The 113,910-nt window shown below is 63.3% G+C and carries 104 protein-coding genes, 2 tRNA genes and 1 other RNA gene; 49 read left to right on the forward strand and 58 right to left on the reverse strand.

Annotated features, from left to right (window positions below; translation table 11 throughout):
• The first annotated feature begins 38 nt into the window (after window positions 1-38).
• From QYC26_RS01870 to QYC26_RS01880, 3 genes are read left to right on the forward strand one after another with little or no spacing between them, the layout of a single operon-like run.
• Entirely contained in the window at window positions 39-1,970 is a 1,932-nt protein-coding gene (locus QYC26_RS01870; protein WP_317513710.1) for a pilus assembly protein TadG-related protein, read from the forward strand.
• Window positions 1,967-2,554: a pilus assembly protein gene (locus tag QYC26_RS01875; protein ID WP_317513711.1), complete on the forward strand. Its 588-nt coding sequence runs from the start codon at window positions 1,967-1,969 to the stop codon at window positions 2,552-2,554. Before QYC26_RS01870 ends, QYC26_RS01875 begins: the two co-directional genes overlap by 4 nt.
• Window positions 2,551-3,201, forward strand: coding sequence for a TadE/TadG family type IV pilus assembly protein (locus QYC26_RS01880; RefSeq protein ID WP_317513712.1), 651 nt, complete (start codon window positions 2,551-2,553; stop codon window positions 3,199-3,201). The genes QYC26_RS01875 and QYC26_RS01880 overlap by 4 nt, the downstream gene beginning before the upstream one ends.
• A gap of 52 nt (window positions 3,202-3,253) precedes the next feature.
• On the opposite strand, the gene QYC26_RS01885 is transcribed toward QYC26_RS01880, so the two are convergent.
• The 4 genes from QYC26_RS01885 to eno form a co-directional block, all read right to left on the reverse strand.
• Entirely contained in the window at window positions 3,254-4,612 is a 1,359-nt protein-coding gene (locus QYC26_RS01885; protein WP_317513713.1) for a pyruvate dehydrogenase complex E1 component subunit beta, read from the reverse strand.
• Complete coding sequence (gene pdhA, locus QYC26_RS01890) at window positions 4,612-5,679, reverse strand: pyruvate dehydrogenase (acetyl-transferring) E1 component subunit alpha (RefSeq protein ID WP_317513714.1); 1,068 nt, start codon at window positions 5,677-5,679, stop codon at window positions 4,612-4,614. The genes QYC26_RS01885 and pdhA overlap by 1 nt, the downstream gene beginning before the upstream one ends.
• Window positions 5,680-5,775: 96 nt before the next feature.
• The gene (locus tag QYC26_RS01895) at window positions 5,776-6,087 is read right to left on the reverse strand and encodes an FtsB family cell division protein (RefSeq protein ID WP_317513715.1); all 312 of its coding nucleotides are present in this window, start codon (window positions 6,085-6,087) and stop codon (window positions 5,776-5,778) included.
• Between the two features lie 124 nt (window positions 6,088-6,211).
• The gene (eno, locus tag QYC26_RS01900; protein WP_317513716.1) at window positions 6,212-7,495 is read right to left on the reverse strand and encodes a phosphopyruvate hydratase; all 1,284 of its coding nucleotides are present in this window, start codon (window positions 7,493-7,495) and stop codon (window positions 6,212-6,214) included.
• Window positions 7,496-7,661: 166 nt separating this feature from the next.
• Between eno and QYC26_RS01905 the strand changes: the two genes are divergently transcribed.
• The 5 genes from QYC26_RS01905 to QYC26_RS01925 all read left to right on the forward strand — a co-directional run bounded on the left by QYC26_RS01905 (window position 7,662) and on the right by QYC26_RS01925 (window position 9,954).
• Entirely contained in the window at window positions 7,662-8,243 is a 582-nt protein-coding gene (locus tag QYC26_RS01905) for a hypothetical protein (RefSeq protein ID WP_317513717.1), read from the forward strand.
• Window positions 8,244-8,323: 80 nt separating this feature from the next.
• The gene (locus QYC26_RS01910; protein WP_317513718.1) at window positions 8,324-8,626 is read left to right on the forward strand and encodes a phage holin family protein; all 303 of its coding nucleotides are present in this window, start codon (window positions 8,324-8,326) and stop codon (window positions 8,624-8,626) included.
• The gene (locus QYC26_RS01915; RefSeq protein ID WP_317513719.1) at window positions 8,623-9,006 is read left to right on the forward strand and encodes a DUF3618 domain-containing protein; all 384 of its coding nucleotides are present in this window, start codon (window positions 8,623-8,625) and stop codon (window positions 9,004-9,006) included. The genes QYC26_RS01910 and QYC26_RS01915 overlap by 4 nt, the downstream gene beginning before the upstream one ends.
• Entirely contained in the window at window positions 9,003-9,587 is a 585-nt protein-coding gene (locus tag QYC26_RS01920; RefSeq protein WP_317513720.1) for a hypothetical protein, read from the forward strand. Before QYC26_RS01915 ends, QYC26_RS01920 begins: the two co-directional genes overlap by 4 nt.
• Window positions 9,588-9,720: 133 nt before the next feature.
• A complete protein-coding gene (locus QYC26_RS01925) occupies window positions 9,721-9,954 on the forward strand; it encodes a DUF4170 domain-containing protein (protein ID WP_317513721.1) in 234 nt (77 codons plus the stop codon).
• Between the two features lie 54 nt (window positions 9,955-10,008).
• Here QYC26_RS01925 and QYC26_RS01930 read toward each other — a convergent pair whose 3' ends face one another.
• The 4 genes from QYC26_RS01930 to carA all read right to left on the reverse strand — a co-directional run bounded on the left by QYC26_RS01930 (window position 10,009) and on the right by carA (window position 15,799).
• Entirely contained in the window at window positions 10,009-10,638 is a 630-nt protein-coding gene (locus tag QYC26_RS01930; RefSeq protein WP_317513722.1) for a rhomboid family intramembrane serine protease, read from the reverse strand.
• A gap of 5 nt (window positions 10,639-10,643) precedes the next feature.
• On the reverse strand, window positions 10,644-11,120 hold the full coding sequence (greA, locus tag QYC26_RS01935) for a transcription elongation factor GreA (protein WP_317513723.1): 477 nt from the start codon (window positions 11,118-11,120) through the stop codon (window positions 10,644-10,646).
• Between the two features lie 82 nt (window positions 11,121-11,202).
• Window positions 11,203-14,541 carry a carbamoyl-phosphate synthase large subunit gene (gene carB, locus QYC26_RS01940; protein ID WP_317513724.1) on the reverse strand — a complete coding sequence of 1,113 codons (3,339 nt, stop codon included), beginning with the start codon at window positions 14,539-14,541 and terminating at the stop codon, window positions 11,203-11,205.
• Window positions 14,542-14,626: 85 nt separating this feature from the next.
• A complete protein-coding gene (gene carA, locus QYC26_RS01945) occupies window positions 14,627-15,799 on the reverse strand; it encodes a glutamine-hydrolyzing carbamoyl-phosphate synthase small subunit (RefSeq protein WP_317513725.1) in 1,173 nt (390 codons plus the stop codon).
• 131 nt (window positions 15,800-15,930) lie between these two features.
• Here carA and QYC26_RS01950 point away from each other — a divergent pair, with 131 nt between their 5' ends.
• The 5 genes from QYC26_RS01950 (at window position 15,931) to QYC26_RS01970 (ending at window position 23,473) form a co-directional block, all read left to right on the forward strand.
• Window positions 15,931-16,383: a GatB/YqeY domain-containing protein gene (locus QYC26_RS01950; RefSeq protein WP_317513726.1), complete on the forward strand. Its 453-nt coding sequence runs from the start codon at window positions 15,931-15,933 to the stop codon at window positions 16,381-16,383.
• Between the two features lie 139 nt (window positions 16,384-16,522).
• Window positions 16,523-18,421 carry a DNA primase gene (gene dnaG / locus QYC26_RS01955; protein WP_317513727.1) on the forward strand — a complete coding sequence of 633 codons (1,899 nt, stop codon included), beginning with the start codon at window positions 16,523-16,525 and terminating at the stop codon, window positions 18,419-18,421.
• 36 nt (window positions 18,422-18,457) lie between these two features.
• Complete coding sequence (gene rpoD / locus QYC26_RS01960) at window positions 18,458-20,485, forward strand: RNA polymerase sigma factor RpoD (RefSeq protein WP_317513728.1); 2,028 nt, start codon at window positions 18,458-18,460, stop codon at window positions 20,483-20,485.
• Window positions 20,486-20,570: 85 nt separating this feature from the next.
• Entirely contained in the window at window positions 20,571-22,544 is a 1,974-nt protein-coding gene (locus QYC26_RS01965; protein WP_317513729.1) for a TonB-dependent siderophore receptor, read from the forward strand.
• Window positions 22,545-22,630: 86 nt separating this feature from the next.
• Window positions 22,631-23,473, forward strand: a complete 843-nt coding sequence (locus QYC26_RS01970; RefSeq protein ID WP_317513730.1) for a MoxR family ATPase — start codon at window positions 22,631-22,633, stop codon at window positions 23,471-23,473.
• Between the two features lie 53 nt (window positions 23,474-23,526).
• On the opposite strand, the gene QYC26_RS01975 is transcribed toward QYC26_RS01970, so the two are convergent.
• Together QYC26_RS01975 and QYC26_RS01980 are read right to left on the reverse strand one after the other, a co-directional pair.
• Window positions 23,527-24,891 carry a DUF1214 domain-containing protein gene (locus tag QYC26_RS01975; protein ID WP_317513731.1) on the reverse strand — a complete coding sequence of 455 codons (1,365 nt, stop codon included), beginning with the start codon at window positions 24,889-24,891 and terminating at the stop codon, window positions 23,527-23,529.
• Between the two features lie 94 nt (window positions 24,892-24,985).
• Window positions 24,986-26,392, reverse strand: coding sequence for a methyl-accepting chemotaxis protein (locus tag QYC26_RS01980; protein ID WP_317513732.1), 1,407 nt, complete (start codon window positions 26,390-26,392; stop codon window positions 24,986-24,988).
• A 107-nt stretch (window positions 26,393-26,499) separates the two neighbouring features.
• Here QYC26_RS01980 and QYC26_RS01985 point away from each other — a divergent pair, with 107 nt between their 5' ends.
• Window positions 26,500-27,681: a vWA domain-containing protein gene (locus QYC26_RS01985; RefSeq protein ID WP_317513733.1), complete on the forward strand. Its 1,182-nt coding sequence runs from the start codon at window positions 26,500-26,502 to the stop codon at window positions 27,679-27,681.
• Window positions 27,682-27,740: 59 nt separating this feature from the next.
• On the opposite strand, the gene QYC26_RS01990 is transcribed toward QYC26_RS01985, so the two are convergent.
• Window positions 27,741-28,835 carry an anhydro-N-acetylmuramic acid kinase gene (locus tag QYC26_RS01990; protein WP_317514976.1) on the reverse strand — a complete coding sequence of 365 codons (1,095 nt, stop codon included), beginning with the start codon at window positions 28,833-28,835 and terminating at the stop codon, window positions 27,741-27,743.
• Window positions 28,836-28,876: 41 nt separating this feature from the next.
• Between QYC26_RS01990 and tyrS the strand changes: the two genes are divergently transcribed.
• The 4 genes from tyrS (at window position 28,877) to QYC26_RS02010 (ending at window position 33,567) form a co-directional block, all read left to right on the forward strand.
• Window positions 28,877-30,100: a tyrosine--tRNA ligase gene (gene tyrS / locus QYC26_RS01995; protein ID WP_317513734.1), complete on the forward strand. Its 1,224-nt coding sequence runs from the start codon at window positions 28,877-28,879 to the stop codon at window positions 30,098-30,100.
• 24 nt (window positions 30,101-30,124) lie between these two features.
• A complete protein-coding gene (locus tag QYC26_RS02000; RefSeq protein WP_317513735.1) occupies window positions 30,125-31,321 on the forward strand; it encodes an NAD(P)/FAD-dependent oxidoreductase in 1,197 nt (398 codons plus the stop codon).
• A gap of 84 nt (window positions 31,322-31,405) precedes the next feature.
• Window positions 31,406-33,112, forward strand: coding sequence for a DEAD/DEAH box helicase (locus tag QYC26_RS02005; protein ID WP_317513736.1), 1,707 nt, complete (start codon window positions 31,406-31,408; stop codon window positions 33,110-33,112).
• Window positions 33,112-33,567 (forward strand): YaiI/YqxD family protein, encoded by a 456-nt coding sequence (locus tag QYC26_RS02010; RefSeq protein WP_317513737.1) that lies wholly within the window; start codon window positions 33,112-33,114, stop codon window positions 33,565-33,567. Before QYC26_RS02005 ends, QYC26_RS02010 begins: the two co-directional genes overlap by 1 nt.
• Here the strand turns inward: QYC26_RS02010 and recG are convergent.
• The gene (recG, locus tag QYC26_RS02015) at window positions 33,559-35,619 is read right to left on the reverse strand and encodes an ATP-dependent DNA helicase RecG (RefSeq protein ID WP_317513738.1); all 2,061 of its coding nucleotides are present in this window, start codon (window positions 35,617-35,619) and stop codon (window positions 33,559-33,561) included. The genes QYC26_RS02010 and recG overlap by 9 nt on opposite strands.
• Window positions 35,620-35,694: 75 nt before the next feature.
• On the opposite strand from recG, the gene QYC26_RS02020 reads away from it, so the two are divergent.
• Together QYC26_RS02020 and mfd are read left to right on the forward strand one after the other, a co-directional pair.
• Complete coding sequence (locus tag QYC26_RS02020) at window positions 35,695-35,961, forward strand: succinate dehydrogenase assembly factor 2 (protein ID WP_317513739.1); 267 nt, start codon at window positions 35,695-35,697, stop codon at window positions 35,959-35,961.
• Entirely contained in the window at window positions 35,958-39,416 is a 3,459-nt protein-coding gene (mfd, locus tag QYC26_RS02025; RefSeq protein WP_317513740.1) for a transcription-repair coupling factor, read from the forward strand. The genes QYC26_RS02020 and mfd overlap by 4 nt, the downstream gene beginning before the upstream one ends.
• Window positions 39,417-39,437: 21 nt before the next feature.
• Here the strand turns inward: mfd and QYC26_RS02030 are convergent, their stop codons facing one another.
• A complete protein-coding gene (locus QYC26_RS02030) occupies window positions 39,438-41,492 on the reverse strand; it encodes a GGDEF domain-containing phosphodiesterase (RefSeq protein WP_317513741.1) in 2,055 nt (684 codons plus the stop codon).
• A 258-nt stretch (window positions 41,493-41,750) separates the two neighbouring features.
• Here QYC26_RS02030 and QYC26_RS02035 point away from each other — a divergent pair, with 258 nt between their 5' ends.
• From QYC26_RS02035 to QYC26_RS02045, 3 genes are all read left to right on the forward strand, one after another.
• Window positions 41,751-42,530 (forward strand): NAD kinase, encoded by a 780-nt coding sequence (locus tag QYC26_RS02035; protein WP_317514977.1) that lies wholly within the window; start codon window positions 41,751-41,753, stop codon window positions 42,528-42,530.
• 130 nt (window positions 42,531-42,660) lie between these two features.
• Window positions 42,661-42,735 (forward strand) — tRNA-Asn (locus QYC26_RS02040).
• 40 nt (window positions 42,736-42,775) lie between these two features.
• Window positions 42,776-42,850 (forward strand) — tRNA-Asn (locus QYC26_RS02045).
• Window positions 42,851-42,942: 92 nt separating this feature from the next.
• On the opposite strand, the gene QYC26_RS02050 is transcribed toward QYC26_RS02045, so the two are convergent.
• The 4 genes from QYC26_RS02050 to QYC26_RS02065 form a co-directional block, all read right to left on the reverse strand.
• Window positions 42,943-43,875, reverse strand: coding sequence for a 1-phosphofructokinase family hexose kinase (locus QYC26_RS02050; RefSeq protein WP_317513742.1), 933 nt, complete (start codon window positions 43,873-43,875; stop codon window positions 42,943-42,945).
• A gap of 248 nt (window positions 43,876-44,123) precedes the next feature.
• Entirely contained in the window at window positions 44,124-46,871 is a 2,748-nt protein-coding gene (secA, locus tag QYC26_RS02055) for a preprotein translocase subunit SecA (RefSeq protein ID WP_317513743.1), read from the reverse strand.
• A 120-nt stretch (window positions 46,872-46,991) separates the two neighbouring features.
• Window positions 46,992-47,276, reverse strand: a complete 285-nt coding sequence (locus QYC26_RS02060) for a hypothetical protein (protein ID WP_317513744.1) — start codon at window positions 47,274-47,276, stop codon at window positions 46,992-46,994.
• Between the two features lie 120 nt (window positions 47,277-47,396).
• Complete coding sequence (locus QYC26_RS02065) at window positions 47,397-47,951, reverse strand: energy transducer TonB (protein WP_317513745.1); 555 nt, start codon at window positions 47,949-47,951, stop codon at window positions 47,397-47,399.
• Between the two features lie 152 nt (window positions 47,952-48,103).
• Between QYC26_RS02065 and argJ the strand changes: the two genes are divergently transcribed.
• Window positions 48,104-49,336 (forward strand): bifunctional glutamate N-acetyltransferase/amino-acid acetyltransferase ArgJ, encoded by a 1,233-nt coding sequence (argJ, locus tag QYC26_RS02070; RefSeq protein ID WP_317513746.1) that lies wholly within the window; start codon window positions 48,104-48,106, stop codon window positions 49,334-49,336.
• Between the two features lie 5 nt (window positions 49,337-49,341).
• Window positions 49,342-50,136, forward strand: a complete 795-nt coding sequence (locus tag QYC26_RS02075; protein ID WP_317513747.1) for an inositol monophosphatase — start codon at window positions 49,342-49,344, stop codon at window positions 50,134-50,136.
• A 57-nt stretch (window positions 50,137-50,193) separates the two neighbouring features.
• On the opposite strand, the gene trxA is transcribed toward QYC26_RS02075, so the two are convergent.
• The 8 genes from trxA to QYC26_RS02115 form a co-directional block, all read right to left on the reverse strand.
• Window positions 50,194-50,514 (reverse strand): thioredoxin TrxA, encoded by a 321-nt coding sequence (gene trxA, locus QYC26_RS02080; RefSeq protein WP_317513748.1) that lies wholly within the window; start codon window positions 50,512-50,514, stop codon window positions 50,194-50,196.
• Between the two features lie 72 nt (window positions 50,515-50,586).
• Window positions 50,587-54,015, reverse strand: a complete 3,429-nt coding sequence (gene addA, locus QYC26_RS02085) for a double-strand break repair helicase AddA (RefSeq protein ID WP_317513749.1) — start codon at window positions 54,013-54,015, stop codon at window positions 50,587-50,589.
• Window positions 54,008-56,974, reverse strand: a complete 2,967-nt coding sequence (addB, locus tag QYC26_RS02090; RefSeq protein WP_317513750.1) for a double-strand break repair protein AddB — start codon at window positions 56,972-56,974, stop codon at window positions 54,008-54,010. The genes addA and addB overlap by 8 nt, the downstream gene beginning before the upstream one ends.
• Window positions 56,967-57,731: a nucleotidyltransferase family protein gene (locus QYC26_RS02095; RefSeq protein WP_317513751.1), complete on the reverse strand. Its 765-nt coding sequence runs from the start codon at window positions 57,729-57,731 to the stop codon at window positions 56,967-56,969. The genes addB and QYC26_RS02095 overlap by 8 nt, the downstream gene beginning before the upstream one ends.
• Complete coding sequence (locus QYC26_RS02100) at window positions 57,728-58,717, reverse strand: aminoglycoside phosphotransferase family protein (protein ID WP_317514978.1); 990 nt, start codon at window positions 58,715-58,717, stop codon at window positions 57,728-57,730. The genes QYC26_RS02095 and QYC26_RS02100 overlap by 4 nt, the downstream gene beginning before the upstream one ends.
• Window positions 58,714-59,160, reverse strand: a complete 447-nt coding sequence (tsaE, locus tag QYC26_RS02105; RefSeq protein ID WP_317513752.1) for a tRNA (adenosine(37)-N6)-threonylcarbamoyltransferase complex ATPase subunit type 1 TsaE — start codon at window positions 59,158-59,160, stop codon at window positions 58,714-58,716. The genes QYC26_RS02100 and tsaE overlap by 4 nt, the downstream gene beginning before the upstream one ends.
• Window positions 59,157-61,505 carry a sensor histidine kinase gene (locus QYC26_RS02110; RefSeq protein ID WP_317513753.1) on the reverse strand — a complete coding sequence of 783 codons (2,349 nt, stop codon included), beginning with the start codon at window positions 61,503-61,505 and terminating at the stop codon, window positions 59,157-59,159. Before QYC26_RS02110 ends, tsaE begins: the two co-directional genes overlap by 4 nt.
• Before the next feature lie 98 nt (window positions 61,506-61,603).
• Window positions 61,604-64,816: an amidohydrolase family protein gene (locus QYC26_RS02115; protein WP_317513754.1), complete on the reverse strand. Its 3,213-nt coding sequence runs from the start codon at window positions 64,814-64,816 to the stop codon at window positions 61,604-61,606.
• 272 nt (window positions 64,817-65,088) lie between these two features.
• Between QYC26_RS02115 and QYC26_RS02120 the strand changes: the two genes are divergently transcribed.
• Window positions 65,089-66,060 carry a 2OG-Fe(II) oxygenase gene (locus tag QYC26_RS02120; RefSeq protein WP_317513755.1) on the forward strand — a complete coding sequence of 324 codons (972 nt, stop codon included), beginning with the start codon at window positions 65,089-65,091 and terminating at the stop codon, window positions 66,058-66,060.
• A gap of 73 nt (window positions 66,061-66,133) precedes the next feature.
• On the opposite strand, the gene ahcY is transcribed toward QYC26_RS02120, so the two are convergent.
• The 3 genes from ahcY to QYC26_RS02135 all read right to left on the reverse strand — a co-directional run bounded on the left by ahcY (window position 66,134) and on the right by QYC26_RS02135 (window position 68,691).
• Window positions 66,134-67,543, reverse strand: coding sequence for an adenosylhomocysteinase (ahcY, locus tag QYC26_RS02125; protein WP_317513756.1), 1,410 nt, complete (start codon window positions 67,541-67,543; stop codon window positions 66,134-66,136).
• Between the two features lie 128 nt (window positions 67,544-67,671).
• On the reverse strand, window positions 67,672-68,115 hold the full coding sequence (locus tag QYC26_RS02130; protein WP_317513757.1) for a GNAT family N-acetyltransferase: 444 nt from the start codon (window positions 68,113-68,115) through the stop codon (window positions 67,672-67,674).
• Between the two features lie 15 nt (window positions 68,116-68,130).
• Window positions 68,131-68,691 carry a YqgE/AlgH family protein gene (locus tag QYC26_RS02135; protein WP_317513758.1) on the reverse strand — a complete coding sequence of 187 codons (561 nt, stop codon included), beginning with the start codon at window positions 68,689-68,691 and terminating at the stop codon, window positions 68,131-68,133.
• Between the two features lie 152 nt (window positions 68,692-68,843).
• On the opposite strand from QYC26_RS02135, the gene QYC26_RS02140 reads away from it, so the two are divergent.
• The 3 genes from QYC26_RS02140 to QYC26_RS02150 all read left to right on the forward strand — a co-directional run bounded on the left by QYC26_RS02140 (window position 68,844) and on the right by QYC26_RS02150 (window position 71,281).
• Window positions 68,844-69,326: a peroxiredoxin gene (locus tag QYC26_RS02140; RefSeq protein WP_317513759.1), complete on the forward strand. Its 483-nt coding sequence runs from the start codon at window positions 68,844-68,846 to the stop codon at window positions 69,324-69,326.
• Window positions 69,327-69,440: 114 nt separating this feature from the next.
• A complete protein-coding gene (locus QYC26_RS02145; protein WP_317513760.1) occupies window positions 69,441-69,764 on the forward strand; it encodes a hypothetical protein in 324 nt (107 codons plus the stop codon).
• A gap of 74 nt (window positions 69,765-69,838) precedes the next feature.
• Window positions 69,839-71,281 (forward strand): AMP nucleosidase, encoded by a 1,443-nt coding sequence (locus QYC26_RS02150; RefSeq protein ID WP_317513761.1) that lies wholly within the window; start codon window positions 69,839-69,841, stop codon window positions 71,279-71,281.
• On the opposite strand, the gene QYC26_RS02155 is transcribed toward QYC26_RS02150, so the two are convergent.
• The 3 genes from QYC26_RS02155 to QYC26_RS02165 all read right to left on the reverse strand — a co-directional run bounded on the left by QYC26_RS02155 (window position 71,278) and on the right by QYC26_RS02165 (window position 75,211).
• Window positions 71,278-72,474 (reverse strand): GGDEF domain-containing protein, encoded by a 1,197-nt coding sequence (locus QYC26_RS02155; RefSeq protein ID WP_317513762.1) that lies wholly within the window; start codon window positions 72,472-72,474, stop codon window positions 71,278-71,280. The genes QYC26_RS02150 and QYC26_RS02155 overlap by 4 nt on opposite strands.
• A gap of 75 nt (window positions 72,475-72,549) precedes the next feature.
• Window positions 72,550-74,382 (reverse strand): M2 family metallopeptidase, encoded by a 1,833-nt coding sequence (locus QYC26_RS02160; RefSeq protein ID WP_317513763.1) that lies wholly within the window; start codon window positions 74,380-74,382, stop codon window positions 72,550-72,552.
• Between the two features lie 64 nt (window positions 74,383-74,446).
• Window positions 74,447-75,211, reverse strand: coding sequence for an alpha/beta fold hydrolase (locus QYC26_RS02165; protein ID WP_411197618.1), 765 nt, complete (start codon window positions 75,209-75,211; stop codon window positions 74,447-74,449).
• A 193-nt stretch (window positions 75,212-75,404) separates the two neighbouring features.
• Between QYC26_RS02165 and QYC26_RS02170 the strand changes: the two genes are divergently transcribed.
• Genes QYC26_RS02170 through QYC26_RS02180 form a run of 3 tightly spaced genes read left to right on the forward strand, consistent with a single transcriptional unit; the run spans window position 75,405 to window position 78,484 of the window.
• On the forward strand, window positions 75,405-75,863 hold the full coding sequence (locus tag QYC26_RS02170) for a MarR family transcriptional regulator (protein WP_317513764.1): 459 nt from the start codon (window positions 75,405-75,407) through the stop codon (window positions 75,861-75,863).
• Window positions 75,856-76,941, forward strand: a complete 1,086-nt coding sequence (locus QYC26_RS02175) for an HlyD family secretion protein (RefSeq protein ID WP_317513765.1) — start codon at window positions 75,856-75,858, stop codon at window positions 76,939-76,941. The genes QYC26_RS02170 and QYC26_RS02175 overlap by 8 nt, the downstream gene beginning before the upstream one ends.
• Entirely contained in the window at window positions 76,928-78,484 is a 1,557-nt protein-coding gene (locus QYC26_RS02180; RefSeq protein ID WP_317513766.1) for a DHA2 family efflux MFS transporter permease subunit, read from the forward strand. Before QYC26_RS02175 ends, QYC26_RS02180 begins: the two co-directional genes overlap by 14 nt.
• A gap of 90 nt (window positions 78,485-78,574) precedes the next feature.
• Here QYC26_RS02180 and QYC26_RS02185 read toward each other — a convergent pair whose 3' ends face one another.
• Complete coding sequence (locus QYC26_RS02185; RefSeq protein ID WP_317513767.1) at window positions 78,575-79,603, reverse strand: aspartate-semialdehyde dehydrogenase; 1,029 nt, start codon at window positions 79,601-79,603, stop codon at window positions 78,575-78,577.
• A gap of 178 nt (window positions 79,604-79,781) precedes the next feature.
• On the opposite strand from QYC26_RS02185, the gene QYC26_RS02190 reads away from it, so the two are divergent.
• Entirely contained in the window at window positions 79,782-80,603 is an 822-nt protein-coding gene (locus tag QYC26_RS02190; protein WP_317513768.1) for a DUF2189 domain-containing protein, read from the forward strand.
• 70 nt (window positions 80,604-80,673) lie between these two features.
• Here the strand turns inward: QYC26_RS02190 and QYC26_RS02195 are convergent, their stop codons facing one another.
• From QYC26_RS02195 to ffh, 7 genes are all read right to left on the reverse strand, one after another.
• Entirely contained in the window at window positions 80,674-82,833 is a 2,160-nt protein-coding gene (locus QYC26_RS02195) for a S9 family peptidase (RefSeq protein ID WP_317513769.1), read from the reverse strand.
• Window positions 82,834-83,006: 173 nt separating this feature from the next.
• On the reverse strand, window positions 83,007-83,384 hold the full coding sequence (rplS, locus tag QYC26_RS02200) for a 50S ribosomal protein L19 (RefSeq protein ID WP_317514980.1): 378 nt from the start codon (window positions 83,382-83,384) through the stop codon (window positions 83,007-83,009).
• Window positions 83,385-83,389: 5 nt separating this feature from the next.
• The gene (gene trmD, locus QYC26_RS02205; protein WP_317513770.1) at window positions 83,390-84,127 is read right to left on the reverse strand and encodes a tRNA (guanosine(37)-N1)-methyltransferase TrmD; all 738 of its coding nucleotides are present in this window, start codon (window positions 84,125-84,127) and stop codon (window positions 83,390-83,392) included.
• A gap of 58 nt (window positions 84,128-84,185) precedes the next feature.
• On the reverse strand, window positions 84,186-84,464 hold the full coding sequence (locus QYC26_RS02210) for a hypothetical protein (protein WP_317513771.1): 279 nt from the start codon (window positions 84,462-84,464) through the stop codon (window positions 84,186-84,188).
• A complete protein-coding gene (gene rimM, locus QYC26_RS02215; RefSeq protein ID WP_317513772.1) occupies window positions 84,461-84,937 on the reverse strand; it encodes a ribosome maturation factor RimM in 477 nt (158 codons plus the stop codon). Before rimM ends, QYC26_RS02210 begins: the two co-directional genes overlap by 4 nt.
• A 3-nt stretch (window positions 84,938-84,940) precedes the next feature.
• Window positions 84,941-85,396: a 30S ribosomal protein S16 gene (rpsP, locus tag QYC26_RS02220; RefSeq protein ID WP_317513773.1), complete on the reverse strand. Its 456-nt coding sequence runs from the start codon at window positions 85,394-85,396 to the stop codon at window positions 84,941-84,943.
• Between the two features lie 57 nt (window positions 85,397-85,453).
• Window positions 85,454-86,932: a signal recognition particle protein gene (ffh, locus tag QYC26_RS02225; RefSeq protein ID WP_317513774.1), complete on the reverse strand. Its 1,479-nt coding sequence runs from the start codon at window positions 86,930-86,932 to the stop codon at window positions 85,454-85,456.
• A 316-nt stretch (window positions 86,933-87,248) separates the two neighbouring features.
• Between ffh and QYC26_RS02230 the strand changes: the two genes are divergently transcribed.
• Window positions 87,249-88,796: a putative bifunctional diguanylate cyclase/phosphodiesterase gene (locus QYC26_RS02230; RefSeq protein WP_317513775.1), complete on the forward strand. Its 1,548-nt coding sequence runs from the start codon at window positions 87,249-87,251 to the stop codon at window positions 88,794-88,796.
• Here the strand turns inward: QYC26_RS02230 and QYC26_RS02235 are convergent.
• Window positions 88,771-89,349 carry a DUF924 family protein gene (locus tag QYC26_RS02235; protein ID WP_317513776.1) on the reverse strand — a complete coding sequence of 193 codons (579 nt, stop codon included), beginning with the start codon at window positions 89,347-89,349 and terminating at the stop codon, window positions 88,771-88,773. The two genes, QYC26_RS02230 and QYC26_RS02235, sit on opposite strands and share 26 nt — an antisense overlap.
• Here QYC26_RS02235 and dapF point away from each other — a divergent pair.
• The 4 genes from dapF to QYC26_RS02255 are packed head-to-tail and all read left to right on the forward strand — an operon-like array spanning window position 89,348 to window position 92,953.
• Window positions 89,348-90,154, forward strand: coding sequence for a diaminopimelate epimerase (dapF, locus tag QYC26_RS02240; protein WP_317513777.1), 807 nt, complete (start codon window positions 89,348-89,350; stop codon window positions 90,152-90,154). The two genes, QYC26_RS02235 and dapF, sit on opposite strands and share 2 nt — an antisense overlap.
• Window positions 90,154-91,407: a tRNA (N(6)-L-threonylcarbamoyladenosine(37)-C(2))-methylthiotransferase MtaB gene (gene mtaB / locus QYC26_RS02245; RefSeq protein WP_317513778.1), complete on the forward strand. Its 1,254-nt coding sequence runs from the start codon at window positions 90,154-90,156 to the stop codon at window positions 91,405-91,407. The genes dapF and mtaB overlap by 1 nt, the downstream gene beginning before the upstream one ends.
• Window positions 91,404-92,330 carry a signal recognition particle-docking protein FtsY gene (gene ftsY, locus QYC26_RS02250; protein ID WP_317513779.1) on the forward strand — a complete coding sequence of 309 codons (927 nt, stop codon included), beginning with the start codon at window positions 91,404-91,406 and terminating at the stop codon, window positions 92,328-92,330. Before mtaB ends, ftsY begins: the two co-directional genes overlap by 4 nt.
• On the forward strand, window positions 92,327-92,953 hold the full coding sequence (locus QYC26_RS02255) for an inner membrane-spanning protein YciB (RefSeq protein WP_317513780.1): 627 nt from the start codon (window positions 92,327-92,329) through the stop codon (window positions 92,951-92,953). Before ftsY ends, QYC26_RS02255 begins: the two co-directional genes overlap by 4 nt.
• A 3-nt stretch (window positions 92,954-92,956) precedes the next feature.
• Here the strand turns inward: QYC26_RS02255 and QYC26_RS02260 are convergent, their stop codons facing one another.
• The 4 genes from QYC26_RS02260 to pspF form a co-directional block, all read right to left on the reverse strand.
• Window positions 92,957-94,174 carry a DUF1214 domain-containing protein gene (locus QYC26_RS02260; RefSeq protein ID WP_317513781.1) on the reverse strand — a complete coding sequence of 406 codons (1,218 nt, stop codon included), beginning with the start codon at window positions 94,172-94,174 and terminating at the stop codon, window positions 92,957-92,959.
• Window positions 94,175-94,264: 90 nt separating this feature from the next.
• Window positions 94,265-94,831, reverse strand: coding sequence for a hypothetical protein (locus QYC26_RS02265; protein ID WP_317513782.1), 567 nt, complete (start codon window positions 94,829-94,831; stop codon window positions 94,265-94,267).
• 109 nt (window positions 94,832-94,940) lie between these two features.
• Window positions 94,941-95,564 (reverse strand): superoxide dismutase, encoded by a 624-nt coding sequence (locus tag QYC26_RS02270; RefSeq protein ID WP_317513783.1) that lies wholly within the window; start codon window positions 95,562-95,564, stop codon window positions 94,941-94,943.
• 101 nt (window positions 95,565-95,665) lie between these two features.
• On the reverse strand, window positions 95,666-96,706 hold the full coding sequence (gene pspF, locus QYC26_RS02275) for a phage shock protein operon transcriptional activator (protein WP_317513784.1): 1,041 nt from the start codon (window positions 96,704-96,706) through the stop codon (window positions 95,666-95,668).
• Window positions 96,707-96,878: 172 nt separating this feature from the next.
• Here pspF and QYC26_RS02280 point away from each other — a divergent pair, with 172 nt between their 5' ends.
• The 9 genes from QYC26_RS02280 to QYC26_RS02320 all read left to right on the forward strand — a co-directional run bounded on the left by QYC26_RS02280 (window position 96,879) and on the right by QYC26_RS02320 (window position 100,195).
• Window positions 96,879-97,040 (forward strand): hypothetical protein, encoded by a 162-nt coding sequence (locus QYC26_RS02280; RefSeq protein WP_317513785.1) that lies wholly within the window; start codon window positions 96,879-96,881, stop codon window positions 97,038-97,040.
• An 84-nt stretch (window positions 97,041-97,124) separates the two neighbouring features.
• Complete coding sequence (pspA, locus tag QYC26_RS02285; RefSeq protein WP_317513786.1) at window positions 97,125-97,793, forward strand: phage shock protein PspA; 669 nt, start codon at window positions 97,125-97,127, stop codon at window positions 97,791-97,793.
• Between the two features lies 1 nt (window position 97,794).
• The gene (gene pspB, locus QYC26_RS02290) at window positions 97,795-98,064 is read left to right on the forward strand and encodes an envelope stress response membrane protein PspB (RefSeq protein ID WP_317513787.1); all 270 of its coding nucleotides are present in this window, start codon (window positions 97,795-97,797) and stop codon (window positions 98,062-98,064) included.
• A gap of 39 nt (window positions 98,065-98,103) precedes the next feature.
• The gene (gene pspC / locus QYC26_RS02295) at window positions 98,104-98,484 is read left to right on the forward strand and encodes an envelope stress response membrane protein PspC (protein ID WP_317513788.1); all 381 of its coding nucleotides are present in this window, start codon (window positions 98,104-98,106) and stop codon (window positions 98,482-98,484) included.
• A 35-nt stretch (window positions 98,485-98,519) separates the two neighbouring features.
• On the forward strand, window positions 98,520-98,807 hold the full coding sequence (locus QYC26_RS02300) for a hypothetical protein (RefSeq protein WP_317513789.1): 288 nt from the start codon (window positions 98,520-98,522) through the stop codon (window positions 98,805-98,807).
• A gap of 28 nt (window positions 98,808-98,835) precedes the next feature.
• Window positions 98,836-99,156, forward strand: coding sequence for a hypothetical protein (locus QYC26_RS02305; protein WP_317513790.1), 321 nt, complete (start codon window positions 98,836-98,838; stop codon window positions 99,154-99,156).
• A 26-nt stretch (window positions 99,157-99,182) separates the two neighbouring features.
• On the forward strand, window positions 99,183-99,434 hold the full coding sequence (locus QYC26_RS02310) for a hypothetical protein (protein WP_317514981.1): 252 nt from the start codon (window positions 99,183-99,185) through the stop codon (window positions 99,432-99,434).
• Between the two features lie 37 nt (window positions 99,435-99,471).
• On the forward strand, window positions 99,472-99,711 hold the full coding sequence (locus tag QYC26_RS02315) for a hypothetical protein (protein ID WP_317513791.1): 240 nt from the start codon (window positions 99,472-99,474) through the stop codon (window positions 99,709-99,711).
• Window positions 99,712-99,781: 70 nt separating this feature from the next.
• A complete protein-coding gene (locus QYC26_RS02320; RefSeq protein WP_317513792.1) occupies window positions 99,782-100,195 on the forward strand; it encodes a SufE family protein in 414 nt (137 codons plus the stop codon).
• On the opposite strand, the gene QYC26_RS02325 is transcribed toward QYC26_RS02320, so the two are convergent.
• The 14 genes from QYC26_RS02325 to QYC26_RS02390 form a co-directional block, all read right to left on the reverse strand.
• Window positions 100,186-100,500, reverse strand: a complete 315-nt coding sequence (locus QYC26_RS02325) for a (2Fe-2S) ferredoxin domain-containing protein (protein ID WP_317513793.1) — start codon at window positions 100,498-100,500, stop codon at window positions 100,186-100,188. The two genes, QYC26_RS02320 and QYC26_RS02325, sit on opposite strands and share 10 nt — an antisense overlap.
• Window positions 100,497-101,024, reverse strand: a complete 528-nt coding sequence (locus QYC26_RS02330; protein ID WP_317513794.1) for a J domain-containing protein — start codon at window positions 101,022-101,024, stop codon at window positions 100,497-100,499. The genes QYC26_RS02325 and QYC26_RS02330 overlap by 4 nt, the downstream gene beginning before the upstream one ends.
• Window positions 101,025-101,079: 55 nt before the next feature.
• Complete coding sequence (locus tag QYC26_RS02335) at window positions 101,080-103,086, reverse strand: hypothetical protein (RefSeq protein WP_317513795.1); 2,007 nt, start codon at window positions 103,084-103,086, stop codon at window positions 101,080-101,082.
• Window positions 103,087-103,164: 78 nt separating this feature from the next.
• Window positions 103,165-103,530: RNase P RNA component class A (rnpB, locus tag QYC26_RS02340), an RNA gene on the reverse strand.
• Window positions 103,531-103,578: 48 nt separating this feature from the next.
• Window positions 103,579-103,947: a DUF983 domain-containing protein gene (locus QYC26_RS02345; RefSeq protein WP_317513796.1), complete on the reverse strand. Its 369-nt coding sequence runs from the start codon at window positions 103,945-103,947 to the stop codon at window positions 103,579-103,581.
• Window positions 103,944-104,639, reverse strand: a complete 696-nt coding sequence (locus tag QYC26_RS02350) for an N-acetylmuramoyl-L-alanine amidase (RefSeq protein ID WP_317513797.1) — start codon at window positions 104,637-104,639, stop codon at window positions 103,944-103,946. The genes QYC26_RS02345 and QYC26_RS02350 overlap by 4 nt, the downstream gene beginning before the upstream one ends.
• On the reverse strand, window positions 104,640-105,476 hold the full coding sequence (locus QYC26_RS02355; protein ID WP_317513798.1) for a DMT family transporter: 837 nt from the start codon (window positions 105,474-105,476) through the stop codon (window positions 104,640-104,642). It abuts the gene before it with no gap.
• 96 nt (window positions 105,477-105,572) lie between these two features.
• Window positions 105,573-106,400 (reverse strand): protein-glutamate O-methyltransferase CheR, encoded by an 828-nt coding sequence (locus QYC26_RS02360; protein WP_317513799.1) that lies wholly within the window; start codon window positions 106,398-106,400, stop codon window positions 105,573-105,575.
• Complete coding sequence (cheB, locus tag QYC26_RS02365; RefSeq protein WP_317513800.1) at window positions 106,397-107,488, reverse strand: chemotaxis-specific protein-glutamate methyltransferase CheB; 1,092 nt, start codon at window positions 107,486-107,488, stop codon at window positions 106,397-106,399. The genes QYC26_RS02360 and cheB overlap by 4 nt, the downstream gene beginning before the upstream one ends.
• Window positions 107,489-107,502: 14 nt before the next feature.
• Window positions 107,503-107,871 (reverse strand): response regulator, encoded by a 369-nt coding sequence (locus QYC26_RS02370; RefSeq protein WP_317513801.1) that lies wholly within the window; start codon window positions 107,869-107,871, stop codon window positions 107,503-107,505.
• Window positions 107,872-107,946: 75 nt separating this feature from the next.
• Complete coding sequence (locus QYC26_RS02375; RefSeq protein ID WP_317513802.1) at window positions 107,947-108,384, reverse strand: chemotaxis protein CheW; 438 nt, start codon at window positions 108,382-108,384, stop codon at window positions 107,947-107,949.
• Window positions 108,384-110,756, reverse strand: coding sequence for a chemotaxis protein CheA (locus QYC26_RS02380; RefSeq protein ID WP_317513803.1), 2,373 nt, complete (start codon window positions 110,754-110,756; stop codon window positions 108,384-108,386). Before QYC26_RS02380 ends, QYC26_RS02375 begins: the two co-directional genes overlap by 1 nt.
• A 71-nt stretch (window positions 110,757-110,827) precedes the next feature.
• A complete protein-coding gene (locus tag QYC26_RS02385; RefSeq protein ID WP_317513804.1) occupies window positions 110,828-111,472 on the reverse strand; it encodes a histidine phosphotransferase family protein in 645 nt (214 codons plus the stop codon).
• An 84-nt stretch (window positions 111,473-111,556) separates the two neighbouring features.
• Window positions 111,557-111,961: a M67 family metallopeptidase gene (locus tag QYC26_RS02390; protein ID WP_317513805.1), complete on the reverse strand. Its 405-nt coding sequence runs from the start codon at window positions 111,959-111,961 to the stop codon at window positions 111,557-111,559.
• A 17-nt stretch (window positions 111,962-111,978) separates the two neighbouring features.
• Here QYC26_RS02390 and QYC26_RS02395 point away from each other — a divergent pair, with 17 nt between their 5' ends.
• Together QYC26_RS02395 and rpoH are read left to right on the forward strand one after the other, a co-directional pair.
• Complete coding sequence (locus QYC26_RS02395) at window positions 111,979-112,935, forward strand: RluA family pseudouridine synthase (protein WP_317513806.1); 957 nt, start codon at window positions 111,979-111,981, stop codon at window positions 112,933-112,935.
• Window positions 112,936-112,991: 56 nt separating this feature from the next.
• The gene (gene rpoH, locus QYC26_RS02400; RefSeq protein ID WP_317513807.1) at window positions 112,992-113,900 is read left to right on the forward strand and encodes an RNA polymerase sigma factor RpoH; all 909 of its coding nucleotides are present in this window, start codon (window positions 112,992-112,994) and stop codon (window positions 113,898-113,900) included.
• Window positions 113,901-113,910: the final 10 nt, after the last annotated feature.

Raw genomic sequence — 113,910 nt, forward strand, 5'->3', positions numbered from 1 at the left:
GCATCGGCCTGTGCAGGCGTCGTGGGGGAAGCCAGAGCATGAAATCCGAAGCAAATGCAATCCGCACCCGCCGCCGGGGTCTCTCGGCCCTTGCGCATAGCACCTCGGGCAATGCGATGTTTATCGCCGCCATTGCGATGATCCCGATCATCGGCATGGTGGGTTCCGCTTTCGATATCGGCCGCGCTTACATGGTCAAGACACGGCTCCAACAGGCATGCGATGCTGGCGCCCTCGCTGGCCGTCGCGCGATGACAACCGCCAGCTTCGATACCGACACTGCGGCAAAGCAACAGGCCAACAGCCTGTTCTTCTTCAATTTCCCGCGCGGATCTTTCGGCACAGATTTGGCGAGCCTCAGCTTCTCGCCCGTGGGCACCAACGATGGCCAGGTACGCGCAACAGCCGGCGTCACCGTTCCTATGACGCTGATGCAACTCTTCAATACCCCCGCCGCAGATATCGCGGTCGAATGCGAGGCAAAGCTGGAAATCGCGAATACGGACATCATGTTCGTGCTCGACGTCACCGGTTCGATGAATTGCGCCGTGGGCCAATCAGGTTCGTGCAACAACAACGAAGTGACCTACGCCAAGATCAAAGCGCTGCGCACGGCTGTGGTCGATTTCTACGATACGATCGACACCGCCGTCAGCAACGAAGCCCGGCTCCGTTTTGGTTTCGTCCCCTATTCGTCAACCGTCAACGTCGGTTATCTGCTGCCCTCAGACTATCTGGTTGACGAGAACGAATATCAGTCTCGCCAGCGCCAGCACGACGGAACCTATACGACATCGACGACCAACGGGACCTGGGCAACAACCTCGACCGAGACGTCGGCATGGACGCAGCACAGCTACACGACCAATGTCCGCAGCCGGGATTGCTCGGCACCGTCTGATACGTCCAGCACGCGTAATACAGGAAGCGAAACTGGCGAGACGACGACGAGCGACGAAGGCGTCATCACCACCACATCATCGCAGACGCGCACTGTCACCAATACCGAATATAATCGCACGTACACGGCAACGAGCGGCAACCGCGGAAACTGCCTCATCGAACGACGTACGGTCGTTCAATATCAAAGCCGGACCACTACCGAAACCAAGACTCCGAATTACGTCTGGCAATATGCACCGGTCAAATTCGACACGAGCCAGTTCAAGCTGGGCAATGCCGTTTCGACCCGTACCGGGAATAATTTCTCGATGGAAAGTTCCTCTTGGAACGGCTGTATCGAAGAACGGAGCACGCTGGCGCAGGCCAGTTTCTCTTATCCGATCGACAGCGGCGCGATCGATCTGGATATCGACCGGATTCCAGACAACGATGCTTCCCGCTGGCGCCCATCCTGGCCCGACATCATCTGGAATCGCAGCAACACGGATACCGCGCTATCATCCAGCAACGGCAATAATACCTATTATCAGCCGACTGGCAGTTGTCCGAAACAGGCGTCTCGCCTGGCCGAAATGACACGGTCCCAGATCGAAACCTATGTCAGCCGCAACGCGAATTTCCGCGCAACGGGTAATACATATCATGACGCCGGAATGATCTGGGGCGCACGGCTGATATCGCCAACAGGAATTTTCCAGGCAGATAACGCCGCTGCGCCCAACGGCAAGCCAATAAGCCGCCATATCATTTTCATGACGGACGGCGAGATGCAGCCCAGTTCGAGCGTCTACAGCCTGTACGGGCTGGAGCGGCTCGACGAACGCGTCAGCGGCGGCAATACGAACGATCTGACCGCGCGCCATAACTCCCGCTTTCTCGCGGTCTGTGATGCCATCAAGGCAAAGAACATATCCATCTGGGTTGTCGCTTATTCGCAAAGTCTCACGAGCGAGTTGAGGCGATGCGCGGATTCCGGCCGCGCCTTTGAGGCGACCAACGATCAGCAACTCAAGGATCAATTCAAGCAGATCGCTTCGAAGATCGCCGAACTCAGGCTCGCCAAATGATGCGCCGTCTTGCTTCCCTGCACCGTGCGCGTTCGGGATCGACGGCAATCGAATTCGCCATTCTGGCGCCAGTCTTTCTGATGACCCTGATGGGCCTGCTGGAATTGGGGTACCAGACCTACATCAGTTCGGTGCTCGACGGCGCGATGAACGATGCAGGCCGGAGCTCCACGCTCGAGGATGGCGCGTCCCAGGTGAATAATATCGATCAGAGGGTCAAGGACCGTATCCTCGAAATGGCACCGGGCGCCACATTCGAGTCTTCTCGCAAAGCCTATTCCAATTTTGCGGATGTCGGGAAGCCAGAGCCCTTCAACGATCTGAACGGCGACGGCGTCCGCGACGAGAATGAATGCTACGAAGACATTAACGGCAACGGCGCTTTCGATCTGGATCGCGGCAAGGACGGCCAGGGCGGCGCGGACGACATCGTCAATTACACGATGACCGTAACCTACCCGCCGATCGTACCTCTTGGAAAGCTGATCGGCTGGTCATCCAGCAACACCGCCTCAGCAACGACCGTGCTCCGCAACCAGCCATTCGGCAACCAGGCGATCCCCAATGTAGAGTGCAAGACATGAAAATTGCCGGACGACTTCGTCGCGCCGCCTGCGGCCTATGGAAGGCCAAGTCCGGTGTCGCCTACATCGAATTCGCTTATGCCTTCCCGGTTTTGATCGTGGTCGGCTTTGGCGGTCTCGAAGCGGCCAACCTGGCTCTGGCCCATATGCGCACCAGTCAGGTAGCGCTCAGCATGGCAGACAATGCCAGCCGCATCGGTCAGGATAGCGCCCTGTCCCTTACGCAATTCCGCGAAAGCGACGCTGCAGACAGTTTTGCGGCGGCAGAAAAACAGGCGGGCCGGTTCAACGTGGTTGGCCAGGGACGCGTCATCCTATCGAGCCTTCAGCAAAATGAGGATGGCGGACAGTGGATCGCCTGGCAGCGCTGTCTGGGCTCACTTGGGGTCGCATCCAGCTATGGTATCGAGGACGAGGGTAAAACCGGCACGACCTTTGCCGGCATGGGCCCCGCCACAAACCGCATCACGGCCCCCGCCAATAACGCGGTCATGTTTGTTGAAATTTTCTATGATTATGAGCCGCTGATAAGCAGCGCGATCTTTGGCAGGCCGCGCCTGCACTACACTGCAGCCTTCAGCGTCCGTGACGAACGCGATCTGACAAAAATCTATCCGTCAAACGGCGTATCCCCAGCCCGGTGCTAAGGACCGCCGACGAATAATACCCGCCCCGGCTTTCCCGGGGCGGGCAATCACCTCAGCGGTACGTAACCTTCTTCACCGCCGCAACGACGCGGTCCGCATCGACAAGCGCCAGCTTTTCAAGGTTCGCCGCATAGGGCAGCGGCACGTCCTCGTTGGTCACGCGCAGAACCGGTGCGTCGAGATCGTCGAAGCCCTGTTCCATCGCCACCGTCACGATCTCGCTCGCGATCGAGCAGACCGGCCAGCCTTCTTCGACCACGACCATGCGGTTGGTCTTCTTCAGGCTCTTGAGCACGGTTTCGGTGTCGAGCGGGCGCAGGGTGCGCAGATCGATCACCTCGGCGTCGATGCCTTCCGCCGCGAGCTTTTCGGCGGCATCAAGCGCGATACCGACGCCAATCGAATAGCTGACGAGCGTGACATCGCTGCCTTCGCGTATGATCCGCGCCTTACCGATCGGCAGGACATAATCGTCGAGCTTGGGCACGTCGAAGCTGCGGCCGTACATCAACTCATTTTCGAGGAAGACGACCGGATCGTTTGAACGGATCGCCGCCTTGAGCAGCCCCTTGGCGTCGGCCGCGTCATAGGGTGCAATCACGACCAGACCGGGCACGCTGGCATACCAGGGGCCGTAATTCTGGCTGTGCTGCGCGCCCACGCGGCTGGCCGCGCCGTTCGGGCCACGGAACACGATCGGGCACCGCATCTGGCCACCCGACATATAGTTGGTCTTGGCGGCCGAGTTGATGATGTGGTCGATCGCCTGCATGGCGAAGTTGAACGTCATGAACTCGACGACCGGGCGAAGCCCCGCCATCGCCGCGCCCGTGCCGATGCCGGCAAAGCCATATTCGGTGATCGGCGTGTCGATCACGCGGCGCGGGCCGAATTCCTCGAGCAGGCCCTGCGTCACCTTGTACGCGCCCTGATATTCGGCGACTTCCTCGCCCATCACGAACACGCGGTCGTCGGCGCGCATTTCCTCGGCCATCGCATCGCGCAGCGCTTCGCGGACCGTGGTCTTCACCATTTCGGTACCGGCGGGAATGGCCGGATCGGCCACAGCCACCTTGGGTTCTGCGGGCTTGGCAGCCGCCTTGGGCGCCGCTTCGACAACCGGGGCAGCTTCGGCCTTGGGGGCAGCGGCAGGGGCGGCAACGTCTTCATCCTCGCCGCCGATCAGCGCGATCACCGTACCCACCTTCACGCCGTCAGTGCCTTCGGCCACAAGGATCTTGGCGATCGTGCCTTCGTCAACGGCCTCGAATTCCATCGTCGCCTTGTCGGTTTCGATCTCGGCTAGAATGTCGCCGGATTTCACTTCGTCGCCTTCCTTGACGAGCCACTTGGCGAGCGTGCCTTCCTCCATCGTGGGAGAAAGCGCGGGCATCTTAAGTTCCACAGCCATCAATATTCGTCCACCAGCACGTCGGTATAGAGTTCGGAGGCATCCGGCTCCGGCGAGGTTTCAGCGAAATCGGCCGCTTCGGACACGATCGCGCGAATTTCCTTGTCGATATCCTTGAGCGCGTCTTCGCTCACGCCCAGCTTTTCCAGCTCGCGCTTCGCGGCCTCGATCGGGTCGGACTTTTCGCGCACCGCCTGCACTTCGTCACGCGAACGGTATTTGGCGGGGTCGGACATCGAGTGGCCACGATAGCGATAGGTCTTGAGCTCGAGAAGGATTGGGCCCTTCCCGCTGCGCACCCATTCGACGGCTTCTTCAGCCGCGCCACGCACCGCGAGCACGTCCATCCCGTCGACCTGCAGGCCGGGGATACGGAAGCTTTCGCCGCGACGGTAAAGCTGGTCTTCGGCCGACGCGCGGTTGACCGATGTGCCCATGGCATATTGGTTGTTCTCGATCACGAAGATGATCGGAAGCTTCCACAGCTCGGCCATGTTGAAGCTTTCATACACCTGGCCCTGGTTCGCTGCGCCATCGCCGAAATAGGCCATAGCAACGCCGCCATCGCCGGCATATTTGTGCTTGAACGCAAGCCCCGCGCCCAGCGACACTTGGGCGCCCACAATGCCGTGGCCGCCGTAAAATTTATGCTCGACCGAGAACATGTGCATCGAGCCGCCCTTGCCACGCGAAATCCCGGCTTCGCGGCCAGTCAGCTCGGCCATGATCACCTTGGGGTCGATGCCGTAGGCCAGCATATGGCCATGGTCGCGGTAGCCCGTAATCACGCTGTCGGTCTTGGAATCGAGCGCCGACTGAAGGCCGACGGCAACGGCTTCTTGGCCGATATAAAGATGACAGAAACCGCCGATCAGGCCGAGACCGTAAAGCTGGCCGGCCTTTTCCTCGAAGCGGCGGATGAGCAGCATCTCGCGATAAAATTCCAGCAGTTCGTCCTTGCTGGCCTTGTATCGTTGCGGCTCCTTCGGGCGCTCACGATTGCTTGCCGGAACTGCGGCGCTTTGGGGCGCCTTGCTGGGAGATTTCGCTGAGGATGATCTAGCCAATTCGTTCACCTAGGGAGGGGATTAAGAACGCTGGTCTATAGGCCGGGATCACCGGATTCCGCAACGGCAACGCGCAATTTTCTAACGCGTTTGTGTTCAATTAAGCGGAACGATCACTTCATCGGGATGGGCAAGCCCCAATTCGCGGCGAATTAGCTCGTCCGCCATGTCAGGATTGGCCTTTTTCGGGTCGAGCAGCGCCACGCGATTGGCGAGCACCGCCTTTTCCTTTTCAAGCCGGGCAAGCTCACCCCGGCTCTGCTCCAGCTGGCGGCTGTAATCGCCCCATGCCAGAACGCCATTATTGCCGATAACGGCATATCCGCCAAAAAGGGCAATGACGAGCATCATCATCGCCGTCGGCGCGGCGGAGCGCAAAAGCGCGAATGATGATTTACCCTTCTTCATTGTGACACTTTGAATCACATGCGACTCGGCGAATCAAGCGATTTTCCGCTCGATTCGCCGAATGCACCATCGTTGACACACAAGGGCCCGGCACACTCCGGCCAGGCCCTTGAAAAGGTTTGTCTCAGCGCTTGCCCGCAAAGATCGAGCGGCCGGCATAACGTGCCACGCTGCCCAGCTCTTCCTCGATGCGGATCAGCTGGTTGTACTTGGCGAGCCGGTCCGAACGCGCAAGGCTGCCGGTCTTGATCTGACCGCAATTGGTGGCAACCGCGAGGTCGGCGATCGTCGCGTCTTCGGTTTCACCCGAACGGTGCGACATCACGGCCGTGTAGCCGGCGCGCTGCGCGGTCGTCACGGCTTCAAGCGTTTCGCTCAGCGTGCCGATCTGGTTCACCTTCACCAGCAGCGAGTTGGCAAGGCCGCCGGCAATGCCTTCGCGCAGGCGCTTCGGATTAGTCACGAACAGATCGTCACCCACCAGCTGCACGGTCTTACCGATCTTGTCGGTCAGGATCTTCCAGCCTTCGAAATCGTCTTCGGCCATGCCGTCCTCGATCGAAACGATCGGGTAGCGCGCGCACAGATCGGCCAGGTAATCGGCCATTTCAGCCGAAGAGAACGTCTTGCCCTCGCCTTCCATGTGATAGGCGCCGTTCTTGAAGAATTCGGTCGATGCGCAATCGAGCGCCACCATCACGTCGTCGCCCGGCTTGAAACCGGCCTTTTCGATGCTCGCCATGATGAAATCGAGCGCATCGGTGGTCGATGCCAGATTGGGCGCAAAGCCACCTTCGTCGCCAACCGCGGTCGACAGACCTTTTTCTGACAGGCCCTTCTTCAGCGTGTGAAAGATTTCCGCCCCGTAACGCACCGCTTCCGCCAGGCTTTCGGCGCCGACGGGCATGATCATGAATTCCTGGAAATCGATCGGGTTGTCGGCATGTTCGCCGCCATTGATGATGTTCATCATCGGCACCGGCAGCACATGCGCGGCAACACCGCCGACATAGCGATAGAGCGGCAGGCCGCGCGAATCGGCGGCGGCCTTGGCGGTGGCAAGGCTGACGCCGAGGATCGCGTTCGCACCGAGGCGGCCCTTGTTATCGGTGCCGTCGAGTTCGATCATCGCGGCATCGACTTCAGCCTGATCTTCGGCGTCGAGGCCCAGGATTGCCTCGGCGATTTCGCCGTTCACGGCTTCGATCGCCTGGGTCACACCCTTGCCGAGATAATAGCCCTTGTCGCCGTCGCGCTTTTCAACCGCTTCATGCGCACCGGTCGAGGCGCCCGAGGGCACCGCCGCGCGGCCGAAGCTGCCGTCTTCCAGCGAGATATCGACTTCAACGGTCGGATTGCCCCGGCTGTCGATGATCTGGCGTGCGTGAACGTCGATAATCGCGGTCATGATGTTCGCTTTCATGGCTGGACTGAATTGAATGGCGGCCTCCTATCCGGAAGGCTGAACAAAGGCAATTGGCGGGAAATCCTTGCGGAACCCACAAAGACACCCGATTGTTATTAGTGTGAATCGAAATGATGCCTCGCAATTCCGTAGCTTAGGAGAACCGACCATGGCCACGACGCCCCCCTCGTCCGGCAAGCCCTCGGACAACAGCGTCTCTGCGGACGATATTCTGACGCCGGTGGCGCAGGAAGCCGCTGGCGCTGGTGCCGCGATCGGCGAAGAAGCCGCCGCCAAGGCTCGCAGCTTCCGCGAAACCGCTGGCGAAGCGACCGAGAATGTGAAGAAGGAAGCCCGCGCGCTGCGCGATCAGGCGGGCGACAAGGTTCGTGAACTCGCCAATCAGGGCAAGGATCGCACCACCGATGCGCTCGACAATATCGCCAAGCTGATCACCGATGCCTCGAGCACGGTCGATGAGCGCGTCGGCAATCAATATGGCGATTATGCGCGCAAGGCCGCCGACGCGATGTCCGGTTTCGCCACCTCGCTGCGTGGCAAGGAAGTCGACGACATCGTCAAGGATGCGGGCGATTTCGTCCGCAAAAGCCCGGCTGTCGCCATCGGCGCCGCCGCGGCCGTCGGCTTCGTCCTCGCGCGTCTCGTCAAGGCGTCCGGCACGAAGGACGATGCGGCCGACAAGGCTGAAAGCGCGAATAACGCGCCGCCATCCGGCCCCGACGCCGTCTGATGCAGGAACCGGGGGCACCGCACGCGGAAACGGATCCTGCCCCCGCGTCCACGCGGGGGCCAGACGAAAGCATTGGCGATGTGATCGCGCGGCTCGTCGATGATGCCGAGGATTTCGTTAAGGCCGAGATCGCGCTGTATCGCGCCGAGGCGGCGTACCGTGTCGCCGATTACCGCAAATATCTGGCCTTTGCGGCGCTCGCGGCGTTGCTATCCGCGTCCGCGCTGTTCCTGCTGCTGCTGGCCGCCACCTTTGCCCTCGCCCCGCTTATCGGCATGGCGCTGGCTGCGCTCTGCGTCGCGCTCCTCGCAATGGGCATTGCCGCCATCCTGTTCGCGCTCATCACGCGCAAGGTCCGCCGCGCCATAAGGAGGCGGGCATGAGCGCGCTTGAAGACAACCTCGAACGCCGCCGTTCCGAGGCCGAGGCCGCCCGCGCCCGGCTCAACGGCACGCTCCTAAATCTTCAACAGCGGTTGAAGCCCGCCGCCCTGCTCGATGAAGCCGTAGGCGAACTGCGCGAAAAGGCATCGGAACTGGCGCTGGAAGGCGTCGAATTCGCCCGCGCCCGTCCGCTCGCGGCGGCCGGTGTTGGCGCGGCCGCTGCCGCCTACGCCTTTCGGGCGCCCCTATGGCGCGCACTGGTTGGCGCATATGATCGGCTGCGGGCAACCGATACGCCCGCAAGCGAGTTTCAGGTCCAGGACCAATCCACCCATATCGGCGCGCCCCTCGCGCCTGTCGCAACGGAGAATGAGCGATGACCAACAAGATCAGCGAGAGTGCCCGCAAGGTGGCCGATCTGGCCGGCGAAAAGCTCGGTTCGGCGAGCGAGCATGTTCGCGACTCCGCGCACAATGCGCGTGAAAAAACGCAGGCGGCCTATAGCGCAAGCCGCGCCAAGGCCAGCGACGCGCTGCACAGCGGCAAGGAAAAGGCCGGCCAGTTCTACGCGACCTCGCGCGAAAAGGCCGATCACGCCTATGCCAGCGCGCAGGCCAACGCCCGCGCCGCCAAGGACAAGACCGCGCAGAAGGTTCAGGAAAACCCCCTCGCCTTCCTGATCGGCGGCATTGCGGTGGGCGCGCTGGCCGGTGCGCTCCTGCCCCGCACCCAGCGCGAGTCCAAGGCACTCGGCAATGCGAGCAAGAAAATCAGCGAAACCGCCAGCGGCGCCGCAAGGGCGGCAAAGGAAGCCGGCCAGCACAAGCTCGACGCGCTCGGGATCAATAAGGATGCTGCCAAGAGCCAAATCAGCCAGATTATTTCGTCGGTTGTCTCGGCGGTGGAAGAAGCTGGCTCTGCCGCCAAAAATTCAGTTGGTAACAAAACAAATAAACCCTGACCCTTCGACCAGAAATGCCGGACACCCACGCCCAAAAGCCCGGTTTACGGGAATTATGTGAAGTTCCGGCATTGACGGCACAGGCAGATTTGCCTAGGAAGTCCACCCATTCAATACGAATTGGTGACCCCCCATGAGCAAATTGCATCTCGTCTTTGGCGGCCGCGTCAGCGACCCCCAGACGCTTGAATTCGACGATCTCAAGTCGATCGATATCGTCGGCGTATTCCCTGACTACCAGGCCGCCGAAAAGGCCTGGCGCGCGGCTGCCCAGCGCACCGTTGACGATGCCGAAATGAAGTATGTCGTCGTGCATCTCCACCGGCTGCTGCAGCCGGAAATGATCGAGCCCGCCACCAAGGGCTGATCATCGGATCATCGAAAAACCCCGCACGGCACACGCCCTGCGGGGTTTTTCGTATCAGGCGCGCCGAAAGCGCAACAATAATAGCGGACGCGCCAGCAGCAACCCGGCGATGAACCCGCCGATATGCGCGGCAATAGCGATCCGCGTCATCGTGCCCCAACTCGCCACCGCGACCAGCCCCTGAATGGCGATCCACGCCACCGCCAGCCAGATTATCCGGATGAACCGCGCGGTCGCGGGGCCCACGGCGGACACATCGTTGCGCCCGAACAGCATCGCATAGGCGCCGAAGACCGCCGAGATCGCCCCGCTCGCTCCCACCATCGGGACAAGGCTCGCCGGGCTCCAGAAATATTCGGCGGCGCCCGCGGCATAGGCGCCGATGACATAGAGCAGCGCCAACCCGCGCACACCCAGCGCCAGTTCGACGAACCGCCCGCAATACACCAGCATGAGCATGTTGAAGCCGAGATGGATCAGATCGGCATGAACCAGCGTGGCCGACAGCGGCGTGAGCCAAGCCGGCAGCGCGCCTTCCAGCACAAGCGCGCCGCTGATCCGCGCAGGCATCATCCCCATTGCTCCGGCGGCATAGTCCTGCAGGCCAAGCACGGTCGCCAATAACCAAAACGCGCTGGTGATGATCACCAGCGCGTTGGTAAGCTTTCCTTGCGGAAGGCGCATCGTCGTCAGATGAACTCGATCTTCGAGATCAGGTAATAACGGTCGCCCGAAGGAACCGAAACCTCAACATCGTCGTCGATCTGACGGCCGATCAGCGCACGGCCGAGCGGCGAATTATACGAAATCCGCCCCACCTTGGCATCCGCCTCGGTCTGGCCGACAATCTGGTATTTCACCGGCTTGTCGTTTTCATCCAACAGCGTCACCGTTGCACCAAAGATCACCTTGTCGCCCGAAAGCGTCGTGGGATCGATAATCTGTGCACGGCTGAGGCGATCTTCGATGTCCGCGATCGACGCTTCCACCTGCCCCTGACGTTCCTTTGCCGCATGATATTCGGCATTTTCCGAAAGATCCCCATGCGCGCGCGCTTCCTCGATCGCATCCACGATCTGCGGGCGCTCTGCCTTGAGACGACGGAGATCCTCCGTCAGCTTCTCATAGCCTTCTGCCAGCATTGGCATCTTTTCGACGGTCGCCATCCAACTGTCCTTCGTAAAAAATACTTCCCCCTAGCGGCCCCGGATGAATTGGAGCCGCCCGCCATACAATAACTTGTCGGGATCAGGCGTGCGAAAGGGAATAATAGGATTGGAGCGACCGTACTTCAAGGCTCTGGTTGCGAAGTGCCTGAATTGCCTTGGCGGCGGCCACGCTTGCAGTCGCCGTCGTGTAATAAGGCACCTTCCCCAACAGCGCCGAAACGCGGATCGATTTGGAGTCCTTATGGCTCAGCCAGCCTTCGGTCGTGTTGAAGATCAGGTGGACGCCGCCATCCTTGATCCGATCCACGATGTTCGGGCGGCCCTGAGCAACCTTGTTCACGCGTTCGACCACAATCCCTGCATTTTCAAGGAATTCGGCGGTGCCACCGGTCGCAAGGATGGTGAACCCCATCTCCGCGAGCAGTTGGACGCCGGGCAGAACGATCGGCTTGTCGCTGTCCTTCACGCTGACGAACACCGCGCCTTCGTTCGGCAGATCGTCCCCCATGCCAAGCTGCGACTTGGCAAAGGCAATCGCGAAATCCTTGTCGATGCCCATCACTTCGCCGGTCGACTTCATTTCCGGCGACAGCACCGGATCGACGCCGGGGAAGCGTGCGAACGGGAATACGGCTTCCTTCACCGCGATATGGTTGATCGCGTGGCGATCGATCGTCGGCAGCGCCTTCAGCTTTTCCCCCGCCATCACGCGCGCGGCGATCTTGGCGATGGGCTGGCCGATGGCCTTGGCAACGAAAGGTACCGTACGGCTGGCGCGCGGGTTCACTTCGATCAGATAGACCTTCCCGTCCTTCACCGCGAACTGGATGTTCATCAGGCCAAGCACGTTGAGCGAACGGGCCAGAAGCTCGGTCTGACGCTCGATCTCGGCGATGATCTCGGCCGAAAGGTTATACGGCGGCAGCGTGCAGGCGCTGTCGCCCGAATGGACGCCGGCTTCCTCGATATGCTGCAGCACGCCCGCCACGACGACATCGTCGCCGTCGCAGATCGCATCGACGTCCACCTCGATCGCATCGCGCAGATACTGGTCGATCAGCACCGGGGATTCGCCCGACACCTGAACCGCGGTCTGGATGTAGTCTTCCAGCTGCTGCTGGCCGTCGACGATTTCCATCGCGCGGCCGCCAAGCACATAGCTGGGACGGATCAGCACGGGGTAACCGATGCGGTCGGCCACCGCGATCGCTTCCTCGCGGCTACGCGCGATGCCGTTGGCGGGCTGGAGCAGTTCCAGCTTGTTGATCAGCGCGGCAAAACGCTCGCGGTCTTCGGCAAGGTCGATTGCGTCGGGGCTGGTGCCGAGGATCGGGATGCCCGCATCCTCAAGCGCCTGCGCCAGCTTCAGCGGGGTCTGCCCGCCAAACTGCACGATCACGCCGGCCAGCGTGCCGTTCTGCTGCTCGACATGCAGGATTTCGAGCACGTCTTCAGCGGTCAGCGGTTCGAAATAGAGGCGGTCCGACGTGTCATAGTCGGTCGAAACCGTCTCGGGGTTGCAGTTGACCATGATGGTTTCATAGCCTGCATCCTCAAGCGCGAAGCAGGCATGGCAGCAGCAATAGTCGAACTCAATGCCCTGGCCGATGCGGTTGGGGCCACCGCCGAGGATGACGACCTTCTTGCGATCCGACGGCACCGCCTCGCATTCGGGCTCGCCGAATGCGGGGGCTTCATAGGTCGAATACATGTACGGTGTCTTCGCCTCGAATTCGGCCGCGCAGGTGTCGATCCGCTTGAAGACCGGGCGCACGCCCAGCTTGTGACGCAGCGCGCGCACTTCTTCTTCGGTCACGCCGCCGGTCATCGCGACCACGGCTTCGCGCACAAGGCCCGAACCGCGCGCAACTGCGCGTTCCATGCCGCTGCGGATATTGGCGGACTGCAGCGCCAGATAGGCCAGGCGCTTGTCGGAGAAACCCATCGCCTTCAGGCGGCGCATGCCCTTGGCATCGCGCGGCAGGCCGTTTTCCAGCACTTCGCCTTCGGCTGCGATGATCTCGGCCATCCGCTCAAGGAACCAGCGGTCATATTTCGCAACCTGATGGACTTCCTCGACGCTCAGGCCTTCGCGCAGCGCCTGGGCCGCCACCAGCAGGCGATCGGGCGTCGGGCGCGCGAGTTCGGCAACGATATCGTCCTTCGACGCGCCGACCAGGCTGTCGACGATGTTGAAGCCCGACAGACCGGTTTCCAGCCCGCGCAGCGCCTTCTGCATCGATTCATGAATGTTGCGGCCAATCGCCATCACTTCGCCGACCGACTTCATCGCGGTCGACAGCAGCGGTTCCGAACCCTTGAACTTTTCAAAGGCGAAACGCGGGATCTTGGTGACGACATAGTCGATCGTCGGTTCGAACGACGCCGGCGTCGCGCCGGTGATATCGTTGTTGATCTCGTCAAGCGTGTAGCCGATCGCCAGCTTCGCCGCGACCTTGGCGATCGGGAAACCGGTGGCCTTCGACGCCAGCGCCGACGAACGCGACACGCGCGGGTTCATCTCGATCACGATCAGGCGGCCATCCTTCGGATTGACCGCGAACTGTACGTTCGAACCGCCTGTTTCGACACCGATTTCCCGGAGAACCGCGATCGATGCATTGCGCATGATCTGGTATTCCTTGTCGGTCAGCGTCAGCGCGGGCGCGACGGTGATCGAATCCCCGGTGTGAACGCCCATCGGGTCGACGTTTTCGATGGAGCAGATGATGATCGCGTTGTCCTTGCGGTCGCGCACCACTTCCATCTCATATTCTTTCCAGCCGAGGAGCGATTCCTCGATCAGGACTTCGGTCGTGGGCGACGCTTCAAGCCCGCTCGTCACGATCTGGACGAATTCGTCCTTGTTATAGGCAACGCCGCCGCCGGTACCGCCCAGCGTGAAGCTGGGACGGATGATTGCGGGCAGGCCGATGAAATCGAGCGCGGCGATCCCGTCCTCGATCGTGTGCGCAATGCGCGAACGCGCGCTTTCAAGCCCGATCTTGTCCATCGCATCACGGAACTTCAGGCGGTCTTCCGCCTTGTCGATGGCTTCGGCATCGGCGCCGATCATCTGGCAGCCGTATTTTTCGAGCGTGCCGTCGTTGAACAGCGCCAGCGCGGTGTTGAGCGCGGTCTGGCCACCCATCGTCGGCAGCACCGCATCGGGGCGCTCCTTCTCGATGATCTTGGCCACCACTTCAGGCGTGATCGGCTCGACATAGGTCGCATCCGCCAACTCGGGATCGGTCATGATCGTCGCCGGGTTCGAGTTGACGAGGATGATGCGATAGCCCTCCTCCTTCAGCGCCTTGCACGCCTGGGTCCCCGAATAGTCGAACTCGCAGGCCTGACCGATAACGATCGGGCCAGCGCCGATGATGAGGATGGACGAAATGTCTGTGCGTTTGGGCATTACGAACCTGATCTTTTCTGCGCTGGCGGAACAGCGAAAATGGGGGAATTGCGGAAAGCGTCAAAAGAGGGTGAGGCCTGGGGCCTCACGCGCTCTTCTCCAGCTGTCCCACGAACTTCTCGAACAGATAATGGCTGTCCTGCGGGCCGGGGCTCGCCTCGGGGTGATACTGCACCGAAAAGGCCGGGCGATCGGTCAGCTCGAGGCCGCAGAGCGAACCATCGAACAGCGAGACATGGGTCGCACGTGCATTTGCGGGCAGGCTTTCCACCTCGACCGCGAAACCGTGGTTCATGCTCGTGATCTCGACCTGGCCATCGTCGAGGCGCTTCACCGGATGGTTCGCGCCGCGGTGGCCCTGATGCATCTTGATCGTCTTCGCGCCGACCGCGATGCCCAGCAACTGGTGGCCAAGGCAGATGCCGAAGATCGGCTTGCCGACTTCGAGCAGCTTCTGGATCACCGGCACCGCATATTCGCCGGTCGCGGCCGGATCGCCCGGGCCGTTCGACAGGAAGATGCCGTCGGGGTTGAGCGCCAGCACTTCCTCGGCGGTCGCGGTCGCCTTCACCACCGTCACGCGCGCGCCGGCTCCGACAAGGTTGCGCAGGATGTTGCGCTTCAGGCCGTAATCGATCGCCACGACATGCGGACGTTCGTCGCCGGCTTCGTTCTCGGCATAGCCTTCGGTGCGGGTCCAGAGGCCATCGCGCCACTGATAGCTCTGCAGCGTCGACACGTCCTTGGCGAGGTCCATGCCCTCAAGGCCGGGCCAGGCGCGTGCCTGTACCAGAAGCGCGTCGATGTCGAACTCGCCCTTGGCATTGTGCGCGATCACGCCATTGGGCGCGCCGTTCACGCGAATCCGGCGGGTGAGCGCACGGGTATCGACGCCCGACAGGCCGATACGACCATTGGCCTTCAGCCAATCATCGAAACGCTGCTGGCTGCGATAGTTGCTCGGTCCAGTCACGTCCTCACGGACGATCAGGCCAAGCGCATGGGGGTTGGTTGCTTCGAGATCCTCGTGATTCGCACCGACATTGCCGATGTGGGGGAAAGCGAAGTTGATGATCTGACCGGCGAAAGACGGGTCGGTCATGATCTCCTGGTAGCCGGTCATCGCGGTGTGAAAGCAGATTTCACCCACCGCACTGCCCTCGGCGCCGAAGCCGCGGCCCCAAAGGACCGCGCCATCGGCCAGAACCAACACCCCCGTCGCTCCATCGGGCGCACGAAGGGATTTGGCGTCGGCCATGACAATTGCTCCTGGGCTTTCGGTTAAACGGCCGGGTCACTAGGTGCCACGCCGTTCCGGGTCAATCTATTAAAATTCGACGGACCACTCTATATTCCCATCTTTCCACTGATCCTATCCGAAAGCAGACGATGATTCGCGACGACATCAAAGCCGCGCAGATCGCCGCCATGAAGGCGCGCGACACCGCCACCACCAATGCGATCCGCCTGATTCAGGCCGCGATCAAGAACCGCGACATCGAAGCCCGCACCGCCTCCAGCGTCACCGACGACGACGCACTCGTCACCGAAGTGCTGCAAAAGATGGTCAAGCAGCGCCGCGAATCGATCGAGCTTTACGAAAAGGGTGGCCGCGCCGAACTCGCCGCTGGCGAGAAGGCCGAACTCGACGTCATCGAGCGTTTCCTTCCCGCCCAGCTGAGCGACGAGGACACCACCGCCGCGATCGAAGCGATCAAGGCCGAAATCGGCGCTGCCTCGGTCAAGGACATGGGCCGCGTGATGGCGTTGCTCAAGGAACGTCACGGCACCCAGCTCGACATGTCGAAGGCCAGCGCGCTGGTGAAAGCCGCGCTCGCCTGATTTCAATACCCCCTCCCCATCCCGGTGGGAGGGATAGGGATTTTGCCATGGCATCCTGCCTTTCCTGCAGTCACGGTAACGAAACCGGCACGAAAGCCAGCGGCGCCATGGCAACGCCCTGCCTTGGGGGACACTGACCGTGGCGCTCTCCCCGCAATTTCTGGATGAACTGCGCGCCCGAACGCTCCTGTCCGGGCTGATCGGCAAGACGGTCAAGATCCAGCGCGCGGGCCGCGAATTCAAGGCATGCTGCCCCTTCCACAACGAAAAGACGCCCAGCTTCTACATCAACGACGAAAAGGGCTTCTATCACTGTTTCGGCTGCTCGGCGCATGGCGATGCCATTCGCTGGATGACCGATCATCGCGGCCTGCCCTTCATGGACGCGGTGAAGGAACTCGCCCAGTCCGCCGGGCTCGACGTTCCCGCTCCCGATCCACAGGCACAGGCCCGCGCCGACCGCGCCTCAGGGCTCCACGGCGTGATGGAGGCCGCACAGGCCTGGTTCGTCGAGCAGCTGCACGGCATCGAGGGGGCCGAAGCCCGCGCCTATCTCAAGAAACGCGGCATCAGCGACAAGACCGCGCGTACCTTCGGCTTTGGCTTTGCCCCGGATTCGCGTGGCAAGCTGAAGGATGCGCTGCGCGAATTCGGCACCGACCAGTTGATTGAGGCCGGGCTGCTGATCGATCCCGACGCTGGCGAGACGGACGGCGCAAACAGCCGCAAACGTGAGCCCTATGACCGGTTTCGCGGGCGCCTCATGCTCCCCATTCGCGATCAGCGCGGCCGCACCATTGCCTTTGGCGGGCGCATCCTCGGCGCAGGCGAACCCAAATATCTGAACTCGCCCGACACACCGCTCTTCGACAAGGGGCGCACGCTCTACAATATCGACCTTGCCGCCCCCGCCGTGCGCAAGGCCCGTCGCGTGGTCGTGGTCGAAGGCTATATGGACGTGATCGCGCTGGCGCAGGCAGGGATCGAGGAAGCCGTGGCCCCGCTCGGCACCGCGCTCACCGAAATGCAGATCGAACGGCTGTGGCGGATGACCGAAACCCCCATTCTCTGCTTCGACGGCGACAATGCCGGTCAAAAGGCGTCGGTGCGCGCGATCGAGCGGGCCCTGCCCCATCTCCAGCCCGGCCGCTCGCTCCGCTTTCTCACGCTCCCCGGCGGGCAGGATCCCGACGATCTCATCCGCGCGGGCGGCCGCCAGGCAATCGAGGCCCTGCTCGAACAGCCTGAGCCGCTGTCCGAACGCATCTGGCGCCACGAACTCGAGGCCGAACCGCTCGACACGCCCGAGGCGCGCGCCGGGTTGCGACAACGGCTCAACGCCCATGCCAAGGCGATCGGCGACGCCGATGTCCGCGACCAGTATTTCAACGAGTTTCGCGAGCGCTTCGCCACCCATTTCGGGCAGGGCCGCCGCGACCAGCCGACATATCGTTCGGACTTTCGTCAGGATTTCCGCGCGCGCCGCCCCGGCGGGCGCTGGCAGCCGCCCGAACGTCCGGTATCGGGCACCGCCCGTGCGATCAGCGGCGGCGATATCGATATCCGCATGGCGCGCGCGATTTTCGCCGGTCTGCTGCGCCATCCGGGGCTGCTGGTCGACCACGCCGAAATGATATCGGGGCTGCGAATTTCCGATCCTGCGCTCGATGGCCTGCGCCGCCTGCTGCTCGACGCATGCTTTTCCGTTCGCGATCTTGATCTTGACCGGCTTCATACCATATTGGCGGATGCTGGCCTCGACGCGCTTGCCAGAGAGCTTGAAAAGACAAACGGGCTTGCCTTTTCCTTCACGCGCAGCAATGCGGACAAGGAAACGGCACGGCGTGATTTGGCTATGGCGATTGAGGTGCTAGCGATGCGTCCGGAACTGGACGCCGCGCTCGCAGCAGCGACCGCCCGGCTCGAAACCGAGCCGGACGAAAAGAATTTTGATGAACAGCGTCGCCTTCGGGAGGCGCGCGAAGAGGCGGACAGACGGCTCGCGGCGCTGGCACAAGGCGATGACGAAATCGTCTGAGCGGGTCGGCTGGGTGACTTGGGACAAGGCGAATACATGGCTAAGACGAACGCAGCGGAGACCAACGAGGGAAATGAGGGCGGTGATGCCCCCCTCATCGAACTCAATGAAGCTTCGCTGAAGAAGCTGATCGCACGCGCCAAAAAGCGCGGCTACATCACTTATGATCAGCTCAACGAGGCCCTGCCTCAGGATCAGATGTCCTCCGACCAGCTCGAAGACATCATGTCCGCGCTCAACGAAATGGGCGTCAACATCGTCGAGAACGAGGATGCTGGCGAGGACGGCGAAGAGCAGCAGCCGGAGGACGACGATTCCGATGCCGTCGACCCTGTCGATGGCACGCCCAATGTCGCGGAGAAAAAGCGCGAAACCGTCGATCGTACCGACGATCCGGTGCGCATGTATCTGCGCGAAATGGGCGCTGTCGAACTGCTCAGCCGCGAAGGCGAAATCGCCATCGCCAAGCGGATCGAGGCCGGTCGCGACACGATGATCCTCGGGCTGTGCGAAAGCCCGATAACCTTCAACGCGATCATCGACTGGTCGACCGCGCTCAACGAAGGCACGATGCAGCTACGCGAGATCCTCGATCTCGACGCGATGCTGTCCAAGGACCCTGCCCCCGAAAGCCTCACCGACGAGGATGAGGAAGGCGACGGCGAAATTTCGGAAAAGACCGCCGGTCCTTCGTACAAGGAAGAAGAGGACATCGAAGAGGAAGCGTCGGAAGACGACGAGGATTCGATGACCGAACGTCGTGCCCAACGTCCCGCCGAGGACGATGAGGAAGACAACACGCTCAGCCTCGCCCAGATGGAAGAGACGCTGAAGCCTGCCGCGCTCGAAAAGTTCGCGACGATCACCTCGCTCTACAAGAAGTTCGGGAAACTGCAGGCCGCGCGCATGGATGCGCTGGCTGCGGGCAATGACTTCCCTGCATCGGACGAGAACAAGTATCAGAAGCTGCGCGAAGACCTCACCGCAGAGGTCGAAAGCGTGCAGTTCCACGGCGCAAAGATCGAATATCTGGTCGACCAGCTTTATTCGTTCAACCGCCGCCTGACCGCGCTTGGTGGCCAGATGCTGCGCCTCGCCGAACGCCACAAGGTTCAGCGCAAGGCGTTCCTCGACGAATATGTCGATCACGAGCTCGACGATGGCTGGCTCGAACATGTCGCCAAGCTCGACAAGAAATGGGCCGCCTTTGCCGCAACCGAAGCGACCCCCGTTGATCGAATCCGCAACGAGATCAGCGAAATCGCGCAAGCGGCCGGCATGTCGCTCAGCGAATTCCGTCGCATCGTCAATATGGTGCAAAAGGGCGAACGCGAAGCGCGCATCGCGAAGAAGGAGATGGTCGAAGCCAATCTTCGCCTCGTGATCTCGATCGCCAAGAAATATACGAACCGCGGCCTTCAGTTCCTGGATCTTATCCAGGAAGGCAATATCGGCCTCATGAAGGCGGTCGATAAGTTCGAATATCGCCGCGGCTACAAATTCTCGACCTATGCCACCTGGTGGATCCGGCAGGCGATCACGCGTTCGATCGCGGATCAGGCGCGCACGATCCGTATTCCGGTCCATATGATCGAAACGATCAACAAGCTGGTCCGCACCAGCCGCCAGTTCCTGCACGAGCAGGGCCGCGAGCCCACGCCCGAGGAAATGGCCGAGCGTCTGTCGATGCCGCTCGAAAAGGTGCGCAAGGTGATGAAGATCGCCAAGGAGCCGATCTCGCTCGAAACGCCGATCGGCGACGAGGAAGACAGCCATCTCGGTGACTTCATCGAAGACAAGAACGCAATCATTCCGGTGGACGCCGCCATTCAGGCGAACCTCAAGGAAACCGTCACCCGCGTTCTGGCCTCGCTCACCCCGCGTGAAGAACGCGTGCTCCGCATGCGCTTCGGTATCGGTATGAACACCGATCACACGCTGGAAGAGGTTGGCCAGCAATTCTCGGTTACGCGCGAACGTATCCGTCAGATCGAAGCCAAGGCGCTCAGGAAGCTCAAGCATCCGAGCCGCAGCCGCAAGATGCGGAGCTTCCTCGACCAGTAAGCCGATGCCCATGCCCGCAGACGTTGTCGCGGGCATGGGTCGGCCTCCCCTGGGCAATGGAAGGCAAAGGGGGGATTTCCAGCACATGCCGACACGCCTTGCGCCTCTGGCCTGCGCGCTCGGCATGCTCGCGCTCCCCGGCGCGTCTCACGCCCAGCTCCTTTCCTCCGCTGCCACCGACACAGTTGTTCCCGGCACCGTTCCATGTGATCCTGCACCATCCGACACTGCCCCCTGTCCGGCACCGGGGCTCGTGGAAATTCCGCTGCTCGATCCGGCCGAGGCCGAACGCCTCTTCCCCTCGGCGCGCCCCCTCAGCCTACAGGAAAGCCTGCGCTACGCGGCCAGCGCCACGCTCGACGCCTATGGGCTCGATCCGCGCGGCGATTACGGCTTTGTCCGTGGGCTGGAAGCGCCGGTCGTCCAGGACGGGCTCACTCGCCCCTTCGGCATCCGCAACGGCTCGCGCCCCGAATATTTCACGCTCGACCGCCTTGAGCTTCTGCGCGGCCCGGCCGCCACGCTGCGCGCCAGCGGGGCGGGGGCCGGCATGGTCGACATCGCTACCAAGCGCCCCGAGTTCATCTCTTCGGTCGAAGCCTATGCCGCCACCGGCAGCTATCAGCGCCGCGAAGCCGGCATTGATCTGACCGGCCCGGTCGCGGGCGACGCACTCGCGGGCCGGATCATCGCGCTCCGTCGCAAGACTGCCGCGCAAAGCGATTATGTCGGGGACAGTCGCACGCTCGTCAACGCCGCGCTCGACTGGCGCCCCGATGCCGATACCAGCCTGCTCCTCGCAGCCCAGTTCCAGCGCGACGAGAGCGGCTGGGCGGGGCTTTTTCTCCCCAATATCGCACGCCCGGCCGATATCGCCGCCAATGACGCACCCTTTCTCGCCTATCGCCAGAGCAGCACCTGGCTCTCGGCGCGCTTTGCGCATCAGCTTTCCGCCAATGTCGAGGTTCGCCAGAGCCTGCGCGTCGAATGGCTCACCACCCGTGCCCCGCGCGATCTCGATCAGCATGGCGATAAATTATCCACGCCATGTGCCGGGCTGACACCGGGGCAACCGCTGCAGTGTAGCCCCGCCGCCGCCCGCCAGCCCGCGCGCCTGCGCCTGTTCGGCAGCGACACGCAGCTGACGGCGGACCTCGCCAGCGGCCCGTTCCTGCACCGGATCACCGCAGGCGTGGATTATGCCAGTCTGCACGACAATAATGATCGCCCCGATCGCCTGACCCGCAGCCAGCAGAAAACGGGCTTTTACGCGCAATTTGAAACCCGGCTCGAAGATGCCATCTCGCTGGCGCTGGGCGCACGCCATGACCGGGCGGAGCAGCGTACGGACATGGGCTGGCGCACCCATTCGGCCACCAGCGGCCATGTCACGCTGACCGGCGATCTCGGCCATGGCCTCCTTCCTTATGCCAGCTATTCGGAAAGCTTCCTGCCGATCGCGGGCGTCGATGCCGACGGTCAGAGCCTCGCGCCCCAGCGCGCACGCGTAATCGAAACCGGCCTGCGCTGGCGTCCACATGCACGCACGCATATCGGGCTCGCGCTGTACGACATGGTCGATCGCAACCGGCTGATCGCCGATTTCACCGCCCCGTGGTTCGTGCATCAGGCTGGTCGCGTGAAAAGCCACGGGGTGGAGATAGAGGCCTCGCAGCGCATCGGTTCGCTCGAACTCGTCGCCTCGTTCAACCATGCCCGCGCGCGCGAAACCGAAACCGGCCTGCGCCCGGTCGCCGTACCGCGCCAGACCGCCACGCTCTGGGCGAACAACGATATCGCGCTCAGCGATACGCTTGTCCTGCGGCTCGGCGCCGGCGCGCGCTATATCACGGAGGGCTATGATCGCGCGGCCGGGCTCGGCGATCCCGAATATCTCATCGCCGATGCGCTGATCCTGCTCGAAAGCGAGCAATGGTCCTTCACGCTCAACGCCGCCAATCTCTTCAACCAGCGCGGCTATACAAGCTGCCTTGGCCGCGGCGAATGTTTCGACGGGCTTCCGCGCACCATAAGTGCTGCGATCGCGGTGCGTTTCTAGGCCGCGCGCACCGGGCTTGCGCCTTGCCCTCGCCCCGCCCAGCCCTTATCGCTTTCCTCGAACGTCAGGCAGAGGACAGGCACGATATGCGTTTCAGCGGAACCGAAAACTATGTCGCAACCGATGATCTGAAGGTTGCGGTGAATGCCGCGGTCACGCTGCGCCGTCCGTTGCTGGTGAAGGGCGAACCTGGCACGGGCAAGACCGTGCTCGCACAGGAAATCGCCAAGGCGGCGAATGCCCCGCTCATCGAATGGAACGTCAAGTCCACCACGCGCGCGCAGCAAGGCCTTTATGAATATGACGCGGTCGCCCGCCTGCGCGATGGCCAGCTCGGCGACGAGCGCGTGCACGACATCGCCAATTATATCCGCAAGGGCAAGCTGTGGGAGGCGTTCACTGCGCCCCAGCTCCCCGTGCTGCTGATCGACGAGATCGACAAGGCCGATATCGAATTCCCGAACGATCTTCTCCAGGAACTCGATCGCATGGAATTCCATGTCTACGAGACGAAGGAAACGGTGAAGGCCAAGGAACGCCCGATCGTCGTCATCACCTCGAATAACGAAAAGGAATTGCCCGACGCCTTCCTGCGCCGCTGCTTCTTCCACTATATTAAATTCCCCGATCGCGACACGATGCAGGCGATCGTCGACGTCCACTTCCCCGGCATCCAGAAGATCCTCGTGCAAAAGGCGATGGACATCTTCTACGAGGTTCGCGAAGTCCCCGGCCTCAAGAAAAAGCCCTCGACCAGCGAGTTGCTTGACTGGCTGAAGCTGCTGTTGGCCGAAGACATGCCGCTCGACGTGCTCCAATCGCGCGATCCCACCAAGGCAATCCCCCCGCTCCACGGCGCGCTGCTCAAGAACGAGCAGGACGTGATGCTCTTCGAACGCCTCGCCTTCATGGCCCGCCGCCAGCGCTGACGGGCTGCAAGGGCCGGACCTGCCACCTCAGCGGCGTCCGGCCCTCTCCCCCATCAGGGCGCGGCCATCCGCCGCGCATGGCTCGCCGCACGCGCCGTTCGCTGCGCCTCGCGCTCGGCCGTGGTCACATAGCGCGTATCCGCCGGCAGCGCGGCCTTCAGGTCCTTCAGCTTCACCAGCCGAACGTCGCGCACCGCGCGCGTGGCATCCGCGCCCGTCGGCAGCCCTTGCCAGCGCACCGCGTAAATACCCGCCCCATACCCCTCCGGGTCGAGCCAGTTGACCACACCCGGGTCTGCGATGGCGATGACATAGCTGATCGTCCCGTCTGCGTTTTTGTGCGCCTGCACGTTGTTGAGGCTGCTCGTACGGGCGGCATATTCATAGGCGACACCCCAAGGATCGGTCACCTGTACGCCCAGCGACGTCGCCCCCAGCGGATCAAGCGTCATGATCAGCGCCTCGTCATCCGCCAGCCGGAAATGGCCGCTTGCCGATAGCCCGCGCCCGCCCGGCCGGTGGCGCGGCGGGGTAAGCTCGTTCGCCGGCTTCGAGAAGATGAAGCGATTATCGTAATCGACCCAATAGGGCCCGATCTTCGCGAGCAGATCCGCCGCCTGCTGCGCCAGCACGCTTTCGGTTGGTGGCGGTGGCGCAACCGGCCCGCCCACCCGCTTTATATCGAGCGCAATCACATTCTGGCTGCCCCAGTCGGTGAACAGGTCGCGCACGATCATCAGGAAATGCCCCTTGGTCGGCGTCTGGATGTGATTGGGCCGCGTACCAGCGGGTTCGCTGTCCACGGAGATCACAAAGCTGCCATCGGCCGCAATTTGCATCTGGTCGCTGCGCAGCGCACCCAGAAAGGCGCCCCCTTCGGCCGTGATCGGGGTTGTCCCGGGGATCGCATCCATCAGCACGAAATGCTGCTCCACCGGCCCCGGCGCGGCAATCCGCCCCCGGATCTCGTAGCGCGAAGCCCCGTCGATCGGAATGTTGCGATAGACATTGTCGGGATTATCGATGCCGTAACCCGAACGCGGCACATCTATGCCGGACCAGCTATGCGGCGCATTGACCACCCAGAGCGGCACTGGCCGCGCCGCATCATCGTTCACGACATATTGGATCGCGGCGAGCGTGATCGAATCCACCGCGCGGCGGATTGTCGCCGCGCCCGCTGGCGTCTTGCCTTGCGCATCATTGCGGTAAAGCGCTTCCAACCGGGCCATTTCAGCCCGAACCGGCGCACTTGCCAGCAAATTCAGCGCAAGTTTTTCCTTCCCGATCTGGCCCTCAGTTCCAAGCGCGCCTGGCTGCTCGGTGCCGTGTGCCGCTGGCGCTTCCTTCGCCAGCCCCGTTACCGGCCATGCCAACACCATGGCACCGCATAATGCCCAGACATTCGATCGACGCATCCTGATCTCCTTCTCTCGGGCAAGCAGTCTGCGCCGCCTGTCCCGGGCTGCAGTCTTGCAGCAAGCGCCCGAAAGACAAGCCGGATTTCGTGCCTCAATCGATATAGGCCAGCTCGAAATTACCCCAGCGACGGCCATTAAAGAACAGCGGCACGAACACGCTCTTCACCGCGCGGTAACGCCCCTGCCCCATGTCCTGGCGATAGGTGGTAACCATGAAATCGCCCGCAAAGGCGATCGCGCGCGCCGTCGCATCATCCATGAAGATCCGCCGGTTGCGGCAGTTCACGGCGTTCCAGACGGGATCGCCTGGCCGCTGCGGGTGAGATTTGTCCGAAATATGCGTCGGCAGATAAGCGTTCACATCGGTGCACGCCACGCCCAGCACCCGCTCATGCCGCACGGTGAAGCGGTCAAGGATCGGGCGCACCTCGGCATCGGCAAAGCAATTGAAGCGCGTAGTGAACTGTTCGGGATCACTGCCCTGCACCGGCTGATACTGGGCATCGAACAGGTCGAAGGGCGACAATCTCTCCTCCACGAGCGCCGCTTCCACCAGATCACGCACCGCCCCCGCGCCGTCCAGCGCGATCTCGATAAAGGGCCGGTCGTCGATCTCCACTCCGCTATGCGCCAGCTTGTCGAGCATCATGTTCGATTGCAGCTCAAGCCGCCCCAGCCGATCGCGCACGCTTTGCAACTGCCCCCCATTCTCGCGCGCATCGGCGGTGAACAGCGTCAGCCCTTCCTGCACCTGTGCCACGCTGTCATGGATCATGCCGGTCGCCCGTGCGATCCCGTCGGTCTGCGCATCCACCTGCCCGACAATCTCGGTCACCGCGCGCACCGTCTCGTCGATCGTCGCAAAGCTCCGTTGCGCCGCGTGGCTCTTTTCCACGCCCTGTCCGATCTCGGCCATCACCGTGCCCGCCTCGCGGCTGAGCGACGCCATGGTCGCGCCGATCTCGTCAGTCGCCTCGCGCGTCTCCTGCGCCAGCTTCTTCACCTCTTCGGCCACCACTGCAAAAGTCCGCCCGGCATCGCCCGCCCGTTCAGCCTCAATCGCAGCATTAAGCGCCAACATTTTGGTTTTACGGGCAATAGCATCGATCCCGGCGGATACGCGCTGCACCTGCGCCATCGCCGCAGCAAAGCTCGTCATATGCGCGCCCAGCCGCCCAACCAGATCGGTCAGCCCCGCGCAATCCTCGATCGAGGCGCGCACCGTCTCGCCACCATTTACAAGCTGCTGGCGCGCCTGATCGGACAGCATCCGCGCTTCGTCGGTCGAATCCGCCACCCGACGCTGGTCCGCGCTCAGCGATGCCGTCACTGCCTCCAGTGCTTCCAGCATCCCCAACTGGCGCGAGATCCGGGCGCTTACCCCGGCCACATAGCCCGACGCATCGCTGCATTCGACGGCCAGTTGGCCGCAATCCTGCGCCACCGCGTTGATCAGTTGCGCATCCGCATCGCTCGTCACCGCAATATTCGTGGCCATCCGCCCCTCGCACCCCATCTGGATAAACGGTCTAGCTGCAATTATTTTAGACGTGGTTAACCGCGTCCGGGATTGCGGGCGGGCGGCAAGATGCTAGTTTCCGGCGCATGTTCTTCTCCTTTCTCGATGCGCTGCGCCAGGCCGGCATTCCCGCTTCCCTCAAGGAACATCTCGTCCTGCTCGATGCGCTCCAGCGCGATGTGATCGAGCAACGGCCCGAGGAATTCTATTATCTCGCCCGCGCCACGCTGGTGAAGGACGAAGCGATGCTCGATCGTTTCGATCAGGTTTTCGCAAAAGTTTTCAAGGGCATTGAAAGCGACCTTTCAACCAGCACCGCTGAAATTCCCGAAGAGTGGCTGCGCAAGGTGGCCGAACTTTATCTCACGCCCGAACAGATGGCCGAGATCGAAAAGCTCGGTTCGTGGGAAGAGATCATGGAGACGCTGAAAAAGCGGCTTGAGGAACAACAGGGTCGCCATCAGGGCGGCAACAAGTGGATCGGCACCGGCGGCACCTCGCCCTTCGGCGCCTATGGCTATAATCCCGAGGGCATCCGTATCGGCCAAGCCGAAGGGCGCCACGGCCGCGCGATCAAGGTGTGGGACAAGCGGGAATTCAAGAATCTCGACACCACCCGCGAACTCGGCACGCGCAACATCAAGGTGGCGCTCCGGCGGCTGCGCCGTTTCGCGCGGCAGGGTGCGGCCACCGAACTCGATATCGACGGAACGATCGACGGTACAGCGCGGCAGGGCTGGCTCGACATCCATATGCGCCCCGAACGGCACAATGCGGTGAAGCTGCTCCTCTTCCTCGATATCGGCGGATCGATGGATCCCCATATCCGGCTGTGCGAGGAACTGTTTTCCGCCGCGACCACCGAGTTCAAGCACCTCGAATTCTTCTATTTCCACAACTGCGTCTACGAAGGCGTGTGGAAAGACAATGCCCGCCGCTTCACCGAGCGGACGCCCACCTGGGAAGTGCTCCACAAATATGGGCACGACTATAAGCTTGTCTTCGTCGGCGACGCCGCGATGAGCCCCTATGAGATCACCCATCCCGGCGGCTCGGTCGAACATTTCAACGAGGAAGCGGGCGCGGTCTGGATGCAGCGGATGACCGATGTCTATCCCGCCGCCGTTTGGCTAAACCCCACGCCCGAACAGCATTGGGGCTATTCGCAGTCCACCCGCATGATGCGCGAACTCATGCGCGATCGCATGTATCCGCTGACACTCGAAGGACTTGATAACGCAATGAAAGAATTAACCAGAAAATACTGATACTATTTGATTTTGATTGAAAATCATATGCAACACATTTGCAATGTCATGTCGCTTTCTCAGCCCTTTCGGGCACGGTGCAGCGTCCCGCCGGTCATCGGCGCGGGCGCACCGGTTGTCCCCGGAAAGCTGATCGGCAGGCCTTTCAGCGACCGGACGGCCATATAGGCAAAGCCCTCGGCCTCCACCGCGTCGCCATTCCAGCCCATGCCGTCGACCGCCTCGACCGGGCAGCCACACGCCTCGGCCAGCATCGCCATCATCGTACGGTTATGGCGCCCGCCACCCGCCACCATGATCCGCTCGGGCCGCTCGGGCAGATGGTCTAGCGCGCGCGCCACCGCCTGTGCAGTGAACGCGGTCAGTGTCGCGGCGCCGTCGGCCAAGTCCAGCCCCTCTACGGCTGCGATGCTGAACGCCTCACGGTCGATCGATTTGGGCGCAGGCAGCCCGAACCACGGATCGGCCAACATTCCCGCCAGCACCGCCGCGTCCACTTTGCCCCGCGCCGCGGTTCCGCCATCCTCGTCAAAGCCGACGCCGCCATGCGCCTGCATCCAATTGTCGATCAGCCCGCTCGCCATCCCGGTGTCGAAGGCGATGAGCGTGTCGTCGCTGCCGACAAAGGTGATGTTCGCTACCCCGCCCAGATTGAGCACCGCCAGCGGATGCCGCAGCCCGGCGGTCAGCGCGCGGTGATAGACGGGAAGCAGCGGCGCCCCCTGCCCGCCGGCACTCACATCGTCGATGCGCAGGTCGCCCACCACATCGATCCCGCTTGCGCTCGCCAGCCCGGCCCAGTCGCCAATCTGCCAGGTCCAGCCGCGCTCGGGCCGGTGCGCCACGGTATGTCCGTGAAATCCGATGATATCGACGTCTTCGGCCGCCATGCCCAGTTGCGTAAGCAGGCCTTGTACCGCATCGGCATGCAGCGCGGTCAGTTCGCGCTCGACCGCGCCGATCAGCGGGTCTTCGCCCGGTCCCTCCATCGCCATCGCCTTGAGGCAGGCCGCCGCCAGCCGTTCGCGAAAGCCGGGGTCATAGGCGACGCCATGAAACCCCATCGGCTCGGTGCGCCCTTCCCCATCGGTCCGGATCATCGCCGCGTCGATCCCGTCACGCGATGTGCCCGACATCAATCCAATGGCAACCATGCTACCCAATCGCATCACTCCGTGCTAAGCGCCGCCGCGCTATGACCCAATATAAGTCCGATCTCCTGAACCTCCTCGATAGCCGAGGCTATATCCACCAGACAACCGATGCCGAAGCGCTCGACGCACTGGCCGTGAAGGAAATCGTGCCGGGTTATATCGGCTTCGATCCGACGGCGCCTTCGCTCCATGTCGGGTCGCTCGTCCAGATCATGATGCTGCGCCGCCTCCAGCAGGCCGGCCACAAGCCGCTCGTCCTGATGGGTGGCGGCACCGGCAAGATCGGTGATCCGAGCTTCAAGGACGAAGCCCGCAAGCTGATGACCGACGAAGTGATCCAGTCCAACGTCGCGTCGATCAAGCGCGTCTTCGAAAATTTCCTCACCTTTGGCGACGGCCCGACCGACGCCGTGATGCTCGACAATGCCGAATGGCTCGACAAGCTCGAATACATCCCGTTCCTGCGTGAAATCGGCCAGCACTTCTCGGTCAACCGCATGCTCAGCTTCGATTCCGTCAAGCTGCGCCTCGACCGCGAACAGTCGCTGTCGTTCCTCGAATTCAACTACATGATCCTGCAGGCCTATGACTTCCGCGAACTGTCGGAACGCTATGCCTGCCGCCTCCAGATGGGCGGATCGGATCAGTGGGGCAATATCGTCAACGGCATCGAACTCACTCGCCGCAAGGACGGCACGCAGGTGTTCGGGCTGACCACCCCGCTCATCACCACCGCCGATGGCGGCAAGATGGGCAAGACGATGGCGGGCGCCGTCTGGCTTAATGCCGACATGCTCAGCCCCTATGATTACTGGCAGTTCTGGCGGAACACGCAGGACGCCGATGTTGGCCGCTTCCTGCGCCTGTTCACCGATGTTCCGCTCGACGAGATCGCCGAGCTCGAAAAGGCAGAGGGCGCGGCGATCAACGACGTGAAAAAGCGCCTGGCCGACGAAGCCACCGCGCTCTGCCACGGTCGCGAAGCCGCCGAGGCGGCCGCCGAAACCGCGCGCAAGACGTTCGAACTGGGCGTTGCCGGCGGCGAACTGCCGACGCTCGCCGTCGGCCCCGACGGCATCGGCATCCTTCAGGCGAACGTCCAACTGGGCTTTGCCGCGTCGAATGGCGAGGTGAAGCGCAAGGTTCAGGAAGGCGCGATCCGCGTGAATGACGAAAAGGTCTCGGACATCCAGCATATCGTGAAAGCTGGCGACAAGGTGAGCTTCGGCGCCAAGAAGCATGGGCTGATCGTCGCGGAAGCCTGATCGGCTCCCGCCCGGTACCACATCATGCGTCAGGACGAGCCTTTCGACGCCATCATCCTGGGCGCGGGCGCGGCCGGGCTGATGGCCGCCCGCACCGCTGGCCTTCTGGGCCAGCGCGTGCTGGTGCTCGACCATGCCGATCGACCGGGCAAGAAAATCCTGATTTCGGGCGGCGGGCGGTGCAATTTCACCAATATCCACACCGCCCCCGATCGCTTCCTTTCGGCCAACCCCCATTTCGTCAAATCGGCGCTGGGGCGCTATCAGCCGCAGGATTTCATCGATCTCGTCGAACGCTACGGCATCTCTTGGCACGAAAAGACGCTGGGCCAGCTCTTCTGCGACGGCTCCTCACGCCAGATCGTCGACATGCTGCTCGACGAATGTGCACAGGGGCAGGTCGATATACGCTGCGATCACCGCATCGTCGCGGTCGACAGGCCCGATGGTCGGTTCCGCGTCTCCACCCAGCATGGTGCCTTCATCGCCCCGGCACTGGTGATCGCCACCGGCGGCCCGTCCATTCCCAAAATGGGCGCCACCGGCTTTGGTTATGATCTCGCGCGGCAGTTCAACCTCAAGGTCATCGAACCCCGCCCCGCGCTCGTCCCGCTCACGCTGTCGGGCGATGACATGATGTTTCGTGGCCTTTCGGGCATCGCGGTCGACAGCGTCGCCGCCCACGGCAAGACACGCTTTCGCGAAGCCTCGCTCTTCACGCACAAGGGTCTGTCGGGCCCCGCCATCCTCCAGATCTCATCCTATTGGCGTCCCGGCGAAGCAATCACGATCAACCTGCTGCCCGACAGCGATGCCGCCGCCGCACTGGTCGAGGCCAAGCGCCAGCGCCCCAAACTCCACATCCACAGCCTGCTCGGCGAATGGCTGCCCGATCGCCTTGTCGATCTTCTCCGCGCGCCCTTGGGCCTCAGCGGCGAACTCGCCAATATCGCCGACAAGGCGCTCATTGCCGCGGGCAACCGTCTCAATGGCTGGCGCTTCACGCCCAATGGTTCGGAAGGCTTCGCCAAGGCCGAAGTCACCGTCGGCGGAGTCGACACGTCCGGGCTTTCCTCGCGCACCATGGAAGCGCGCAGCATCCCCGGCCTCTATTTCATAGGGGAGGCGGTCGACGTCACCGGCTGGCTCGGCGGCTATAATTTCCAATGGGCCTGGGCCAGCGGCAATGCCACCGGCGAAGCGATTGCGCAGCAGCAGTAGCTATCTGTTCAAAGCAGTGATATAGGGCCGCGCTTCCGCCGGATTCGCGATCGCGCGTTCCGCCGCCCATAAATTGGAATTCAGATGCCCTTTTCTTCGCTGCCCGCCGCCATTGGCGAGGCGCTGGTCGAGCGCGGTTATGCTGCGCCTACCGACGTTCAGTCCGCAATCATCACGCAGGAAACCCAGGGTCGGGATCTGCTCGTCTCGGCACAGACCGGCTCGGGCAAGACCGTGGCCTTCGGCCTTGCGATGGCGTCGGATCTGCTCGGCGATCAGGGCAAGCTCCCCTTCGCGGTATCGCCGCTGGCGCTGATCGTCGCGCCCACCCGCGAACTGGCGATGCAGGTGCAGCGCGAACTCACTTGGCTTTATGCCAAGACCGGGGCGCGCGTGGCATCGTGCGTGGGCGGCATGAACATCCGGCAGGAACAGCGTGCGCTTCAGGGCGGCGCGCATATCGTCGTCGGCACCCCCGGCCGTCTGCGCGACCATCTCGAACGCGGCAGCCTGGTCACCAGCAACATCAAGGTCGTCGTGCTCGACGAAGCCGACGAAATGCTCGACATGGGCTTCCGTGAGGAAATCGAAGAAATCCTCGACGTCACGCCCGAAGGCCGCCGTACGCTGCTCTTCTCGGCCACGCTGCCCAAGCCAATCGCCAATCTCGCCAAGACCTATCAGCGCGACGCGCTGCGCATCCAGACGATCTCGGCCGGCCAGAGCCATGCCGATATCGACTATCGCGCCATCGCCGTATCGCCCGCCGATATCGAAAACTCGGTCGTCAACGTGCTGCGCTTCTATGAGGCCGATGGCGCGATGGTTTTCTGCGCCACGCGCGAAAACGTCCGCCGCCTTCAGGCGCGCCTTGTCGAACGCGGTTTCGCCGCCGTCGCGCTGTCGGGCGAACTGAGCCAGAACGAACGCAACCACGCGCTTCAGGCGCTGCGCGATCGCCGCGCCCGCGTCTGCGTCGCAACCGACGTCGCTGCACGCGGCATCGATCTTCCCAATCTCGGCCTTGTGGTTCACGCCGAACTGCCGGTCGACGCCGAAACGCTCCAGCACCGCTCGGGCCGCACCGGCCGTGCGGGCCGCAAGGGCACCTGCGTCATGATCGTTCCCTATCAGCGCCGCCGCCGCGCCGAAGGGCTGATGCGCGCCGCAACCGTCAAGGCCGAGTGGGTCGACGCCCCCAGCGCCGAAGACATCCGCGCCCGCGATCAGGAACGCCTGCTCGAAACGATCGTTCCGAGCGAACCGAGCGAAGACGATCTGGTCGTCGCAAAGCAGCTTCTCGAACGCCACAGCGCCGAGGAAATCGCAGCAGCGCTCGTCCGCGCGCATCGCCGCGACCTGCCCGAGCCCGAAGATCTGCTTGGCAACGGCCCCGACGAACGCCGCGACGGCAAGCGCGACGGGTTCGACGACACTGTATGGTTCCGTATGAACATCGGTCGCAACGACCGCGCCGATCCGCGCTGGATCCTGCCGCTCATCTGCCGCCGCGGGCACATCACCAAGAACGAAATCGGCGCGATCCGCATTGGCGATCGGGAAACCTTCTTCCAAATTCCCCGCCCGATGGCCGATCGTTTCGCCATGGCCGTCGCCAAGACCGCGACCGAGGATGACGATGTTCTGATCGAGGCCTCGTCGGAAGGCCCCGTCCCCACGCGCGGTGGTGGCCGCCGTCGTCCCAATGGCCCGCCGCCGGCGCACAAGCGGCACAATGCGCGCCCCTACAACAACGCCAACAAAGGCGGCAAACGGCCCGGCCGCCGCTGATGATCCTGGTTGATGGCGACGCCTGCCCGGTAAAGGAAGAAGCCTACCGGGTAGCGCGTCGCTACAACCTGCCGGTCCGCGTCGTCACGAACAGCTTTCTGCGCGTGCCACAGGAAGCATTGATCGAACGCATTCTGGTCGATTCGGGCTTTGACGCCGCCGACAACTGGATCGCCGAACGCGCCGATCCCTCCACAATCGTCATCACCGCCGATATTCTGCTGGCTGATCGGTGCGTCAAGGCTGGCGCCACCGTGCTCGGCCCCAATGGCCGTGCCTTCGACACGCAATCGATCGGCAGCGCGGTTGCCACCCGGGCCCTTATGGAAGATCTGCGCGCCATGGACGCGGTTCGCGGCGGCCCGCCGCCCTTCAGCAAGGCGGATCGTTCGAATTTCCTGTCGGCATTGGATCAGGCTGCCAATCGCCTGATCCGATCGCGCCCCTCAGCCTGATCGCAGCAGTTCGACGCCGGAATCGCGTTCGAAGAGATAGAGGGCTGTTCGAGCCGCCTGCCCGCGCTCGCCCAGCAGTCCGCCATCCCGGTCGACGAGCAAACGTGCATCATCCGTCGCCATCGGCAGGAATTGCTGCAGTTGTTCGGGGCTGGCGAGCCTGAAACGCGCCTCGCCCGATTGGCGTGTGCCGAGGATTTCGCCTGCACCGCGCAAACGCAGATCCTCTTCGGCAACCAGAAACCCGTCATTGGTTTCGCGCATGAGGGCAAGCCGCGCCCGCGCGGTCTCGCTGAGCGCCCGCCCACGCAACAACACACAGACCGAACGCCCGCTTCCACGCCCAACCCGTCCGCGCAACTGGTGCAACTGCGCCAGGCCAAAGCGCTCCGCCCCCTCGATGATGATGAGCGTCGCGTTGGGAACATCCACCCCCACCTCGATCACGGTGGTTGCCACCAGCAACTGCGTATCGGCACGCTGAAAGGCCGCCATCACGGCATCTTTCTCGGGCCCCTTCATCCGGCCATGGACAAGGCCGACCTTGTCTCCGAACCGGGCACGCAGCAGTTCGGCCCGTGCCTCGGCCGCCGCCTGATCGCTTTTCTCACTTTCCTCGACAAGCGGGCACACCCAGTAGGCCTGCCCGCCCGATGCGATGTGACGCGCCACGCCGTCCACCACCTCGTCCAGCCGCTCGTCCGAAATCACCCGGGTTTCGATCGGCTGGCGTCCCGGCGGCATCTCATCGAGCCGGCTGACGTCCATCTCGCCATAATGGGTCAAGGTCAGCGTGCGCGGGATCGGGGTTGCCGTCATCACCAGCAAATGCGGCGGGCGAACACCCTTTTGGGACAGCATCAACCGCTGCGCCACGCCGAAGCGGTGCTGCTCGTCGACCACGGCAAGCCCCAGATTACGGTAATTCACACCCTGCTGGAAAATCGCATGGGTGCCGATCAGGATATCGATCGAACCATCGGCCAGGCCCATCAACGTTGCTTCGCGGGCCTTGCCCTTGTCACGCCCCGTCAGGATCGCGACGGACACGGGAAGCCCGGTCAATTGGCGCGAGATATTCTCATAATGCTGGCGCGCGAGAATTTCGGTCGGTGCCAGCAACGCGCCCTGCGTCCCCGCCTCCACGGCTGCCAGCAGGGACATGAGCGCGACCAGCGTCTTGCCTGAACCGACATCACCCTGCAGCAGACGAAGCATCGGCTGTTCCTGCTGCATATCGCCCTCAATCTCCGCGATCGTGCGGCGTTGCGCTCCAGTCGGCGCATAGGGCAGTTTCAGCGCGTCGCGCAGCCGTCCGTCACCATGGAGCGGCACGCCCCGGCGTTTGCGGGTGGAGGCGCGCACCAGCATCAGTGCGAGCTGGTTGGCATATACCTCGTCATAAGCCAGCCGTGCCCGCGCCAACTGGTCCGCAGGATCGGCATGGACCCGCGCCAAGGCCTCGCGCCATTTGGGCCAGCCATATTTCTCGACCACGCTCGGTTCGACCCATTCGGGCAGATTGGGCGCACGCTCCAGCGCCTGTTCGGCCAGATTGGCGAGCCGTTTTCCGCTCATTCCCTCGGACAGCGGATAGATCGGCTCGCGCTCGGGCAGCTTGGACCCCTCATCGAGCGGCAGAACATGGTCGGGATGAACCATCTGCAATTCCTGACCATAGCTTTCAAGCTTGCCGGATACGATCCGCGCCTCGCCCAGCGGCAGCAGCTTGCGCGCCCAGCCCGGATTATTGCCGAAATAGACAAGGCTCACGTGGTTACCATGTTCGTCTTCGGCCGCCACGCGAAACGGGCTGCGCGGGCCGCCGGAACGATATTCGACGGGGGTGAGCTGGATCGTCACCACGCGCCCGGCATCGGCCATGCGCAGTTCATCGACTCGCACCCGGTCGACGAAACCGCTGGGCAGATGGAAGGCCACATCGACCACGCGCGCGAGGCCCAGCCGCTCCAGCGGGCGCGCAAGCGCGGGTCCAATGCCCTTGAGCACGGTAATTTCAGCGAAGAGCGGATTGAGAATATCGGGTCGCATAGCTATCTGGGCATCGCTTATAGCCAAGCGCGCTCGCTCCGCCAGCGTCGGCATCTGAATTCTATTGGGATTATCATGGACCGCGAAACCCGCCTCAAACGTCTCAGTTTCCGCGCCTGGCACCGCGGCACCAAGGAAGCCGACCTGCTGATCGGCGGCTTTTTCGACACCTATTCGAAAAGCTGGACGATCGAACAGATCGACTGGTTCGAAACGCTGCTCGGTGAAGAGGATGTCGAGATCATGGCATGGGCCATCGGCACCATGCCGGTTCCCGAGCAATATCAGGGCCCGATGATGGATGCCCTGCACAAGCTGGATTACATTCCGGTGGCCCGTTGAGCGTCATCGAAAAGATACTGAAGGCCGAACGCCCGCTTACCCTGGCGGGCGCCCCGGCAGGTTTTCTTCCCTGGCTGGCCGCCGATCTGGCGCGCGCCGCCAAGGAACGCGCGGTTTTCATCGCATCCGACGATGTGGCGATGCGCAGCATCGCCGAAACCGCGCATTATTTCGCGCCCGAGCTTGAGGTGCTGTCCTACCCGGCGTGGGACTGCCTTCCCTATGACCGTGCCTCTCCGTCGCTGCGCTCCACCTCCGAACGGTTGGCAACGCTCCATGCGCTGCAAAAGAAGCCGAGCGGTCCGCAGCTTCTCGTCACCACCGTCAATGCGGCCACCCAGCGCACGCTGACGCCCTTTCGCATCCGCCAGATGGTCGCGCGGCTTGCACCGGGCGAACGGATCGACCGCGACAAGCTGGCCGCGTTGCTCCAGTTCAACGGCTATGTCCGCACCGACACCGTTGCCGACGCCGGCGAATTTGCCGTGCGCGGCGGTCTGCTCGATCTTTTCCCGTCGGGCGAGGAACAGGCGCTTCGGCTCGATTTTTTCGGCGACGAGATCGAAAGCGTCCGCCGGTTCGACCCGGCGGATCAGCGCACCACCGGGCGGATCGACGGCTTTACCCTCCTGCCCGCATCCGAAGCGCTACTCGATGAAGAAAGCATCAAGCGTTTCCGCAGCCGTTACCGGGAAATTTTCGGCGCCACCGCGACGGGCGATCCGCTCTATCAGGCGGTATCCGACGGTCGCAGGCTGGCTGGCATGGAACACTGGCTGCCGCTGTTCGAAGAGCGCCTGTCGACATTGTTCGATCATATCGGTGACGCCGTCATCCTGCGCGATTCGGGCAGCATAGGCGCCGTCGAGGCGCGGCTGGAAGCGATTGCCGACTATCACAGCAACCGTGAGCGCGCGAAGACGAGCGATCCGGGAAGCTATCGTCCGCTCAAGCCTGAGAGCCTCTATCTAGATCAGACCGAATGGTCCGGTCTTGTCGAGGATCGTCGCGCTCACCTGACGACGCCCTTTCACGAGCCGGAAAGTGCGGCCGTTATCGACTTTCAGGTGGATGGCCCGCGCGATTTTGCGCCCGAGCGCGCGCAAAATGCGAATATATATGAAGCCGTAGCCGCCCATGCACGCACGCTCCAGCGCGCCGGCAAGAAGCTGGTGCTTGCCAGCTATTCAAACGGCGCCCGCGAACGCCTGATTGGCCTGCTCGCCGATCATGGCATGAAGGGCGTCACGCCCGCCGATAGCTGGCAGGAAGCGCTTGGCGTCGCAACCTCGGGCGTGGCGGTCACCGTCCTGCCGCTGGACCACGGCTTCACCGGCCCCGAAGTGGCGCTGTTGACCGAGCAGGACATGCTGGGCGACCGGCTTGTTCGCCGCGCCAAGCGCAAGAAAAGCGCCGATGCGTTCCTGCAGGAACTGGCAACGCTCAGCCCCGGCGACCTTGTCGTTCACATGGAGCACGGTATCGGGCGCTATGAAGGCCTGACATCGATCCCCGTCGGCAAGAGCCCCCACGACTGCGTCTGGCTGAGCTATGCGGGCGGCGACAAGCTGTTCGTGCCCGTCGAGAATATCGACGTCCTTTCCCGCTACGGCGCGGACGGCGAAAACGCGACGCTCGACAAGCTGGGTGGCGAAGCGTGGCAGCGTCGCAAGGCGCGGATGAAGGAACGCATCCGCGAAATCGCGGGTGAGTTGATTGCCACCGCCGCCGAGCGTGCACTGCGCCCCGCCGAGGTCGCCGAGCCCGATCCGGGCGGCTACCCTGCCTTTGTCGATCGCTTTCCCTATCAGGAAACCGACGATCAGGACCGCGCAATCGCTGATGTGATCGAGGATCTGGGCGCCGGGCGGCCGATGGACCGCCTCGTCGTCGGCGATGTCGGCTTTGGCAAGACCGAGGTTGCGCTGCGCGCCGCCTTTGTCGCCGCAATGGCCGGAATGCAGGTGGCGATCATCTGCCCGACGACATTGCTTGCGCGCCAGCATCACATGAATTTCGCCCAGCGCTTTCAGGGCTTCCCGCTGAAGATCGGCCGTCTTTCGCGCATGGTTTCGGCAGGCGAGACCAAGGCCGTGAAGGAAGGGCTGGCCGATGGAACGATCGATGTCGTCGTCGGTACCCATGCCATTCTGGCCAAGGGCATCGAATTCAAGCGACTGGGCCTTGTCATCGTTGACGAGGAACAACGGTTCGGCGTGACGCACAAGGAGCGGCTAAAGGCGCTCAAGACCGATGTGCACATGCTGACGCTGACCGCGACGCCCATTCCACGCACGCTTCAGATGGCGATGTCTGGCCTGCGCGAGCTTTCGGTTATCCAGACCCCGCCGGTCGACCGTCTCGCGGTGCGCACCTATGTGATGCCCTGGGATCCGGTGGTGCTGCGCGAGGCGCTGCTGCGCGAGCATTATCGCGGCGGGCAGAGCTTCTTCGTCACCCCGCGCATTTCCGACCTTCCCGATATCGAGACCTTCCTGCGCGAGGAGGTGCCCGAGATCAAATATGTCGTGGCACACGGCCAGATGGCGCCCGGCATGATCGAAGAACGCATGTCGGCCTTTTACGACAAACATTATGACGTGCTGGTTTCGACCACGATCGTCGAAAGCGGGCTCGACATTCCGAGCGCGAACACGCTGATCATCAACCGCGCCGATCGCTTCGGCCTTGCTCAGCTCTATCAGCTGCGCGGGCGTGTGGGCCGATCGAAGACCCGCGCCTATGCCTATTTCACCACGGCATCCGAGCGACTGATGACCGAGGCGGCCGAAAAGCGCCTGAAGGTGCTCTCCGATCTCGACAGCCTTGGCGCGGGCTTCCAGCTCGCCAGCCATGATCTCGATATTCGTGGCGCCGGCAATTTGCTGGGCGACGAGCAGTCGGGGCATATCAAGGAAGTCGGCTTCGAGCTTTACCAGTCGATGCTCGAGGACGCGATCCTCGAAGCGAAGGCGGGCGGCGCCGGGCTTGAGCGGCGACAGGAGGCGTTCTCGCCGCAGATCACCGTTGATGCCCCGATCATGATCCCGGACGATTATGTGCCGGATCTCGACCTGCGCATGGCGCTGTATCGCCGGATGAACGAACTGGAAGACAAGCAGGGGATCGAGGCCTTTGCAGCCGAACTGATCGACCGGTTCGGCAAGCTGCCCGATGCCACCGAAAATCTTCTGGCGCTGATCGAGATCAAGCTGAACGCCAAGAAAGCATCGATTGCCAAGATCGACGTTGGCCCGCGCGGTGCGCTGGTCAGTTTCTTCAACGACAACTTCCCCAATCTTCCGGGGCTGCTTTCCTATGTCGAGCGGCTGAACGGCGTGGCGAAGCTGCGGCCGGACAGCAAGCTGGTGATCAACCGCGCCTGGGGCGATCCCAAGGCACGGCTGCATGGGGCGCTGCAACTGTCGAAGGGATTGGCGAAAGCGGCCCGCTGAACGACGCGAACCGGGCCGGTATCAGCCGGCCTGGTTGCGTTCGATCAGATCGACCAGTTCGGCTGCGGCAATCGGCTCCGAGCACAGAAAGCCCTGATAATAGTTGCAGCCTTCGCGCGCGAGCAGGGCAAGCTGCTCCTCGCGCTCCACCCCTTCCGCGATCACCGAAAGGCCGAGCGAGCGAGCCATTTCGATGACGCCGCGCACCACGATCCTATCACGCGCGGAACCCGCAATGTCCTCGGCCAATTTCTTGTCGATCTTGAGGTAATCGAGCGGAAGCGCCTTGAGATAGGCGAGGCTGGAATAGCCGGTGCCGAAATCGTCTATCGCCACACGGCAGCCGGCCTGACGTAGCGTAGTGAGCACGCCTGCGGCATGGCCCAGATCCTCGATCAGTCCGCTTTCGGTGATCTCGACCGTCAGGCGGTTGCGCGGGAAGCCGCTGCGATCGACACGCGTCAGAAACGCGTCGACAAAGTCTTCCCCCGCAATGTCGGCGGCGGTCACATTGACGGAAAGCCGAATATCGCGAAGCGCGGGCGGCCATGCCGCTGCCATGGTGACGGCACGTTGCTGCACATGGGACGAAAGCCGGACCAGAAGCCCGGCCCGCTCGGCGGCAGCAAACAGCGTTTCCGCACCCAATTCGCCAAAAACCGGGTGATGCCAGCGCGCAAGCGCCTCGACACCCACGATATGGCCGGTGGTGATCTGCACCTGAGGCTGGAAAAGGATACGAATTTCGTCGCGCTCGAGCGCGCGTGGCAGATCGATCTCCAGCCGGGTATGCCAGTCGACCGCAGCCACGGCCTTGAGATCGAGATCGCGCAGAACGCCGTCATCGCCTGCCCTGCCGTCCCCCAGCAGCGCGAGCGCGCGAGACAAGAGCATTGCCGGTTCGGCCGTGGCATCGAGCGCGGTGACGAGCCCGACACGGCCAGCAAGCGGGATGACATGCTCACCCGAGACAAAGGGGCGCGACATCGAACGCGCGAGTTCTTCACCAATCAGGCGCGCGCGCGCATTGGCGAAATCGCCGATCAGCCCGATGACGAAATCCGCGCCCGCAAGGCGCCCGACAAAGACCCGCTCTTCCGCCACGCCGCGCGCGGCGCTTTCGATCCGCCGCGCAACCGAACGGAGCAGCGCGTCACCCGCCGCACGCCCAAAGGCGGCGTTGACCATATCGAACCGGCTGACCGAGACGAGAAGCAGGGTGAGCGCCTCTCCGCCGCCGAGATGTTCGCCCAGCCAACGGTGCGCGGCCGAGCCATCGCTAAGCCCGGTCAGGGGATCATGCTCGGTGGCGAGCGCCTCAACCTCCGGCACCCCGCGCAAGGGCGCGATCCGGCCGGAAACACCACCGGCGGCGCCCATTGCATAGAGGTGATGGGAAACGGCTTCCCCCTCGCCGCCCGGCATATCATGCGCGAAGGTGGTGTTGACCGCGCCATCGCGAATGCGGCGGATCGCACCGCGTGCAGCGGCCCGGTCATCGCGGTCGAGCAACCGGTAAAAACGGGTAAGCGACGGAAAGCGCGCGGATTCGAGCCCCAGCCTTTGGCGTAACGGGGTTTCGAGATGAAGCCCGGTATCCCGATCGAAATGCCAGCCAAGTTCCCCGCGCAGATTTTCCTGCCCGAGGCGGTAGCGCCGCGCAGCCAGGATACGGTCGCTATGGCGCTGCGCCATCGCCAGCGCATGGATGAGAACACGGTCTTCAAGCGGATCGACGAGGAAATGGGTGGCGCCGGCGGCAAAGACGAGGTCGAGTGCGCCCATATCGGCGGGTGCCAACAGCATGACGAGCGCGCAGCCATGTTTCTCGACCGAGGCAGCAAGCGTGCGCGCAAGCGACAGGCCGTGGCGAAAATCGCCGCGCGCATCGACGAGCGCCAGCGTGGCGCCGCTCGCGATGAAGCGCCGTGTCAGGCCATCAGCGCCGCAATCCTCAATCACCCGCCATCCGGCCCGCGCCATGGCAGAAGCCAAAAGACCACCCTGCCCTGAGCCGAGCAGATAGACAGGCGCAGCATTCGGTGATGCCAGCGTTTCAGCCTGCATCTTCAACATCCCCCGTTACCCCCGGCACAACGACCCTGGCGCGGATTCGTAACCTTTCCGCTCTAAGCCATTGCAGGCTGCCATGCCATGCCTTCTGTAAGTCCCTGCATCGAAAGGCTGTTCGTAAACCAATTTCCATGACAGGAGCATGATCATGGACAGCCGATTTGGCGCCAAGTTAAAAGGAGTGGATATGCCGCAGGGGGCACGGATGGATGAAACCGAACTGATCATGGCATCGCACGGCATGGGAAGCCGCCGGTGAACATGATCGGAGAACCAACGCGCGGACTTGTCGCCTCGCCCACCGAGGCGGCGCAGGAAGCCGCACAATTGCTGCGCGACATGTATCACAACTGGGTGGAGCCCGAACGCGCCGACATGCTAGTGGTGCTGGGCGGCGACGGGTTCATGCTCCAGACGCTCCACGCGATGCTGGAACGACGGCGGATCGTTCCGGTGTTCGGGATGAACCTTGGCACCGTCGGCTTTCTGATGAACGAGTGGCGCCCCGATTATCTGGACGACCGCATTGCGCGCACCAAGGCATTCAGCGTTGCACCGCTGCGCATGGATGCCGAGACGATCGACGGCGAGAAATTTTCGCTCCCCGCGATCAACGAGGTCTCGCTACTCCGCGAAACGCGCCAGACCGCGAAGATCGAGGTCCATGTAAACAACCATGTCGTGCTGCCCGAACTGGTGTGCGACGGCGTGCTTGTCGCCACCCCCGCCGGGTCGACCGCGTATAATTTCTCGGCGCAAGGGCCCATCCTGCCGCTGGGATCGTCGATGCTGGCGCTGACCCCGATCAGCCCCTTCCGCCCGCGGCGCTGGCGCGGTGCGATCCTGCCCGACCGGACACGCTTCAGCCTGCGCGTGCTGGATGCCGCCAAGCGCCCGGTAAGCGCGGTGGCCGATCAGCGCGAAGTGCGCGACGTTGCGAAGGTGGATATCGCCATCGACACCCATGCCACGCTGACGCTGTTGTTCGACCCCGAACATGCCCTGGATGATCGCATCGCCATGGAGCAGTTCGTTATCTGAACACCGCAAAAATCAGCCATTTTCGGTGGGTTTCACGACAATCGCAAAAAAGATGGGAACTATCTTGTTCCAAGGCTTGCCGAATCGTGGAACCCGCTGTTATAGGCGCGCCTCCACACGGAGAGATCATTCCCCGGTAGCTCAGCGGTAGAGCATCCGACTGTTAATCGGACGGCCGCCTGTTCGAATCAGGCCCGGGGAGCCATCTCGATGTTTGGACATAGAACGCTTTTTGCGAAGCATGTTCCCCGGTAGCTCAGCGGTAGAGCATCCGACTGTTAATCGGACGGCCGCCTGTTCGAATCAGGCCCGGGGAGCCATGCTGCAACACCTCTTCCTCGACATCATCATGATCTGAGACGCGGTTCGTGGCGCGTCGCAAAGACGTGCGCGCATGGCAGCACGGCGCCCCTCAGAGTGCCGGAACCTCCCCATAAATGCGTTCGACATCGGCCGGCAGGCAAAGCCCCGTGCCCGGCGTCAACACCGTGGCCGTGCCAGCCGCGACACCACGCCGAAAGGCATCGGTGATCGGCAGCCCTTGCGCGAGCGCGAGCGTCATGGCGCCGACGAAACTGTCCCCTGCCCCGACAGCACTACGCGCCTCGACCGGAATGGCGGGGAGCCGGTAAACACCGGCCTCACCCACGAGGATCGCGCCTTCATGGCCCATCGTGACCGCGACATGGCGGGCCTGACCGCGACCGACGATGTCCTGCGCGGCAGCGACAATCTCTTCCGGATCGCCAAGCACGCGCCCGAGATGTTGTTCCAATTCCCCCTGGCTGGGCTTGACAAGGAAGAGCCCGCCCGCCTCCAGCGTTGCCGACAGCGCCGCCCCGGAGGTGTCGAGGACGATCCGGGACGCGGATTGCGGATCCCGCCCGGCCATGAGCCGGACATAGAAATCGCCCGGCACACCGCGCGGCAGCGAGCCGCTGAAAACAAGGTAATCGGCGTTGATCTTCGCAAAGGCGACAAGTGCCTGCTGCCATTCCGCCTCGGAGACGAGCGGCCCTTCGGGCACGAAGCGATATTCGCGACCAGTGGCATGTTCGAACACGGCATGGCTGATACGGGTGTGATCGGCGATATCGATGCGGCTGCGGGCGATGCCGTCACGATCGAGCAGGTTGTCGAGCACGCCGCCCGTGGCGCCGCCGGCGAGATAATGCGCGCGGACATTGCCGCCGAGACGCTGGACAACCCGTGCAACATTGATCCCGCCGCCACCGGGATCATAGCGATTGGCCGTGGTGCGGACCTTGTGCGTGTGGCGAACGCTTTGCGCTTCGCAGGAGCCGTCGATGGCGGGATTGAGGGTAAACGTGGCGATGGACTGCATCCGCGCCACTCTAGAGCCGGGAGGTCGGCTGGCAAGGCGGATGGAGACGCCCGAACGGCACCATGACGACGATGAAGGCGACATGAGAACGCCTTCGGTGTCCGGCCGTCTCCGAAAAATTTTATCGAGACACGTCAGACAGTTGAATGAATTTCATGCGGTAATTTTGTTGGAAACTGTCCCACGGACGCAAAAGGCCCGCCCCTGTGTGCAGGGACGGGCCTTTTTCGCATACTGTCAGGCGGCGATCAGAGAGCGCCGTGGCAGTGCTTGTACTTCTGGCCCGAACCGCAGGGGCACGGCGCATTGCGGCTGACCCGGCCTTCCCAGTTGGCCGGATCTTCGCCCAGTTCATCCTCGGCAGCGAACTGCGCCACCTGAAGCGGAGGCAGGCGCGTGGTGATCAGCCCCAGCGAGCCGGCGTCGATATCGTTCGAATCGTCCTCACCCGTCAGCGGATCGATATGGGTGGTGAAGATGTCGGGCATCTGCGGCAGTTCAGGCACTTCCAGCTCTTCCTGCGGCATGAAGCGGGCATTGGCGATGAGACGGGTCACGTCCTCGCGGATGGCGCTGAGCATGCGATCGAAGAGCGCGAAGGCTTCCTGCTTATATTCGTTGATCGGCGTCTTTTGCGCATAGGCGCGCAGATGGATGACCTGACGCAGCGCATCGAGCGTGGCGAGGTGATCCTTCCAATGCTGATCGAGCGACTGGAGCAGGATCGACTTTTCGACCTGCGCCCAGCTTTCGGGCGGAAGATCGGCGATCTTTTCAGCCACGGCGGCATCGGCCAGCTGCTGGAGACGCTGTTCGATGAGTTCGGGATCGACCGCTTCCTCGGTGAGCCATGCGTCGAAATCGGGCGCGAGGTTGAGCACGTCGAGCGTGCGCTGCTTCAGGCCGGCAATGTCCCATTGTTCGGGATAGGTATCGGCCGGGCACGCATCGGCTACGATCATGTTGACCGTTTCGGCGCGCATGTCGACGACGACATCGTCGACGGTTTCGGCGTCCATGATGTCGCTGCGCTGTTCGTAGATGACCTTGCGCTGATCGTTCATCACGTCGTCATATTCGACGACCTGCTTGCGGATATCATAGTTGCGCGCTTCGACCTTCTTCTGCGCGGTCTCGATCGCCTTGGACAGCCAGCGCGAACCGATCGCCTCACCATCGGCAAGGTTCGAATTCATCATCTTGGCGAACATCGTGTCCGGGCCGAAGATGCGCAGCAGATCGTCATCGAGCGACAGGTAGAAACGGCTGAGGCCGGGATCGCCCTGACGGCCCGAACGGCCACGCAGCTGGTTGTCGATACGCCGGCTTTCGTGGCGCTCGGTGCCGAGCACGAACAGGCCACCCGCCTGCTTCACGCGTTCGCGCTCCTCAGCGATCTCGGCCTTGATGCGCTCGATCGCCGCATCGCGCTCGGGGCCCTCGGCCATTTCCGACAGTTCGTCGTGGATGCGGAATTCGATATTGCCGCCGAGCTGAATATCGGTGCCGCGGCCCGCCATGTTAGTGGCGATGGTGACCGCGCCCGATCGGCCCGCCTGCGCGACGATGTGCGCTTCGCTTTCATGGTAGCGCGCGTTCAGCACCTTGTGCGGCACGCCTTCCTTGCGCAGGAATTCGGACAGAAGCTCGGACTTTTCGATCGAGACGGTGCCGACGAGCACTGGCTGGCCGAGCGCCGCCTTTTCAGCGATCGCCTTGGCGATCGCGCCGAACTTGTCGGTGGTGTTCTTGTAGAACTCATCCTCGTTATCCACGCGCTGGACCGGGACGTTGGTGGGGATGGTGACGACGTTCAGCTTGTAGATGTCGTAGAATTCAGCGGCCTCGGTGGCGGCGGTCCCGGTCATGCCCGACAGCTTCGGATACATGCGGAAGTAATTCTGGAAGGTGATCGAGGCGAGCGTCTGGTTCTCGGGCTCGATCCGGACGCCTTCCTTGGCCTCGACCGCCTGGTGCAGGCCGTCCGACCAGCGACGCCCGTCCATCATGCGGCCGGTGAATTCGTCGATGATGACGACCTTGTCGTCCTTCACGATATAGTCGGTATCGCGCTTGAACATGACGTTGGCGCGGAGCGCCTGGTTCATGTGATGGACGATCTGGGTGTTTTCGTAATCGTAGAGATTGGCGCCGACGAGCAGGCCGGCTTCCTCGAACAGGCGCTCGGCGCGTTCGGTGCCATCTTCGGTAAGGATGATCGAGCGCTGCTTTTCGTCGACCTCGTAATCCTCGGGCACGAGCTTCTTCACGACCAGATCGACCGCGACGTACATTTCCGACTTGTCGTCGGTCGGCCCCGAAATGATGAGCGGCGTGCGCGCTTCGTCGATCAGGATCGAGTCCACTTCGTCAACGATCGCGAAATTGAAGGGCCGCTGGACCATCTGTTCGCGGTCATATTTCATGTTGTCGCGCAGATAATCGAAACCGAATTCGTTGTTCGTGCCGTAGGTGATGTCGGCGTTATAGGCGTCACGGCGCTGGAAATCGGTGAGGTTGGGGACGATCACGCCAACCGTGAGCCCAAGGAAGCGGTAGACCTGCCCCATCTGTTCGGCGTCGCGGCGGGCCAGATAGTCGTTGACCGTGACGACATGGACGCCGTTGCCCGACAGCGCATTCAGATAGGTGGCGAGCGTGGCGACCAGCGTCTTGCCCTCACCGGTGCGCATTTCGGCGATCTCGCCCCGGTGGAGCACGATGCCGCCGATCATCTGCACGTCGAAATGGCGCATGCCGAGAACGCGGCGCGCGGTTTCGCGGACGGTGGCGAAGGCTTCGGGCAGCAGATCGTCGAGCGTCTGCCCCTGATCGAGCCGTTCGCGGAAGCGCGCCGTCTGCGCGGCGAGATCCTCGTCGCTCATCGCGACGACGCTGTCTTCAAAGGCGGCGATCTTGGCGACGATCTTGTCGAGCGACTTGACGTAGCGATCGTTGGACGAACCGAAAATGGCTTTGGCGAGGCCACCGAGCATTGTAATTCCTGTCTATTCTATGATGCGCCCGCCGCGACCGCGAGCAGACACGCAAATTTATGGCGATAAGATAAAATGGGAGCGTCGGCGCATGGCAATTACGGCGCCGATGGCCGCAACCTATTCCCGACGGCGCTCGCCAAAGGGCGTGGGCGCAAAGGGAAGCAGAGGCTCAACCGGCGTGGAGAGCGGCTGTGCATAGGCGGCCAGCGAACGGGCGCCGGGTTCGACCGCAGCGCGCACCGGGGCTGCCTTCTCGATCGAAAGAACGTGCGCAACCGCCACGATTCCCGCGATATTTTCAGCCGCGCTCTGCTGCATCTGTGCAAGCTCGGCCCGACGCTCACCGGAGATAGCCCCGGTAAACCCAGACAAGAGCGCAGACAGAAAAAGCAACAGTTCCAAAGACGGGCCTCTCAACAGCGTTGGCATGACATAGTTATTGCGGAGCCGTTCGTCTATCGAAACGGCACGAAAAAACCGTACCCGGACGCGCGGGCACCCGGGCTGGACGGGGGATACCGCTTATTTGGCCTTGGCAATGGCGAAGGGCACGACTTCCTCATGGACACGGCGGCGCCCATCGGCATCGTAATGCTTGGTATCGATCTTGTGCTTGATCACCACCTGGCACAGCCGCTTGTCCTCGCCCGCGTCACCCGTCGGGCGGACGAGGCGGCAGGAGGAGATCATCCCGTCGCGGTCATAGGACAGGATCGCATCGCCGCGGACGATATTGGGATCGTCGCCGCCGAGCAGATCATCGAGCTTCCAACTGATCTTCTGCTTCATCCGGCTTTCAACGGCTTTGCCCGCCTCATCGCGCGCGGGCACCCAGCGAGACCGCATGAACACCTCGCAGGTCCGTGAATCCAACGCGGCATGGCCGCTCGACTGTTCGATCTCGCAGGCCGACACCGCGCCATCGGCGCCGATGGTGAAAATGGCCGCCACCGTGCCTTCCTGACGCTGAGCGGCCGCCTCACGCGGGTAATCGGCGGCGGTGATATTGGGCCCCTGCCCTTCGACCACCTTGGCCGGTGTGCCGGTTGCGGCATCGGCAAGAAGCATTGCAGCCATCAACAACATCATCTGATCCTCCCCTGTTCCGGGCATGCCCGTCCCACTGAAACAGGCTATCAGTTGGGGGTTTTTTGGAAAAGCCGTTTCCACCGTCTGGCACGATGCGCTAGACGGCCAGCAGTTCCATTCCGGAGTTTCGAGCCGACACCATGACCGATCTTGTGAAATCCCCCCTTGCCCCCGCAGCCTTCCCCGCACTTCCCGAAATTGCGGGCGTGTCGAAGCGCGTGGCGCGGGCGCGATACAAGAACTGGAATCGCTGCGATCTGACCTTTGTGACGCTGGATGCCGGAACGAGCGTGGCGGGCGTGTTCACGACGAGCAAATGCCCCTCGCCCGAGGTGGAATGGTGCCGATCCGCCCTGCCGATGGGCACGGCACGCGCCGTTGTCGTCAATGCCGGCAACAGCAACGCGTTTACCGGCAATCGCGGGCGTGCCGCCGTCGAGGCGATCGCCGCGCGCGTGGCCGGGCATCTAGGCTGCCAGCCGTCCGAAGTCTTCGTCTCGTCCACCGGCGTGATCGGCGTACCGTTGCCCATCGACAAGGCCGAGGCCGGGCTGGACGCAGCCTTTTCCGCGCCCGAATGCAGTTGGGAAGACGCCGCCGCCACGATCATGACCACCGACACCTTTACCAAGGGCGCAACCGCGCAGGCGGTGATCGGCGGGCAGACGGTGAACATCGCCGGGATCGTCAAGGGATCGGGGATGATCGCGCCGGACATGGCGACGATGCTCGGCTTTATCTTTACCGATGCAGCCGTTGAGCCCGCTTTCCTGCAGCAGATGCTGTCGGCGGCGAACCGCAAGAGCTTTTCGAGCATCACGGTCGACAGTGATACCTCGACCAGCGACACGGTGCTGGCCTTTGCGACCGGCAAGGCGGGCAACGTGCCGCTTTCAGCCTATGACGATGCGGGCGCGGACGCGTTTCAGGCGGCGCTCACCGCGATCTGCCTTGACCTGGCGCATCAGGTGGTGCGCGACGGCGAAGGCGCGAGCAAGTTCATCGCAGTGACCGTGGAAGGCGCGGTTTCGGACGACAGCGCACACCGCATCGCGCTCTCCATCGCCAATTCGCCGCTGGTGAAGACCGCGATCGCCGGCGAGGACGCCAATTGGGGCCGCGTGGTGATGGCCGTCGGCAAGGCGGGCGAACCCGCCGAGCGCGACCGGCTGGCCATCCGTTTCGGCGCGACGCAGGTGGCGCGCGACGGGCTGGCGGTCGAAGGCTATGACGAAGCCCCCGTGGCCGCACACCTGAAGGGCAAGGAAATCGAGATCGGCGTGGAACTGGGCCTTGGCAACGGCCGTGCAACGGTCTGGACCTGCGACCTGACGCATGGATATATTTCCATCAACGCCGACTACCGGAGCTGACGACCATGCATCCGCTGCACCACCGCGTCGCGACATTGATCGAGAAGGTGGGCACGGATGTGATCCTGCCGCGTTTCGGCCGGCTTGCTTCCGAGCATATCCGGCTGAAGGCGGCGGACGAGATCGTCACCGTCGTCGACCATGAGAGCGAAGACCGACTGGCCGAAGGGCTGGCCCGTATCCTGCCCGAGGCGGGGATTGTGGGCGAGGAGGGCGCGGCGGCGAACCCCGCGCTGCTCGAGCATGCCGGCGAAGGGCTGCGCTGGATCATCGACCCGATCGACGGCACCGCCAATTTCGTGGCCGGAAAGCCCCCCTTCGGCGTACTCGTCGCGCTGGTCGACAATGGCGTGACCGAGGCCGGCTGGCTGTTCGATCCGATTGACGGGCGGATGTGCCATGCACAGTGCGGGCGCGGCGCGTGGATCGACGCCGAACGCGTAAAGGCCGAGGAAAGCGGCGCCCCCCTGCCCATCGCGGCGATTTCGACGATGTTCATGGAAGCCGGGCGCAAGGCCGATTTCAAGGCACGCGCCAAAGGCAAGATGCGGCTGGTGGACATTCCCCGCTGCGCCGCTGAGCAATATCCGCGCCTGGTGCTGGGGCAAAACGATCTGGCGCTGTTCGAACGCGCGCTGCCCTGGGACCATGCGGCAGGCGTGCTGTTCGTCAATGAAGCGGGCGGCCGCGTGGCCCGTGCCGATGGCAGCCCCTATCTGGTCGGCGATCTGCGCCCCGGGCTGCTCGGCGCCGCTTCCCCCCGGCTATGGGACGAAGCGGCGCAGATACTCTTTGGTTAGCGGTTCCCAATCCGCGATTTCCGAGTCAGCAGATGCTTCCATCTGCTTCGAAATCGCTTAGAGTTCGCTTTCGATCCAGCCCTTGAGTTGGCTCTTGGGCGCCGCGCCGACCTTGGTGGCGGCGGGCTGGCCGTTCTTGAACAGGATCATCGTCGGAATGCCGCGCACGCCGTACTTGGCGGGGGCGTCGGGATTGTCGTCGATGTTGAGCTTTGCGATCGTGACCTTTTCACCAAGCTCGTCCGAAAGTTCTTCAAGCGACGGGCCGATCATCTTGCACGGACCGCACCATTCAGCCCAGAAATCGACGAGAACCGGGCCCTCGGCCGAGATCACGTCCTGATGAAAGCTTGCGTCACTGATCTGCTTGGTGGCCATCGCCAAATCTCCTTTAGGGTTGACCGTATCTAGGAGCGGATCGCCCGCGTCTCAACCGTTTTGCCCAAAGCTTTATTCCGTGGGTGCCAAGCCCGGCTTGTGCGCCGCGAGCAACGCCTCGGGCAGCTCGATCAATGCGGGGCCGGCGGTATAGAGAAGCTCGGCCACGATGCGACGGCCCGGGAAGATCACGCGCAGCGCCTCGGCATAGGCCGACATCTGCCGCAGGTGATGGGTAGGCACCTTGAGCACCCCGGCGGGCACGCGGCGCCCCGTCTTGAAATCGACAATGCGGATGATATCGTCACGCACGAGAAGCCGGTCGACCGTACCCGCGATCACATCGCCCGTGACGACCGCAGCAATCGGCGCCTCGGCGAGCGCATCGGCACCGAACAGATCGGCGTGGACGGGATCGTTGACGATCGCGAGCGCGTCGTGGGCAATGGCCGCGCGTTCGGCGGGATCAGAGAGCCCCGCGCTGTGTTCGAGCCAGTGAAGCGCCGCGCCTTCGCGGGCATCACGCGCGACATCGGGCAGGCGTTCGAACAGCGCATGGAGCAGCCGGCCGCGTTCGGCCGCGCGGCGCATCTCGGGGCCCGGCGGCGGGCTGGCGACATCATCAGGGCCCATCGAGGACGGTGCCAATGGGCGCGGCGGGCGCGATTCCTCGGGCGCGGCGCGGTGCAGCCATTCGGGCAGCGATGGCGGGAGCTCGACGGCCTTTTCAGCGGGCGGCTGGCGCAGCGGTGCTTCGGCCGGACGATGGCCAAGGAAATGACGCGCGCCGCCCCATTCGCCGTCATCGACCGCCTCGACGCCCAGTTGCTCGAACGCGCTGCCAATGGCGGCGTGCCAGCTCTTGGCATGCGGCACGCCCTTGGCCTGCGGCCCGAGCGCACCGCCGATGATCAGGCGTTCCTCGGCGCGGGTGAGCGCGACATAGAGGAGCCGCCAATGTTCCTGGAGCTCTCGCCGGGTGGACAGATCGACCGCCTCGGCGAGCGATCCCGCCGCCTCCCCTTTTCGCGGCCGAAAGACGGGAACGGGCTCGTTATTCTCGAAAATGTCCCAATCCACGCTGCTGCGCGGGCCGCGCGTGGGATCGACCGTGGCATCGGCGAGGATGACGAGCGGCGCCTGAAGCCCCTTGGCGCCGTGCGCCGTCATCACGCGCACGGCATCGAGCGGCGCGGATGGATCGCGGACGATCTCGACATCGCCGCGATCGAACCAGTCGATGAACAATTGCAGCGACGGCGCCGAATCGCTTTCGAACTGGAGCGCGGCGTTCAGCAGTTCCTCGATCGGATCGCGCGCCTCCGCCCCCAGCCGCGCCAGCAGCTTGCGCCGCGCATCGACCGGACCGGAGAGCAGGTTTTCGAGGAAGCGGTAAGGCGTGGTGAGATCGGCCTGGCCGAGGATCTGGCGGATCGCCTCCGCCGCATCGCCCTCAAGCGCACGCGTATCGCGCAGATGGCGGTAGAGGCTCCTACCCTTGGGACGTTCCAGCCCCTGCTCCATTAGCTGCTCCTGCGTCCAGCCGATGATCGGCGAGACGAGCAGTCCTGCGAAATTGAGATCGTCTTCGGGCTGGAGCGCGAAGCGGATGGCGGAGAGGAGATCGCGCACGACGAGCGGCGCGTTGAGCCGGAGACGATCGATGCCCGCAACGGGCACCCCTTCGGCATAAAGGCGCGCGACGATGAGCGAGGCAAGCTCGCTGCGGCGACGGACAAGGATCAGAATATCCTCAGGGCGGAGCGGCCTCCCCTTGCTTTCGAGCCAGAGCGGTTCTTCGAGCCAGTGGCGGATCTGACGCGCAAGCCGGGTGGCGAAGCTGCGTGTGCTGTCCGACAGCCAGCTTTCGTCGCCCTCGATTTCGTCGTCATCGCCGCTGAGGCTGTCCGGCGATACGGGGTTCCAGAGCGTGACGATGCCGGGGCCGGAAACCGCGCTTTTATGCGGCTCGGTGCCCGACATCAGGCCAAGCGCATCATGACCGAGATTGTCGAGCAGTGCGTCGACCAGTTCGAGCACGGGCTCGGTGGAGCGGAAGGATTCGATCAGCGAGAGATCGAGCAGATCATGCCCGACCGATTCCGCCTGCCGCGCGAAATAGATCTGCGCCGCCTGGAAATTGATCGGATCGGTGCCCTGAAAGCCGAAGATCGCCTGTTTATAGTCGCCGACCGAAAAGATGGTGCGGATGCGATCGGCCTTGGAGCCATCGCCCGAAAAGAATTCGCCCGCCAGCGCCGAGACGATGGCCCATTGCTGGGCATTGGTATCCTGCGCCTCGTCGACAAGGATATGATCGGTCGCCTGATCGAGCTTGAAGCGGATCCAGTCGGCCATGCGCGACTGGCCGAGCAGTTCGACGGCCTTGCGGATTAGATCGTTGAAATCGACCGAGCCCTGAAGCCGTTTCGCCTCAGCATAGAGCGTCGCGAAGCGGCGACCCGCCTCAAGCCCGGCGCCCAGAATGGCCGCAAGTTCGGCGCGGCTGCGCAGCGAGAGCAGGTCCTGCACGCTATCGGCAATGCGCGTGGCATAGCCTTCATAGCCCGGCTCGATCCCGAGCATCTTGGCCGAAAGCGCGAAGGGTTCACCCTTTTTGTTACGGACGACGCCGAGCAGATCGGCGAGCATCTGCGCGCGCAACTCCGGCGAAGCACCACGCCATTTCGCGATCATGTCGGCCTTGGCGAGGCCCTTTACCCCGGCGATCTCGGCATTGGCGGCGCCGATGCGGCGGACGCTTTCCATGTCGAACGCATCATCGGCGCAGGCGGCGATGATCGCCTGTTCGATATCGCCTTCGGGCACGCCAAGCGCCGCGCGAATGTCGGCCGGGATATCCGCGCCGAAATTGGCCATGGCGGCGGGGACGGCCGCGCAGTCCATGAGGAAGCCTTCGGCCCCGCCTTCCCCCAGCCGGCGGCTGAGCGCCTGCACGGCCTGAAGCAGTGCTTCGTCACCGCTGTTTTCCGCACCCACCAGCATATCCGCCAAAACGGTTCGGGCGAGCAGCTTCTCCTCGCGTGCCTCCATCGGCCGGAAACCGGGGATAAGCCCGGCCTCGACCGGGAAACCGGCAAGCAAGGTCTGGCAAAAACTGTGGATCGTCTGGATGCGCAGCCCCGAGCCGCTGGCGTCGAGCACGCGGGCAAAGAGCGTACGCGCCACCGCGCGGCTCTCTGGCCCGTGATCCTCACCCAGCGCCATCAGATCGCGCGCCAGTTCGGTATCGGGCAGGCGCACCCAATGGGCGAGCCGTGCATGGATGCGATCCGCCATTTCGGCGGCGCCCGCCTTGGTGAAGGTGAGGCAGAGGATCGTCGACGGATCGGCCCCGCTTAACAGCAGGCGCATCACTCGCGCGGTGAGGACGTGCGTCTTGCCGGTGCCGGCCGAGGCCGAAAGCCAGACCTGTGCCTGCGGATCGGAGGCGAGTTTCTGATTGCCGCGCAGGGCAAGGAGCGGTTTTACCTTAGCCATCGCGGCCATACCATTCGTCGAGACGCATCAGCTGATCATAATCGCCATAAGGCGCATATTCGGGATGGAGCTTTGCCGTGAAGGCTTCGTTGCCGGTGAGCCAGCGCTCGGCCGCCTCGATAAAATTGTGCCGCGCAATCGCGGTGAATTCGGCAGTGACGATCTTTTGCCAGCGGCCGCTTTCATCGACCGGGCTTTGCTTGTAGCCAAAGCCCGTCTTGCCGCGTGCGAGCGACCAATATTCGAAGGCGGCGGCGCGGCCGAGAACATCCTCGAACCCAGCCTCTTCCGCGATCAGACCGAGCAAGCCGAGCTGCATCGAAAAGCCTTCGCGCACCGCGCGGCTGCTGGGCGGAGAGCCGGTCTTGTAATCGATCACGGCAAGGCTGCCATCGGCGAAGCGGTCAATCCGGTCGATCCGGCCGCCGAGTTCGACCCCGGCGATCTGGAGCGCGCCCCACGCCTCGGCCTTGACCGGGATACGGCCGATGAGGCGGCCTTCGGCGATCTCGGCGGAAATCCATTCGAGCGCCTCCATCAGGCGCGGCTGCCAGAGAACGCGCATGACCGGATGGGTATCGGCGCGTTCGAAAAGCGCGCGGGCGCGGGCTTCGAGCGCACCGGTTTTCCACCCATCTTCCTTCGCCCAGATTTCGAGCACATCGTGCGCCGCCGTGCCGCGCCAGGCGGCGGAGGGATCGGCATCGATGGGGTCGAGCGCGCGCAGGCGCAGCATCTTCTGCGCGTAAAAAGCGTAAGGATCCGCCTTCAGCCGATCGACATCAGTGACGCTGATCGTGCGTGGGCGTTTTTCGATCGGGGGCACGGGTGCGGGCTGGCCGGCTGGCGTGAACGTGCCCGGCCGGTCGATTGCGCCAATCCAGTGATCGAGCCCCGCGACCCGTTTCATCGGGCCGGCCATAGCCTCCATCCGCAGCCAGAAGCGCGAGGCGATGGTGGGCGCGCGCGCATCGCGCCGGGCGCGGGTGACGAGAACCTTCGGCCCCCCCAGCGCATTGGCCAGATCGTGCGCCGACAGGCCGATGCGGCGTTCAAGGCTGGCGAGGCCCAATTCGGAACGGACGCGCGGGGCAAGCCACGGGTCCTGCGACGGGAGCGACGGCCAGCTGCCCTCGTTGAGACCCGCCAGAACCATCAGATCGGATTGCTGGAGGCGCGCTTCGAGCAGCCCCCAGATCGAGATGCGCGGATGGCCGCCCTGGGGCGGGCGGATCGCGATTTCGTCCATCATCCGCTTCAGCAGCGGGGCGAGATGTTCGGGCCGCGCATCGCCGGGGCCGTCCATGGCATGGGCTTCGAGATCGGCGAGCAGGTCGGCGAGCGCCCGGCCGGCGGGGCCGGACCAGATGCCGTCACCCCCCAATGCCGTCGCCGCATCGCGCAAGGCACCGAGCAGATCGCCAAGCAACCGGGCGCGGCCAAAACCGTCTGCCAGCGGATCGAGCAGCGTACGCGCCTCCGCCCAACCGGGCTGGGCGCGGCGGCGGACGGGTTGCTCGCGATCCGAACCGCCCTGCAGATAGAGCGAAACCCCCTCAAGCCCCGCAGGCGGGCGCGGGCCGCGAAGCGCGAGATCGAGATGGCGGACCTTTTCCAGCCAGCCGAGCCTTTCCTCGCCCGCCTTGACGAGCGGGTGCTTGAGCAACGCGAGCAGCGGGACGGGTGCAAAGTTTTCGGCCGCCGCCTCGGCAATGGCGAGCAGCAGCGTGCCCGGCGCCTCGGTCGACAGCGGACGCCCGGCGGAATCGTCCGCCTCGATCCCCCAGCGTTTGAGATGGGCGGAAACGCGGATCGCGAGCGCGCGGTCGGGCGTGACGAGCGCGGCAGTGCGCTCGGGCGTTTCCAGCGCCTCACGCAGCGCCAGAGCAATCGCCTGTGCTTCCTCGGCCGGGGTCGCCACCTCGAGCGCGCGGATGCCGCTGAGGCGCGTGACGATCCCCTCCTCGCTCCACCGGCCGGTGAAGAGCGCGGGCTTCATCGCGTTGGAAATGGCGCGGCTGCGTTCGGCGCGGGCATCGTGCCCGCCGCTCCACGCCCAGCGCTGCACCTCGGCGCGGCCGACATCCATTCGGTCGAGCAGCAGCTTCAGATGGAATTGGGGATGGGTTTCGATCGACGGACGGCGCGTGCCGGTGACCGGATCGCGGGCAAAGGGGCCGAGCGCATCCCATTCGTCGCCCGGCATCTCGTCATCAAGGCCGGGCAGGACGACGAGGCCGTTATCCATCCACGCGACCGATTTGAGCAGACCGGCAACCGCGGGCGCGGTGGAGGTGATGCCGGCGGCCGCAACGAAGCTGGCGCCGCTGCCCTGTTCGCGCCAGCGCCGCGCGATGCGGTCGAGCAGCAGGTTGCGGCGTTCGACCATGTCGATCCGGCCGAGCCGTTCGAGTTGGGCGGGCCAGCGATCAAGGATGATGGTGAGGAGCGCGAGCGATTTCTGCCAATGCTCGGACAGTTCGGGCGCGACCTCGAGCGTCTTGAGCCGCGCGGGATCGACACGTTCGACGAGAAGCTGATCGAGCGTGCGGGCCAGCTCGGCGGCCAGGCGGATCGCCTCGGCGGCATCCACCGGCTCGCGGGCGCGCGCGCGCTCTTCCTGCACCAGCCGGGCCAGGATCATGCGGCGGCGAACGGGATCGATAGCGGGGGGCAGCGGTGCGCCCTGCCCGATCGGATCGAGCGCGCTGCCCAGCCGTTCATCGAGATCGGGATCGCCGATGGGAACGAGCCGGGGCAGCAGTAACCCGCCCTCTGCCCGGCGGACAAAGGCCGATATGACGGCATTGCCCGCGCGGTTGTTGGGCACGAGGACGATGCCGCGCGCCAGCGCGAGCGGATCCTTGCCCCAGCGTTTGAGCAAACCTTCGGCCAGCGCATCCGCAAAGGCACGGTGCGGGGGGATAGTAAAGACGGATGGGGCCTGCGCCTCACCCATGGGCGAGCATCGCCTCGGTCTTCTTCACCGCGACCGGTGTGCCGACATCGAACCACAGCCCTTCATGAACAAGGCCGTAGCAACGGCCCTCGGCAATCGCGCGGTCCCAGAAGATATTGGTCGAAAAGGCGCCTTCGGGCGCATCGCGCAGCAGCCGGTGCGACACGATCTGGATGCCCGTATAGACGAAGGGCGCAACGCGCCCCGGCTTGCGGCGGCTGACGCGGCCTTCGGGATCGAGATGGAAATCGCCGGGACCGGTGTGGCAATTGGCGCGCGCCTGCGGAACGACGAGGAGAAGCGCGTCCATTTCCTCGGCATTCCAGCGTTCGGACAAGAGTCCGATGGCGTCGACCGGGCCATCGACCCAGAGATTGTCGCTGTTGACGCAGAGAAAGGGATCATCCTCGATGAGCGGCAGCGCCTTGATGAGCCCGCCCCCGGTTTCGAGCAGCTGGCCGCGTTCGTCGGATACGAGGATTGCCATGTCCGACGCCTTGGAGCGCAGATGCGCCTCAACCGAATCCGCGAGATAATGGACGTTGACCACCGCGCGCATGATGCCCGCCGCGCGCAGCCGATCGAGCGTATGATCGAGCAGCGCCTTGCCCGCGACGTGCACCAGCGGCTTGGGTCGGGTGACGGTGAGCGGACGCATCCGCTTGCCGAGCCCCGCCGCCATCACCATCGCGGTACGCAGCGGCGTGCCGCCCGTGGCCGGGCGGATGGCAAGCGGCTTGCGGATGGGCTTGTTCATGCCGCGGCTTCCGCCGCCCATGCCGCGCCGCGCTGGTGGGCCGGGATATTGGCATCGAACCAGGCGCGCACGGGGGCAAGCGCGGGATGAGCGAGATCGCGTTCAAGATAAGCCCAGACGCGCGGGAGATAGGAGAGATAGCGCGGCTTCCCGTCGCGCTTGCACAGGCGCATGAAGATGCCGACGATCTTCGCATTGCGCTGCGCGCCGAGGAGCGCATAGGCAGTGTCGAAATCATCGCCGACACCTGCTTCCGCCTTGTAGAGCGCAAGCATTTCGGCTTCGACCGCGGCCGAGACATCGCGCCGGGCATCCTGCAGGAGCGAGACGAGATCATAGGCCGGATGACCGGCGAGCGCGTCCTGGAAATCGAGCAGGCCGAGCCGGTCGACACCGCTCTTGCCCTCGATCAGCATGATGTTTTCGGCGTGATAATCGCGCAGCACCGTGACCCCGCGCGCCTCCGCACCGTAAAGTCCGGCAAGCGCTTGGTCCCAGGCCGCCTCATAACCGGCGGCATCGACGTCGAGCCCGATCGCGGGGCAATACCATTCGGTGAGCAGCCCCGCCTCGCGCTGATATTGCGCGCGATCATAGGGCGGCACGTCCATGGCCGGATGGCGGTGAAGCCGCGCGAGCAGGCGCACGGCATCGGCATAGATCGGGCCTTCCACCTCGGGCGCGGCATCGATCGCTTCGCGCACGCGGTCATCACCGAAATCCTCGAGCAGGACGAGGCCGTTTTCGAGATCGGTGGCGAGGATCGCGGGCGCGGCAAAGCCAAGCCCGCTCAAATGCTCGGCGATGTGAATGAAGGGGCGCGGATCTTCATGCGGCGGCGGCGCATCCATGAGCACCGCGCGCCGGCCGGGTGCGACCACGCGGAAATAGCGGCGGAACGAGGCGTCGCCCGCGAGAGGAAGGATTTCGGCCCCTTCCCAGCCATGCGCGGCGAGGAAAGCGGGGGCGGATGCGGGCGGAATCATTTCGGTGGCCATCGGCCCTCCCAAGACGGCGGTACGGTTGCTGTCAAGGCGCGTGCGCCGTCTGCGGTGGGCTGAAGGCTGAGCCGCAGCGCATCGGGCCAGAGCGCATCGCCCAGACGTTCGGGCCATTCGATCAGCAGCACGCTATCATACCGCATGTCATCGAGCCCGAGTTCCTGCGCATCCTCGGGATCGTCGAGCCGGTAAAGATCGACATGCGCCACGGGAATGCGTACTTCGGGGACGTCATAGGGCTGGACGATCGCGAAGCTGGGGCTCGGGGCTTCCTCGGCAAGGCCAAGCGCGGACAACAGGCCGCGCGCCAGCGTCGTCTTGCCCATGCCCAGATCACCCGACAGCGCGATCACGTCGCCCGGCCGCACACAGGCCGCAAGCGCGGCACCGATCGCCAGCGTCGCGGCTTCATTGGCAAGCCGGATCATCGCGGAATTTCCATCGTCAGTACGGTCCCTTCCCCCGGTTCCGAATAGAGTGTGAGCGAGCCGCCATGCGCCTCCGCATATTGGCGCGCAAGGGGCAAGCCGAGGCCGAAGGCATCATCGCCGTCCGGTGCGCGGTCGGCGCGGCTGAAGCGATCAAAGGCATGAGCCTGCTGATCCGCGTTCATCCCCGCGCCATCATCGGACACGACGATCCGCGCCGCCGCCCCATCGCCGCTGCCATGGAGGAGGATACGGCCGTTTTCGGGCGTCATCGCGATGGCGTTGCGGATCATGTGCGCGACGCTGCGCCGCAGCCGCCGCGCATCGCCCGACACCTGCCCCACCGACGGATCGAGATCGAGCGCGAACGTGATTCCCTTGGCAGTCATCGCCCCCTTCTGCTCGGCCGCGATTTCCGAGGCGATGCTGTGCAGATCGACCGGTTCATGCTCCATCGGAACGCCCCCCGCCCCGCCCTGGGTAAGATCGAGCACATCGTCGATCAACCCGCTCAGCCGTGTGACGGAATCGATGATGGCGCCGACATAATCACGCGCGGTATCGGCAAGCGGACCCGCATAGCCCTGTTGCAGCATTTCCGCGAAGCCCCCGATCGAGGTGAGCGGGGTGCGCAGTTCATAGCTCATATTGGCGACGAAGGCGGTCTTGAGCTTGTCGGCATCCTCAAGCGCCTCTGCACGGTCGCGCAGCGCCTGTTCGATGCGACGGCTGTCCGAAATGTCGAGCATAGTGAAGAGCGCGTTGCCATCGGGCAGCGGGACGGCGGCAAATTCATAATGATGCCCGTTGCGCAGCGCCACGCGTCCGCTGCGATGCTGGCGTTCGTTGGTGGCGACGCGGACCAGTTCGCGGATCAGCCGGCCACGTTCGGGATTGGCGAGCTGACCACCCATGATTTCGACCAGCGCATCGATGCGCGGATGGGCGGTGAGAATTTTTTCCTCCAGCCCCCAGATTTCGCGGAAGCGATCGTTCCAGAGGTTCAAGCGCCCGTCGCCGGCAAACACGGCAATCGCCTCGAACAGATTGTTGAACGTGGCGGTGCGGACGCGCAGCAGCGTATCGCGCGCGCTTTCGAGCTTGAGCTGCTCGGTGCGGTCCTCGAACACGATGAACAGGCCGCCATCGGGCGACGGCTGGGCCACGACACGCAGATGCGCGCCGCCGGGCAGCAGCCAGCTTTCCTCGGCTGCGGCCTCGCCCGAGAGGAACCAGCCCCGCCGTTCCTGCTTCCAGCCGGGGAAGTCGCGGACCTCTGGCACGCGCCCCGCCTCGCGCATGCGTTCGAGAACCCGGTCGAATTCAGGACGATCGGCAAGCCATTCGGGCTTCATGCCGAAGATGCGCTGGAAGGGCTGGTTGCAGAAGATGAGCGAGCGATCCGCGCTGAACTGAGCGACGCCCGCGGACAGGCGATCGAACATGTTTCGTTCGGCAGCAACGAGCCGGTTGAGCGCGGTGCGGAGCTGTTCGGTTTCCTCGATATCGATCGCGAAACCCGCAACGCCCGCTTCGCCGATGGGCACGTCGACGACACGCATCATCCGGCGTTCACCGCCGATCGTGGCGGGCACGGTCCGCTGCATCACCTCATCCGCCTCGCGAGCAGCCGCGGCCATGGCAAAGGGGGTGCGCCCGCCGCTGGCCTCGACCAGTTCGAGCCCGCGTTCGATGACATCGGCGGCGTCGCGCCCCTCGACGGCCTTCACATAGGCGCTGTTGACGAGCGCCAGCCGCAGATCGGCCCCGCGATGCCACATCGGAAAGGGCGACGCTTCAATCAGCCCGGCAAGCGCGCCGAAGGATTTGGTGAGGCGCCCGACCTCATCCCCCAGACGCCCGATTTCGAGCTGGCTTTCGGTAGCGTCGAAGAACCAGAGGATGACCCCGCCGGGCGCGGACAGCACGGGCCCGGCTGGCGTGCCCCGAATGATGAGCGTGCGGGCACCGTCCTGCGTGCGGACGGCGCGGGAGAAGCGGCCGCCCGATTTTTGCGCGGCGGCGATATCTTCCGCAAGGCCTGCGCCGTCGCTTTCGAGCAGGCCGGAATCGATCCCCGCCAGCTCGCCCAAATAATTGGGCATGCGCGCGACGCCGAGCCAATCGGCCAGCCGCGCGGGCGCATCGATCCGGCCATCGGGACGGACAAGCATGGGAATGGCAGGGGCGGCTTCGAGCAGTTCCTCAAGCCGGACGACATCGCGTTCGACCCGCGCGGCGCGGCGCCGGAAACCGAGCCCGGCATAGAGCGCCCAGCCGGCAAGCATCAGCCACAGCGCGAGCACCACACCGACCACCAGCGCGATCACCGTGCTTTCGCTCATCCAATAGTCCGTCGTGGATCAGGCCGATGCATGTTCCAAGTCCTTAGACGAACGCCGGGGCGGAGCAAGCCTGTCGGCCCACCCCGCCCCCGGCCTTCCTATTCCCAATAATAGGGCTTGCGGCGGCGGGTGCCGGTCACTTCCTCGTTCAATGTCGCCGCGTCGTAAAGACGCCCGCCAAGCATGACCTTCGAGACCTTGTCCGAATTGCGGATATCCTGCGTCGGATCGGCATCGAGAATAACCAGATCGGCGAGCTTGCCGGGTTCAAGCGATCCGATCTGGCTATCATAACCAAGCGAGCGCGCCGCCTCGATCGTGCCCGCGCGCAGTGCCTGAACCGGGCTCATCCCGCCGCGCACAAAGGACCAGAGTTCCCAATGCGCGGCGATGCCGGGTTCCTGCCCATGGCCACCGATGGCGACGGGTACGCCGCGTTCGGCCAGCTTCTTTGCCTCGCGCGCATTATCGTCATCGACATAATCGCTCTCGGGCGCCTTGACGCGGCGGACATTGGCCGCTTGCAGGATGGTTGCCGGTTCATGCTTCTGGAGCAGCGGATGCGTCCAGACATCGGTCGCCTGCCGCCAATAGGGATCGCCCGCCGGGCCGCCATAGGTGACGACCAAGGTCGGCGTGTAGCCCGTCGTCGACCCGGCGAAATAATCGATGACGTCCTTGTAGAGGACGGCCTGCGGGAAATTATGCTCAAGCGTGGTGTTGCCATCGGCGATATGGCCGACATCCATCGCGAAGAGCGACCCGCCCTCGGCCACGACGCGCATCCCCTCCTCGCGCGCGGCGGCCACGATCTGCTGGCGCTGTTCGCGGCGGGGCTGGTTATAGTTCTTCACGCTGTGCGCGCCCTGCGCCTTGAGGCGGCGCAGATGCGCCCGGGCATCGTCCAGACTATCGATCTGCGCATAGACGCCGGGCGCCTTGGCGCCGTAGATCACCTCCCCGGTCGAAAAGGTGCGCGGCCCGGTGACGAGCCCGGCGCGCTGCATTTCGGAGAAAGGAAAGACGGTTGCCGCGCTGCTCGACGGATCGTGCGTCGTCGTGATGCCGAGCGCGAGATTGACCATCGCGGACCAGTTCTGCTCGGGCGTGAAATCGTCGACGCCGTAAGCCCCGTGCGCGTGCGCATCGACCAGCCCGGGCATGATCGTCTTGCCGGTGACGTCGAGCGTCTTCGCGCCTGCCGGGATTGCGACGCTACCCTGCGGGCCGACCGCGACGATGCGTTCGCGGTCGATGACGATGGTGCCATTGTCGATGACGCCGCCCTTCTCATCCCCCATGGTGACGACGCGCGCGCCGGTGAGCGCGACGATGCCCGTGGGTCGATCCGCCGGAACTGTCATCGCCAGCGAAACGCCTGCGCGCGGCGGATCGAACTTGGCCGGTTTACCGTCTGCGGCGGGCGGCGCCGATGCGAAAACGGCATCGGTGGCGACGCTATAGAGAGTGGGGCCGAGGCTGTAGTGCAGCCGCGTGCCGTTGCCGCTCCAGCTGAGATAATCGGCACCGTCACGGCTGACGCGGGCGACCGGCATCGCGCTGGCCTTTGCCCCCGTGCCCAGTTCCTGCGTGCCGGGGAGCAGCGGCATCAGATAGGCTTCGTAATTCTCGCGGAAGGCGAAATATTCGCCGCTGGGCGCCACGTCATAGGCGGTGACGAGTTCGCCCGACGCATGGACGCGCCGTGCCTCGCCGTTCAAATCGGTGCTGACCAGTCGCTTCTTGCCATCAGCGGAATCGACCATGAACAGCCGGTCGTTCGATGCGCCAAACTGCGGATCGCTACCACTGCGCGCGACGCGCACCGGCGCGCCGCCCGAGGCCGCCACGCGAAAGATGCCCTGCCCGCCCGGCGCGTTGGGCGCGACGAGATAGCCGCCCTCGCGCGCTTCGAACACGATGGTGCGGCCATCGGGCGAGAAGCGCGGGCGCGCATAGTGCCCCGACACGTTGGTGACCGCGCGGGCCGAACCGCCCGAGGGCGTGATCGTCCGGATCGTCCCCCGCCCCTTGTCGGTCCAGCCGACATAGACGATCTGCTTTCCATCGCGCGACCATGCGGGATAGGCCTCTCGCTCGGCATCGGAGCGCGTGAGGCGACGGGCAGCGCCGCCCGACAGATCCTTGATCCAGATCCGACCCAATGTTTCGAACGCGACCTGCCGGCCATCGGGTGACACCGAGGCATAGCGCGGCATCGAAGTAGTGACGTTTTCCGACCAGATGGTGACCGGTGGGCGCGGTGCCTCCACCGCGCCGCGGCTGTCCTTCACATGGAAGGGAATGTCGCGCACCGCGCCGCTCGCCAGATCGATCCGGTTGATCTTGCCGCCTGCCCAGAAGACGAGCGTGCGCGAATCCGGGGTCCAGCCCATGTTCGGATAGACGCCGTGGACCGCCCAGGTTTCCTGTACGTCCTGATCGAGCGTGTCATGGATCCGGCGTTCCTCGCCGGTCTGCAAATTCTTGACGTAAAGTTTCGAGCGGGTCTGTTCGCGGCGGACAAAGGCGAGCCATTTGCCGTCGGGCGATGGCTGAGGTCGCACCGCGCCGCCGGGGCCGGACACGATCGTCTCCACCTCCCCCGTTTCAAGATCATAGCGCTCGATCGCGAACAGCTGGTTGTTCGAATCCTGCGCATATTCGAAGATCGGGCCGGGCGTGGTGTTGCGCGCGAAATAGACATGCTTGCCACCGGGCGCATAGACCGGTTCGCCCAGTTCCTTTTGATGTTGTTCATTGGGTTTCTTGACCAGCGGCACGCCGCCACCGCCCGAGACGTGATAGACCCAGACCTCACCCGTGCCGAGCGAACGGCCGGTGGTGAAATGCTTGCGCGCGACGATGAAGCGGCCATCGGGGCTCCAGCTCGGCTGGGTAAGGAGACGGAAATCCTCCTTGGTCACCTGCCGCTTGTCGGAGCCATCACGGTCCATCACCCAGATATTCTCGCCGCCGCCGCGATCGGAGGTGAAGGCGATCCGCCCACCATCGGGCGAGAAACGCGGTTGCATGTCAAGCGAGAGCCCCTCGGCAATGCGCCGGGGCGTGCCGCCCGCAATATCCATGGTGTAGATATCACCCAGCAGATCGAAGGCGATTGTCCGGCCATCGGGGCTGACATCGACATTCATCCATGTGCCTTCGGTCACGTCGATCGGAACCTGACGGATGGTCGCGCCCTGAGGCGAGTCGACATTCCATTTGTCGGCAGCGCCCCCCATGCCATCGGCGGCCACAGCCGGGGCCGCCAGCGCAAGCGCCAGCACGGTCGTCAGTTGAAAACGCATTTACTTCCCCCAACCGGTTCGGGGGACTTTGCACGCATATGGCGTAAAGCCCCCGTCAAACCGGCAAACTCACAAGGAAAAGCAGGCGACGCAAGCCTTGTTTGCACGAATGTCAAAATGCCCTGCTGTGACAGCTCCGCAACACAGCTTTGGTAAAAAACAGGCCGTGCTCCATTGCCATTGCACGCGCTCGTTTCTGGCAGGAAATTCACGGAGCCACTGCCGCAAAAGGGGATTGGTTGTGACCGCGCTCCCCGGGAGATGACCGGCCGATGAACGCACCGCTTTCCATGGGAGAACGCGCCAGCGCGCTGGCGGCCCATGGCATGGTACGCGATGCCCTGAAGCTGCTTGAACGCGGCGCCCTGGCGGGGGACCCAGATGCCTGTTTCACCATCGGATTATGGTGCCTGGCGGGCACCCATGTGCACCGCGACCTGACGGCGGCGCGCAACTGGTTCGGCAAGGCGGGGCAATATGGCCATCCGCTGGGCCGCACGGTGCACACCGCGTTCCTGGCCAATGGCACGGGTGGCGCCCGGCAATGGGCGCAGGCGATCGGCCAGTTGCGTGTTGATGCCCGCCAAGACAGCGCCGCCGCCCGCCAATTGGCGCTGATCGGGCAAATGGTGCTGGATGCAGACGGAGGCCCTGCCCCGATCAGTGCTCCCCACGCATATTCGCAAAACCCGGAAATCAGCCTGTTCAAGGGTTTTCTGAGCCGCGCCGAATGCGATTATCTGATCGACACGGCAGACCCGCTATTTCGCCCGGCCGATATCGTCGATCCGGGATCGGGGCGGGCGATGCGCAATCCGATCCGCACATCCGACAGCGCGGCTTTTCCGCTCGCCAATGAAAATCCGGCAATCCATGCGATCAACCGCCGCATTGCCGCCGCCAGCGCAACCGATGTGGAGCAAGGCGAACCGCTCCAGATCCTGCGCTATGCGCCAGGCCAGCAATATCGATCGCATCTCGATGCGCTGCCCGGAACCGGCAACCAGCGGTTGTTCACCTTCCTCATCTATCTCAACACCGATTATGAGGGCGGGCAGACGAATTTCGTCGAGGCGGGGCTGCGCATTCGTGGCCAGCGCGGCGATGCCATCTTGTTTCGCAACGCGCTGCCCGACGGCACGCCCGATCCGATGACACGCCATGCCGGACTGCCCGTGCAGCGCGGGACCAAATATCTGGCGTCGCGCTGGATACGCCAGCGATCGCTGAGCCTGACGCGCTGAACGACGTGGCTGGGGGCCTGCGACGGCCCCATGAAGAAAGGGCCTCCGCGATGGGAGGCCCTTTGCATGCTGATCAGTAGCGGTAGTGATCGGGCTTGAACGGCCCTTCCACCGGAACGCCGATATAATCGGCCTGCTTCTGATTGAGCTTGGTGAGCTTCACGCCCAGCTTTTCGAGGTGGAGCATCGCGACCTTTTCGTCGAGATGCTTGGGCAGAACATAGACTTCGTTCTGGTAGTTCCCCGAGTTCGCCCAGAGTTCGATCTGCGCGATCGTCTGGTTGGTGAACGACGACGACATCACGAAGCTGGGATGACCGGTAGCGTTGCCAAGGTTCACGAGGCGGCCCTTCGAGAGGACGATGATCTTCTTGCCGTCGGAGAATTCGACTTCGTCGACCTGCGGCTTGATCTCGGTCCACTTGTAGTTCGAGAGCGCGGCGATCTGGATCTCGCTGTCGAAGTGGCCGATGTTGCACACGATCGCCATGTTCTTCATCGCCTTCATGTGATCGGCGGTGATGACGTCAGCATTGCCGGTGGCGGTGACGAAGATGTCGGCGCGCGTCACGGCGTCTTCCATCGTCACGACTTCATAGCCTTCCATCGCGGCCTGAAGCGCGCAAATGGGATCGATTTCGGTGACGAGCACGCGTGCGCCGCCATTGCGGAGCGACGCGGCCGAGCCCTTGCCCACATCGCCGAAGCCAGCGACGCAGGCGACCTTGCCGGCGAGCATGACGTCGGTTGCGCGGCGGATCGCGTCGACGAGCGATTCCTTGCAGCCATAGAGGTTGTCGAACTTCGACTTGGTGACCGAGTCATTGACGTTGATCGCCGGGAAGGGAAGCTGGCCCTTCTTGGCAAGCGCATAGAGACGGTGCACACCGGTGGTGGTTTCTTCCGAAACGCCCTTGATGGTTTTCACGGTCTCGGTGAGGTAGCCGGGCTTTGCCGCGACGAACGCCTTGAGCGCGCGCTGGAATTCGACTTCTTCCTCATTTTCCGGCTCGGGCAGCGCTTCGCCTGCCTCGATGCGCGCGCCCCAGAGCGCGAACATGGTGGCATCGCCGCCATCGTCGAGGATCATGTTGCAGGTTTTGTCACCCCAATCGAAGATGCGGCCGACATAATCCCAATATTCCGCAAGGCTTTCGCCCTTCACCGCGAACACCGGAACGCCCGATGCCGCGATGGCGGCGGCTGCGTGATCCTGCGTCGAATAGATGTTGCAGGTTGCCCAGCGCACATCTGCACCAAGCGCGGTGAGCGTTTCGATGAGAACTGCAGTCTGAATGGTCATGTGCAGCGAACCGGTGATGCGCGCGCCCTTGAGCGGCTGTGCGGCACCATATTCGCTGCGCAGCGCCATCAGGCCGGGCATTTCGGTTTCGGCGATGTCGATTTCCTTGCGGCCGAAGGCGGCAAGGCCGATGTCGCTGATGACATAATCATTGGTGTCTACGACAGGTGCGGTGGCCACAATATGTCTCCTGATGGCTGTCCGGTTCAGGCCGCGCGCAAGCGGGCCAATTGGGTTGCGAAATAGCGGCGCGCCACCGTGATGGCAAATATAAAGATCTCTTTATATGGTTTTTACGGAGGGGCCGTTCAGAGGCTGAAGCTGTACTCCGTAAACGCCGTATCGCGCTTCCAGCCGGCGCCTTCGTACAGCGCCTGCGCGGCATGATTGTCGACCGCCGTGGAGAGTGAGAGCCTGATCGCGCCGGCGGCGCGCGCATGGCAGCAGGCCGCATCGAGCAGAGCGGTAGCGATCCCCTGCCCCCGCCCCTCGGGCACGACGAAAAGATCGTTGAGGATGACGATCGGCGCCATCGAGACCGACGAGAAACTGGGATAAAGCTGGGTGAACCCAAGCGCCTGATCGCCACCCCGCGCGAGCAGGATCACCGATTGCTGACGTGCCATACGCTCGGCCAGAAAGGCCTTGGCACCATCCCTGTCGGACGGCTGACCATAAAAGCAGCGATAGGCGTCGAACAACGACGCCACGTCGGGAAGGTCGGCGGGCTGCGCCCGGACGATGCGCACCATATTCGACATGCCCCTTCAGGCCTGGCCGCTGACCGGCGCGAGCAGGCTGCTGTCGATACCGGCTTCGGCAAAGGCGCGTTCCCAGCGCTGGCGCGGCGCGACATCGAACAACAGCTGATCGCTGACCGGCGTGACGAACCAGCCATGGCGGGTCATTTCGGTTTCAAGCTGCCCCGGCCCCCAGCCGGCATAGCCCAGCGCGGCAATCCATTGCCCCGGCCCCGAGCCCGCGGCGATCGCGCGCAGCACATCGATGGTGCCCGACAAGACCCAGCGATCCCCCACGTGCAGACTGTCCTGCCCGCCCCAATCGGGGCTGTGCAGCACAAAACCACGCTGCGGTTCGACCGGGCCGCCCATCAGGATCGGGCAATCGGGCGCGACGCCGGGATCGATATCGAACTGACGCAGCAATTCATGAAAGCCGATCCCCTCTGCGACATGGCCGATGCCAATGCCGAGCGCCCCCGCTTCGTCATGCGCGCACATCGCAATAACGGCATGTTCGAAACGGCTGTCGCCGATACCCGGAAGCGCCAGAAGCATCTGGCCGGTGAGGAAAGCAGGAAGATTCATGCAATGAATATAAGCCGGTCAGCCCACGGATAAAACCGCAGTTTTCCAAGCCATGCCGCTGGCGGCAACCGGATCGACCCATTATATGGCGCAGATTATACGAGCACAGGCCGGCCATGTCGGTGGGCGCACTTCAGCCAAGGAGAATCCGAATGACGATCAAGCAGGGCGACGCCCTTCCCGAAGCGACCTTCACCAAGCCCGGCGAACAGGGCCCGGAAAGCGTTTCGACCGCCGATTTCTTCAAGGGCCGCAAGGTTGCGCTGTTCTCGGTTCCCGGCGCGTTCACGCCGACCTGCTCCGCCAAGCACCTGCCCAGCTATATCGAAAAGGAAGCCGAACTGAAGGCCAAGGGCGTCGACGAGATAGCCTGCACCGCCGTGAACGATGCGTTCGTGATGGGCGCGTGGAGCAAGGCCGCTGGCGCCGATGGCAAGGTGACCATGCTGGCGGACGGCAATGGCGATTTCGTGAAGGCGATCGACCTCGTGCTCGACGGTTCGAAATTCGGCATGGGTACGCGCGGTCAGCGTTTTTCGATCCTCGTCAATGACGGCGTTGTCGAGCAGTTGAACGTCGAGGCCCCGGGCGAATATAAGGTGAGCTCGGCCGAACATATGCTGACCCAGCTCTGATTTTCGCCGCTTCGCGCGACGCAGGCCGGGCACCGCCCGTCGCGTCGCGCGGAACGGAATACATGCCCCCCCGTTGATTTGGTGACTATGACACCAGCAACGGGAGAGCATATCATGGTTACGTCCACGCCCGGCCACATCGTCCATTTCGACACGCACGCATCCCCCGCACCAACCTCTATGGAGCAGATGCGCGACAAGGGCCGGTCCTATTTCGACAGCACGGTGACGGCGGCGCAGGAGCACCCCTGGGCAGCGGCGGCGATTGGCGCCGGCGTTGTGGCTACGCTGGCGGCGACAGCTTATGGCGCCACCCGACTGGCGCGGCATTACAGCCATGCCGAGAGCGACGATATCGCGCGGACGCCGTTCATGGACGACGTTAGCGGCGACGATCTTGAGGAGAGCATCCCCTCCGCACACAGCAGCGTGATGTGACCTTCACGCCGCGCTTGGAGAGAAAGCATCCGGGGGACTTGAAAGCGTCATCGACGCTCGGATAGTCCCTTTGGATGACCAAAGCAGAATCGATCGTAAACGAGCTGGATGCGCTCTACCGCAGCTCGGTCGAGCGGCTCCGTACCGCTCTCAGCGCCTTTATCAACCACGGCGAACGCCCCCATCCCGGCCTGCGCCAGCACGGGGCCTTCGCCTATCCTGAAATCCGCCTCACCCACCGAGGCCCCGGCGATGCGCCGATGCCGCTCCGATCCTATGGCCGGCTGGTGACGCCCGGCGAATATGCGATCAGCGTGACACGCCCGGCGATGTTCGCCGACTATCTGACCGAACAGCTGCAGATGCTGATCGACGCGCACGATGTCGATGTGAAGGCGGTTCCTGGCACGCAGGAAATTCCCTTTCCCTATGTGATCGAGGCGGGGCACGATCTTGACCTCGACAAGGTCAACATCGTCGAGCTTGCGCGCTGGTTCCCGGCGACCGAACTGGCCGATATTGGCGACGAGATCGCCGACGGGCTGTTCGTCGACACGCCCGACGAGCCGCGTCCGCTGGCACTGTTTGACGGGCTGCGCACCGATTTTTCGCTGGCGCGGCTGCGCCATTATACCGGCACCCCGCCCGAGCATGTCCAGCGCTTCATCCTGTTCACCAACTATCACCGCTATGTCGATGAATTTGTGAGCTGGGCGTGCAGCCAGCTGGGCGGCGACAATGGCTATACCGCGCTTTCGGGGGCTGGCGGCGTTTATGTAACGTCGGAGACCGTGGACCCCGAACGCGTGATCGCCGACAGCGCATGGCGCCGGCACCAGATGCCCGCCTATCACCTGATCGCGCCGAACCGGATGGGCATCAGCGTCGTCAATATCGGCGTCGGCCCGTCAAACGCCAAGACGATCACCGATCACCTGGCGGTCGTCCGCCCCGAGGCCTGGCTGATGATCGGCCATTGCGGCGGGCTGCGCCCGAGCCAGCGGATCGGTGATTATGTGCTGGCGCACGCCTATCTGCGCGACGACCATGTTCTGGACGACGCGCTGCCGCCTGAAATCCCCATTCCGCCGATCGCCGAGGTGCAGCAGGCACTGGCCCGCGCCGCACAGACGGTTTCGGGCGAGGATGAGGAAACGCTGAAATACCGGCTGCGCACGGGCACGATCGTCACCACCGACGACCGCAACTGGGAACTGCGCTATTCGCGGTCGGCGCTGCGCTTTTCACAATCGCGCGCGGTGGGGATCGACATGGAATCGGCGACGATCGCGGGACAGGGTTATCGCTTCCGTGTCCCCTACGGGACGTTGCTGTGCGTTTCGGACAAGCCGCTGCACGGCGAACTGAAACTGCCCGGACAGGCCAACCGCTTCTATGAACGCGCGATCAGCGAGCATATGCGGATCGGCATCGAGGCGTGCAACGAGCTGCGCCGCGAAGGCGCCAAGCTGCATAGCCGCAAGCTCCGCGCGTTCAACGAACCGCCCTTCCGTTAACCCCCCGTCCCCGTAGGCGCGACCGCCAGCACCAGCGGTTGCGCCACGGTGGTACGGTTACGCCCGCCGATCTTGGAATCGTAAAGCGCAAGATCGGCGCGGCGAAGCATGTCGCTGAAGCACGTATCGCCGGGCTGAAAGCCGGTGACGCCGAAACTGGCGGACAGCGTCAGCCCCGGATATTCCGGCAGTTCGAGCCCCACCAGCGTCGCGCGAATGCGCTCCACAGTCGCCATTGCCTGCTTTTCCGTGGCGTCGACCAGGATGATGCAGAATTCGTCTCCACCGAGACGCGCGAACATATCCTCTTCGCGCACGACGCCCTGCACATGCGCGGCGAAGGCCGCGAGCGCTTGATCGCCGGCAAGATGGCCGAAGCGATCGTTGATCGACTTGAACCGATCAATGTCCCCGATCACGAGCGCAAGCGGACGCCCGCGACGACGCGCGGAGGCGAGTGCGGAGGTTGCCGCCTGCTCGAGCCCGCGCCGGTTGAGCACGCCGGTGAGCGAATCGCGCGTGGCAAGATGACGCACGCTTTCGGCGAGATCGCCGGCAAGCAGGAAGAGCGCGGCGATACCTGTGCCGATAACGATGGGGGGGACACCGATGATCATGACCGTGCGGACCGTGGCGGCGACGCCATTGGCACCCGATGGGCCCGAGCTGAGCGACAGGGTGGTCAGCAAAATCTGGAACAGGGCAAAGACCGTCAGCATCACGAGCAGCCCGATTTCGGGGGGGCTGGGGCGCCGATTTGCCGGATAAAGCGATTTGATCGCGATCAGGAACATGATGGCGATATAGAGGTTCGTCACCCCCACGCGCAGGCCGTAATGCGGAAACAGCGTATAGGCGCTCGTGATGAGCGCACCGGTGAAACCCGCGCTCGCGATCAGGCGCCCATAATGCTCGGGAAGCCCGGCGCGCTGGCGACAGCCGATCAGCACCAGCGAACTGGACGTAATCGCGAGCATGCTGGCAACCACCAGCGGAACCGGATGCCCCTTGAACACCATGTTGCCGGTGGCGTTGATCGCCCATTGCAGCATGCCGCACCCATAAGCCAGCGCCCAACTGAGCGCATAGGGACGGCGGCCGAAATGCATCCATGCCAGCAGCATTGCGATGCACAGGATCGCACTGGTGAAGGTGAGCACGGTGAAGGTGACCGCGACGGCGCTGAGCATCATGACGATGCCAGCCCATCGCGATCGGCCAATATCGGCCGTTTCGTTACGTCACCCCCCATGTGCCCCCGACCTAGATCACCAACCGCATTGTTTGCCCTTATTCTGATCCTTTAACCATGTCATGAGCGGCTGGAAGTAAGAAATCATTGCCGAACCATCGATTTCCCTTGTGCCGGTGAAGGCTTCAAGCGCGTCGGGCCAGGGCTTGGACGCGCCCATTTCGAGCATCGCGTTGAGCTTCGCACCAACCTCTTTGTTGCCGTAGAAGGAGCAGCGATGGAGCGGCCCCTTCCAGCCCGACTGCTCGCAAGCCGCCTTGTAGAACTGGAACTGAAGGATGCGCGCAAGGAAATAGCGCGTGTACGGCGTGTTGCCCGGGATGTGATATTTCCCGCCCGCGTCGAAATTCGCCTCGCTGCGATCAACCGGCGGGACGATGCCCTGATATTGCAGGCGCAGATCGGTCCATGCCTTGTTGTAGTGATTGGCCGGAATCTGGCCGCTGAATACGCCCCAGCGCCATTTGTCGACGAGCAGGCCGAAGGGCAGGAAGGCAACCTTGTCCATCGCCTGACGCAGCAGCAGGCCGAGATCCTTGTCTTCGGACGGAACCTCGTTCTGCTTGAGCAGGCCGATCTGGACCAGATAATCGGGCGTGATCGACAGCGCGACGAAATCGCCGATCGCCTCGTGGAAGCCGTCATTCGCGCCGTTGAGGTAGAGGAAGGGCTGCTTGTTATAGGCACGCTGGTAATAATTGTGGCCAAGTTCGTGGTGGATCGTGACGAAATCGTCCGAATTCACCTTGGTGCACATCTTGATGCGGATATCGTCCTTGTTGTCGATATCCCATGCCGAGGCGTGGCAGACCACTTCACGGTCAGCCGGCTTGACGATCTGCGAGCGTTTCCAGAAGGTTTCGGGCAGCGGCGTGAAACCGAGCGAGCTGTAGAAGCCCTCCCCGATCTTCACCATCTTCACCGGATCGTCACCGCGACGCTTGAGCAGTTCACCGATATCGAAGCCGACATCGCCTGCCCCCTTGGGCGCGACGACATCATAGATGTTGCCCCATTCCTGCGCCCACATATTGCCGAGCAGATCGGCGCGGATCGCCCCCGATTTGGGCTGGACGGCATCGCCATATTTCTCGTTCAGCTTGGTGCGGGTGTAGCAATGCAGTTCGTCATAGAGCGGCTTCACCTGCGCCCAGAGCTTGTCGGTCAGCTTGGCGAAATCGTCTGCGGGCATGTCATAGCCCGAGCGCCACATCGCGCCGACATCCTTATAGCCAAGCTCCTGCGCGCCCTTGTTCGCGATCTCGACCATGCGGGTATAGTCCTGCCGCATCGGCGCGCCGACATTGTCGTGCCAGCTGGCCCACATTTCCTTGAGCTGGGCGGGATTGCGGCTGGTGCCCATTTCGGCCTCGATGTCCGAGCCGCCGATCGGCTTGCCGTCGAGCGTGCCGCGGCCCTTGCCATAGGCCGAGTTGAGGCGCGTCGCGATTTCGTTGAGTTCGGTCGCGGCGCCCGCCGTCGTCGGCGCAGGCAGCACGATGCCGCCGCGCAGGATATCGAGCTTGCGCACCGTATCGGCGGACAGCCCCGGCACCTTCTGGAACTTGGCGGCCTCAAGCGCGAGGCGCACCGACTTCTCGGTACCTTCCGCGCCGCTCTTGGCGGCAAGCGCATCGGTATCGTCAGTGATATAGGTGGCGTTGACCCAGGCTACGCGCGACGCATCGACCGCATAGTCGAACAGTTCCTTTTCAGCCGCGGCGATAAATGCATCCGCGTCAGCGGCGGTGAGCGCCTTGGCAGGGCGGGTATCCGCCTTCTGGGCATAAAGCGGTGCGGCGCTGGCGAGCAAGGTGCCCAGCGCAAGCGCGGAAAGAGCCGATTTCATATGTGGGTATCCCCAAAGTCTGTTTGCTTGTTGGGGCGCAGACTGAACCGCGCCCCCTGTAGAATCAAGCCGCTAGAAAATCGCGGATCGCCTGTCCCAGTTCGGACTTGGTAACCGCGCTCATGTGGTTGCCCGGAATGGCGAGGAAACGCGCGCCCGGAATGGCCTGCGCCAGCGCCTCGCCCGAGCCATTGTCGTCGTCATCCTCACCCGTCACGACGAGCACGGGCAGATCGATCGCGGCGAGCTGTTCGGGCGCAGTATCGACAAAGGTTTCGAGGATGAGGAGCAGCGCCTGCGGATCGCCCTTGGTTGTCTTGAGGAACGCCTCGGTCATCCATTCGCTCGTCCCGCGATCGAAGCTGCCGAGATTGGTGAGGACATTGCGGAAATAGGTGCCCCGCCCCGCCGTATCGATGATCCCGTCATAGCCCATGCCGCACAGCACCGCGCGGCGAGGCTTTGCCCCCTGGACGAGCATCCGCGTGACCGTGCGGCCACCCAGCGAATAGCCGGCCAGATCATAATCCGTGAGCCCGAGATGGCGCAGCAGCGCAAAACCATCGGCCGCCAGCACATCGGGCGGATAGGCCTCTGCCTCATGCGGCTTGCCGCTTTCGCCGTGCGCGCGCAGATCGGGCATGATCACCCGGTAGCCAGCATCGGCGAGCAGCGCGGCATGGCCGTAGCGAATCCAGTTGGTGTTCGCGTTGGAGAAATAGCCATGGATCAGGACGAGCGGGCGCCCCTCGCCCATTTCATGCCAGGCGAGCATGGTGCCGTCATCGGCCTGGAAGTGGTGGACTGAAACGTCGAATGTCGTCACCATCAGCCCCGTGCCTCGATCGGTTGGATACGCATGTTTTTAACATTCCCTGCAAGGCGGCCCCGGCCGTTGCGGGACACGCAAGATAGCCCGCTATGCGCCCCATGGCGCGGCTCTGCAATCGACCAATTGCATGGCATGGCCGGCGGTTTAGCGATGGACAAAACAGCGCACATATAATAAGCGTGTTTACTATATGGACTCAACAACACAGTCTCTCGGCTTTTTGCTGGCCGATGCCGCCCGTCTGGTTCGCCGAAATTTCGACGAACGCGCCCGTTCCATCGGTGTCACCGGCCCGCAGTGGCGCGTGCTGACCGCGCTTATCCATCACGAAGGCATTTACCAGAGCCGTCTCGCCGATCTGATCGAAGTTGAGCCGATCAGCCTTTGCCGCATGGTGGATCGTTTGCAGGAATCGGCGCTCGTCGAGCGGCGCCCCTCCCCCAGCGACCGGCGCGCCTGGCAATTGTTCCTGACGGAAAAGGCACGCACGCTTGTGGCGCAGCTGCGCGAACCCGCTTATGAAACGCTGAGCGAGGCGCTCGAGGGACTGAACGAGGCTGAACGCCAACAACTTGCGGCGGCGCTGGAGCGGATCCGGCTCAACCTTTCGCGCAAGCCCGCCGTTTCCGATGGAGCATCCAATGGCTGATTCCGGTGAAGCCATCCGTTTCGACAAGGCCGAACCGATGACGAGCGCGCCCGAAGCCCCCGCCACCAAGCGCAAGCGGCCGATGCGGCTTGCCGCCATGTTTTCGGTTCCGCTGCTGATTGCGGGAACGATGGGCTATTTCTGGCTGACGAGCGGCCGGTTCATCTCGACAGACAACGCCTATGTTCAGCAGGACAAGGTTTCGGTGGCATCCGAGATCAACGGGCTGATCGTCGAAGTGAAAGTGGGCGAGAACCAGCGCGTGAAGAAGGGCGACCTTCTGTTCCGGATCGATCCGGCACCCTACCGGATCGCGCTGGCCGACGCCAACGCCGCGATCGCATCGGCGCAGGTGTCGCTGGCAACGATGGAATCCAACTATCGTGGCACCGCGGTCGACATCGCGGCCAGCCGCGACACGATGCGCTTCGCACAGCAGGAATATGACCGTCAGGCCGAACTGATGCGCCGCGGCTTCACGACCAAGGCCCGGCTCGACGCGACCGAACACGCGCTGATCCAGGCGCGCGAAAGCCTGCGCAACGCACAGGCCGCCGCCGACGAGGCCCGCGCCAAGATTTCAACCGGTTCGGCCGTTCCGGGCCAGAACCCTGAGATTGCCGCCGCGCAGGTGCGCCGCGACAAGGCGTTGCTCGATCTGTCGCGTACCGAGGTCCGCGCGCCGAGCGATGGCACGGTAAGCCAGTCTACCCGCCTGCAGGTGGGGCAGATGATGATGGCAAGCCTGCCCGCGCTGAGCGTGGTGGTAAGCGACAAGGCGTGGGTGGAAGCCAATTTCAAGGAAACCGATCTGAAGAACATGGCCGTCGGCCAGCCCGCGACCGTGACCTTCGACGCCTATCCCGAGCTGAAGCTGAAGGGGCATGTCGAAAGCATCGGCGCCGGCACCGGATCGGAATTTTCGGTGCTCCCTGCCCAGAACGCCAATGGCAACTGGGTGAAGGTAACCCAGCGCGTGCCAGTACGCGTGGCGATCGACGACAAGCCCAGCCGCCAGATGATCGCCGGGCTTTCTGCCGAAGTGACCGTCGACACGAAAAACCGTGGCAACCGCTGACATCGCGACGGGCGGCGGCACCGCCGCCATGCCCGTCAAACATCATGGCTGGCTGACGGTCGGCGTGATGGGCGCGATGGTGATGCAGATCCTCGACACCACCATCGCAAATGTGGCGCTGCCGCACATGCAGACCAGCCTGGGCGCGACGATGGACAGCGTCAGCTGGGTGCTGACCAGCTATATCGTCGCCGCCGCGATCGCGACGCCGGTGACGGGCTGGCTTGCCGACCGGTTCGGATCACGCAACCTGTTCCTGTTTGCGGTCGGCACCTTCATCTTTGCCTCGATGCTCTGCGGCGCGGCGACCAATCTGGAAACGATGGTCGCCTTTCGCATCTTCCAGGGGGTGGCCGGCGCCTTTATCGGCCCGCTGTCGCAGACGGTGATGCTCGACATCAACCCGCCCGAGCGCCATGCCAAGGCGATGTCGATGTGGGGCATGGGCGTGATGATCGGCCCGATCATGGGCCCGGTTCTGGGCGGCTGGCTTACCGAAAATTACAATTGGCGCTGGGTGTTCTACGTCAACCTGCCCATCGGTATCCTGACGCTGGCGCTGCTCTGGGCGCTCCTCCCCTCACGTGGCCAAACCAAGCGTTCATTCGACGTCACCGGTTTTGCCATGCTCTCGGTTGCGCTCGCCAGTTTCCAGCTGATGCTCGACCGTGGCCCGCATGAGGACTGGTTCGCGAGCTGGGAAATCATCATCGAGGCCGCCGTCGCATTTGGCGCTTTCTGGATGTTCCTCGTCCATCTGCTGACCGCCAAGAAACCGCTGTTCGAGCGCCAGATGTTCAAGAACCGCAATCTGGCGACCGGGCTGATGTTCATGGTGGTGATCGGGATCACTTCCATGGCGCCGATGGCGCTGCTGCCGCCGATGCTGCAGCAACTTTACGGCTATCCCGTTATCGATACCGGGATGCTGCTCGCGCCGCGCGGCGTGGGGGTGTTCATCACGATGTTCATCGGCGGCCAGCTGATGGGACGCGGGGTCGACCCGCGCTATCTCATCGCATCCGGGCTGCTGATCAGTTCCTGGTCGCTGTGGCACATGGCGCACTGGTCGCTCGACATCGGCTGGCAGACGGTGGCGATCAGCGGGTTCGTGCAAGGCCTTGGCATGGGGTTCGCGTTCATGCCGCTCAACGCCATGGCGTTCATCACCTTGCCCCCGCAATGGCGCACCGACGGCGCAAGCTCGCTCAACCTGATCCGCAGCCTTGGTTCGTCGGCAGGGATTTCGATGGTGACGGCGCTGTTGTCGCGCAACACGCAGATCAGCCATTCGGACCTCGCCGCGCACATCACCTCGTTCAGCATCGACGGGATGGACCCGACACTGGCGCAGGCGCTGGGATCAACGGGCGATACCGTGTTGTCGATGGCCAATGCCGAGGTGACGCGACAGGCGATGATGATCGCCTATCTGGACGATTTCTACCTGATGTCGATCATCACGCTTCTGGCGCTGCCGCTCGTGCTCCTGCTGCAGGGGCCTCCGCGCGGGGCGAAGCTGGAAAAGATCGTCGCCGAATAACTCGGCGGTTCGAGGACATGGATGCAAAAGGAAAAGGGCCCCGGAATTGCTTCCGGGGCCCTTTTCCTGTCCTGCCGAAACAGGCTGCGATCAGGCAGCTTTTTTCAGATGGCGACGGCCGAGCAGTTCAGCGATCTGGACCGCATTGAGCGCGGCGCCCTTGCGCAGGTTATCCGACACGCACCACAGCGACAGGCCGTTGTCCACGGTCGAGTCATCACGCACACGGCTGATGAAGGTCGCGTAATCACCGACGCATTCGATCGGGGTGACGTAGCCACCGTTTTCGCGCTTGTCGACGAGCATAACGCCCGGAGCTTCACGCAGGATTTCCTGCGCCTTTTCGGCCGAAAGCTCGTTCTCGAACTCGATATTGATCGCTTCCGAGTGCCCCACGAAAACCGGCACGCGCACGCAGGTGGCCGTGACCTTCACCTTCGGATCGAGGATCTTCTTGGTTTCAGCGACCATCTTCCATTCTTCCTTGGTCGAACCATCTTCAAGGAAGCTGTCGATGTGCGGGATCACGTTGAACGCGATCTGCTTGGTGAACTTTTGCGGCTCGACCGTGTCGCCAACAAAGATGTTGCGGCTCTGTTCGAACAGTTCGTCCATCCCCGCCTTGCCCGCGCCGGAAACCGACTGATAGGTGGCGACAACGACGCGCTTGATCGTCGCGGCATCGTGCAGCGGCTTCAGCGCGACGACCATCTGCGCGGTCGAGCAGTTGGGGTTCGCGATGATGTTCTTCTTGGTATAGCCGTCGATCGCGTCGGGGTTCACTTCGGGCACGATCAGCGGCACGTCGGGATCCATGCGGTAGAGCGACGAATTGTCGATCACCGTGCAGCCGGCGGCTGCGAACTTGGGTGCGAAGACCTTGGTTGCGTCCGAACCGATGGCGAAAAGCGCCATGTCCCAACCCGTCGGGTCGAAATGTTCGATATTCTGGACCTTGAGTTTTCGTCCGGTCTCGCCGAAGTCAATCTCGTCACCCTGGCTACGCGCGGAAGCCACGACGGCGATATCGTCCAGCGGAAATTGACGTTCCGCCAGAATGTTCAGCATTTCACGTCCGACATTGCCGGTCGCACCGGCAACCACTACCCGGTAGCCCATTATTAAACACTCCAACTCGGTGAAGTGGGCGGCAATAGCGCGGCTGCAGCATTTGTCCAGCCCCACCCGGCGCGCGCGCAACGAAAGAACATCACCGCCCGCCAAAAGCTGTGCTATGTTACCGAACAAGGACTCATGCCCGGAGAAAATTTCACGAGTACAGCCAAGGAGATGGATCATGGTGGCAACCAACGCGCTAAGACAGCCGACACTGGATATCCCCGACATCCCCATCCGCACGATTACGGCGGACGACCTGAAGGCATCGCTTCGTGAAGGCTATCAGGACTTTCTGGCCAAGCGTGGCGACCTGTTCTTTGCAGGGCTGATCTATCCGCTGGTCGGCTTCGTCGCTGCCTTTGGCGCGCTGGGCAGCCACATGCTCTACATCCTGTTTCCGATCGCCGCCGGGCTATCGCTGTTGGGGCCCCTCACCTGCACCGGATTTTACGAACTGGCGCGGCGGCGCGAGGCCGGGCTGGAATCGCGTTGGCGGCATTTCTTCGACGTGCGCAAGAGCGACGCGCTGGACGGCATATTGGGCGTGGCCGCGGTGCTGATCGGTATCTTCATCGCCTGGGTGTTTACCGCGACCGCAGTTTATGAGGTGTTTTTCGGCCGGGAAACGTCGAGTTCGATCGGCACCTTCGTGACGCAACTCTTCACCACGCCCAAGGGCTGGGCGATGATGATCATCGGCAATCTGATCGGCCTTGGCTTCGCGCTCGTCGCGATGGCGGTCAGCGTAATCGCGCTGCCGCTGCTGGTGGACAAGGATGTCGATGCCGGTATCGCAATGCGGACATCGATCCGCGCGGTGAAGCAGAATTTCGGCGTGATGATGCGCTGGGGTCTGATGGTGGCGGCATTGCTCGTCCTTGGCGCCATTCCGCTGTTCATTGGGCTGGCTGCGGTGCTGCCGATCCTCGGCTATGCGACCTGGCACCTCTATACCCGCACGATCGATCGTACGGGCATTCCATCCCAGCCCCATCGCTGAAACCATTATCAGCGCAGAGGCCGGGTAGATATGGCTGCCCCTTCCCATCTCGGGGCAGCCATATTCTTGCTCATTTCCGGAGCACGGAACGGTCGAGAAAATTCTCGATCGTCTTCCACAGATGGACGCTCACGCCCTCCCCCGCCACGCGGTGGGTTTGCCCGGGATAGACCATCGTTTCGAAGGAATGGCCCGCCGACTGGAGCCGGGCCATGAGCGCGGTCGAATTCTCGAAGACCACATTGTCGTCCGCCATGCCGTGGATCAGCAGCAGCGGATCGGCAATCTTCGTGGCATTGGCGATGGCGCCGGCCTGTTCATAAGACGCAGGATCGGTCGTCGGACTGCCCAGATACCGCTCGGTATAATGGGTGTCGTACAATTCCCATTTCGTCACCGGCGCGCCCGAGATACCGGCGGCAAACACGCCCGGTGCCGCCTGCAGCAACCGCAGCGTCATGAAGCCGCCATAGGACCAGCCATAAACCGCGATCTTGGATGGATCGACAAAGTCCTGCGCCTTGAGCCAGTTCACACCCGCAAGCTGATCGGCAACCTCGACGGTGCCCATCGCCTTGTGGATCTGATCTTCGAACGCCTTGCCGCGATCGGGCGTGCCGCGCCCGTCGACCGAAAAGACGATCCAGCCCTTGTCGACCAGATATTGGTGCAGCCCCCCGCCCCAGTTCGCGGTGACCTGCCGCCCGCCGCCGGGGCCGCCATAAACCTGTACAAAGACGGGATAGCGCTTGCCCGGCTCGATCCGCGGTGTGAGCAGTTTGTAGTGCAGCGTGCTGCCGTCGGCCGCCTGCATCGTGCCGAAACGCGTAGGCTCATGGCTGGCGAGATAGGGCGCATAGGGATGACCGGCGGAGAGTTCGTTGCGCTCGATCCAGTTCAGCCGCTTGCCCATATTGTCGGCCAGATAGACCTGTTCGGGCTGGCCGGGCGTCGCATGGGTGATGATCGCCCGGGTGGCACCGCCGTCCATGACCGCGCTGTTCCAGCTTCCCGCCTCGGTCAGCCGCGTGACATGGCCGGGGCGCGCGATATCGACGGCGTAGAGATGCTGTTCGACCGGGGTTTCGCGATTGCCGAGGAAATAGACGCGGCCCTTGGCCTGATCGACGCCGACGACCTGCTTGACCGCCCAGTCGCCGCTGGTGAGCTGGGTCCAGTTGCCGTCCTTGAGGCGGTAGATATGCGCATAGCCGCTGCGTTCAGATGTCCAGATCAGGCTGCCATCCTTGAGCGCGCGCAGATTGCTGTGGAGATTGATCCAGCTCTTGGCGGTTTCAGCGAACAACGGGGTCGCCTTGCCCGTGGCGGGATCGACGCTCAGTACATCGAGCACCGTCTGCGCGCGGTTTTCGCGCTGCACGATGAGCGCGCTGCCATCGGGCAGCCAGTCGGCCCGCGCGAGATAATAATCGGGGTCTGTCCCCAGATCGACCTTCACCGGCTGCGAACCATCGGCACGCATCACATAGAGATCGACGCGCGCATTGGGCGTGCCCGCGCGCGGATAGCGCTGATCGTAGATCTTGGTGCCGTCGGCGCCGATGGCGGCGCGGCTGACGACCATTACGTCGGCCTCGTCGACGCGTGCGACGGCGATATGGCTGTCATCGGGCGACCACCAGCTGCCGCGCGACCGATCCATTTCCTCCTGCGCGACGAATTCGGAAACGCCCCAGGTGACGGTGCCCGCACCGTCGCTGGTGAGCTGGCGTTCGGTGCCGCTTCTCAGATCGAGCGCGAACAGATTTTGATCGCGCACGAAGGAGACAAAGCCACCGCGCGGGCTGATCGTGGCGTTGAGTTCGCCTGCGGCGGTTTCGGTAAGGCGCCGCACCTTGCCGTCGCGCGTGGCGAGGAAGAGATCGCCGTCAAGGGGCACGAGCAGACTCTTGCCATCGGGCGCCCAGTCATAGGCGACGATACCGCGCGTGCCGCCGATGCGCGCGCGTTCGCGCTGCATCTTTTCCTCTTCGGAAATCTGGCCGCCCGAACCGAACTTCTCGGAATCGACAAGCATCGACGCGCGGCCGGTGCGCGTATCGATGGCCCAGAGATCGTAACGATCGCGGTCCTGCGGGCGGTTGCGAAGCAGGGTGACGAGCGAGCCGTCGGGCGACAATTTGAGCATGCGCGGACGCTGGCCGCTGAGATCGGGGCTGGCAAAGACACGCTCCAGCGTCAGCGGCATGGGGGCAACCGTCTCAGCCATGGCCGGCGCAGCCTGTGCCGAAATGAACGCCGCCCCCGCGAGCAACCATATATCCCTGATCCTCAATATCCTGACCTTCCATGCGCATGCCCGCAAAACGAAAATGGGCGCCGGCAGACTTATCGCTGCCGACGCCCATTCGAAAGTATTTAAGCAGTATCTGCCGGAGCCGATCAGGCTTCGGTGCTGCGCGTGTCGCGACGTTCGGCGATACGAGCGGCCTTACCGGTACGGCCACGCAGATAGTACAGCTTCGCACGGCGAACGGCGCCCTTGCGGACGACTTCGACCGAGTCGATGTTGGGCGAATAGAGCGGAAATACGCGTTCCACGCCTTCACCGAAGGAGAGCTTACGAACGGTGAACGACGAGCCCATGCCCTTGTTCGAACGCGCGATGCAGACGCCTTCATAGGCCTGAACGCGGTGACGCTCGCCTTCGATGACCTTCACGCCGACGCGGACGGTGTCGCCCGGACGGAATTCAGGAATCTTCTTGGCTTCGTTGAACTTGGCAATCTGCTCGGCTTCGAGCGTCTGGATGAGGTTCATGCTCATCAGTCCTTCTTCTTTTGCCGCGCACCAGAGGGCGACTGGTCCCGAGCACCGACATAGCGCTCCCAAAGGTCCGGCCGCCTTAGCCGTGTATCTTCCTCCGCCCTTTGTTTCCGCCAGGCGGCGATTTTCGCGTGATCCCCCGATCGCAGCACTTCAGGGATCGCACGCCCTTCCCACAATTGGGGTCGGGTATAATGCGGATATTCGAGAAGCCCCGTTTCGAAGCTCTCGTCATCACCGCTTGAAGCGGCGCCCATTACGCCGGGAAGCAGCCGAATGCAAGCGTCAAGCACAATGATTGCGGCGGTTTCGCCGCCTGAGAGAATGAAATCGCCGATCGAAACCGGCTCGATCGGGCGTCCTTCGAAAATCCGCTCGTCAAAGCCTTCGAAGCGGCCGCAAAGCAGCGTGATGCCGGGCCCCGCCGCCAGTTCGCGCACACGCTGCTGCGTCAGCGGCCGTCCACGCGGCGTCATCGCCAGAACCGGGCTGTCGGGCTGACGCGCCAGCGCATGATCGACCGCAGAGGCGATCACATCGGGCTTCAGCACCATCCCCGCCCCGCCACCCGCCGGCGTATCATCGACCGAGCGATGCTTGTCGGTCGCGAAATCGCGGATCTGGATCGGATCGCACGACCATGTGCCCTCGGCCAGCGCACGACCGGCAAGCGAGGTGCCAAGCGGACCGGGAAACATCTCGGGGTAAAGCGTGAGGATCTGGGCTGCAAATGTCATCGCCAGCCCCAATGGCCCAGTGCGCGCCGCCATGCAATGGAGCGGCTAAACGGCCAGATCATATACGGTAGCGTTCGAACCGGTGCAGCGCGGCGAGCGTGCCCGCAAGCCCGGCCAGCCAGAAACTGGCCCCGCCCAGAAAAGCGTCATCACCAGGCATATCGAGGATCGCAGTCAGCGCGAGAAAGAGCGTGACGACCTGGCTGAACAGCAAGCCGACCGCGACGCGGGCATGCGCCTCAGCAAGGCCAATACGGCGCGAAAACTGATATCCGATCGCAGCCGACAATATTCCGGCCACCACGGCCAGGATCAGCGCGAAAAGCTCGGCAATCACTGATCGGCGAAAGCGGCTTCGACGACGAGGGTTTCGCCCCATTCGGGGACGGCGGCCATCGGCACCATGAAGCGCTTGCCGGTCGGGCGTTCGATCTCGATGACATCGCCCGCGCCGAAATTGTCGATCGCAACGACGGTGCCCAGCGCTTCACCATCGGTGGAAACGGCCGGCAGCCCGATCAGATCGACATGATAATATTCGCCCGGCGCAAGCGGCGGAAGCGCATCGCGGGGGACGGAAATCTCGGTGCCGCGATATTTTTCCGCGGCGTTTCGGTCGCCGATCTCGGCGAAGCGGGCGATGGCACCATTGGGGCCATCGCGCACGCTTTTCAGGGTCAGCGCTCCATCATTGAAGCGCTTGTGCGCCTTGAGGCTGGTCACGTCGTCCGCGAACAGTTTCAGGCGCACCTCCCCCGTCACGCCATGCGCACCAATGATGACGGCGAGCGTAACGGGGCGAGCAGACAAGGCTTAGCCCTCAGCCTGTTCTTCAGCCGGCGCTGCGTCTTCAGCAGGCGCAGCTTCTTCGGCCGGTGCGGCAGCGGCAGCAGCAGCGGCTTCAGCAGCTTCTGCGGCAGCGGCTTCGGCTGCAGCAGCCTTTTCAGCCTTTTCTTCCAGGCGTTCCTTGGCCTTTTCGCCGAGTTCGCCCTTCTTGGGGTTGTTGCGGGCTGCGCGTTCCTTGATGCCGGCTACGTCGAGGAAGCGAGCAACGCGATCGGTGGGCTGCGCGCCGACCGAGAGCCAGTGCTTCAGACGATCGGCGTTAAGGGTGACGCGGTTCGCATCGTCCTTGGCGAGGAGCGGATTGTAGGTGCCAACCTTCTCGATGAAGTTACCATCGCGCGGGCTGCGCGCGTCGGCAACGACGATACGGTAGTAAGGGCGCTTCTTGGAACCGCCACGCGACAGGCGAATGGAAACTGCCATGATCTTCTTCCTTCTTCTTAAACTGTGAAAAACTTTAAAAATTCAACGTCGTAACAATTATTTCTTCATGAACTTGTCGAAGCCAGGCGGAAGCTTGGGCATCCCACCCGGGCCGCCGGGAAGCCCCGGAAGCCCGGCCGGGGGCTGTGCCCCGCCGGCACCGCCACCGCCGAGCATGCCGCCGAGACCGCCCATGCCGCCCTTGGCGAACAGCGCGCCCAGCCCCTTGAGGCCGCCCATCTTCTTGATCTTCTTCATCGCGGTCGACATTTCCTGGTGCATCTTGAGGAGGCGGTTCACCTCCTGCACCGTCGTGCCGCTGCCGTTCGCCACGCGGATCTTGCGCTTGGCGTTCATGAGTTCGGGCTTGCTCCGCTCCTTGGCGGTCATCGACGAGATGATCGCATCGAGGCGGTTCAGAATCTTGTCGTCGACCTGGCCATTGGCCATCGCGTTCTGCACCTTCTTGATGCCCGGAAGCATCGAGGCGAGCGCGCCAAGGCCGCCCATGCGGCGCATCTGTTCGAGCTGGGCGCGCAGATCATTCAAGTCGAACTGGCCCTTGGCCATTTTCTGCGCGAGCTTTTCAGCCTCGTCAGCCTGAATGGTTTCAGCGGCGCGTTCGACAAGGCTGACAACGTCGCCCATGCCGAGGATACGGCCCGCGACGCGGCTGGGATGGAACGGCTCGAGCTGATCGAGCTTTTCGCCCATACCCGCAAACTTGATCGGCTTGCCGGTGACGGCGCGCATCGAGAGCGCCGCACCACCACGCGCATCACCGTCCATACGCGTCAGCACGACGCCGGTCAGCGCAACCTGTTCCGAGAAGCTCTTGGCGACGTTGACGGCGTCCTGACCGGTGAGCGAGTCGACGACCAGCAGGATTTCCTGCGGGTTGGCGACGTCGGCCACGGCCTTCATCTCGTCCATCAGCGCCTGATCGACGTGGAGACGGCCCGCGGTATCGAGGACGAGAACGTCGAAGCCCTGAAGCTTGGCGGCCTGCAGCGCGCGCTTGGCGATATCGACGGGCTGCTGGCCCGCAATGATCGGCAGCGTCGCGACATTCGTCTGCGTGCCGAGGGTTGCAAGCTGTTCCTGCGCGGCCGGGCGATTGACGTCGAGCGACGCCATCAGGACCTTCTTGCGATCCTTTTCGGTGAGCCGCTTGGAAATCTTGGCGCTGGTGGTCGTCTTACCCGAGCCCTGCAGACCGACCATCATGATGACGACGGGCGGGTTTGCGTTGAGATCGAGTTCGCTGGTTTCCGAGCCGAGCATGTCAACGAGCGCGTCGTTGACGATCTTGACGACCTGCTGGCCGGGCGTGATCGATTTCAGGACCGACTGGCCAACGGCTTCTTCGGTAACCTTGTCGACGAATTCGCGTACAACGGGCAGCGCGACGTCGGCCTCGAGCAAGGCAATGCGCACCTCGCGCATGGCTGCACGTACATCAGCCTCGCCCAGTGCACCGCGGCCGCGCAGGCGATCAAATACGCCGCCAAGCCGATCGCTCAAGGATTCAAACATCGTCACTTCCCTTTCCCGAACCGGACCAAGATCAAAACGCAAAACACGCCGGCGGACGAAACCTCGTCGGCCAGCGCGCACCCATGGGCGCATATGTTTCGTTCATGGTCGGAACGATTTGGCGGGCAGATAATCGAAATTTGCAAAGCAGGCAAGACCACCCGTTTCTTTAACGCCTTCTACACGCTTTGCGGACACAAGCGGAGATATGAACCACCCGTCCCATTCGTCAGGACTCGCGAGCGCTTCCCCGCCGCCAATGCGCGGAGACAGGCGCCGCAAGTCTCACCTTTCAGGCATTGTTGCGATCATCGCCTTGCTGCTTTTGGTGGCGACGGGCAGCACGCTGATGACGAGCATCGGCCAGGCGTTGCGGGGTGGCGGCCCTGTCGATCCGTTGGCGGCGGCGACGCTGGTTCTGAACCTTGCGCTGATCGCGATCGGCTGGTTCCGCCATGCCGCACTTTCACGTGAAGTATCGCGCAGCGGCATGGCCGAAGCGCATGCGCGCCAGATGGCCGACCGTGATCCCCTGACCGGATTCCTCAACCGCCGCGCCTTTGCCGGAGAAGGCGACACGCTGATCGCGCGCGCGCGCCGCAAAGGACAATCGGTAGCGGTGCTTGCGGTTGACCTCGACAATTTCAAGAATATCAACGATCTCCACGGCCACGCCACGGGCGATGCACTGCTGCTCGCGGTATCGACCGAAATCGGCCGCGCCATTCCCGACGATGCGATCGTTGCCCGGCTTGGCGGCGACGAATTCGCCTGCGCGCTGCTGTTTGACGCGCGCGGCCGCGACAATATCGCCCGGACGGCCGAGCAGATTGTGGGACGCCTCTCCCTCCCCTTCGACGCGGCGGGCATCCACGCGCATATCAGCGCATCGGTGGGCATCGCCTGCACGTCGGACGGGCAGGAAAGCATCGAGGCACTGATGCGACGTGCCGATATCGCGATGTATGCGGCAAAGAATTCGGGGCGGAACCGCCATTGCTGGTTCGATTCCTCGATGGAGCGCGCGCTCGAACTGCGCAACGCCATCGAGGCGGGGCTGAAGATTGGCATTCCGCGCGGCGAATTCGTGCCCTATTACGAACAGCAGATCGACCTGAGCACGGGCCGGCTTCACGGCTTTGAAGTGCTTGCGCGCTGGAACAGCGCCGCCTTCGGTCTGATGGCGCCCGACACGTTCGTGCCGGTGGCCGAGGAAACCGGGATGATCAGCGATCTTTCGCTCGCCATCATCAAACAGGCACTGGAACATGGCCGCGACTGGGACCAGGCGCTTACGCTTTCGGTGAACATCTCCCCGACCCAGCTCAAGGACCCCTGGCTTTCGCAGAAACTGGTGAAGCTGCTCGTCGAAACCGGATTTCCGCCGAGCCGGCTTGAAGTGGAAATCACCGAAAGCGCGCTGTTCGAAAATCTGGGCCTGGCCCAGTCGATCGTCGGCAGCCTCAAGAACCAGGGCATCCAGCTGGCGCTCGACGATTTTGGCACTGGATACAGTTCGCTCGCGCATCTGCGCGCGCTGCCCTTCGACCGAATCAAGATCGATCGCAGCTTTGTCTCGTCGATCAATGAAAATGCCGAAAGCGCAGCAATCGTAAACGCCATCACCCGGCTGAGCGACAGCCTTGGCCTGCCCGTCACCGCCGAAGGCGTCGAAACCGGCGCCATCGAACAGCGGCTCCGGACACTTGGCGTACATAAGGGGCAGGGCTGGCATTTCGGCAAGCCCATGCCCATCGATCAGGTGAACAAGCTGCTCGCCGAAAAGAACCTGCTGCCCGCACGCCGCGCGGCGATCGAACTGCCGCAGAGCGAAACGGTCAGAAGGTTTCCCCGGGTCGGCTGAGCATTTCGGCCTCCTCCGGCGTGCTCTGGCGCCCGAGCGCAAGGTTGCGCTGCGGGAAGCGGCCATAACGCTCGATCTGAGCGGCATGGCGGACGGCAAAATCGAGCAGCAACGGATCGCCCATTCCCTCGAACAGCTGAACGCACAGCGCCTGATCGTCGATATCCTCGGAATGCATCAGCGGCATATAGAGGAATTGTCGTTCGACGACCGTCATCCCCCTGTCCCATTCCCTGGTCAGGGCAAGGCGCGTCAGTTCGCGCGCAAGCGGATCGGTTGCAAATGCCTCCGCCTCCCCCCGGAAGATGTTGCGGGAGAACTGATCGAACAGGATGATCGCCGCCAGTAGCATATCGGGTTCGTTCCGCCATGCGCTGGCATTGTCCGCCTTCACCTCGGCACGAAGCGCCCCGAAACGGCCGGCGATTTCGCGGTCAAGCGCAGCATCCTTGACGAAACGCCGTTCGGGCGGGGTTTCGACCAACCAGAAGTCGAGTATTTCACGGGCCCGCAGGTGGACTTCGGAGCGGCGCATGCCTAGATCGCGATTCATGAGCGTACGCTTTCACAAAATGCACGGGCTGGGCAATGATTTCGTCGTGATCGACGGACGCGAAACGCCGGTCGCCCTCGACAACGGACAGGTCCGCGCGATTGCCGACCGGCGCACGGGCGTTGGCTGCGACCAGTTGATCGTGATCGAGCGCTCCAGCGTGGCCGATGCAAAAATGCGTATCTTCAACGCCGATGGCGGCGAAGTGGAAGCGTGCGGCAATGCCACGCGCTGTGTTGCACGGCTGCTGGGCGAAGATGTCCGCATCGAGACGATGGCCGGCATCCTGCATGGCACGACCGATGCACTGGGCGCGACCGTCGACATGGGGGCGCCACGCTTCGACTGGCAAACCATTCCGCTATCCTATGCGATGGACACGCGCGACATGCCCGTGGGCTGGGACGCGGGGCTGGAACGGCCCACGGCCGTCAATGTCGGCAATCCGCATGTCATTTTCTTCGTGCCCGACACCGATGCGGTTCCGCTCGATCAGGTGGGGCCTGTGGTTGAAACCGATCCGCTTTTCCCGGACCGGATCAACGTGAACGTCGCGACGATCGTCGATCGCAGCCATATCCGCCTGCGCGTGTGGGAACGCGGCGTCGGGCTGACCCAGGCCTGCGGCACGGGTGCCTGCGCCACGGCGGTGGCGGCGATCCGCCTCGGGCTGGCGGACGGCCCGGTTACCGTGACGCTGCCCGGCGGCGACCTGATCATCGACTGGCGCGACGGCGAAACGATCCGCATGACCGGCCCCGCCACCCATGTCTTCACCGGGGAACTGGACGCGGACGCGCTCTGATGCCCGGCCCCGAGCTGATCACCATGGGATGCCGGCTGAACATTGCCGAGAGCGAGGCGATCCGCGCGCTCGCCGGCGATGCCGACGACTTGGTCATCGTGAACAGTTGCGCGGTGACCGCGGAAGCCGTGCGCCAGACCCGGCAGGCGATCCGCCGCGCCAAGCGCGCCCGCCCCGATGCGCGCGTGATCGTGACCGGCTGCGCCGCGCAGATCGAGCCGCAGACCTTTGCGGCCATGCCCGAAGTGTCCCGCGTGCTCGGCAATATCGAAAAGATGGAGGCAAAAAGCTTTCGCTTCGACGCGAGCGCTGACGGCGAAGCCGAAGTGCGCGTGGCCGACATCATGGCCGTGCAGCAGACCGCACCGCAACTGGCATCGGGCTTTGCCGAACATGCACGCGCCTTTGTCGAGGTGCAGAATGGCTGCGACCATCGCTGCACCTTTTGCATCATTCCCTATGGCCGTGGAAACAGCCGCTCGGTTCCCGCAGGCGCGGTGATCGACCGCATCGCCGCGCTGGTGGATGAAGGCTATGCCGAGATCGTGCTGACCGGCGTCGATCTCACCAGCTATGGCCCCGACCTGCCCGGCGCGCCCAGCCTGGGGCTGCTGGTGGACCGCATATTGAAGCAGATCCCGGGTCTCCGCAGACTGCGGCTTTCGTCGCTCGACTCGGTCGAGATCGACGAGCGACTGTTCGAGCTAATCGCGCACGAGCCGCGCATGATGCCCCATCTGCACCTTTCGCTGCAGGCGGGCGACGACATGATCCTGAAGCGCATGAAGCGCCGCCACAGTCGCGCGCAGGCAGTGGAGATGGTGGCGCGGCTGAAGGCCGCACGGCCCGGCATTGCAATCGGCGCCGACATCATCGCGGGCTTTCCCACCGAAACCGACGAGATGTTCGACAACAGTTTAAGGCTGATCGACGATTGCGACATCGTCCACGGCCATATCTTTCCCTATTCGCCGCGTACCGGCACACCGGCCGCCCGGATGCCGCAGTTGCCACGCCAGACGGTGAAGGAACGCGCGGCACGCTTGCGCGACGCGGCCTCAATCCGGCAAAGGCGCTGGCTCGAATCCATGGTGGGAACGACGCAGAACGTGTTGATCGAGCGAGACCGCCAATCGGGCCATTCGGAAAATTTCGCACGCGTGCAGCTAAGCGCACCGGCCACGCCCGGCTCGATCCGCGCCGTAACCATCACCGACATTCAACAATCCACTTTGATCGGCACCGCCCAATGAGCGAATCTCCCTGGCATCAGAAACTGTTCGGCGGTTTCAAGCGCACGTCCGACCGGCTGAGCGAAAACCTCACCGGCCTTTTCACAAAGTCTGCGCTCGACGATGCGACGCTGGACGAGATCGAGGAAGCGCTGATCGTTTCCGATCTCGGCCCCGCCATGGCGGGCCGCGTGCGCGCGCGCATCGCTTCCAGCCGCTATGAAAAGGGCATCGACGAGGCCGGGGTGAAGGCCATTGTTGCCGAAGAGATCGAAAAGGTCCTCGCGCCCGTGGCCAAGCCGCTCGAAATCGAAGCCTTTCCGCGCCCCCAGGTGATCCTTGTCATCGGCGTAAACGGATCGGGCAAGACGACGACGATCGCCAAGCTTGCCCATCTGTTCCAGGAACAGGATTACGGCGTGATGCTGGCGGCGGGCGACACCTTCCGCGCGGCCGCGATCGGCCAGTTGAAGGTCTGGGCCGAACGGCTGGGCGTTCCCATCGTCACCGGCCCCGAGGGCGGCGACAGCGCGGGCATCGTCTATGAGGCGGTGAAGCAGGCGACGGCGACGGGCATCGACGTGTTAATCGTCGATACAGCGGGCCGACTGCAGAACAAGCGCGAACTGATGGACGAGCTTGCCAAGATCCGCCGCGTGCTGGGGCGCCTCAATCCGGCGTCGCCGCACGACGTGGTGCTGGTGCTCGACGCGACGACCGGCCAGAACGCGCTGTCGCAGATCGAGGTTTTCAAGGAAGTGGCGGGCGTCACCGGCCTTGTGATGACCAAGCTCGACGGTACCGCGCGCGGCGGCGTGCTGGTGGCGGCCGCCGACAGATATGGCCTGCCGATCCATGCGATCGGCGTAGGCGAAACGATCGAGGACCTTCGCCCCTTCGAGGCTGGCGAACTGGCCCGCGCAATTTCCGGGAGTGGTGAATGACGACGGCAAACGCCAACGACAAGGCTGGCGCGCAGGAACAAAAGCATGGCGGGCTGGGCATGGCGCTCGATTTCGGGCCGCTGCTTGTCTTTTTCCTCGCCTATAAGTTCGTCGGCGTCATCGCCGGGACGGTGGCGTTCATGGCGGCGATCGTGATCGCGGTGATCGTTTCCAAGGTGAAACTGGGCAAGGTTTCGCCGATGCTGTGGCTGTCGGCCGCGCTGGTCGTCGGCTTCGGCGCGCTGACGGTCTATTTCAAGGATCCGAAATTCATCCAGATCAAGCCGACAATCATCTACACGATGTTCGCAGGCGCGCTGTTCTTCGGCCTCGCCATCGGCAAGCCGCTGCTGAAGGTGCTGCTCCAGGCCGCCTATGACGGGTTGAACGATACGGGCTGGATGAAGCTTTCGCGCAACTGGGCCTTCTTTTTTGCCGGAATGGCCGTGCTCAACGAAGCGATGCGGATGATGCTCACCTTCGACACCTGGCTGACGCTGAAGGTGTGGGGCGTGACGATCCTGTCGTTTGGCTTCGCGATGGCGAACATCCCCATGATGATGCGCCATGGGCTTAGCATGGGCGAGCAGAAGGCCGCCGAAACGACGCCTCCGCAGGGCTGAGCCCTAGAGCGTCACCAATTCGCATTGCACGTCGGGGAGCGCCCCTTCGTGCCGTGCGAGGCGAAAGGCCATCTGGCCTTCATTATGCCCCATCGTCTCGATCCAGCGGGTGTCGGGGCGCCCCGGATCGGCATGGGCGAGCGCCAGCCGAACCCGACCATCGGGCCCCGGCGAGGTTTCGACACTGGAGGCGAAGACGCGGTTGCCAAAGCGCCATTCGAAGGATTCCATCCAGTAGTTCATCGGCACGAAGCTCCAGTACCGTCCCCTTGGCGGGACGAAGGAGATGAAGAGCGCCTGCCCCGGCTTTACCGACCAATAGCCTTCCAGATATTTGTGGCCGGCGGGTGTGTAGATATCCCCGCCATCGTCGAAATGGGCAAGCCGGTTGAACTTGGTTTTGCGGCAACGATCCACCCACTGCGCCCATGTCTTGACATTCCATGCGGCAAAATTGACCGCTTTTACGAGCTGCGCGCCGAGATCGACGGTCGAGAGCGGTTTGAGCACCGGCGCGCCCGAGGTCCGTTCGATCGTCAGCGCGCGCGGCTTGTAGCGTAGCGGATCGCGCAGATAGCGGCGGACCACGACGACGCTGCCGTCATCGTCCATGCGCAGCGCATTTTCCCCCTGCCCGCCGCGATTGAGGAGCACGGTAAAGCGCCCATCGGGCGCGATCTTCATCTCGGCCTCAGTCAGGCTGCTCACCAACCGGCGGCGCGCCTTGTTGTCCTTGTTGAGCGTTCCCGAATAGACGGTGAATTCGAGCATCAGCAGATCGTGCATGTCGCCGGTGACACGATATTCATATTCGGGCGAGATCACAGCGGAGTCATAAAGCTGACCGGGGCTGTCGCCGGCGAACTTGCGTACCCCGTCGCGCGTCTTCTGATAAAAGGCCGGGAACGCCGGATCGGCATATTCGACATATTGGTCGAGACCGATCGTGAAATAGCGCATGAACAGGCGAAAGCCTTCGGCGCGGTCGATATCAGTGCGCGGCGCGGCCAGCGCCTCAAACTCATCGGCAAAGGCGGCGATGCGGCCTGCAACCTCTTGCCAGGCACTGGTCAATCCGGGAGTCAGTACGGGCCCTTGCGGCGCGGGTCCGGCCGCAGCCGCACGCCCCGCTATGCCGCCGAGCGTCGCGGCCAGCACCGCGCCCGCCATCCCCTCGACAAGCCCGCGACGGCTCGTGCTGATCATGGCTTCTTCGCTCATCTGCGCCTCCCCCTGCTGGAGCGGCGAGTGTTTGATGCATCGCGCTGGCGCGCAACGCCTTTCACTGTCGGGGAGCGATCAAAGCGCACCTCAATTGAGGGCGGTCTTGCAGCCCCGGTTTTGATGCATGCCGCGCAGGAAGCCGCGACGTGCAAAGCCTGCGGCAATGGCGGCATCGCGACGGCGCTCGGCAGGCCCCGCCCCCGTCACCTCGCGCACCAGCCCGCGAAAGGGGATGAGCGAATTGACGATCGCCTTGCCCCCCGCCTCGGCGAACTTGCCGAAGCGGTTCTCGTTATTTTCCCGGCCCACGCCGAAATCCTCGCCCAGAACCGCGTTCAGCTCATGCACCGCATCGGCCAGTTGCTTGCAGGTCTTCACGCCTTCGGTGCTGTACGGATTTTCGACCACCGCCTGCAGCAAGGGAGGCACTTCGGTGCGGACGACGCCGATATCGCGCGCGGGCTGGGTGACGATATCACCCGCCTTGTCGATCGTATCGTCCTTCTTGGGTGACGGGCGCTCGTCCTTGTCAGGCTTCTGAGCAGAAGACGGCGCCGGCTCTTCCTTCTTCGATCCGCTTTCCTGCGCACGTGCAAAACCAGCGGTAGGCACGGCGACAACCAGTGCGGCCAGCAGAAGATAGGAAGTCCTCATCGCGTCGCTTTTCCCTTCTCGTCATCGCGGGCGCATCGTTCGCCAAACTATCAACGAAAAGAGCCGGAGATCGCTCCCCGGCTCCCTTCATTCGGACAGGATCCGATGCTTACTGGGCCTGATCGGCTCGCGATGCGCCTTCGCCGTCGAGATTCTGCTCGACGAATTCCCAGTTGATGAGGTTCTTCAGCACGGCTTCCAGATAGTTGGGGCGCGCGTTGCGATAATCGACATAATAAGCGTGTTCCCACACGTCGAGCGTGAGGAGCGGCTTGATGTCATCATAGACGACCGGGGTGTCGGCATCATGGAGCGAGGTGATGGCAAGCTTGCCGTCCTTCAGCACCAGCCAGCCCCAACCCGAACCGAAATGGCCGATCGATTCGTCCTTGAGCTTGGTGAGCAGCGCGTCGGTCGAGCCAAAGGCTTCGTCGATCATCGCCTGCAGCTTGGCCGAGGGCTGGCCGCCCTTGGGGCTGAGGCACTTCCAGAAGAAGCTGTGGTTCCAGATCTGTGCGGCGTTGTTGAACAGGCCCTTGTCGCCGTCCTTCTTCGCCTTGTCGATCACCTGAAGCAGCGACAGACCGGCGAGGTTCTTTTCCTCGACCCAGCCATTGACCTTGTCGACATAGGCCTTGTGGTGCTTGCCGTGGTGATAATCGAAGGTTTCGGCCGACATGTGCGGCTCAAGCGCGTCCTTCGCATAGGGGAGATCGGGCAGGATGAAGGGCATGACTCACCTCTTTTGGTTTGAAAACACGCCCTCCTAACGCATTGCGCGCAAAAAGGGCCGCGAATTGTTACGCTGGGCGCCAATATTTTCCATCAGCCGCCCTATGGCAATTCGTGCCGCTTGAGCGCGTGACGCAACTGATCATAGCTCAGGTTGAGGCTTTTCGCGGTCGCCCGCTGGTTGAAGCGATTATGGGCGAGCGCCGCCTCCAGGATCGCGCGTTCATGCGCATCGACCGCCTGTTTCAGATCGCCCACCAGATGCAGTTCGGTTGCGGGCGATGATGTCGGCGCGGTGGCGACACGCACCGCCCCCTCCTCCGCGCGCTCCACTTCCTGCGTCACGCTGCCCGGCATCGGCCGCGAATGCCAGGGCGTGGCGAAGGGATCGAAGATGATCGCATCGACCGCGCGTTCGGGATCGTCCCAGCGGTAAACCGCGCGTTCGACCACATTGCGCAGTTCGCGGACATTGCCCGGCCAGTCATGGCTGACGAGCTGCGCTGCGGCGGTTTCCGAAAAACCCGGCCAGCGTTCCCAGCCCAACTCGGCGGCCATGCGCCGCCCGAAATGATTGGCGAGCACGGGCACATCCCCTTCGCGGACACGCAGCGGCGGGAGCGAGATCACCTCGAAGCTCAGCCGATCCAGAAGGTCGGCGCGGAACCGGCCTTTATCGACCATGGCCGGCAGATTTTCATTGGTGGCGGCGACGATGCGAACATCGACCCGGATCGGATGACTGGAGCCGATGCGCGTCACCTCGCCATATTCGACCGTGCGAAGCAGCCGTTCCTGCGCCCCTTGCGACAAGGTGCCGAGTTCGTCGAGGAACAGCGTGCCGCCATCGGCTTCCTCGAACCGCCCGGCGCGCGCGCGGGTGGCGCCGGTAAAGGCGCCCGCCTCATGCCCGAACAGTTCGGCCTCGATCAGCGTTTCGGGAAGGGCTGCACAGTTCATGATGACGAGCGGCCCGTCCCACCGCGGGCTGAGGCGGTGCAGACGTTCGGCAACCAGTTCCTTGCCGGTACCCCGCTCGCCGATCACCAGCACGGGACGGTTGAGCGCCGCCGCGCGGCTTGCCCGCTCGACGGAATCGAGAAAGGCCAGCGACTGGCCGATGAAATGACTTTCGCGCTCCATTCCCAAGATTAGGGATATTTCCCAAAATTTGGCAATACTCACCAACTCAGAATAATGTAAATTATGCAAAATATCCCGAAAAATGGAGCTTTTCAAAAACTGGCACGCATCCTGCTTAGTTGAGAACAACTGCTTCTACGGAAGTGCAAATCAAAGGTTCAGGGAGGCCATTATGACCACCAGCAAGATCGGAAACACCTTCACCGCAATCGTCTGCACCGTTCTGTTCAGCGCCACCTGCGTGCTGAGCGCGGTGGGCCCGGCACAGGCCGCGGACACCGCCAAGACGAATGCCGGCGTGGTTACCGTTTCGGCCGACAGGATCTACGCCTGAAGGCAGCCCCCGCCGGGGCGGAATTCCCTTGCTCCGCCCCGGCACCCCAATGCCAAATACGTCGTCATCTCAGGAGTATCCAAAATGGGAATTTTCTCACGAACCCGCGACATCATCGCCGCCAACGTCACCGACCTGCTCGACAGGGCGGAAGACCCGGCGAAGATGATCCGCATGATCATCCTCGAGATGGAAGAAACCCTCGTCGAAGTGCGCGCCTCCGCCGCCCGCACGATTGCCGACCAGAAGGAACTGCGCCGCCACATCCTGAAGCTGGAAAAACTGCAGGACAGCTGGATAGAAAAGGCCGAACTGGCGCTGTCGAAGGACCGCGAGGACCTGGCCAAGGCCGCGCTCGTCGAAAAGCAAAAGGCCGCCGACATGGGCGACCAGCTGAAGCACGAGATCGCGACGCTCGATGAATCGCTGCGCGCGTACGAGGAAGACATCTCGAAGCTTCAGGGCAAGCTGCGCGAGGCCCGCGCCCGCCAGAATGCGATCATGACGCGGCTTGAAACCGCGCAGAACCGTATCCGTGTGCGCGAAGCCTATGCCGGCCAGAAGGTGGAAGAAGCCTTTTCGCGCTTCGAAGTGCTCGAACGCCGCGTCGACTTCGCCGAAGGCCGCGCCGATGCGCTGAGCCTGGGCGCGCAGCCCAAGACGCTCGAGGAAGAGTTCGCCGAGCTCAAGTCCGCCGAAAAGGTGGAAGCCGAGCTCGCCGCCCTGAAGGCCCGCGCAAGCAAGGAAGGCTGATATGGAAGAGGTACTCGTCCCGATTTTCGTCGTCGGCTTCCTCTTCATCGGGATGCCCTGGCTGATCCTCCACTATGTGACCCAGTGGAAGCGCGCCGGCAGCATCACCCGCGAGGACGAAAACCTGCTCGACGAAATGCACGACACCGCCCGGCGGCTGGAGGAACGGCTGCACACGATCGAACGGATCATCGCAGCCGACAACCCCAACTGGAAGTCGGGGGAGCTTGGCGCCCCCTCCTCCATCACCCGCCCCGACCAGCGGCACTGAGCCGCGCGCAGACCGCACCAAATTCAAGGAGAGACTGAAATGTCCGCCAGCCGCACCAAATTCTACCTCGACAAGCAGAACGCCAAGTGGATGGGCGTGTGCGCGGGGATCGCCGACTATACCGGGATCGATGTCACCTGGGTGCGCATCGGCATGGTGCTCGTCACCCTGATGGGTGGCTTTCCCTGGACGCTGATCGCCTATTTCGTAGCCGGCTGGGTAGCCGATGCGAAGCCGAGCGGCCTGTATACCAGCGCCGAGGACGCCAAGTTCTGGCAGGGCGTGCGCCAGTCTCCGGCGCGCAGCACCCGCGATGTCCGCGCCAAGTTCCGCGAGATCGATCGCCGTCTGGCCGATGTCGAAACCTATTACACCGCCAGCAATTCGAGCCTGGCCAAGGAAATCGACAGCCTGCGCTGATCGCATGGCCGGGGCTGTGAACAGGGAGAGTGAAGATGTTCCAGGGACCGATATTCGTGATCGCGATCGTGGCGATCTGCATCGGCGGCTGGCTGGTCTCGACATGGATCCGCGCAAAGCACGGTTATCCCATCGAAAATGAATGGGGTGGCACCGTTGATCGAAAAGATCCTGACGCTGATCGAAAAATACAACTGCTTTCGAGCGAAAACGAACATCTGAAGGCGCAGCTGCTGAGGCTTGAGGAACGCATCTCGGTGCTTGAGCGGATCGCCACCGATCCCGCCGAACGCACCGCCCGCGAAATCGACGCACTCCGCTGATCGCCGGACGCAAGGGAGGAACGAAAAAATGGACAAGATCGCGCTTTTCGAAACGCTTGCCCCCGCCGGAATGGTGATTGGCGCGATGGCGATCGCTGGATGGGTGCTCACCACCTGGCTCAGGGTGAAGAACGGTTATCCGCTGGACGGCGCCTGGGGCCAGGCCGTCTATCCGAAGCGGAACGACGAGGCGCTCGAGCGTATCAAGCTGCTGACCCAGGAAAATGCGCAGCTGCGCGCCGAACTGGGATCGATCAAGGACCGGATGGCCAATGTCGAGCGGATCGTCACCGATGAGGCGCACAGCCTCAATCGCGAGATCGAAGCGCTGCGCGGCCGGGCCAACTGATAAAGACAAGATCTGGGAGACGAATGATGGGACCTTTTGAAATGGTGGTGTTGATCGTGGCGATCGTCACGGTCGGCAAGATCATCCAGGTTCGACACAAGCATGGGCAGGACTGGAAGGGCAATGCGGTCGCGACGGACGATCCCGAAGCCACCCGCCTGCGCGAGGAAGTGCGCACGCTGAAGGAACGCGTCGCGGTTCTGGAGCGGCTGGCGACCGACGATACCAGCAGCCTTGAACGCGAAATCGAAAAGCTGCGCGAACGGGATCGGGCCTGATCTTCAGGCCCCCCGGAGAGGAAATGGGGATAAGACCATGAGTGACCTGACGCTATATGCCACCATTGCGCTAAGCAGCCTGGCTGCCATCGCCATGCTGACCACCGCGGCGCTGAAAGGCTGGACCGGCTGGCTCGAGCTGAAGCGCAGCGAACTGCAGCAGCAGCAAAGCCGGTTCGATGCGCCCACCGGCCATGCCGGATCGCGCATCGAGATCGCCGATCTCAAGGAACGCATCCGCAAGCTCGAGGCGATCGCCGCAGGCGTGGAGCTTTAACAAGCCCCACGCCCCTCTTTCGGCGAAAAGCGCTGGACCGCCCCTTGCGCCGCCTGCTAGCGCCCACGACATGACTGCCGTGAACCAGATCGCCGAAATCCAGGACGAATATGAATTTCTCGACGCCGACGATCGCTATCGTCTGCTGATCGATCTGGGCCGGGCGCTTGAACCCATGCCCGATGCGCTGAAAACCGATGCCACGCTGGTGCGCGGCTGTTCGGCGGCGGTGTGGGTCTATCCGACGCGCCTCGACGATGGTCGGCTGCATTTCCTGGCCGACAGCAACGCCGCGATCACCAAGGGCATCATCGCGCTGATCCTGCAGATCGTTCAGGATCGCAGCCCGGCGGACATCGGCGGGCTTGCCATCGAGGATATTCTGGAGCCGTTCGACCTGCGCAACCAGCTGAGTTCGAACCGCACGCAGGGCATTCCCAACATGATCGCGCTGATCCGCGAAACGGCGAAGCGCTACGCCTGATCGTCCAGAGGCAGCGCGAGTTCCTCGACCAGCGCCTCGATATCGGTTCCGGGCCTGACCAACCGCCAGTTGTGCGTATCGCGGCTGTCGACCAGAACCACGCCGTGCTTGGGACAAATGCCAAGGCAATCGACCTCGACCACGCCGAGGGATGATTTGCGGCTCTTTTTAGCCCCCGTCTCGCGCTTCAACGCCTTGGCGAGGCCGGTCTTGCCCTTGGGCCCAAAGCCTCCGCCCTGACGCTTGGAACATTTGCGGCAAACAAGCAGCGCAGCGTTCCAGTTGGAGGCGACCGAGGATTTCATCCCGGTCGGCGTTCTTCCGCCTTGCGCAGCACCTCGAACGCGGCCTGGATGGCCTGAAAACGGACGGCGGCCTGCGCATCGCCCGGCTTCACATCGGGATGATATTCCTTGGCCAGCCGCCGCCAGGCGCGCTTCACCGCCTCGAAATCGGCATCGTCTTCCAGCTCAAGCGCCTTCAGCGCGTTGAGTTCGTCACGCGAGCGACTGCCATCCCCCGGCCCGCCCCAGCCATAATATTCGCGTTCCTTGAACCCCGAATAATCGGCACGCTCGCGCTCCTCGCGCGCGGCCGCTTCCTCGGCGGTCAGCCCCGCGAAATAATCCCAGTTGCGGTTATATTCGGCGGCGTGCGCTTCGCAAAAATACCAGCGATCCGGGCTGTTGGGGGATTTCGGCGCGGGCCGATCACCCACCGCCTCGCAGCCATGGCGATCGCACAGGCGCACCTTCGCCGCCTGGCGTTCGGCCTCATAACCGCGCCAGCGTGGGAAACCCCAGTCATAGGATCGGGAAGAACGCGCCATTGCTCTTCACATAATGGCCAGCGGGCATGATGCAAGGATCAAGCCCGCTGACGCCTTATCGCGGTGTCCTGAAAGTCACGGTCTGCTTCCGCGCGCCGCAGCCTGGGCCACCGTCTGGACGGAAGCTGGGGCGGAAACGAAAATCACCGATCATTCTACGGCCCGCATCGGCAAACACCGATGGCGGAAAAGCCACAAGCGTACGAATATTCGCGGTATTGCCATCAGCGCCGACGTCATATTCGGTTGTGCTCCAGCCATCGAACCCCCAACGCAGGGCATCATCCGGGAAATCTGCACTGCTGGCGTTGGAGCGCAGGAGCACGGGACCATTATCCAGCGCGGCACATTGCCGGGCGCTCAACCCCGTACGCGCATAGGCATTTTCAGCCTCGGCCAGATTCTTGCTCACGACGGCGACATTGGCGAGCTCAACCAACGCGGCAATCTTGTGCGGGTGTTTTTCCGGCAAGCCCGCATCATTCACAATCTGTTCGAGCACGGCCTTTTCGGCAGCAATGGACTTTGCGTCCGCATAAGCCTCGGCAAGGCGCAAGCGCGTGGCCGACCGGGCAAGGGGATCCGCCGCCACCTGCGGGTCGTCGAGCAACTGGACAAGCGCCTTGGCCTGATTGCTCCAGGACAATTCGCGCTTTCCGGTTCCGATAGTGCGCGCGCGCATCTCCGCGCCCAGCCACGCCATCGCCGGCCCGCCTGCCGCGCGTACCAAATCCGCCGACTGACGCGCGAACTGCTGCTTCTCACTCCACCCAATGGTGGCATTGCGCGCCAGCGCCGCAAGACGCCCGGCCCGTTTCAGCGCATCTGCCGGGCTGGTGAGCTCGGATAATTCCGACTGCAATCGTGCAGCTTCTGAAGCATAGCTTTCGCCCGATCGGAACAGCGACACGCCCGTGCGCGCATACAGCCACTCGAAAGTCGCATTATCCAGATCGTTCATGAGCGAGGGGCGCGTGAAGCTGTTAGAGCAGCGCACTTCTACCCGCACGGCCGAGCGATAAAAGGCGGGCAGCTTCGCAAGCTCCGCGCTATCCCAACTCCACGCGCCCACCGTCCGGGCAAAGGCATAGGCCATTTCCCCCTGACGCGATGCATAGACAGGCTGCGCGTTCGCGACAGTGCCATCCTGGGCAATCTGGAACTGAATGATCGCCATGTCGTCGACCTTCAGATCCTCTGCGCCGCCACATTGCGGGAACGACATGCCGGACGGCGTGGGCAATCTTTGGTCAGACCGCCCTGCCCCGGTATAGGCAAACAGCTTGCGCGCATCTTCGTCGCGTTTCTGAAGCAATGCGACGGAAGCCGCATCGGATCGAATGGCGACATCCGCACCATCGACCCTTAAATCCAGACCGCCGCGCAGCTTGATCGCCTTTTCCAAGGATATCCGCGCCGCCGGCAGATCATTCTGGTTGAGCTGTATCCGCCCCAGAACGCCGTAGACGTTGCCGAGGATGCTTTTCTCCGTTCCGGCATCGGCCGAATAGAGGGCGAGCGATTTTTCGCCGTGAACGCGCGCATTTGGCGCATCAACGAACATCAGAACCCGGGACAGCGCAAAATGGATACGCGCGCGCTCCGCATCGGACGACGCATCGGCAAAGGCGAACTGATACTGGGCAGCCGATCCAGCATGATCGAGTTGCCCTTCGAGCAAATACCCCAGAAGCATGCGCGCGTCGAAACGCTGAATTGCCAGGGCCGGCTTGTCGAGCCCCCCTTCCGACAGCGCGCCCCTCAAGGCCTGTACGGCGTCATCGGTGCGGCCTAGACGGCTGAGGGCATCGCCCTTGCGCACGCGCACGATGGCAAGGCTGGACTTGTTGTACGCCTTTGCGAGCAGGAAATCGCGCTCGAGCGCGGAAAAGTCCGCCAGCGCGGCTTCATGGTCCCCCGCGTTCAGGCGCGCCTCGGCGGCATTGAAACGCTGCTGCACGGCCGAAGGCTGAGCGGCCGCCACGCCCGATGGTTGCGTTTCAGCCTGAAGCGGCGACGCAAGCGCAGACGACAGGCACAAGAGCCACAAATGCCGTTTCATGATTTCCCCTCAATGATGGGAAGATCAATGCTGTCAGAGAATGGGAATTGCAACCAAATGCACAATGAACAGAAAGAATAAGCCAGAGGGTCTGTAAGCCGGGTTCTGTCCACCCGCGAGCGGGATAGGCGACCATTCCTCTAGGGCGCGGATTGCTCCGTGCCTCAAGCAACCAACCCGGGCGACGGGCCGGAACAAGGCCCATATGCCGCCCCTATTCGGTTTTGCTCCCGGTGGGGTTTACCATGCCGTTCCCGTTACCGGGCCCGCGGTGCGCTCTTACCGCACCCTTTCACCCTTACCGCGCATGAAGCGCGGCGGTCTGCTCTCTGTGGCACTGTCCCTGGGGTCACCCCCGCCGGGCGTTACCCGGCACCGTTGTTCCGTGGAGCCCGGACTTTCCTCGCCCGGCATAATGCCGGCCGCGGCCGCCCGACCCTCTGGTACCGCGCGACATAGGGCGGTGCGGCGCGCCTGCCAAGGGCGCGCGTGTCAGTTCTTGTCGAATCCGTGCATATGACGCGCCCATTGAAAACCGATGACCGCGCCCTTGACGGGCTGGATCATCGCGAGCGCGCACGAGGCGACCACGAGAGGCCAGAGGATAACCTGCACGCCAACCGCGATATCGAAGCTGAGATTGACCTCGATCACCAGCGGGATGAGCAGATGGCCGAGGATCAGGATCACCAGATAGGCAGGAAAATCATCCGCGCGCTGGGGCGTCCAGTCCTGATGGCAGGACGGGCAGGTTTCAACGGGCTTCAAAAAACGCTGGAACAGACGCGCGCCGCCGCAGGCCGGGCACTGACCCTTGAGCCCGTGCTTCAGCGCCGCCTTCAGATCGCGATCAGGCGTCACGCCTCATCGCCCTGCGGGCGTGGCAAGAGAAGCGCCAGCAAGATGGCACGCATCTCGCCGTCAATCTCCCCGTCGAGCAATTCGGGGCGGAAGCGCCGCTGGAAGGCGACAATCGCCGCGCGCGGATCGCTCACGTCATAGCCGAAACGCTCCAGCGCCAGCAGGAAACCGCTTTCCGGCCATTCGGGATCGACCAGGTTCCTGGTGGGCCGTGGCAGCGCCAGACGATGGCGCGCGAGCCGCCCCCAGGGGAACAGCTCGCCCGGATCGGTCTTGCGCGCGGGCGCGACATCGGAATGGCCGACGATATTGCCGCGCGACAGGGCGTACCGATCCTTGATCTCGGCGACGAGCGGAATGAGTGCATCAATCTGCTCGTCGGGGAACGGGCGGTAACCGAACTCATGCCCCGGATTGACAATCTCGATGCCGATCGAAGCGCTGTTGATATCGGTGATGCCGCGCCAGTGCGCCCGCCCGGCATGCCAGGCGCGCTTGTCCTCATCGACCATGCGGATGATCGTGCCGTCCTCGTCGATGACATAATGGGCAGAGACCTCGGCTGCGGGATCCTCCAGCCGGGCGATCGCCGCCTCGGCAGTTTCCATGCCGGTATAATGCAGCACCAATATGGTGACCGGCAGCCTGCGCTCATTGAAATTGGGCGAAGGCCTTTCGATGAACCCGTTCACTCAACCTGCTTTCTGACGTTCGGCCGTCCGGATGGTGACGATCGCGACGCCCGTCATCGCCACCGCACCGCCAAGCATCATAATCGGCGTCAGCGGCGTCTCAAAGTACAGCGAGGCGACGACCACAGAAATCACCGGCGCGGCCAGTGTCAGCGGCACAACCGTGGTGACCGGATGGCGCTGTAGCAGCCACGACATGGCGCCCAGCCCGCAAATGGTGGACCCGATGGCCGAAAAGACGATCCAGCCCATGTCGCGCACCCGCAGATCGGGCACCGCACGCAGCATTTCAGGTTCCTGCCACATCGCGATCGGCAGAAGGACGAGCGTGCCCATTAACCCCATCCATGCATAGATCGTCAGGATCGGTACGCCGCGGATACGCCGCTGCAGAAGCGACGACATCGCCCAAATCACACTCCCGATCGCCGTCAGCAAAAGACCCGGAATTTCCTTGCCCGCAGCGGGATCGAACACCAGCAGAACGACACCCAGAAACGACAGAAACATACCAATTATGCGGGTGATATGAATGCGTTCACCAAGGAATATGACAGCCAATATCAACGAAAATGGCGCCCCCAACTGCCCCGCGATCGCAAGCGCGCTGACATTGGTGGCAACCGCAAGCGACCAGTTAACGAAGGCGTAGAACACCCCGCCGGACAGCACGCCAAGCAAAAGGAGATCGCGCATCCTGCCCGGCACGATGCGCAGCGCCGGCGCGCAGATCGCAAAGACGATCACCTGACGCAGCACGGCCGCAGTAAAGGGCCCCGCCGCCTCGACGCCCATCTTCACCGCGATGATGTTCAATCCCCAGAGGATGTTCATCATGATCGCGACGACAAGGTCTCGAGGGCCGAATCCGGAGGCAGGAGGTTGATTCACAATATTGGTGATAGCCTGCCCACGACCGATGCCTACCCCTGTTCAGTGGCTGACGCCGGGCAATGGCCTGTAAAGCCCCCGTAACGCGCGATCGGGCGTGAAGCGTTCGGTTTGGCCGAGCACGGTTTCGCTGGCACCGAGCGCGAGCAACCCATCCGGCGCGATGCTTGAAGCCAGCCGATCGAACACGCCCCGGCGCACTACCGGCGAGAAATACATGAGGACGTTGCGACAAAGGATGAGGTCGAAGCGACCGGGCGGCGGCGCATCGAGCAGGCTGTGTGCACGAAAGCGCAGCTTTGCGCGCAATTCGGGAAGCGCGCGCCAGTTTCCGTCCTGCTGATCGAACCAGCGCATCATCGCCCCCACCGGCAGACCGCGCTGAATCTCGAACTGCGAATAACGGCCGGACGCCGCCTGTTCGATCGCGCTTGCAGAAATATCCGTCCCCAATATTTCGATCGACCAATCCTGCCAGCGGGCCGGCTCCTCGCCGATCATCATCGCGATCGAATAGGCTTCCTGCCCCGTCGAACACCCCGCACACCAGATACGCAACTGACGCCGTTCCGCGCGCGCCCGGTGGAGCGCATCCAGCGCATCGCCACGCAGCAGGGAAAAGACGGAAAGATCGCGGAAGAAATAGGTTTCGTTGTTAAGAAGTGCCTCAACAATCTGATTTTTAAGCCGTTCTTCAGATACTCTGGAAGCTAGGGAAGCAAGTTCCGCAGGCGTTTGAAGCCCGCGAGACCGGAGCAAGGGTTTCAATGCCACATCGATGCGCCAGCTGCGATTGGGCGCAAGCTGCTGACCGGTTCGCGCTTCGAGCAAATCCGTCAACGCGCGAACGGCACCCGGATCGGCGCTCATCGCGCGGGGTTCCTTGCACCCAGATGCCGGGCGATTTCATCGGGCGCAAAAACGCCGGCCGCCAACCCTGTGCGCACGACGCTTCCGGGCATCCCCCAGACGACCGAGGTCTCGCTGGACTGCGCCAGTATTTCCGCGCCGGCCGTGGCAAGGGTCTGCGCCCCCACGCTGCCGTCCCGTCCCATTCCGCTCATAACAATGCCGACCGCTTGCGCGCCAAAGGCAGACGCCATGGTTGCGAACATCGGGTCGACCGAAGGCATGCAGCGTGTGGGCGATATGCCTGTATCGAGCCGGATGCGGGCACGGTCGCCGATCTTCTCGACGCACAGGTGCGCGCGCCCCGGAGCCACATAGAGCCTGCCTCGCGCCAGCCATTCGCCGGCGCAGGCGATCTGCGCGTTGCGCCCGGTCATCTCGCGGAGCTGCTGCGCGAAAAACGGCATGAAAATCTCAGGCAGATGCTGGGTGATGAGGATCGGCGCATCGAACTCTGGCGGCAAGGCGCGGAAAAACTCCGAAATGGCATGGAGACCGCCTGTCGATGCGCCGATGCCGACACAGGCGATGGGCATAGCGAGCCACTGCGAACGAGAAGGCGCATCCGGACTGACCGCCAGATCCACGGGATCGATCTGCGGTGCCCCCCCATGATCGTCACGCGCGAGCCGCATGAGCCGCTCGGTCAACTGCTTCCCGAAGCCGCCGCTGAACACATATCGTCCCGGCTTGGCGAGCGTATCGGCAGCCCCCAGCGTGAGCGCCCGGACGGTTTCGGCAGCCCCCTGTTCGGCAAGTGCCGACACCACCAGGATCCGCGCGCCGCCGCATTTGGCAAGAAGTTCAGGCAAGGCGTCGATGCCGTTGCCGCCCGGCATTTCGATATCGAGCAGGATGATGTCGGGCCGGACCGTGCCGAGCGCTTCGAGCGCCTCGGGGGCGCCAGCGCATTCAGCGACGATGTCGAAAGACGGATGCGCCCCCACCATGCGCCGAAAGACGGCGCGCGCCACGGCTGAATCGTCGACGATCATCACGCGAACCGGCAGGTCCTGAACGGGCGCCCCCGCAAATGGCTGACTTGCCATCTGGTTGTGACCGCTCAGGCCAGCCCGACGATCTGCAATTTGCTTTCAAGCGTTTCCCGGTCAAAGGGCTTCATCACATATTCGTCGGCGCCCGCCTCGATCGCCGCACGGATATGCCCCATGCCGTTCTCGGTGGTGCAGAAAACCACCTTGGGCTGATCAACGATATCGCTCTGACGCAGCGCACGCAGAAACTCCATTCCGCTCATCACGGGCATGTTCCAGTCGAGCAGAACGACGTCGGGCGCCGATTCAAGACAGCGTTCAAGCGCGTCCTTGCCATCAACCGCTTCATCGACAGAAAAATTCAATGTTTCCAATATGTGGCGCGCCACTTTTCGGATCACTTTCGAATCGTCAACGACCAGACATTTCTTCGTCATGTGCGCACCCTTTAAGGCGGAAAGACCTTGGCGACGGAGGCTAAACGGAAAAGGGTAAGCAGCGAGTTAAGACGATCAGGCAGCGAGCGAGGCCGCACCACCCGCCACCAGACCAGCCGCGTCAATGAGCAGCACCGATCCATCCTGATGATCGAGCATGGCGATGGCCGCCCGCGCCCAGCCCTCGCCCAAGGGCGAGCGGATCGGCACCGGCTCCGCATGCACCGCGCAGACATCGTCGACCCGGTCGACGATCAGGCCGTATCGGTGGCCATCGATCGCAACGACCACGGCAATCGCCTCCCGCCCCCGATCCGCTGCGGGAAGACCCAGCGCGAGGCGACAATCGATCACGCTGATCACCATGCTGCGGATGGCGGCCAGCCCGACGACATGCGACGGAGCAAGCGGCACGGGCGTTATCCGCGACACACGGACAACCGAATCCACCGAACCGGCCGCAAGCGCGATCCGTTGTCCGGCAAGCTCTGCAAAGAGATAGAGGTCCTTCATCACCGTGCCCCCCGGCCCGCCAGATTTTGCTGAAGCACCGACATCAATGCCGAACGGTCATAACGATAGACGCTGCCCAGCGAGGCGTCGGCGGTGTCCAACGTCGCGCGCAGCCGCAAGACCTGCCCGCTGGCAGGCGCTGCGGAAGCATCCGCCCCGGCATCGTCGGTGAGAATGACCATATCGGCGTCGCCCAGCAGCTCGACCGGCTCGCCAAATATCACGCGGTAGCCCGCAGCCTCGACCAGCGGGCGGAGTATCTCGCGCGTCCAGGCATCATCCTGATCGGGCAGAACACAGAGCGGACGCGACGCCGCCGGCGGGCTGATGCATCCCATGACATCCGAGAACAGCCAGAAGGGATCGAGCATCTCGATCTGACGCCCGTCGAGCAGGGCAACACCTGCGACAGGGCCAGCCGCAGAGGCTGGCGCAATGTCGGGGACCATCGAGACGATGTCGATCACCTCGTCAATCGCATAGGCAAGTTCGAGATGCCCGTCGGTCAACCGCATGATCGCGATGCTTTCGCGGTCGCCCTCAAGCTCCCGGATCGCGCTCAACGGCACAATCCGCCCGTCGATCGCAAGGCGAAGCCGTCCACCGGCGAAGCCGATCTGCTCAACGGCAACATCCTCGATCCGTTCGACCACACCCAGCCTTATGCCGCGTTCGATACCGTCGAGATCGCGGAAGAGCAGGACGGATACGGCTTCGCGCGCGTCGTCGATTATGTCGGCCGTTTCCTGGCGGGGCTGATCGAGTTCGGGCAAGGCGGCAATATGCGCGAGTTCGGCAATACCCGCCGGATCAAGCAGGAGCATCGGATGCCCCGTGTCGGGCAGGGTCATGCCCGCATAGGCCCCCGTCGCCATGATCGCGGGACAGGCGGGGCGGATCACGAGATCCTGACTGTCGAACAATTCGGCCACGCTGATCGCATAGGTCGCGCCGCCGAGCGGATTAACGACGACAAGCGAACGCGGTTCGCCCGTCTCTACGAGATCAAGTGCAAGCACCGCTTCGAGACGCACCACCGGAATGCGCTGATCACGGATACGCGCGATCTCGGCCCCGCCCAGCCGTTCGATCACCACCGAATGCCCATTTTCGCGGACGATTTCCTGGATCGCCGATTGCGGGATGGCAAAGCCCTGCCCCCCGGCGCCCACCGCCAGTGCCGGAATGATCGACAGCGTGAGCGGAACGCGGATCGAAATCGAAAGCCCCCGCCCCGGCTCGCTGGCCAGTTCGATGACACCGCCGATCCGTTCGACATTGGAACGGACGACATCCATGCCAACGCCGCGCCCCGAAAGCGCGGTGACGCTGCGCGCGGTTGAAAGACCGGGCTCGAAGATCAACGCCAGCCGCGCATCGCGCGAAAGTCCTTCGGCCTTGGTTGCGCTGATGACCCCGGCCGAGAGTGCCCGACCAAGCAGCGCGTCGCCATCGATGCCGCGCCCGTCATCGCCTACATCCAGCACGATCTGGTTGCCCGACTGACGCGCCGAAATACGCAAGCGCCCGGCGGCCGGCTTACCTGCCCGAAGCCGTTCCTCGGCCGGTTCGATACCATGATCGAGCGCGTTACGGATGATATGGGTGAGCGGATCGCGGATCGCCTCGATCATTTCGCGGTCCAGCTCGACGCTGCCGCCATCGACGCTGAGTTCGACGGTCTTGCCCAACTCGGTGGCCAGATCGCGCACCAGACGCGGGATCGTGCCGAACAGCTTTTCGATCCGCTGCATCCGCGTGCGCGTGATCGCATCGCGCATATCGGCGATGCACAGCGAAAGTCGTTCGAACGCCCCTTCCAACTCGGGTTCGCTCCCCGCCGTGGCAATTCGCCGCGACAATTCATTGCGGGCGAGCACGAGGTCCGAAACGCCGTTCATCATCCGATCGAGCAGATCGAGCGAGATGCGGATGCTGCGCATCCGGCCCCGTACAGCCGGTTCGGAAGGTGCGAGCACGGCAGCGGGGTCGACTTCCTCGACGGCGGGCTGTTCAGCCAGTGCAGCGATGAGCCGGGCATCGTTTTCCGGAACGGCTTCGCCGGTGTCGAGCGCCTCGGTCAGTTCGGCGATACGGTCGATCACGGCGAGCACCGCGCTCACGACCTGACGGTCGGCGGTCCGCCGATCCGCGCGCAGATCGGCAAGCACGTCCTCAGCGGCGTGGCTCAGCTTTTCAAGGCGGGGCAGATCGAGGAAGCCACAGCTTCCCTTCACCGTATGGACAAAACGGAAAATCTTGTCGAGCCGCTCGCGATTTCCCGGATCGGCTTCCCAGGCGACAAGTTCGCCTGAAACCGACTCCAGCGTCTCGCGCGTCTCGGCAATGAAATCAGCGAGAATCTCGTCCATGCCCCGTTCGCTCCGGCGAATAACGGGGCCTTAGTGGCGCTTTTCTGGTTAAGAAGCGGTTTAGCGCCCGCTCAGGCTGCGAGCACCGCGCCGAAAAGAAGGAAAGCCTCATCCGGCTCGGAAATCTGGATCGAGCCGCCGGCCTCGACGACGATCTTGTGCGCCAGCCACGCAGCCGCCGCACGCGGCGTGAGGGCATCGTCCGCAACGTCACCGAGCAGCGCCTTGCGCAGTTCCCCGTCGAGCACGAGCCGCGGGCCTTCGGCGCGCACGACGATCTCGGTGCCGTTTTCACCACGCTCGGCGCCGATATCGAGCCGCCCGCCGCGCACCAGCGCGTCGCCCGCTATGAGCGAAAGGTTGAGCAGCACCTTGATCGCGGTCTTGCTGAGCGAGACGTCGGGAACCATCCAGCCAAGTTCGATCCGCCCGTCGCTGCCGAACAGCCCTTCAAGCGCGGCCTTGGCTTCGCGGGTGTCGACCTCTTCGCCGAAACCGCCCGCGGCGCCAAAGGCAAGACGAAAGAATTTCAGCTTGTTGGCCGAGGTCCGCGCGCTTTCATTGAGCAGTTCAAGGCAACGCGCGCGCATTTCGGGATCATGTTCATCGGCGAGCAGTTCAAGGCCGTTGTTGAGCGCACCGACGGGGCTCAACAGATCGTGGCACAGGCGCGAACAGAGCAGGCTGGCAAAATCCACAGCGTTGATCGACGACATCCCGGGCCCCTTGAAACAATTTCACAATGAACTGACTTGGGCGGCCTTTTGGCGGAGCCGCCGCCGCGATGCAACCGGGCATGCTCAATCGATCGCGAGTTCCATCGCGGCAAAGCATCCGTGCAGCCCATGCGGATCATCGGCCCGCCACAGCGTCGCCGCGCCGTTGGCGACGATCAGCCACAGCATCGCGGGATCGGTCACGGCGGCAGCATCCATCGCCGAGGGAGCAGCCCGTCCATTGGGGTGGCTATGATAATGGCCGATCATGCGGGCGCCCCCTGCGCGTTCCGCGCGTGCCTGTGCAAAGAGGGCGGCGGGATCGATCTCGAACCGGTCGGCGGGATTGCTCGCGACATTGGCGACGCGCTGCGCCGACACGATGCGCCCCCCCTCCCCGAGCAGCAGACCGCACACCTCCTGCGCGGCGTTTCGATCAGCGTGTTCGAGAATCTCGTTCAAAAGGGTTCTTGATATGCGGGCAACCATACCCAAATAGCCTAGCGATGGACTTGGGGGTTTCCACTATAGAAACGCACATCGGTGAAACAGCCGGTGGATGGCGTCTGGACCGGGCACTGGCGGACGCCGTGCCCACGCTTTCGCGCGAACGCATCAAGGCGCTCATTTCGTCGGGCAATGTCCGCAACGAAGCGGGCGTGGCAGTGCGCGACCCTGCGGTGAAGGCGGTGGCTGGCAGCGCCTATGCGCTGGACATTCCCGCGCCGCGCCCGGCGCACAATATCGCACAGGATATCGCGCTCGAAATCGCCTATGAGGACGAGCATCTGATCGTGATCGACAAACCCGCCGGGCTTGTCGTCCACCCGGCCGCCGGCAACCCCGACGGCACGCTGGTCAATGCGCTGCTGCATCACTGCGCGGGCAATCTCTCCGGCATCGGCGGCGTGGCACGCCCCGGAATCGTCCACAGGATCGACAAGGATACGTCCGGCCTGATGATCGCGGCAAAAACCGACCGCGCGCATGAGGGGCTGGCCAAGCAGTTTCAGGCGCACAGCATCGACCGGCGCTACCGCGCGATCGTGAACGGCCGGCCCAATCCTGCCAGCGGCACGGTTGACGCCCCCCTTGCCCGCTCGACCCAGAATCGCAAGAAGATCGCGATTGTGGGCGATGGCCGGGGGAAACGCGCGGTAACCCATTATCGTACGATCACCGCACTCAAGGATGCGGCGCTGGTCGAATGCAGGCTGGAAACGGGAAGAACGCACCAGGTGCGCGTACATATGGCCTCGCTCGGCCACGCTTTGGTGGGAGATCCCGTCTATGGCAGGACAAAGCCCTCGCACCGTACTATATTGAAGGAACTTGGATTCGAACGACAGGCACTGCACGCGGCGCATCTGGGGTTCATCCACCCGATCAGTAGAGAGGCTTTAGCCTTTGATAGTGAAATTCCGGCAGATATGCAGGAACTGTTCAGGGCGCTGCGTGTATAACAATAAGATCCAGATGTTCGAGACTTCGGACACTGTTTCAGGGAGTATGTGAAGTCATGGCCAGCAACACCAACGTCCCCGCGACGATCCCCGCACTGGGTGGTGAGCAGAGCCTCAACCGCTACCTCGCGGAAATCAAGAAATTCCCCATCCTGGCACCCGAACAGGAATATATGCTCGCGAAGCGCTATCAGGAACATCAGGATCCCGAAGCCGCAGCGCAGCTCGTCACCTCGCACCTGCGTCTCGTGGCCAAGATCGCCATGGGCTATCGCGGCTATGGCCTGCCCACCTCCGAATTGATTTCGGAAGGCAATATCGGCCTGATGCAGGGCGTGAAGAAATTCGAGCCCGATCGCGGCTTCCGCCTCGCCACTTATGCGATGTGGTGGATCCGTGCGTCGATCCAGGAATATATCCTGCGCTCGTGGAGCCTGGTGAAGATGGGCACCACCGCCGCGCAGAAGAAGCTGTTCTTCAACCTTCGCCGAATGAAGAACAAGCTCGATGCATTCGAGGACGGCGACCTGCATCCCGACGACGTGCAGAAGATCGCAACGGATCTGGGCGTGTCCGAGGAAGACGTGGTCAGCATGAACCGTCGCATGGCGATGGGCGGCGATACGTCGCTCAATGTCCCCATGCGCGAGGATGGCGACGGCCAGTGGCAAGATTGGCTGCAGGACAATGAACCGCTGCAGGACGAACGTCTGGCCGATTCTCAGGAACGCGATGTGCGTCACGAAATGCTCGTTTCGGCGATGAACGACCTGAACGAGCGTGAAAAGCACATCCTGAGCGAACGCCGCCTGACGGATGATCCGAAGACGCTTGAGGAACTGAGCCAGGTGTACGGCGTATCGCGCGAACGTGTGCGCCAGATCGAGGTTCGGGCGTTCGAGAAGCTGCAAAAGGCGATGATGCGCATCGCCGGTGAACGCAAGCTCCTCCCGGCGCTTGCCTAAGCCGATAACC

The organism is Sphingomonas sp. C3-2, from assembly GCF_033025475.1.
In the GTDB taxonomy this organism is placed as follows: Bacteria; Pseudomonadota; Alphaproteobacteria; order Sphingomonadales; family Sphingomonadaceae; genus Sphingobium_A.

What these genes read in the sequence shown, in the direction of transcription:
- QYC26_RS01870 (WP_317513710.1), top strand. Translation starts at nt 39, where the DNA reads ATGAAATCCGAAGCAAATGCAATCCGCACCCGCCGCCGGGGTCTCTCG.
- QYC26_RS01875 (WP_317513711.1), top strand. Translation starts at nt 1,967, where the DNA reads ATGATGCGCCGTCTTGCTTCCCTGCACCGTGCGCGTTCGGGATCGACG.
- QYC26_RS01880 (WP_317513712.1), top strand. Translation starts at nt 2,551, where the DNA reads ATGAAAATTGCCGGACGACTTCGTCGCGCCGCCTGCGGCCTATGGAAG.
- QYC26_RS01885 (WP_317513713.1), bottom strand. Translation starts at nt 4,612, where the DNA reads ATGGCTGTGGAACTTAAGATGCCCGCGCTTTCTCCCACGATGGAGGAA.
- QYC26_RS01895 (WP_317513715.1), bottom strand. Translation starts at nt 6,087, where the DNA reads ATGAAGAAGGGTAAATCATCATTCGCGCTTTTGCGCTCCGCCGCGCCG.
- eno (WP_317513716.1), bottom strand. Translation starts at nt 7,495, where the DNA reads ATGACCGCGATTATCGACGTTCACGCACGCCAGATCATCGACAGCCGG.
- QYC26_RS01905 (WP_317513717.1), top strand. Translation starts at nt 7,662, where the DNA reads ATGGCCACGACGCCCCCCTCGTCCGGCAAGCCCTCGGACAACAGCGTC.
- QYC26_RS01915 (WP_317513719.1), top strand. Translation starts at nt 8,623, where the DNA reads ATGAGCGCGCTTGAAGACAACCTCGAACGCCGCCGTTCCGAGGCCGAG.
- QYC26_RS01920 (WP_317513720.1), top strand. Translation starts at nt 9,003, where the DNA reads ATGACCAACAAGATCAGCGAGAGTGCCCGCAAGGTGGCCGATCTGGCC.
- QYC26_RS01925 (WP_317513721.1), top strand. Translation starts at nt 9,721, where the DNA reads ATGAGCAAATTGCATCTCGTCTTTGGCGGCCGCGTCAGCGACCCCCAG.
- QYC26_RS01930 (WP_317513722.1), bottom strand. Translation starts at nt 10,638, where the DNA reads ATGCGCCTTCCGCAAGGAAAGCTTACCAACGCGCTGGTGATCATCACC.
- greA (WP_317513723.1), bottom strand. Translation starts at nt 11,120, where the DNA reads ATGGCGACCGTCGAAAAGATGCCAATGCTGGCAGAAGGCTATGAGAAG.
- carB (WP_317513724.1), bottom strand. Translation starts at nt 14,541, where the DNA reads ATGCCCAAACGCACAGACATTTCGTCCATCCTCATCATCGGCGCTGGC.
- carA (WP_317513725.1), bottom strand. Translation starts at nt 15,799, where the DNA reads ATGGCCGACGCCAAATCCCTTCGTGCGCCCGATGGAGCGACGGGGGTG.
- QYC26_RS01950 (WP_317513726.1), top strand. Translation starts at nt 15,931, where the DNA reads ATGATTCGCGACGACATCAAAGCCGCGCAGATCGCCGCCATGAAGGCG.
- rpoD (WP_317513728.1), top strand. Translation starts at nt 18,458, where the DNA reads ATGGCTAAGACGAACGCAGCGGAGACCAACGAGGGAAATGAGGGCGGT.
- QYC26_RS01965 (WP_317513729.1), top strand. Translation starts at nt 20,571, where the DNA reads ATGCCGACACGCCTTGCGCCTCTGGCCTGCGCGCTCGGCATGCTCGCG.
- QYC26_RS01970 (WP_317513730.1), top strand. Translation starts at nt 22,631, where the DNA reads ATGCGTTTCAGCGGAACCGAAAACTATGTCGCAACCGATGATCTGAAG.
- QYC26_RS01975 (WP_317513731.1), bottom strand. Translation starts at nt 24,891, where the DNA reads ATGCGTCGATCGAATGTCTGGGCATTATGCGGTGCCATGGTGTTGGCA.
- QYC26_RS01980 (WP_317513732.1), bottom strand. Translation starts at nt 26,392, where the DNA reads ATGGCCACGAATATTGCGGTGACGAGCGATGCGGATGCGCAACTGATC.
- QYC26_RS01985 (WP_317513733.1), top strand. Translation starts at nt 26,500, where the DNA reads ATGTTCTTCTCCTTTCTCGATGCGCTGCGCCAGGCCGGCATTCCCGCT.
- QYC26_RS01990 (WP_317514976.1), bottom strand. Translation starts at nt 28,835, where the DNA reads ATGGTTGCCATTGGATTGATGTCGGGCACATCGCGTGACGGGATCGAC.
- tyrS (WP_317513734.1), top strand. Translation starts at nt 28,877, where the DNA reads ATGACCCAATATAAGTCCGATCTCCTGAACCTCCTCGATAGCCGAGGC.
- QYC26_RS02000 (WP_317513735.1), top strand. Translation starts at nt 30,125, where the DNA reads ATGCGTCAGGACGAGCCTTTCGACGCCATCATCCTGGGCGCGGGCGCG.
- QYC26_RS02005 (WP_317513736.1), top strand. Translation starts at nt 31,406, where the DNA reads ATGCCCTTTTCTTCGCTGCCCGCCGCCATTGGCGAGGCGCTGGTCGAG.
- QYC26_RS02010 (WP_317513737.1), top strand. Translation starts at nt 33,112, where the DNA reads ATGATCCTGGTTGATGGCGACGCCTGCCCGGTAAAGGAAGAAGCCTAC.
- recG (WP_317513738.1), bottom strand. Translation starts at nt 35,619, where the DNA reads ATGCGACCCGATATTCTCAATCCGCTCTTCGCTGAAATTACCGTGCTC.
- QYC26_RS02020 (WP_317513739.1), top strand. Translation starts at nt 35,695, where the DNA reads ATGGACCGCGAAACCCGCCTCAAACGTCTCAGTTTCCGCGCCTGGCAC.
- QYC26_RS02030 (WP_317513741.1), bottom strand. Translation starts at nt 41,492, where the DNA reads ATGTTGAAGATGCAGGCTGAAACGCTGGCATCACCGAATGCTGCGCCT.
- QYC26_RS02035 (WP_317514977.1), top strand. Translation starts at nt 41,751, where the DNA reads ATGATCGGAGAACCAACGCGCGGACTTGTCGCCTCGCCCACCGAGGCG.
- QYC26_RS02050 (WP_317513742.1), bottom strand. Translation starts at nt 43,875, where the DNA reads ATGCAGTCCATCGCCACGTTTACCCTCAATCCCGCCATCGACGGCTCC.
- secA (WP_317513743.1), bottom strand. Translation starts at nt 46,871, where the DNA reads ATGCTCGGTGGCCTCGCCAAAGCCATTTTCGGTTCGTCCAACGATCGC.
- QYC26_RS02065 (WP_317513745.1), bottom strand. Translation starts at nt 47,951, where the DNA reads ATGGCTGCAATGCTTCTTGCCGATGCCGCAACCGGCACACCGGCCAAG.
- argJ (WP_317513746.1), top strand. Translation starts at nt 48,104, where the DNA reads ATGACCGATCTTGTGAAATCCCCCCTTGCCCCCGCAGCCTTCCCCGCA.
- QYC26_RS02075 (WP_317513747.1), top strand. Translation starts at nt 49,342, where the DNA reads ATGCATCCGCTGCACCACCGCGTCGCGACATTGATCGAGAAGGTGGGC.
- trxA (WP_317513748.1), bottom strand. Translation starts at nt 50,514, where the DNA reads ATGGCCACCAAGCAGATCAGTGACGCAAGCTTTCATCAGGACGTGATC.
- addA (WP_317513749.1), bottom strand. Translation starts at nt 54,015, where the DNA reads ATGGCTAAGGTAAAACCGCTCCTTGCCCTGCGCGGCAATCAGAAACTC.
- addB (WP_317513750.1), bottom strand. Translation starts at nt 56,974, where the DNA reads ATGGGTGAGGCGCAGGCCCCATCCGTCTTTACTATCCCCCCGCACCGT.
- QYC26_RS02095 (WP_317513751.1), bottom strand. Translation starts at nt 57,731, where the DNA reads ATGAACAAGCCCATCCGCAAGCCGCTTGCCATCCGCCCGGCCACGGGC.
- QYC26_RS02100 (WP_317514978.1), bottom strand. Translation starts at nt 58,717, where the DNA reads ATGATTCCGCCCGCATCCGCCCCCGCTTTCCTCGCCGCGCATGGCTGG.
- tsaE (WP_317513752.1), bottom strand. Translation starts at nt 59,160, where the DNA reads ATGATCCGGCTTGCCAATGAAGCCGCGACGCTGGCGATCGGTGCCGCG.
- QYC26_RS02110 (WP_317513753.1), bottom strand. Translation starts at nt 61,505, where the DNA reads ATGAGCGAAAGCACGGTGATCGCGCTGGTGGTCGGTGTGGTGCTCGCG.
- QYC26_RS02115 (WP_317513754.1), bottom strand. Translation starts at nt 64,816, where the DNA reads ATGCGTTTTCAACTGACGACCGTGCTGGCGCTTGCGCTGGCGGCCCCG.
- QYC26_RS02120 (WP_317513755.1), top strand. Translation starts at nt 65,089, where the DNA reads ATGAACGCACCGCTTTCCATGGGAGAACGCGCCAGCGCGCTGGCGGCC.
- QYC26_RS02130 (WP_317513757.1), bottom strand. Translation starts at nt 68,115, where the DNA reads ATGGTGCGCATCGTCCGGGCGCAGCCCGCCGACCTTCCCGACGTGGCG.
- QYC26_RS02135 (WP_317513758.1), bottom strand. Translation starts at nt 68,691, where the DNA reads ATGAATCTTCCTGCTTTCCTCACCGGCCAGATGCTTCTGGCGCTTCCG.
- QYC26_RS02140 (WP_317513759.1), top strand. Translation starts at nt 68,844, where the DNA reads ATGACGATCAAGCAGGGCGACGCCCTTCCCGAAGCGACCTTCACCAAG.
- QYC26_RS02145 (WP_317513760.1), top strand. Translation starts at nt 69,441, where the DNA reads ATGGTTACGTCCACGCCCGGCCACATCGTCCATTTCGACACGCACGCA.
- QYC26_RS02150 (WP_317513761.1), top strand. Translation starts at nt 69,839, where the DNA reads ATGACCAAAGCAGAATCGATCGTAAACGAGCTGGATGCGCTCTACCGC.
- QYC26_RS02155 (WP_317513762.1), bottom strand. Translation starts at nt 72,474, where the DNA reads ATGATGCTCAGCGCCGTCGCGGTCACCTTCACCGTGCTCACCTTCACC.
- QYC26_RS02160 (WP_317513763.1), bottom strand. Translation starts at nt 74,382, where the DNA reads ATGAAATCGGCTCTTTCCGCGCTTGCGCTGGGCACCTTGCTCGCCAGC.
- QYC26_RS02165 (WP_411197618.1), bottom strand. Translation starts at nt 75,211, where the DNA reads ATGGTGACGACATTCGACGTTTCAGTCCACCACTTCCAGGCCGATGAC.
- QYC26_RS02170 (WP_317513764.1), top strand. Translation starts at nt 75,405, where the DNA reads ATGGACTCAACAACACAGTCTCTCGGCTTTTTGCTGGCCGATGCCGCC.
- QYC26_RS02175 (WP_317513765.1), top strand. Translation starts at nt 75,856, where the DNA reads ATGGCTGATTCCGGTGAAGCCATCCGTTTCGACAAGGCCGAACCGATG.
- QYC26_RS02185 (WP_317513767.1), bottom strand. Translation starts at nt 79,603, where the DNA reads ATGGGCTACCGGGTAGTGGTTGCCGGTGCGACCGGCAATGTCGGACGT.
- QYC26_RS02190 (WP_317513768.1), top strand. Translation starts at nt 79,782, where the DNA reads ATGGTGGCAACCAACGCGCTAAGACAGCCGACACTGGATATCCCCGAC.
- QYC26_RS02195 (WP_317513769.1), bottom strand. Translation starts at nt 82,833, where the DNA reads ATGGCTGAGACGGTTGCCCCCATGCCGCTGACGCTGGAGCGTGTCTTT.
- rplS (WP_317514980.1), bottom strand. Translation starts at nt 83,384, where the DNA reads ATGAACCTCATCCAGACGCTCGAAGCCGAGCAGATTGCCAAGTTCAAC.
- trmD (WP_317513770.1), bottom strand. Translation starts at nt 84,127, where the DNA reads ATGACATTTGCAGCCCAGATCCTCACGCTTTACCCCGAGATGTTTCCC.
- rpsP (WP_317513773.1), bottom strand. Translation starts at nt 85,396, where the DNA reads ATGGCAGTTTCCATTCGCCTGTCGCGTGGCGGTTCCAAGAAGCGCCCT.
- ffh (WP_317513774.1), bottom strand. Translation starts at nt 86,932, where the DNA reads ATGTTTGAATCCTTGAGCGATCGGCTTGGCGGCGTATTTGATCGCCTG.
- dapF (WP_317513777.1), top strand. Translation starts at nt 89,348, where the DNA reads ATGAGCGTACGCTTTCACAAAATGCACGGGCTGGGCAATGATTTCGTC.
- QYC26_RS02235 (WP_317513776.1), bottom strand. Translation starts at nt 89,349, where the DNA reads ATGAATCGCGATCTAGGCATGCGCCGCTCCGAAGTCCACCTGCGGGCC.
- mtaB (WP_317513778.1), top strand. Translation starts at nt 90,154, where the DNA reads ATGCCCGGCCCCGAGCTGATCACCATGGGATGCCGGCTGAACATTGCC.
- ftsY (WP_317513779.1), top strand. Translation starts at nt 91,404, where the DNA reads ATGAGCGAATCTCCCTGGCATCAGAAACTGTTCGGCGGTTTCAAGCGC.
- QYC26_RS02255 (WP_317513780.1), top strand. Translation starts at nt 92,327, where the DNA reads ATGACGACGGCAAACGCCAACGACAAGGCTGGCGCGCAGGAACAAAAG.
- QYC26_RS02260 (WP_317513781.1), bottom strand. Translation starts at nt 94,174, where the DNA reads ATGAGCGAAGAAGCCATGATCAGCACGAGCCGTCGCGGGCTTGTCGAG.
- QYC26_RS02265 (WP_317513782.1), bottom strand. Translation starts at nt 94,831, where the DNA reads ATGAGGACTTCCTATCTTCTGCTGGCCGCACTGGTTGTCGCCGTGCCT.
- QYC26_RS02270 (WP_317513783.1), bottom strand. Translation starts at nt 95,564, where the DNA reads ATGCCCTTCATCCTGCCCGATCTCCCCTATGCGAAGGACGCGCTTGAG.
- pspF (WP_317513784.1), bottom strand. Translation starts at nt 96,706, where the DNA reads ATGGAGCGCGAAAGTCATTTCATCGGCCAGTCGCTGGCCTTTCTCGAT.
- QYC26_RS02280 (WP_317513785.1), top strand. Translation starts at nt 96,879, where the DNA reads ATGACCACCAGCAAGATCGGAAACACCTTCACCGCAATCGTCTGCACC.
- pspA (WP_317513786.1), top strand. Translation starts at nt 97,125, where the DNA reads ATGGGAATTTTCTCACGAACCCGCGACATCATCGCCGCCAACGTCACC.
- pspB (WP_317513787.1), top strand. Translation starts at nt 97,795, where the DNA reads ATGGAAGAGGTACTCGTCCCGATTTTCGTCGTCGGCTTCCTCTTCATC.
- pspC (WP_317513788.1), top strand. Translation starts at nt 98,104, where the DNA reads ATGTCCGCCAGCCGCACCAAATTCTACCTCGACAAGCAGAACGCCAAG.
- QYC26_RS02300 (WP_317513789.1), top strand. Translation starts at nt 98,520, where the DNA reads ATGTTCCAGGGACCGATATTCGTGATCGCGATCGTGGCGATCTGCATC.
- QYC26_RS02305 (WP_317513790.1), top strand. Translation starts at nt 98,836, where the DNA reads ATGGACAAGATCGCGCTTTTCGAAACGCTTGCCCCCGCCGGAATGGTG.
- QYC26_RS02310 (WP_317514981.1), top strand. Translation starts at nt 99,183, where the DNA reads ATGGGACCTTTTGAAATGGTGGTGTTGATCGTGGCGATCGTCACGGTC.
- QYC26_RS02315 (WP_317513791.1), top strand. Translation starts at nt 99,472, where the DNA reads ATGAGTGACCTGACGCTATATGCCACCATTGCGCTAAGCAGCCTGGCT.
- QYC26_RS02320 (WP_317513792.1), top strand. Translation starts at nt 99,782, where the DNA reads ATGACTGCCGTGAACCAGATCGCCGAAATCCAGGACGAATATGAATTT.
- QYC26_RS02325 (WP_317513793.1), bottom strand. Translation starts at nt 100,500, where the DNA reads ATGAAATCCTCGGTCGCCTCCAACTGGAACGCTGCGCTGCTTGTTTGC.
- QYC26_RS02330 (WP_317513794.1), bottom strand. Translation starts at nt 101,024, where the DNA reads ATGGCGCGTTCTTCCCGATCCTATGACTGGGGTTTCCCACGCTGGCGC.
- QYC26_RS02335 (WP_317513795.1), bottom strand. Translation starts at nt 103,086, where the DNA reads ATGAAACGGCATTTGTGGCTCTTGTGCCTGTCGTCTGCGCTTGCGTCG.
- QYC26_RS02355 (WP_317513798.1), bottom strand. Translation starts at nt 105,476, where the DNA reads ATGATGAACATCCTCTGGGGATTGAACATCATCGCGGTGAAGATGGGC.
- QYC26_RS02360 (WP_317513799.1), bottom strand. Translation starts at nt 106,400, where the DNA reads ATGAGCGCCGATCCGGGTGCCGTTCGCGCGTTGACGGATTTGCTCGAA.
- cheB (WP_317513800.1), bottom strand. Translation starts at nt 107,488, where the DNA reads ATGGCAAGTCAGCCATTTGCGGGGGCGCCCGTTCAGGACCTGCCGGTT.
- QYC26_RS02370 (WP_317513801.1), bottom strand. Translation starts at nt 107,871, where the DNA reads ATGACGAAGAAATGTCTGGTCGTTGACGATTCGAAAGTGATCCGAAAA.
- QYC26_RS02375 (WP_317513802.1), bottom strand. Translation starts at nt 108,384, where the DNA reads ATGAAGGACCTCTATCTCTTTGCAGAGCTTGCCGGACAACGGATCGCG.
- QYC26_RS02380 (WP_317513803.1), bottom strand. Translation starts at nt 110,756, where the DNA reads ATGGACGAGATTCTCGCTGATTTCATTGCCGAGACGCGCGAGACGCTG.
- QYC26_RS02385 (WP_317513804.1), bottom strand. Translation starts at nt 111,472, where the DNA reads ATGTCGTCGATCAACGCTGTGGATTTTGCCAGCCTGCTCTGTTCGCGC.
- QYC26_RS02390 (WP_317513805.1), bottom strand. Translation starts at nt 111,961, where the DNA reads ATGGTTGCCCGCATATCAAGAACCCTTTTGAACGAGATTCTCGAACAC.
- QYC26_RS02395 (WP_317513806.1), top strand. Translation starts at nt 111,979, where the DNA reads ATGGACTTGGGGGTTTCCACTATAGAAACGCACATCGGTGAAACAGCC.
- rpoH (WP_317513807.1), top strand. Translation starts at nt 112,992, where the DNA reads ATGGCCAGCAACACCAACGTCCCCGCGACGATCCCCGCACTGGGTGGT.